This window comes from Candidatus Pantoea symbiotica (assembly GCF_056491525.1).
Genome location: NZ_JBSZHR010000002.1, coordinates 3,271,807 through 3,387,149 on the forward strand (window position 1 = coordinate 3,271,807; position 115,343 = coordinate 3,387,149).

At 54.5% G+C, this 115,343-nt stretch carries 102 protein-coding genes, 2 tRNA genes, 1 pseudogene and 1 riboswitch (2 of these 106 only partly in view); of the genes and pseudogenes, 41 read left to right on the forward strand and 64 right to left on the reverse strand.

What is annotated here, in order from left to right; genetic code table 11:
• Together ACXIZX_RS15660 and ACXIZX_RS15665 are read right to left on the reverse strand one after the other, a co-directional pair.
• On the reverse strand, nt 1–148 hold the start of the coding sequence (locus tag ACXIZX_RS15660; RefSeq protein ID WP_479404884.1) for a hypothetical protein. 767 nt of this gene lie to the left of the window's left edge; 148 of the gene's 915 nt are visible here — the first part of the coding sequence; its start codon is at nt 146–148; its stop codon lies off the left edge, out of view.
• Nucleotides 149–685: 537 nt separating this feature from the next.
• A tRNA-Phe gene (locus ACXIZX_RS15665) sits at nt 686–761 on the reverse strand.
• Nucleotides 762–956: 195 nt separating this feature from the next.
• Here ACXIZX_RS15665 and ACXIZX_RS15670 point away from each other — a divergent pair.
• The 5 genes from ACXIZX_RS15670 to ACXIZX_RS15690 all read left to right on the forward strand — a co-directional run bounded on the left by ACXIZX_RS15670 (nt 957) and on the right by ACXIZX_RS15690 (nt 5,609).
• Nucleotides 957–2,279 carry a methyl-accepting chemotaxis protein gene (locus ACXIZX_RS15670; protein WP_179452150.1) on the forward strand — a complete coding sequence of 441 codons (1,323 nt, stop codon included), beginning with the start codon at nt 957–959 and terminating at the stop codon, nt 2,277–2,279.
• A gap of 444 nt (nt 2,280–2,723) precedes the next feature.
• On the forward strand, nt 2,724–3,947 hold the full coding sequence (locus tag ACXIZX_RS15675) for a SpoIIE family protein phosphatase (protein ID WP_179452149.1): 1,224 nt from the start codon (nt 2,724–2,726) through the stop codon (nt 3,945–3,947).
• A gap of 9 nt (nt 3,948–3,956) precedes the next feature.
• The gene (locus ACXIZX_RS15680; RefSeq protein WP_179452148.1) at nt 3,957–4,508 is read left to right on the forward strand and encodes a SiaB family protein kinase; all 552 of its coding nucleotides are present in this window, start codon (nt 3,957–3,959) and stop codon (nt 4,506–4,508) included.
• A 7-nt stretch (nt 4,509–4,515) separates the two neighbouring features.
• Nucleotides 4,516–4,902: a DUF1987 domain-containing protein gene (locus ACXIZX_RS15685; protein WP_008103278.1), complete on the forward strand. Its 387-nt coding sequence runs from the start codon at nt 4,516–4,518 to the stop codon at nt 4,900–4,902.
• Nucleotides 4,899–5,609: a GGDEF domain-containing protein gene (locus tag ACXIZX_RS15690; protein WP_256697409.1), complete on the forward strand. Its 711-nt coding sequence runs from the start codon at nt 4,899–4,901 to the stop codon at nt 5,607–5,609. Before ACXIZX_RS15685 ends, ACXIZX_RS15690 begins: the two co-directional genes overlap by 4 nt.
• Here ACXIZX_RS15690 and mrdA read toward each other — a convergent pair whose 3' ends face one another.
• The 11 genes from mrdA to ACXIZX_RS15745 form a co-directional block, all read right to left on the reverse strand.
• Entirely contained in the window at nt 5,610–7,484 is a 1,875-nt protein-coding gene (gene mrdA, locus ACXIZX_RS15695; protein ID WP_154182002.1) for a penicillin-binding protein 2, read from the reverse strand. It abuts the gene before it with no gap.
• A 188-nt stretch (nt 7,485–7,672) separates the two neighbouring features.
• Nucleotides 7,673–8,386 (reverse strand): purine-nucleoside phosphorylase, encoded by a 714-nt coding sequence (deoD, locus tag ACXIZX_RS15700; RefSeq protein WP_008103284.1) that lies wholly within the window; start codon nt 8,384–8,386, stop codon nt 7,673–7,675.
• Between the two features lie 33 nt (nt 8,387–8,419).
• Nucleotides 8,420–9,643: a phosphopentomutase gene (deoB, locus tag ACXIZX_RS15705; RefSeq protein ID WP_154155177.1), complete on the reverse strand. Its 1,224-nt coding sequence runs from the start codon at nt 9,641–9,643 to the stop codon at nt 8,420–8,422.
• A gap of 94 nt (nt 9,644–9,737) precedes the next feature.
• Nucleotides 9,738–11,060, reverse strand: coding sequence for a thymidine phosphorylase (gene deoA / locus ACXIZX_RS15710; protein WP_179452147.1), 1,323 nt, complete (start codon nt 11,058–11,060; stop codon nt 9,738–9,740).
• 62 nt (nt 11,061–11,122) lie between these two features.
• Nucleotides 11,123–11,902 (reverse strand): deoxyribose-phosphate aldolase, encoded by a 780-nt coding sequence (gene deoC, locus ACXIZX_RS15715; protein WP_061720500.1) that lies wholly within the window; start codon nt 11,900–11,902, stop codon nt 11,123–11,125.
• Between the two features lie 291 nt (nt 11,903–12,193).
• Nucleotides 12,194–12,973 (reverse strand): TatD family hydrolase, encoded by a 780-nt coding sequence (locus tag ACXIZX_RS15720; RefSeq protein WP_179452146.1) that lies wholly within the window; start codon nt 12,971–12,973, stop codon nt 12,194–12,196.
• Nucleotides 12,970–14,022 (reverse strand): patatin-like phospholipase family protein, encoded by a 1,053-nt coding sequence (locus ACXIZX_RS15725; protein ID WP_179452145.1) that lies wholly within the window; start codon nt 14,020–14,022, stop codon nt 12,970–12,972. Before ACXIZX_RS15725 ends, ACXIZX_RS15720 begins: the two co-directional genes overlap by 4 nt.
• A 179-nt stretch (nt 14,023–14,201) precedes the next feature.
• Entirely contained in the window at nt 14,202–14,363 is a 162-nt protein-coding gene (locus ACXIZX_RS15730; protein WP_007893192.1) for a DUF1328 domain-containing protein, read from the reverse strand.
• A 93-nt stretch (nt 14,364–14,456) separates the two neighbouring features.
• Nucleotides 14,457–15,071 (reverse strand): molecular chaperone OsmY, encoded by a 615-nt coding sequence (osmY, locus tag ACXIZX_RS15735; protein ID WP_179452144.1) that lies wholly within the window; start codon nt 15,069–15,071, stop codon nt 14,457–14,459.
• Nucleotides 15,072–15,332: 261 nt separating this feature from the next.
• Nucleotides 15,333–16,922 (reverse strand): peptide chain release factor 3, encoded by a 1,590-nt coding sequence (gene prfC, locus ACXIZX_RS15740; RefSeq protein ID WP_061720497.1) that lies wholly within the window; start codon nt 16,920–16,922, stop codon nt 15,333–15,335.
• 260 nt (nt 16,923–17,182) lie between these two features.
• A complete protein-coding gene (locus tag ACXIZX_RS15745; RefSeq protein ID WP_179452143.1) occupies nt 17,183–18,286 on the reverse strand; it encodes a M20 peptidase aminoacylase family protein in 1,104 nt (367 codons plus the stop codon).
• 238 nt (nt 18,287–18,524) lie between these two features.
• Here ACXIZX_RS15745 and ftnA point away from each other — a divergent pair, with 238 nt between their 5' ends.
• The gene (gene ftnA / locus ACXIZX_RS15750; protein WP_008103301.1) at nt 18,525–19,031 is read left to right on the forward strand and encodes a non-heme ferritin; all 507 of its coding nucleotides are present in this window, start codon (nt 18,525–18,527) and stop codon (nt 19,029–19,031) included.
• 102 nt (nt 19,032–19,133) lie between these two features.
• Here the strand turns inward: ftnA and ACXIZX_RS15755 are convergent, their stop codons facing one another.
• The 5 genes from ACXIZX_RS15755 to olsF form a co-directional block, all read right to left on the reverse strand.
• On the reverse strand, nt 19,134–21,977 hold the full coding sequence (locus tag ACXIZX_RS15755; RefSeq protein ID WP_479404503.1) for an EAL domain-containing protein: 2,844 nt from the start codon (nt 21,975–21,977) through the stop codon (nt 19,134–19,136).
• A 202-nt stretch (nt 21,978–22,179) separates the two neighbouring features.
• A complete protein-coding gene (locus ACXIZX_RS15760) occupies nt 22,180–23,916 on the reverse strand; it encodes an ABC transporter permease (RefSeq protein ID WP_479404504.1) in 1,737 nt (578 codons plus the stop codon).
• Nucleotides 23,917–23,918: 2 nt separating this feature from the next.
• On the reverse strand, nt 23,919–24,908 hold the full coding sequence (locus ACXIZX_RS15765) for an ABC transporter substrate-binding protein (RefSeq protein WP_479404505.1): 990 nt from the start codon (nt 24,906–24,908) through the stop codon (nt 23,919–23,921).
• A 24-nt stretch (nt 24,909–24,932) separates the two neighbouring features.
• On the reverse strand, nt 24,933–26,000 hold the full coding sequence (locus tag ACXIZX_RS15770) for an ABC transporter ATP-binding protein (RefSeq protein WP_479404506.1): 1,068 nt from the start codon (nt 25,998–26,000) through the stop codon (nt 24,933–24,935).
• 274 nt (nt 26,001–26,274) lie between these two features.
• The gene (gene olsF, locus ACXIZX_RS15775; RefSeq protein ID WP_479404885.1) at nt 26,275–27,975 is read right to left on the reverse strand and encodes a bifunctional ornithine lipid synthase OlsF; all 1,701 of its coding nucleotides are present in this window, start codon (nt 27,973–27,975) and stop codon (nt 26,275–26,277) included.
• 221 nt (nt 27,976–28,196) lie between these two features.
• Between olsF and ACXIZX_RS15780 the strand changes: the two genes are divergently transcribed.
• A complete protein-coding gene (locus ACXIZX_RS15780; protein ID WP_286176251.1) occupies nt 28,197–28,865 on the forward strand; it encodes a response regulator in 669 nt (222 codons plus the stop codon).
• A 34-nt stretch (nt 28,866–28,899) separates the two neighbouring features.
• On the opposite strand, the gene ACXIZX_RS15785 is transcribed toward ACXIZX_RS15780, so the two are convergent.
• The 6 genes from ACXIZX_RS15785 to ACXIZX_RS15810 form a co-directional block, all read right to left on the reverse strand.
• On the reverse strand, nt 28,900–29,604 hold the full coding sequence (locus ACXIZX_RS15785) for a proteasome-type protease (protein ID WP_179452137.1): 705 nt from the start codon (nt 29,602–29,604) through the stop codon (nt 28,900–28,902).
• 17 nt (nt 29,605–29,621) lie between these two features.
• Entirely contained in the window at nt 29,622–30,422 is an 801-nt protein-coding gene (locus tag ACXIZX_RS15790; RefSeq protein ID WP_061720490.1) for a transglutaminase family protein, read from the reverse strand.
• A complete protein-coding gene (locus ACXIZX_RS15795; RefSeq protein WP_154155150.1) occupies nt 30,419–31,348 on the reverse strand; it encodes an alpha-E domain-containing protein in 930 nt (309 codons plus the stop codon). Before ACXIZX_RS15795 ends, ACXIZX_RS15790 begins: the two co-directional genes overlap by 4 nt.
• Nucleotides 31,342–32,781, reverse strand: a complete 1,440-nt coding sequence (locus ACXIZX_RS15800; RefSeq protein WP_479404507.1) for a circularly permuted type 2 ATP-grasp protein — start codon at nt 32,779–32,781, stop codon at nt 31,342–31,344. The genes ACXIZX_RS15795 and ACXIZX_RS15800 overlap by 7 nt, the downstream gene beginning before the upstream one ends.
• 110 nt (nt 32,782–32,891) lie before the next feature.
• The gene (locus ACXIZX_RS15805) at nt 32,892–33,506 is read right to left on the reverse strand and encodes a cupin domain-containing protein (protein WP_179452136.1); all 615 of its coding nucleotides are present in this window, start codon (nt 33,504–33,506) and stop codon (nt 32,892–32,894) included.
• A 269-nt stretch (nt 33,507–33,775) separates the two neighbouring features.
• On the reverse strand, nt 33,776–34,657 hold the full coding sequence (locus ACXIZX_RS15810) for a flagellar motor protein MotB (RefSeq protein WP_238541696.1): 882 nt from the start codon (nt 34,655–34,657) through the stop codon (nt 33,776–33,778).
• On the opposite strand from ACXIZX_RS15810, the pseudogene ACXIZX_RS15815 reads away from it, so the two are divergent.
• Together ACXIZX_RS15815 and ACXIZX_RS15820 are read left to right on the forward strand one after the other, a co-directional pair.
• A pseudogene (locus ACXIZX_RS15815) lies at nt 34,650–36,362 on the forward strand (flagellar biosynthesis protein FlhA); the annotation flags it as partial. The gene ACXIZX_RS15810 and the pseudogene ACXIZX_RS15815 sit on opposite strands and share 8 nt — an antisense overlap.
• 185 nt (nt 36,363–36,547) lie before the next feature.
• Nucleotides 36,548–37,030 (forward strand): YlaC family protein, encoded by a 483-nt coding sequence (locus ACXIZX_RS15820; RefSeq protein ID WP_008103330.1) that lies wholly within the window; start codon nt 36,548–36,550, stop codon nt 37,028–37,030.
• Here ACXIZX_RS15820 and ACXIZX_RS15825 read toward each other — a convergent pair.
• The 3 genes from ACXIZX_RS15825 to ACXIZX_RS15835 form a co-directional block, all read right to left on the reverse strand.
• Complete coding sequence (locus ACXIZX_RS15825; protein WP_179452135.1) at nt 37,027–38,439, reverse strand: aminotransferase-like domain-containing protein; 1,413 nt, start codon at nt 38,437–38,439, stop codon at nt 37,027–37,029. The two genes, ACXIZX_RS15820 and ACXIZX_RS15825, sit on opposite strands and share 4 nt — an antisense overlap.
• A gap of 83 nt (nt 38,440–38,522) precedes the next feature.
• The gene (locus ACXIZX_RS15830; RefSeq protein ID WP_479404508.1) at nt 38,523–40,613 is read right to left on the reverse strand and encodes a putative bifunctional diguanylate cyclase/phosphodiesterase; all 2,091 of its coding nucleotides are present in this window, start codon (nt 40,611–40,613) and stop codon (nt 38,523–38,525) included.
• A gap of 156 nt (nt 40,614–40,769) precedes the next feature.
• Nucleotides 40,770–42,872, reverse strand: a complete 2,103-nt coding sequence (locus ACXIZX_RS15835; RefSeq protein ID WP_479404509.1) for a putative bifunctional diguanylate cyclase/phosphodiesterase — start codon at nt 42,870–42,872, stop codon at nt 40,770–40,772.
• Nucleotides 42,873–43,420: 548 nt separating this feature from the next.
• Between ACXIZX_RS15835 and ACXIZX_RS15840 the strand changes: the two genes are divergently transcribed.
• The 5 genes from ACXIZX_RS15840 to ACXIZX_RS15860 are packed head-to-tail and all read left to right on the forward strand — an operon-like array spanning nt 43,421 to nt 48,643.
• Nucleotides 43,421–43,990: a spore coat protein U domain-containing protein gene (locus ACXIZX_RS15840; protein WP_008103338.1), complete on the forward strand. Its 570-nt coding sequence runs from the start codon at nt 43,421–43,423 to the stop codon at nt 43,988–43,990.
• A gap of 38 nt (nt 43,991–44,028) precedes the next feature.
• The gene (locus ACXIZX_RS15845; protein WP_154155515.1) at nt 44,029–44,523 is read left to right on the forward strand and encodes a Csu type fimbrial protein; all 495 of its coding nucleotides are present in this window, start codon (nt 44,029–44,031) and stop codon (nt 44,521–44,523) included.
• Nucleotides 44,524–44,547: 24 nt separating this feature from the next.
• Nucleotides 44,548–45,246 (forward strand): fimbrial biogenesis chaperone, encoded by a 699-nt coding sequence (locus ACXIZX_RS15850; protein WP_179452132.1) that lies wholly within the window; start codon nt 44,548–44,550, stop codon nt 45,244–45,246.
• Nucleotides 45,246–47,681, forward strand: a complete 2,436-nt coding sequence (locus ACXIZX_RS15855; protein WP_479404886.1) for a fimbria/pilus outer membrane usher protein — start codon at nt 45,246–45,248, stop codon at nt 47,679–47,681. Before ACXIZX_RS15850 ends, ACXIZX_RS15855 begins: the two co-directional genes overlap by 1 nt.
• On the forward strand, nt 47,678–48,643 hold the full coding sequence (locus ACXIZX_RS15860) for a Csu type fimbrial protein (protein WP_479404510.1): 966 nt from the start codon (nt 47,678–47,680) through the stop codon (nt 48,641–48,643). The genes ACXIZX_RS15855 and ACXIZX_RS15860 overlap by 4 nt, the downstream gene beginning before the upstream one ends.
• 33 nt (nt 48,644–48,676) lie before the next feature.
• On the opposite strand, the gene tcuC is transcribed toward ACXIZX_RS15860, so the two are convergent.
• From tcuC to exbB, 3 genes are all read right to left on the reverse strand, one after another.
• Nucleotides 48,677–49,993: an MFS transporter gene (tcuC, locus tag ACXIZX_RS15865; RefSeq protein WP_008103347.1), complete on the reverse strand. Its 1,317-nt coding sequence runs from the start codon at nt 49,991–49,993 to the stop codon at nt 48,677–48,679.
• 176 nt (nt 49,994–50,169) lie between these two features.
• Nucleotides 50,170–50,592, reverse strand: a complete 423-nt coding sequence (exbD, locus tag ACXIZX_RS15870; RefSeq protein WP_008103349.1) for a TonB system transport protein ExbD — start codon at nt 50,590–50,592, stop codon at nt 50,170–50,172.
• 5 nt (nt 50,593–50,597) lie between these two features.
• On the reverse strand, nt 50,598–51,326 hold the full coding sequence (gene exbB / locus ACXIZX_RS15875; protein ID WP_071531643.1) for a tol-pal system-associated acyl-CoA thioesterase: 729 nt from the start codon (nt 51,324–51,326) through the stop codon (nt 50,598–50,600).
• Between the two features lie 260 nt (nt 51,327–51,586).
• On the opposite strand from exbB, the gene metC reads away from it, so the two are divergent.
• Nucleotides 51,587–52,777, forward strand: coding sequence for a cystathionine beta-lyase (metC, locus tag ACXIZX_RS15880; protein ID WP_061720573.1), 1,191 nt, complete (start codon nt 51,587–51,589; stop codon nt 52,775–52,777).
• Between the two features lie 98 nt (nt 52,778–52,875).
• A complete protein-coding gene (locus ACXIZX_RS15885; RefSeq protein WP_061720572.1) occupies nt 52,876–53,538 on the forward strand; it encodes a DedA family protein in 663 nt (220 codons plus the stop codon).
• On the opposite strand, the gene ACXIZX_RS15890 is transcribed toward ACXIZX_RS15885, so the two are convergent.
• Nucleotides 53,539–54,450, reverse strand: coding sequence for an AraC family transcriptional regulator (locus ACXIZX_RS15890; RefSeq protein ID WP_061720571.1), 912 nt, complete (start codon nt 54,448–54,450; stop codon nt 53,539–53,541).
• Nucleotides 54,451–54,655: 205 nt separating this feature from the next.
• Here ACXIZX_RS15890 and dkgA point away from each other — a divergent pair, with 205 nt between their 5' ends.
• Nucleotides 54,656–55,483, forward strand: a complete 828-nt coding sequence (gene dkgA, locus ACXIZX_RS15895) for a 2,5-didehydrogluconate reductase DkgA (protein WP_061720570.1) — start codon at nt 54,656–54,658, stop codon at nt 55,481–55,483.
• 62 nt (nt 55,484–55,545) lie between these two features.
• On the opposite strand, the gene ftsP is transcribed toward dkgA, so the two are convergent.
• From ftsP to parC, 3 genes are all read right to left on the reverse strand, one after another.
• Nucleotides 55,546–56,973: a cell division protein FtsP gene (ftsP, locus tag ACXIZX_RS15900; protein ID WP_154155114.1), complete on the reverse strand. Its 1,428-nt coding sequence runs from the start codon at nt 56,971–56,973 to the stop codon at nt 55,546–55,548.
• 119 nt (nt 56,974–57,092) lie between these two features.
• Nucleotides 57,093–57,830 (reverse strand): 1-acylglycerol-3-phosphate O-acyltransferase, encoded by a 738-nt coding sequence (locus ACXIZX_RS15905; RefSeq protein WP_061720484.1) that lies wholly within the window; start codon nt 57,828–57,830, stop codon nt 57,093–57,095.
• Between the two features lie 41 nt (nt 57,831–57,871).
• Entirely contained in the window at nt 57,872–60,142 is a 2,271-nt protein-coding gene (gene parC / locus ACXIZX_RS15910) for a DNA topoisomerase IV subunit A (RefSeq protein ID WP_479404511.1), read from the reverse strand.
• Between the two features lie 407 nt (nt 60,143–60,549).
• On the opposite strand from parC, the gene ACXIZX_RS15915 reads away from it, so the two are divergent.
• The 6 genes from ACXIZX_RS15915 (at nt 60,550) to ACXIZX_RS15940 (ending at nt 65,895) form a co-directional block, all read left to right on the forward strand.
• Complete coding sequence (locus tag ACXIZX_RS15915) at nt 60,550–62,112, forward strand: BglG family transcription antiterminator (RefSeq protein ID WP_479404512.1); 1,563 nt, start codon at nt 60,550–60,552, stop codon at nt 62,110–62,112.
• 17 nt (nt 62,113–62,129) lie between these two features.
• A complete protein-coding gene (locus ACXIZX_RS15920) occupies nt 62,130–62,600 on the forward strand; it encodes a PTS sugar transporter subunit IIA (RefSeq protein ID WP_479404513.1) in 471 nt (156 codons plus the stop codon).
• Between the two features lie 24 nt (nt 62,601–62,624).
• Nucleotides 62,625–62,939 (forward strand): PTS fructose transporter subunit IIB, encoded by a 315-nt coding sequence (locus tag ACXIZX_RS15925; protein WP_008103372.1) that lies wholly within the window; start codon nt 62,625–62,627, stop codon nt 62,937–62,939.
• An 11-nt stretch (nt 62,940–62,950) separates the two neighbouring features.
• Complete coding sequence (locus tag ACXIZX_RS15930) at nt 62,951–64,042, forward strand: PTS fructose transporter subunit IIC (protein WP_061720480.1); 1,092 nt, start codon at nt 62,951–62,953, stop codon at nt 64,040–64,042.
• Between the two features lie 9 nt (nt 64,043–64,051).
• Nucleotides 64,052–64,903 (forward strand): class II fructose-bisphosphate aldolase, encoded by an 852-nt coding sequence (locus ACXIZX_RS15935; protein WP_179452129.1) that lies wholly within the window; start codon nt 64,052–64,054, stop codon nt 64,901–64,903.
• A 128-nt stretch (nt 64,904–65,031) separates the two neighbouring features.
• Nucleotides 65,032–65,895, forward strand: a complete 864-nt coding sequence (locus ACXIZX_RS15940) for a ketose-bisphosphate aldolase (protein WP_061720478.1) — start codon at nt 65,032–65,034, stop codon at nt 65,893–65,895.
• 61 nt (nt 65,896–65,956) lie between these two features.
• On the opposite strand, the gene ACXIZX_RS15945 is transcribed toward ACXIZX_RS15940, so the two are convergent.
• Entirely contained in the window at nt 65,957–66,718 is a 762-nt protein-coding gene (locus ACXIZX_RS15945; RefSeq protein ID WP_179452128.1) for a transporter substrate-binding domain-containing protein, read from the reverse strand.
• 161 nt (nt 66,719–66,879) lie between these two features.
• Between ACXIZX_RS15945 and ACXIZX_RS15950 the strand changes: the two genes are divergently transcribed.
• Together ACXIZX_RS15950 and ACXIZX_RS15955 are read left to right on the forward strand one after the other, a co-directional pair.
• Nucleotides 66,880–67,458 carry an NAD(P)H-dependent oxidoreductase gene (locus ACXIZX_RS15950; protein WP_008103382.1) on the forward strand — a complete coding sequence of 193 codons (579 nt, stop codon included), beginning with the start codon at nt 66,880–66,882 and terminating at the stop codon, nt 67,456–67,458.
• Nucleotides 67,459–67,489: 31 nt separating this feature from the next.
• Nucleotides 67,490–67,798: a putative quinol monooxygenase gene (locus ACXIZX_RS15955; RefSeq protein ID WP_008103384.1), complete on the forward strand. Its 309-nt coding sequence runs from the start codon at nt 67,490–67,492 to the stop codon at nt 67,796–67,798.
• A gap of 85 nt (nt 67,799–67,883) precedes the next feature.
• Here ACXIZX_RS15955 and ACXIZX_RS15960 read toward each other — a convergent pair whose 3' ends face one another.
• The 4 genes from ACXIZX_RS15960 to ACXIZX_RS15975 form a co-directional block, all read right to left on the reverse strand.
• On the reverse strand, nt 67,884–71,054 hold the full coding sequence (locus ACXIZX_RS15960) for an Ig-like domain-containing protein (RefSeq protein WP_479404514.1): 3,171 nt from the start codon (nt 71,052–71,054) through the stop codon (nt 67,884–67,886).
• A 211-nt stretch (nt 71,055–71,265) separates the two neighbouring features.
• Nucleotides 71,266–72,144, reverse strand: coding sequence for an OmpA family protein (locus ACXIZX_RS15965; RefSeq protein ID WP_008103387.1), 879 nt, complete (start codon nt 72,142–72,144; stop codon nt 71,266–71,268).
• A gap of 48 nt (nt 72,145–72,192) precedes the next feature.
• A complete protein-coding gene (locus ACXIZX_RS15970) occupies nt 72,193–74,382 on the reverse strand; it encodes an Ig-like domain-containing protein (RefSeq protein ID WP_479404515.1) in 2,190 nt (729 codons plus the stop codon).
• Between the two features lie 266 nt (nt 74,383–74,648).
• Nucleotides 74,649–75,548, reverse strand: coding sequence for a LysR substrate-binding domain-containing protein (locus ACXIZX_RS15975; RefSeq protein ID WP_179452124.1), 900 nt, complete (start codon nt 75,546–75,548; stop codon nt 74,649–74,651).
• 99 nt (nt 75,549–75,647) lie between these two features.
• Here ACXIZX_RS15975 and ACXIZX_RS15980 point away from each other — a divergent pair, with 99 nt between their 5' ends.
• Nucleotides 75,648–77,123 carry a tetratricopeptide repeat protein gene (locus tag ACXIZX_RS15980; RefSeq protein WP_479404516.1) on the forward strand — a complete coding sequence of 492 codons (1,476 nt, stop codon included), beginning with the start codon at nt 75,648–75,650 and terminating at the stop codon, nt 77,121–77,123.
• A 26-nt stretch (nt 77,124–77,149) separates the two neighbouring features.
• Here the strand turns inward: ACXIZX_RS15980 and parE are convergent, their stop codons facing one another.
• From parE to nudF, 5 genes are read right to left on the reverse strand one after another with little or no spacing between them, the layout of a single operon-like run.
• Complete coding sequence (parE, locus tag ACXIZX_RS15985) at nt 77,150–79,045, reverse strand: DNA topoisomerase IV subunit B (RefSeq protein WP_061720471.1); 1,896 nt, start codon at nt 79,043–79,045, stop codon at nt 77,150–77,152.
• A gap of 46 nt (nt 79,046–79,091) precedes the next feature.
• Entirely contained in the window at nt 79,092–79,673 is a 582-nt protein-coding gene (gene yqiA, locus ACXIZX_RS15990) for an esterase YqiA (protein WP_479404517.1), read from the reverse strand.
• Nucleotides 79,674–79,676: 3 nt separating this feature from the next.
• Complete coding sequence (gene cpdA, locus ACXIZX_RS15995) at nt 79,677–80,504, reverse strand: 3',5'-cyclic-AMP phosphodiesterase (protein ID WP_008103398.1); 828 nt, start codon at nt 80,502–80,504, stop codon at nt 79,677–79,679.
• A 44-nt stretch (nt 80,505–80,548) separates the two neighbouring features.
• Nucleotides 80,549–80,974 (reverse strand): DUF1249 family protein, encoded by a 426-nt coding sequence (locus tag ACXIZX_RS16000; protein ID WP_008103400.1) that lies wholly within the window; start codon nt 80,972–80,974, stop codon nt 80,549–80,551.
• Nucleotides 80,971–81,606 (reverse strand): ADP-ribose diphosphatase, encoded by a 636-nt coding sequence (nudF, locus tag ACXIZX_RS16005; protein ID WP_008103402.1) that lies wholly within the window; start codon nt 81,604–81,606, stop codon nt 80,971–80,973. Before nudF ends, ACXIZX_RS16000 begins: the two co-directional genes overlap by 4 nt.
• Before the next feature lie 25 nt (nt 81,607–81,631).
• Here nudF and ACXIZX_RS16010 point away from each other — a divergent pair, with 25 nt between their 5' ends.
• From ACXIZX_RS16010 to ACXIZX_RS16025, 4 genes are all read left to right on the forward strand, one after another.
• The gene (locus tag ACXIZX_RS16010) at nt 81,632–81,823 is read left to right on the forward strand and encodes a hypothetical protein (RefSeq protein WP_225614418.1); all 192 of its coding nucleotides are present in this window, start codon (nt 81,632–81,634) and stop codon (nt 81,821–81,823) included.
• A complete protein-coding gene (gene tolC / locus ACXIZX_RS16015) occupies nt 81,820–83,292 on the forward strand; it encodes an outer membrane channel protein TolC (protein WP_061720468.1) in 1,473 nt (490 codons plus the stop codon). The genes ACXIZX_RS16010 and tolC overlap by 4 nt, the downstream gene beginning before the upstream one ends.
• A 141-nt stretch (nt 83,293–83,433) precedes the next feature.
• Nucleotides 83,434–84,108: a DUF1190 family protein gene (locus ACXIZX_RS16020; RefSeq protein WP_008103408.1), complete on the forward strand. Its 675-nt coding sequence runs from the start codon at nt 83,434–83,436 to the stop codon at nt 84,106–84,108.
• 8 nt (nt 84,109–84,116) lie between these two features.
• A complete protein-coding gene (locus tag ACXIZX_RS16025) occupies nt 84,117–85,280 on the forward strand; it encodes a glutathionylspermidine synthase family protein (protein WP_479404518.1) in 1,164 nt (387 codons plus the stop codon).
• A gap of 38 nt (nt 85,281–85,318) precedes the next feature.
• On the opposite strand, the gene ygiD is transcribed toward ACXIZX_RS16025, so the two are convergent.
• Nucleotides 85,319–86,104 (reverse strand): 4,5-DOPA-extradiol-dioxygenase, encoded by a 786-nt coding sequence (ygiD, locus tag ACXIZX_RS16030; protein WP_479404519.1) that lies wholly within the window; start codon nt 86,102–86,104, stop codon nt 85,319–85,321.
• Nucleotides 86,105–86,379: 275 nt separating this feature from the next.
• Here ygiD and ACXIZX_RS16035 point away from each other — a divergent pair, with 275 nt between their 5' ends.
• Entirely contained in the window at nt 86,380–86,763 is a 384-nt protein-coding gene (locus ACXIZX_RS16035; protein ID WP_008103414.1) for a cell wall hydrolase, read from the forward strand.
• A 58-nt stretch (nt 86,764–86,821) separates the two neighbouring features.
• Here the strand turns inward: ACXIZX_RS16035 and ribB are convergent, their stop codons facing one another.
• The gene (gene ribB, locus ACXIZX_RS16040) at nt 86,822–87,478 is read right to left on the reverse strand and encodes a 3,4-dihydroxy-2-butanone-4-phosphate synthase (protein ID WP_008103416.1); all 657 of its coding nucleotides are present in this window, start codon (nt 87,476–87,478) and stop codon (nt 86,822–86,824) included.
• 105 nt (nt 87,479–87,583) lie between these two features.
• A riboswitch (FMN riboswitch) is annotated at nt 87,584–87,733 on the reverse strand.
• Between the two features lie 171 nt (nt 87,734–87,904).
• Between ribB and ubiK the strand changes: the two genes are divergently transcribed.
• Nucleotides 87,905–88,210, forward strand: coding sequence for a ubiquinone biosynthesis accessory factor UbiK (gene ubiK / locus ACXIZX_RS16045; protein ID WP_008103418.1), 306 nt, complete (start codon nt 87,905–87,907; stop codon nt 88,208–88,210).
• Between the two features lie 37 nt (nt 88,211–88,247).
• Here ubiK and hldE read toward each other — a convergent pair whose 3' ends face one another.
• Genes hldE through ACXIZX_RS16060 form a run of 3 tightly spaced genes read right to left on the reverse strand, consistent with a single transcriptional unit; the run spans nt 88,248 to nt 93,926 of the window.
• On the reverse strand, nt 88,248–89,672 hold the full coding sequence (gene hldE / locus ACXIZX_RS16050; RefSeq protein WP_008103420.1) for a bifunctional D-glycero-beta-D-manno-heptose-7-phosphate kinase/D-glycero-beta-D-manno-heptose 1-phosphate adenylyltransferase HldE: 1,425 nt from the start codon (nt 89,670–89,672) through the stop codon (nt 88,248–88,250).
• 59 nt (nt 89,673–89,731) lie between these two features.
• Complete coding sequence (gene glnE / locus ACXIZX_RS16055) at nt 89,732–92,590, reverse strand: bifunctional [glutamate--ammonia ligase]-adenylyl-L-tyrosine phosphorylase/[glutamate--ammonia-ligase] adenylyltransferase (RefSeq protein ID WP_479404520.1); 2,859 nt, start codon at nt 92,588–92,590, stop codon at nt 89,732–89,734.
• Between the two features lie 25 nt (nt 92,591–92,615).
• Complete coding sequence (locus ACXIZX_RS16060; RefSeq protein ID WP_479404521.1) at nt 92,616–93,926, reverse strand: CYTH domain-containing protein; 1,311 nt, start codon at nt 93,924–93,926, stop codon at nt 92,616–92,618.
• A 204-nt stretch (nt 93,927–94,130) separates the two neighbouring features.
• Here ACXIZX_RS16060 and ACXIZX_RS16065 point away from each other — a divergent pair, with 204 nt between their 5' ends.
• Together ACXIZX_RS16065 and ACXIZX_RS16070 are read left to right on the forward strand one after the other, a co-directional pair.
• Nucleotides 94,131–94,754, forward strand: a complete 624-nt coding sequence (locus ACXIZX_RS16065) for a TIGR04211 family SH3 domain-containing protein (protein ID WP_008103426.1) — start codon at nt 94,131–94,133, stop codon at nt 94,752–94,754.
• 142 nt (nt 94,755–94,896) lie between these two features.
• Complete coding sequence (locus ACXIZX_RS16070; RefSeq protein WP_479404522.1) at nt 94,897–96,129, forward strand: multifunctional CCA addition/repair protein; 1,233 nt, start codon at nt 94,897–94,899, stop codon at nt 96,127–96,129.
• Between the two features lie 18 nt (nt 96,130–96,147).
• Here the strand turns inward: ACXIZX_RS16070 and bacA are convergent, their stop codons facing one another.
• On the reverse strand, nt 96,148–96,966 hold the full coding sequence (gene bacA / locus ACXIZX_RS16075; protein ID WP_061720460.1) for an undecaprenyl-diphosphate phosphatase: 819 nt from the start codon (nt 96,964–96,966) through the stop codon (nt 96,148–96,150).
• Between the two features lie 191 nt (nt 96,967–97,157).
• On the reverse strand, nt 97,158–97,517 hold the full coding sequence (folB, locus tag ACXIZX_RS16080) for a bifunctional dihydroneopterin aldolase/7,8-dihydroneopterin epimerase (RefSeq protein WP_008103431.1): 360 nt from the start codon (nt 97,515–97,517) through the stop codon (nt 97,158–97,160).
• 107 nt (nt 97,518–97,624) lie between these two features.
• On the opposite strand from folB, the gene plsY reads away from it, so the two are divergent.
• The gene (plsY, locus tag ACXIZX_RS16085; protein WP_061720459.1) at nt 97,625–98,224 is read left to right on the forward strand and encodes a glycerol-3-phosphate 1-O-acyltransferase PlsY; all 600 of its coding nucleotides are present in this window, start codon (nt 97,625–97,627) and stop codon (nt 98,222–98,224) included.
• A 30-nt stretch (nt 98,225–98,254) separates the two neighbouring features.
• Here the strand turns inward: plsY and tsaD are convergent, their stop codons facing one another.
• On the reverse strand, nt 98,255–99,268 hold the full coding sequence (gene tsaD / locus ACXIZX_RS16090; RefSeq protein ID WP_179452117.1) for a tRNA (adenosine(37)-N6)-threonylcarbamoyltransferase complex transferase subunit TsaD: 1,014 nt from the start codon (nt 99,266–99,268) through the stop codon (nt 98,255–98,257).
• Between the two features lie 281 nt (nt 99,269–99,549).
• Here tsaD and rpsU point away from each other — a divergent pair, with 281 nt between their 5' ends.
• The 3 genes from rpsU to rpoD all read left to right on the forward strand — a co-directional run bounded on the left by rpsU (nt 99,550) and on the right by rpoD (nt 103,770).
• On the forward strand, nt 99,550–99,765 hold the full coding sequence (rpsU, locus tag ACXIZX_RS16095) for a 30S ribosomal protein S21 (protein WP_008103436.1): 216 nt from the start codon (nt 99,550–99,552) through the stop codon (nt 99,763–99,765).
• 118 nt (nt 99,766–99,883) lie between these two features.
• Nucleotides 99,884–101,641, forward strand: a complete 1,758-nt coding sequence (dnaG, locus tag ACXIZX_RS16100; RefSeq protein WP_479404523.1) for a DNA primase — start codon at nt 99,884–99,886, stop codon at nt 101,639–101,641.
• Nucleotides 101,642–101,928: 287 nt separating this feature from the next.
• Entirely contained in the window at nt 101,929–103,770 is a 1,842-nt protein-coding gene (rpoD, locus tag ACXIZX_RS16105) for an RNA polymerase sigma factor RpoD (RefSeq protein WP_008103440.1), read from the forward strand.
• A 62-nt stretch (nt 103,771–103,832) separates the two neighbouring features.
• Here rpoD and mug read toward each other — a convergent pair whose 3' ends face one another.
• Together mug and ACXIZX_RS16115 are read right to left on the reverse strand one after the other, a co-directional pair.
• A complete protein-coding gene (mug, locus tag ACXIZX_RS16110) occupies nt 103,833–104,348 on the reverse strand; it encodes a G/U mismatch-specific DNA glycosylase (RefSeq protein ID WP_479404524.1) in 516 nt (171 codons plus the stop codon).
• Nucleotides 104,345–104,932, reverse strand: a complete 588-nt coding sequence (locus tag ACXIZX_RS16115) for a TetR/AcrR family transcriptional regulator (protein WP_179452114.1) — start codon at nt 104,930–104,932, stop codon at nt 104,345–104,347. Before ACXIZX_RS16115 ends, mug begins: the two co-directional genes overlap by 4 nt.
• 134 nt (nt 104,933–105,066) lie before the next feature.
• Between ACXIZX_RS16115 and ACXIZX_RS16120 the strand changes: the two genes are divergently transcribed.
• The 3 genes from ACXIZX_RS16120 to ACXIZX_RS16130 all read left to right on the forward strand — a co-directional run bounded on the left by ACXIZX_RS16120 (nt 105,067) and on the right by ACXIZX_RS16130 (nt 107,119).
• The gene (locus ACXIZX_RS16120) at nt 105,067–105,849 is read left to right on the forward strand and encodes an SDR family NAD(P)-dependent oxidoreductase (RefSeq protein ID WP_179452113.1); all 783 of its coding nucleotides are present in this window, start codon (nt 105,067–105,069) and stop codon (nt 105,847–105,849) included.
• Between the two features lie 189 nt (nt 105,850–106,038).
• Nucleotides 106,039–106,114 (forward strand) — tRNA-Ile (locus ACXIZX_RS16125).
• Between the two features lie 270 nt (nt 106,115–106,384).
• A complete protein-coding gene (locus ACXIZX_RS16130; RefSeq protein ID WP_479404525.1) occupies nt 106,385–107,119 on the forward strand; it encodes a type II toxin-antitoxin system death-on-curing family toxin in 735 nt (244 codons plus the stop codon).
• 229 nt (nt 107,120–107,348) lie between these two features.
• On the opposite strand, the gene ACXIZX_RS16135 is transcribed toward ACXIZX_RS16130, so the two are convergent.
• The 10 genes from ACXIZX_RS16135 to ACXIZX_RS16180 form a co-directional block, all read right to left on the reverse strand.
• Nucleotides 107,349–107,582: a hypothetical protein gene (locus ACXIZX_RS16135; RefSeq protein ID WP_479404526.1), complete on the reverse strand. Its 234-nt coding sequence runs from the start codon at nt 107,580–107,582 to the stop codon at nt 107,349–107,351.
• Nucleotides 107,583–107,715: 133 nt separating this feature from the next.
• The gene (locus tag ACXIZX_RS16140; RefSeq protein WP_479404527.1) at nt 107,716–109,392 is read right to left on the reverse strand and encodes a hypothetical protein; all 1,677 of its coding nucleotides are present in this window, start codon (nt 109,390–109,392) and stop codon (nt 107,716–107,718) included.
• Between the two features lie 2 nt (nt 109,393–109,394).
• Complete coding sequence (locus ACXIZX_RS16145; RefSeq protein WP_479404528.1) at nt 109,395–109,931, reverse strand: baseplate complex protein; 537 nt, start codon at nt 109,929–109,931, stop codon at nt 109,395–109,397.
• Nucleotides 109,903–110,628, reverse strand: a complete 726-nt coding sequence (locus ACXIZX_RS16150; RefSeq protein ID WP_479404529.1) for a hypothetical protein — start codon at nt 110,626–110,628, stop codon at nt 109,903–109,905. Before ACXIZX_RS16150 ends, ACXIZX_RS16145 begins: the two co-directional genes overlap by 29 nt.
• Nucleotides 110,618–111,196: a tail fiber assembly protein gene (locus ACXIZX_RS16155; RefSeq protein WP_479404530.1), complete on the reverse strand. Its 579-nt coding sequence runs from the start codon at nt 111,194–111,196 to the stop codon at nt 110,618–110,620. Before ACXIZX_RS16155 ends, ACXIZX_RS16150 begins: the two co-directional genes overlap by 11 nt.
• On the reverse strand, nt 111,196–112,794 hold the full coding sequence (locus ACXIZX_RS16160) for a phage tail protein (protein ID WP_479404531.1): 1,599 nt from the start codon (nt 112,792–112,794) through the stop codon (nt 111,196–111,198). The genes ACXIZX_RS16155 and ACXIZX_RS16160 overlap by 1 nt, the downstream gene beginning before the upstream one ends.
• Nucleotides 112,795–112,796: 2 nt before the next feature.
• Entirely contained in the window at nt 112,797–113,390 is a 594-nt protein-coding gene (locus ACXIZX_RS16165; RefSeq protein WP_479404532.1) for a hypothetical protein, read from the reverse strand.
• Complete coding sequence (locus ACXIZX_RS16170; protein ID WP_479404533.1) at nt 113,383–114,567, reverse strand: baseplate J/gp47 family protein; 1,185 nt, start codon at nt 114,565–114,567, stop codon at nt 113,383–113,385. The genes ACXIZX_RS16165 and ACXIZX_RS16170 overlap by 8 nt, the downstream gene beginning before the upstream one ends.
• Nucleotides 114,564–114,893: a DUF2590 family protein gene (locus ACXIZX_RS16175; RefSeq protein ID WP_479404534.1), complete on the reverse strand. Its 330-nt coding sequence runs from the start codon at nt 114,891–114,893 to the stop codon at nt 114,564–114,566. Before ACXIZX_RS16175 ends, ACXIZX_RS16170 begins: the two co-directional genes overlap by 4 nt.
• Nucleotides 114,890–115,343, reverse strand: the 3' end of a protein-coding gene (locus ACXIZX_RS16180; protein WP_479404535.1) for a phage tail tape measure protein. It continues 1,520 nt past the right edge of the window; 454 of the gene's 1,974 nt are visible here — the last part of the coding sequence; its start codon lies beyond the right edge, outside the window; its stop codon occupies nt 114,890–114,892. The genes ACXIZX_RS16175 and ACXIZX_RS16180 overlap by 4 nt, the downstream gene beginning before the upstream one ends.

Here is a 115,343-nt window from a genome sequence, read left to right on the forward strand (position 1 = left end):
TTTTTTCTTTGGTGTCAGCACCGATATTGAGGTCACTTGCGGTGACATCCGGTACCACCGTGTAGCTCATAAGAGAAAGGACGGCATTAGCGCGACTTTTTAGAGGAGTATCATCTGCAGCAAAAATAGTATAACTCATTAGAAGCATTACGCTAATTTGAATAATTCTTATACGAGAAAAGAAAAGAGCCATGTTTTACTCCAGATGTCATACCCCACGACTGATCGTTTCTTATTGCTTTGCAGCACCGCATATTTAAATTCATTTTATTTTAGACCGGGCTATGCAATAGAAAGTTATTTTCATCATTACTTTTCTATAAAGTGACAATAATCATAATAAGTAGTCACTTATTGGTGGGCGTTTAAAGGGGTGTAATTTTTAGAATCGGTGATGATGACTTCAGTGATAATTATTTTTCGGTGCATGGTAAGTATTGAGAAGGAATGAAATTGGGAAATTCAGAGGTTTTTGCACAAGCGATGAGAAAGGAATACAAAGACTGTTTTATGCGGGAATGCTGAAAGATTCGCTAAGATTTGTAATGCGTTACAGGATCGAAAAAAGGGTACTAGCGTTAACTAGTACCCTTTCTGGAAGGCATCGATGCTTCATTGTTGCTATAAACACCACCTTCTTTAAGCACCCGTCAGAAGTGTTACTTCTAACCAGCGCTTCGATGTATGGTGCCCGGACGCGGAATCGAACCACGGACACGGGGATTTTCAATCCCCTGCTCTACCGACTGAGCTATCCGGGCAACGGGGCGCATTAAACCCTACTCGCGCGGCACCGTCAAACGCTTTTCGGCAAAAATCAGCTGACTGATGCCTTTTAAAGCAACCTCCAGACCAACAGGTAAAAATTTATTCGCCTATCGCTGTTATAGGTGAATTTTTAATCGCTTGTGCCGATAACCGAGCTGACATCCTATACCAATAATAAGGTTCGCCCCATGTTCAGCACAATTGCATCAGGAATCTTGTCACGTCTAGCGTGGCAAAAGCGCAGTAATAGCATGGCAACGCTCAGTTCGCTGCAAGACGCTATCGCTATGGTTGAATTCACTCCAGAAGGAAAAATCCTCACCGCTAATGAACTGTTTCTTGAGCGCATGGGTTATTCGCTCAAAGAGATCGTCGGCCAGCATCACAGCATGTTCTGCACCGCAGATTTGCTCAACTCGCCGCAATACCGCGACTTCTGGCGACGCCTGAATCGCGGTGAAGGCTTCAGCGATAAGTTCCTGCGCGTGGCAAAACACAGCCGCCCTATTTGGCTGGAAGCGAATTACGTGCCGGTGCAGGATCGCAGCGGTCGGGTGATTAAAATCGTCAAACTGGCGAGCGATATCACCGCGCGCATCATGGATGCACAAGAGCAGCGCGCCATGACCACCGCGATTGAGCGTTCGATGGCGGTGATTGCCTTCAATCTCAAGGGCGAAGTGTTGATGACCAACGACAACTTCCTGAAAACCATGGGATACAGCGCCTCAGAAGTGATCGGCGTGCATCACAGCCAGTTCTGCCCGCCAGAGATGCGCAACAGCGACGAGTATCGCCGTTTCTGGCACAAGCTGAATCAAGGTGAATTTATCTCCGGCCAGTTCCAGCGCGTGAATAAACGCGGCCAAACGGTATGGCTGCGCGCCACTTACAACCCGGTGTTTAACGAAACCGGCGAGCTGTACAAAGTGGTGAAGTTCGCCACCGATGTTACTGCGCAGGTGGAGAAGAATCAGCAAGAGCGCGAAGCCGCGCAGCAGGCGTATCAAACCGCGCTGCAAACCAGCGAAAGTACGCGCCTCGGTGCCACGGTGATTGAGAACAGCGTGCAGACCATGAATGATTTGGCGGGCGAACTGCATGGCATTTCCGGCGATATCAATGATCTGAGCGAATCTTCAGACCGCATCGGCGCGATTGTCGAGAGCATCCGTCGGATTGCCGATCAAACCAACCTGCTGGCGCTTAACGCAGCGGTGGAAGCGGCGCGCGCCGGTCAGCATGGGCGTAGTTTTGCCGTGGTCGCCAATGAAGTACGCACGTTGGCGGCCAACATCAACCGCGCCACCACCGAGATTGAGAACATGGTGCAGCAGAACCATACGCTGGCGGAGAAAGCGCTGAAAGGTATCGCATCCAACCTGAAACGTGCCGATCAAGGCGTGGTGCTGGCGAAGGAAGCCGGCGGCATGATGGCGGATATTCGCGGCAGTTCCAGCGAAGTGGTGCGCGCGATTGGGCACGTTACGGCGGCGCTGAAGGAAGAATGATTTGTAGCCAGGTCGCCATGAATGGCGACCCTACGGGATTTATAGCGATGTTGAGTTAAGAATACGCACGACTGCTGCAGCGACGGTATTGAGGCGACATCCCAAACCGCTGAACGATTGAGGGATTCCAGGGCGAGCCGCATGGATGCGGCGAGAGGTGGCGCTGAGCAGGAGCGAATCGCCACCGGTCCGTCAGGAATCGTGATTGAGTGAAGGTACCGCGAAGCGGCGGGTTGGGCTGGCGCAGGGCCCGGGAGTGCAGCCAGGCGCCCTCTGCTCGGTCGCCGCACGAAGTTACTGCAACTGCCTCAGCATAGGGCGAACGAAAGTCGCTCGGTGCTTAACTGAGCGGCACTACGCCATGAATGGCGACCCAACTGATCATAAAAGTGTCACAGCCGCGCAGTAATCTAAGATAATTCCTAATCAACGTCAGATTCTTCTATGCAGCTGCCTGATTTACGCGCAGGCCTTGCCTCCTTGTCGAGTCGTTCTCGTGCGCGTTCGCTGTGCATTGCCGTGCCGTTTGTCAGTCCCGCGATGGACAACACGGCGGTGATGGCGTTGTTTACCGAGCACAAAGATCTGATTGGTTTGCCAGTGATCGAAAACGGTACGCCGTTTGGCATGATCAACCGCCATATCTTCCTGTCGCAAATGTCGCGCCCGTTTTTCCGCGAACTCTACGATCGCAAAAGCTGCATCGCCTTTATGGATAAAGAGCCGCTGGTGATCGATGCCGACACCGAGCTCGATCAGGTGGCGCAGCAAGTGGTGGCGACCGGCGATAAGTCGGTCACCGACGGCTTTATCCTCACCGAGCAAGGCCGCTACATCGGCATCGGATTGGGTATCGATCTGATTCGTACCGTGTCAGATTTGCAGCATCAACAGCATCAGCAAATTTTGCAGAGCATCGATTATGCGCGCGTGATTCAGGACGCGATGCTCGATCGCTCAAAGCAGCAGATGGCGCAGCAGCTCAGCGATTGGTGCCTGCACTGGCAGCCGCGCGATGGCGTCGGCGGCGACTATTACGCCTTCCATCAGGATCAACACGGCTGGCTGGCGCTGATTGCCGACTGCACCGGCCACGGCATTCCCGGCGCGTTTATGACGGTGATCCTGCAATCGGCGCTGGAAAATGCGCTGCAGCAGGATCGGCGCGCGCCGTCCGACGTGCTGCAATCGCTCAATCGCCATATCAAACAGACCCTTGGCCAGCTCAATGCCTCGCAGCAAACCTCGCTGTCGAACGACGGCTGCGATGCCATCGCGCTGCGTCTGGATAGCGAAAATCATCAGCTTTCATGGTCGAGCGCGCGCATGCACGCGCTGCTGCATAGCGCCAGCGGCGAGGCGGAATCGCTGAAGGCCGACCGCGTTGGCATTGGCTACACCGATACGCCGCAGGATTACGTCTGGCCGCAGCAGCAACGCACGCTCAATCCCGGCGACATGCTGCTGGTGATGACCGATGGCGTCACCGATCAGCCCGGCGGTGAACGTCACATTATGTTTGGCAAAAAGCGCATTCAGACGCTGCTGAATCACTATCAAACGCTGCCGATGCCGGCGCTTTCCACGGCATTCGAGCAGGAATTTCTTCGTTGGCAAGGCAACCAGCCGCGACGCGATGACGTCACCTGGTTTGGCTTCCGCTATTAGAGTCACGTTATGACACCAGTTTCGAACCTTAGCCGCCTCCCGCCAGAGAGCGTGGCGCTGCACTACACCGGCCTCTTTTCGCCGCAGAACATCACGGCGATGGGCGAAGTGATCAAAGTGTTTCTTGAGAATCAGCAGGCGCCGGTCAAAGTGCGGCGTCGCTTGTTCTCCAGCTTTGTCGAGATCGTGCAAAACATCCTGCGCTATTCACAAGATAGTCGCAGCACCAGCCACGCCGAGCAGGATTTTCGCTTCGGCACGGTGACGCTGCACGTTGAAGGCGACAACTACGTGCTGGAGAGCAGCAATCAGGTGGATGAAGTCGCCTGTGAGCAGCTGCGCTACTGGCTCGACCTGCTGCGCACCATGAGCAACGAAGAGATTAAACAGGCGTATCGCGTGGGATTACGCGCCGAGAGCCCCGCCACCAGCAAAGGGGCCAACATTGGATTATTAACGCTGGCGCGCGACGTCAGCGAACCGCTGGAGTATGAACTGCGTCCGTTGGCCTCCAACGGTTACGCCACGTTTTGGCTGAAAGCCACCATTCACCAGGATTGATCGATTGATGCAAAACCTTGTTATTGCTGCCACAGAGAGCACGCCCGAAGTGAGTTTTGATTTTGCCGCCGGCCAGTTTGCCCTGCGCGGTGAATCCTGGCCGGAGAACGCGGCGGCATTTTACCGTCCGTTGCTGGACGCCTTAGAGAACTGGCAGCCGCAGCCGGGCGGCGACGTTGAAGTGAATATCGCGCTGCGCTACTTCAACAGCTCCAGCACTAAAATGCTGTTCAGCCTGTTTGATCTGTTCAACCAGCGTGCGCAGAGCGGGCAAACCGTGGCGCTCAACTGGTTCTTCGACGCCGAAGATGATGTCTCAGAAGAGTTTGGTCAGGAGCTGGCGCTGGACTTCACCGATCTGCAGGTGAATCTGCAGGCGGAAATGGCATCGTGATGGACCTCAACGAGCTGTTCCGCGAAGAGAGCGATGTGCTTAATCGCTCGCAGGATGTGGCGGCTCAAACCACGCTCAGCGCTGAGGATTATCGTGATGCGCTGCTGATGGTGAATCGCCATTATCAGCGCCTGATGCGTGAAACCTATCGCATGATCTCGCGCAGTGACCGCGCCGAGCGTGAGCTCAATCGCGTCAACGAACAGCTGCATCAGCTGGCGCAGGAGCTGGAGTACAAAGCCAGCCACGATCCGCTGACGGCGGTGTGGAATCGCGGGGCGATTATTCAGCGCATTACGCAAACATTGAGTAACGGCGCAGCGGCACTGATCATTCTGGATATCGACCACTTCAAACGCATCAACGACGAGTTCGGTCATCCGATGGGCGATAAGGTGATTTGCGCGCTGGTGTCGCGCATTCAGGCGCACTGCCCGGCAGAAGCCAGCATTGGTCGCATTGGCGGTGAAGAGTTTACCGTTTTGCTGCCGCACTATCGCTTATCCGATGCGGTGATTGTGGCGGGCGCGATTCACGCCTCGCTAAATGCTTCACCGCTAGCGGTGTTGCCCGGCCAGCTGGTGACCGCCAGCCTTGGCGTCAGTTACGGCAAGCCGGGTTCCGATTTTGAGACGCTGTATAACAACGCCGATGTGGCGCTGTACGACGCCAAAAATCATGGCCGCAATCGGGTGTTCTTCCGCTGATTACTTAGCCGCCGTTGCTACCGGCGGCGGTGTCGTTTCCGGCACAAAGATGTGGTCGAGGATATTACGCATCAGCGGCGCCGCCGTGACGCCTTCGTTGCCGCCGTTTTCCAGAATCAATGCCACCGCTACTTTGGGATCGTTAAACGGCGCAAACGCGGTGTAGAAGATGTGATCACGCAGGCGCATTGGCGTCATTTTGGCGTTATAGATCTGATTCTTTTTCAGGCTGAATACCTGCGAAGTACCCGATTTCGCCGCAATGCCGTACGGCGCGGTGTGGAAGTATTTGTAGCCGGTGCCGTTTGGCGCATTCGCCATGCCGAACATGGCGTGGCGCACCAGCGACCAGTACGGCGATTTGGCATCGCCAATCTGCGGCTGCGGTAATTTTGCCTGATACGGCTGCACCACCGTGCCGCGCTGCGATTTCTCCAGCAGATGCGGATTAATGACGCGGCCATTATTCAGCAGCGCCACCAGCGCTTTCACCATCTGAATCGGTGTCGCCACCCAATAACCTTGCCCAATCCCAACCGAAACGGTATCGCCCTGATACCACATCTTTTTGTGCACTTTTTGCTTCCATTCACGGCTTGGCAATAATCCGGCGTACTCTTCGTTGAGATCGATGCCGGTGGATTTGCCGTAACCAAACTGGCTCAACATGGTGTGGATGCGATCGATGCCCATCATGAACGCCACCTGATAGAAGAAGCTATCCGCTGACTCTTCAATGGCTTTCGTCACGTCCAGCATGCCGTGACCGGTTTTTTTCCAGTCGCGATATTTACGATCGGTGCCCGGCAGCGTCCAGGTGGGCGCGCCAAATATCGTGAAACTCGGCGTGATAACTTTGGTCAGCAGCGCCGACATCGCCATATAAGGTTTTACTGTGGACGCCGGCGGATACAAGCCTTGGGTGACGCGGTTGATCAGCGGCAGGTCTTTATCCTGCAGCAGGGTTTTATAGGCTTTGTAGCTGATGCCTTTGACGAACGGGTTGGGATCGTAGCTCGGCGCGGAAACCATCGCCAGCACGCTGCCGTCGTGCGGATCTTCAATCAGCGCCGCCGCACGTTGCCCGGCCAGTTGGCTCTCGACATACTGCTGCAAATGCAGATCGAGCGTCAGCGTGATGTTCTGACCGGCCACCGGCGGCACTTCTTTAAGTACGCGCACGATGCGGCCGTGGTTATCCACTTCCACTTCCTGATAGCCGGTTTTGCCGTGCAGCAGCGATTCGTAATAGCCTTCAATGCCTTGCTTACCGATGTTGTGGTCCGCCGCGTAGTTCTCGCCAACGCCTTCTGCATTCAGGCGTTTGTAGTCGTTATCGTTGATTTTAGAAACGTAGCCGAGCACGTGCGCCAGGTCGGCACCGTAAGGATATTCGCGGTCCTGATAGGTATCGACGGTAACGCCGGTAAAGCGGAATTGATTGACGGCGAAACGCGCCACTTCTTCGTCAGTCAGTTCCGCTTTCAGTTCAACCGGTTTGTAGCGGCTGTTCTGTTTGAGCTCGTGCTCGAAGGTTTCAATCTCTTCCGGTGTGAGATCGACAATCGGTGTCAGCTCCTTCAGCGTCTCCTGCATGTTGTCGATTTTGTACGGCGTGATGTGAATGTCGTACCAGCTAACGTTGCGCACCAGCGGAATACCGTTGCGATCAAAGATCAGCCCGCGCGTGGGCGCGATGGGGATCATTTTGATGTCGTTCTCGTTGGAACGCGTCTGGTAATAGCTATGCTGATCGACCTGCAGGCGATACAGGTTGATGCCTAAAATGGTAAAGCAGATGACAACCAGGGCAAAAGCGACAATCGCACGGCGGGCAAACAGCTTTTCTTCTGCTTCGAAATTACGGAAATTCATCAGGTGGGCTTAGTCTCTTTGTTATCACGCTAATGATAAGCAGAGATTGCTTTAGAGCCAGCACGAAGATGCACAAGCCTGGGTAAAAGTGTGTCAGATGTTTACGGGGGGAAGCCAGGTCGCCATTAATGGCGCCCCTACGACGAATGTAGGGTCGGCATTTATGCCGACCTGGTTTAACGCAGTGATTAATCGCCCAGCAGCACTGACTCCAGCGCGATCTTAATCATATCGTTGAAGGTGGTCTGACGCTCAGCCGCGGTGGTCTGCTCGTGGGTGCGGATGTGATCCGACACAGTACAGATGGTCAGCGCTTTGGCACCAAACTCTGCTGCCACGCCGTAAATACCCGCCGCTTCCATTTCCACGCCGAGAATGCCGTACTTCTCCATCACGTCGAACATCTGCGGATCTGGCGTATAGAACAGATCGGCCGAGAAGATGTTACCCACGCGCGCATCAACGCCCAGCGCTTTGGCGGCGTCAACCGCGTTACGCACCATGTCGAAGTCCGCAATCGCGGCGAAGTCGTGATCCTTGAAGCGCATGCGGTTCACTTTGGAATCGGTGCAGGCACCCATACCAATTACCACGTCGCGCAGTTTCACGTCTGCGCGCACCGCGCCGCAAGAACCGACACGGATGATCTTCTTCACGCCGAAATCGGTGATCAGCTCTTTGGTGTAGATCGAGCAGGATGGAATGCCCATGCCGTGACCCATCACCGAAATTTTGCGGCCTTTATAAGTCCCGGTGTAACCCAGCATGCCGCGCACGTTGTTCACTTCCACCACATCTTCAAGGAAGGTTTCAGCGATGTGCTTAGCGCGCAGCGGATCGCCCGGCATCAGTACGACGTCCGCGAAATCACCCATTTCTGCATTAATATGAGGCGTTGCCATGGTTATTTTCCTTATTAAATTTGGGGCGCTGTTTTACAGCATGCTCTTGCCGTAGTCCATGCTGGACAGGCCGAAATATTTTGCGATGGTCTGGCCGATATCTGCGAAGGTATCGCGGTATCCCAGCGATCCTGGCTTCACATTCGGGCCGTAGATCAGAATTGGGATGTGCTCACGCGTGTGTTCAGTACCTTTCCAGCTTGGATCGCAGCCGTGATCGGCGGTGAGGATCAGAATGTCCCCCTCTTTCACCAACTCCATCAGCTCTGGCAAGCGACGATCGAAGAACTCCAACCCGCCCGCATAACCGGCGATATCGCGACGATGTCCCCACGTTGAGTCAAAATCAACGAAGTTAGTGAACACAATCGAGGTATCTGGCGCTTTCTTCATCTGCTCGATGGTGGCGTTGAACAGCGCGTCTAAGCCGGTGGCTTTAACTTTCTGCGTGATGCCCTGCTCAGCATAAATGTCGGCGATTTTACCCACCGAAATCACTTCACCGCCCTTCTCATCGACCAGTTTTTTCAGCATGGTCGGCGCTGGCGGTTCCACTGCCAGATCGTGACGGTTGCCGGTGCGCTCGAAGTTGCCCGCTTTGTCGCCGACGAACGGACGCGCAATCACGCGGCCGATGTTGTAGCCGCCATTGGTCAGCTCTTCACGGGCGATTTCGCACAGCTCGTACAGGCGATCGAGGCCAAAGGTCTCTTCGTGGCAGGCAATCTGGAACACCGAATCCGCCGAGGTGTAGAAAATCGGCTTGCCGGATTTCATGTGCTCTTCGCCGAGCTGGTCGAGGATTACCGTGCCCGATGAGTGACAATTACCGAGATATCCCGGCAAATCGGCACGTTTCACCAGAACATCCAGCAGCTCCTGCGGGAAGCTATTCTCTTTGTCGCTGAAGTAGCCCCAATCAAACAGCACCGGCACGCCGGCGATTTCCCAGTGGCCCGACGGCGTATCTTTACCGGACGACAATTCGCTGGCGTAAGCGTACGCACCGATGATTTCCGCGTTGGGATCGAGGCCTGGCGGGAAACGACCGGTGGAGAGCTCAGCCGCTTTGCCGAGGCCCAGTTTGGTCAGGTTAGGTAAGTGCAGCGGGCCTTCACGACCTTCATTGGCGCGGCCTTCGAAACAGGCTTCGGCGATATGGCCGAGCGTGTCCGATCCTTCATCACCGAATTTATCGGCGTCTTTACTGGAGCCGATCCCGAAGGAGTCGAGAACCATAATAAAAGCACGTTTCATGCAAGTCTCCTGCGCAATGCGCGATGACAAGTCAAAAAAAAGCGATCAGATCAGTATACCCGAACGGCCGCTGCCTGGCACGAAGAAGCGCCAGTTATTCGCTGATGCGACGATAAACCACCGGCGTGATCGCTGGCGCAGTATCGCTCAGCGTGATAGCCGCTTTAACGGCGGCAGCGGCCTGTTGCCACTGCGCTTCCGACGCGGCGTGGATAATCGCCAGCGGACGCTGCGCGTCGATCTGCGTACCGAGCGTGGTCATGTCGCTCAGGCCCACGCTGTAATCAATGCTGTCGCTGGCACGCTGACGGCCTCCACCGAGCGCAACCACCGCCATGCCAAGCGCACGCGTATCCATTGCGCTGACAATGCCAGCACCATCGGCGTACACCGCTTTGCTCAGCGTTGGCGCTGGCAAATAGCTGTCCATGCGCTCGATGAAATCGACCGGACCATTTTGCGCCGCCACCATGCGGGCAAATACGTCAGCGGCTTTGCCGTTATCCAGCACCTGCTGCAGTTTTTTGCGTGCATCGGCGTCGTTTTCAGCCAGTTTGCCGGAGATCAACATTTCCGAGCACAGCGCCATTGTCACTTCCAGTAGACGCGGATTGCGCGCTTCGCCGGTCAGGAACTGCACCGCTTCACGCACTTCGAGCGCGTTACCCGCAGTAGAAGCCAGCACCTGATTCATGTCGGTGAGAAGAGCAGTAGTTTTGCAGCCTGCGCCGTTCGCCACGCCAACAATCGCCTGCGCCAGATTTTCTGAGGCTTCGAAGGTCGGCATAAAGGCGCCGGAACCCACTTTGACATCCATCACCAGCGCATCCAATCCTTCTGCCAGCTTTTTGGCGAGGATCGACGCGGTGATCAGCGGAATGGAATCCACGGTGGCGGTGATATCACGCGTGGCGTAGAAACGTTTGTCGGCCGGTGCCAGCGAGTTGGTCTGGCCAATAATCGCGATGCCGACGTCTTTAATAATCTGGCGGAAACGATCGTCGCTCGGGAAGATATCGAAGCCCGGAATCGCTTCCAGTTTATCCAGCGTGCCGCCGGTGTGGCCAAGGCCGCGCCCGGAGATCATCGGCACATAACCGCCGCATGCTGCCACCATCGGGCCGAGCATCAGCGAAGTGACATCGCCAACGCCGCCGGTGGAGTGCTTATCAACAATCGGGCCGTTGAGATTGAGCGATTTCCAGTTCAGCACCGTGCCGGAGTCGCGCATCGCCATGGTCAACGCCACGCGCTCGTCGAGCGTCATATCATGGAAATAGATGGTCATCGCCAGCGCGGCAATTTGACCTTCTGAAACGCTGTTGTCGCGCACGCCGTTGATAAAGAAGCGGATCTCCGCTTCACTCAGCGCCTGGCCGTCGCGTTTTTTACGAATAATTTCTTGTGGCAGGAACACGGTTGCCTCCCCGGAATAGAGAGGTCGCCATAAATGGCGACCCTACGAACATCGATATGAACTTAATAACCCGCTTTGCTGGTCGCGGTTTCGTGGCCCAGCGTATTCAGCAGGCTTGCCAGCAGGCTGGAAGCGCCAAAGCGGAAATGACGCGCATCCGCCCAGCCTTCACCCAGCAGGTCGTCCGCCAGCTTCAGATACAGTGCCGCGTCTTCCGCAGTGCGCACGCCGCCGGCCGGTTTGAAACCAACTTGCTGCTTCACGCCTTTATCGCGGATCACTTGCATCATGATCGCTGCCACTTCTGGCGTCGCGTTGACCGGCACTTTACCGGTTGAGGTTTTGATGAAGTCTGCGCCCGCATCAATAGCGATTTCCGATGCAGCACGAATCAGCGCTTCGTCTTTCAACTCGCCGCTTTCGATGATCACTTTCAGCAGCACGTTTGCCTGTGCGCAGGCTTCTTTACAGGCTTTCACCAGCTCGAAACCGATGTCACGGTTGCCAGCAATCAGCGCACGATACGGGAACACCACGTCCACTTCGTCAGCGCCGTAGGCGATGGCCGCGCGGGTTTCAGCCAGCGCGATCTCAAGGTCATCGTTGCCGTGCGGGAAGTTGGTGACGGTGGCGATGCGGATTTCCGGCGTGCCCTGCTCGCGCAGCGCTTTACGTGCTGCCGGGATGAAACGCGGATAGATGCAGATGGCAGCGGTATTACCGGCTGGGGATTTCGCCTGACGGCACAGCGCGATCACTTTCTCGTCGGTGTCATCTTCGTTCAGGGTGGTTAAATCCATCAGTTGCAATGCGCGCTGTGCTGCTGCTTTCAGGTCGGTCATGATGCTCTCCAAAATTCAGATCGGCGGGCACAACCCACCGGGGAATGTGACAATTCTAACAACTACCGTGACGATGAATTGCGCTTCATGTCACACGAAAAAGAAAACCTGTCATTTAAATACAGTTATTTAGTGATGTGAATCACAAATAACCACCAGTCAGGCCGAAATGCGCCGCGATGGCCGTTGTTATTATTATCACAAAAATGGGCGCAAAAGTGTACTCTCAGCTTTATCAATGTAGCTAATCAGGCGTAAGGCAGCGTAAATGCAGAATCTGTCGGGGGAGAATCAGGCAGGCAAGGCGAACAGCTGCTGGCTGTTATGCCACAGCGCGTCGGCAATCACTTCGGGGGATTCACTGCGTAACTGGCACAACACGTCAAACACATTGCGCGCCCGCTCCGGACGATTGGGCTGGCCCTGAAAACCTTGCAGCGGCATATCGGGCGCGTCGGTTTCCAGTAATAACGCACTAAGCGGCAGGCTGGCGATGGTGTTGCGGGTTTTACTGGCGCGTTCATAGGTGATGGTGCCGCCCACGCCAATCGCATAGCCGAGTTGAATAAAGCGCTCCGCCTGCTGCTGGCTGCCAGCAAAGCCATGTACCACGCCACGGCGCGGCAGATCGTGACGACGTAAGTGCAGCGCCAGCTGATCGTGGGTGCGACGCGAGTGCAGGATCACTGGCAGATCGTATTGCTTCGCCAGCTTGAGTTGCTTATCGAGCAGCCGCGTCTGTTTGGCGAATTGCGCATCGTCCATATAGAGATCGAGACCGATCTCGCCGATAGCCACCCGCTTGCTATCCGGCTTTTTCAACCAGCGCTCTAACTCATCAAGATGTGCATCTTCCTGATGCTCAGCAATGTTGATTGGATGCAGGCCCAGCGCGGCATACAGCGCCGGATGCTGCTGCGCCAGTTGCGTCACCCGCGCGAAACGGCTGGCATCCACGCTCGGTACAATGATGCGTTCCACGCCCGCCTGCGCAGCGCGCGCAATGCTGGCGTCTGCATCATCAACGAACGGCGGGAAATCGAAGTGGCAGTGCGTATCGATAAACTTCATGCCAGCGAGCCTTTATCATAATCCGCATCGTTTTCCGCCAGCGCGGGCGTAATCAGTGGGCGGTTGTCGGGTGAATTCGCCACAGCGGCGGGCGGCGTGACCGTGGTTGAACGTACCAACGGCTCGGCATCACTCAGCCATTGACCGAGCGTGGCGAGGAAATAGCGCCCGCTGCGGCGGCCTAAATGGTAATCCTGATTCAGCGATGACAAGCGGCTGCCGAGCGCCATGCTCGCCAGCGGTTTAGGCGGACAGATTTCGATGATGCGCAGGTTATCCGGCGGTTGCTCAATGAACTGCTGAATCTCGCGATAGCTCTCTTCATGCTGATGCAGGATGTTGATCATCGGCTGCAAGGCGCTGTCAGACAAAAAGCGCTCCATGCGTTTGAACCACTTCGGCGTGTATGACACCTGCGACGGCACGGTGCGGATCACTACGATGGTATCCGCGCCGCGGCGTGCGGCTTCGCGCACCGGGATTGCATCGCTGATGCCGCCATCCAGATAGCTCACGCCGTCCATCTGCACGCCGCTGCGGTAAAAACCGGGAATCGCGCTGGACGCTTTCAGGATGTCATGCCAGTTGGAGCTAATCGGATTGAAGTACTCAGCGCGGTAATCGTCGCTGCGGCAGGCGCACATATAGAATTCGCTGCCTTTGGCAAACAGCCCTTCGGCGGTATTGAGCGCCAGCGGAAATTCCTGTTTGGTGATGTCGATCAGCCAATCGAGATCGATAAGATGCCCGCCGCGCACGAATCGTAGCGGATCGAAGAATAATTTGCTGGTGGTGTAACGCGAGATCACGCGTCGCGCGTAGCCAGACTGGCCACAGACAAACGCCGACAAGTTTTGCGCCCCGGCCGAGGTGCCGAGTAACAGTTGAAAGGGATTGAAGCCTGCGCGTTGAAACTCATCCAGCACGCCTGCGGTAAAGATGCCGCGCTGACCGCCGCCTTCGCACACCAAGGCGATTTTACTGGATTTGAAAGGGGTTAAAGCTAGCGGTTCAAGTGAACCTAACGTCAACGGAATACGTGTTCCCAATGGATGTCCCTCAGTGTTGCTTGCTCTGAGGGAGTCGCCGAAGCAGCATCCCGGAGAACCAGTCATTGTCGTTCCCTGACCAATTGCTTCTGCAATCGTTGCGGCTTCATAGTATGCCGCAAATGACCGGTCTCCGCTTTAGGTGACTCGCGGGTTAGCGTCTATTGAGACGCAAGTAGTCAGGGTCGTTTGCGCCCGGTAAACAGGCTCACGAGGAACAGAATAATACCGACAATGAAGACAATTTTAGCTGCCCATGCTGCCGTACCCGCCAGACCGCCGAAACCTAATGCTGCAGCAATCAGAGCGATGACCAGAAAGATAATACCCCAACGAAACATAAGCCTCTCCTTTACCATTGTGAAAATCGAACTGCTTATTTACACCTTTGTTTTTATTACGAAACGGCACCAGCAGGTGCCGAGTCGCTCGCGTTAAGATTTCACCTTCAGGTCATTCTTCACGCTTTTCACGCCTTCAATGGCTTTGGCGATTTTCTCAGCACGATCGGACTGTGCCTGGTTCGCCACTTCCCCTGATAACTGCACCACGCCGTCGGTGGTTTCCACCTTAACGTTGCGTGATGGCACGATGTCATCTGCTAACAGCTTAGCTTTAATTTCGCTGGTGGTTGCGGTATCGCCCGCATAACCTTTCAGAGAAGCATTTTTGCTGTCTTTAACGTGTAGTTTGTCGCTGACGGATTTCACACCTTCGACTTTCTGCACCAGCGCGACGGCTTTTTCAGCCTGATCCTGAGAAGCTACAAAGCCGCTCAGTGTCACCACGCCATCATGCGTTTTGACGGAGATATCCGTGCTTTTAATCGCTTCATTATCCACCAGCGCCGCTTTGGCTTTAGCAGTGATGCCGCTGTCATCCATATAACCATCGACTTTTTTCATAGAGCTATCGATCTTCGCACCCGCGCTGTCGGAGGTTTGCTGTGCTTTCTGCGACAGTGATTCATCTGCAAACACCGCACCGCTCAGCAGAGCAGAACCGGCCAGGGCAGCAATCAGGGTTTTGGCAATCTTAGTCTTATTCATCGATATCATCCTTCTATCAGTTAACTCATCCGTTATCGCGGATGCGCCAGCAACGAACGGCGTTGCTGAGTTACTGGACGTAATGAAACCCGAAAGGTCTCTTTTCTCGTCCGACAGGATAATAGTAGTAGGGATTACAGCTTTTGCTGGCTCTTGTGGTTGATATATCGCCAAAAAGAGAAAAAAACAGCGGAATTAGGAGGAGTCTGTAACAAATAAAACAGGGCCAGTGAAAATCACAGGCCCTGCTGGCAACGCCGATTAGTGCTCGCGCGTTTTGCGGAATCGCACGTCAGGATAGCGTTCCTGGGTGATGTTGAGGTTTACCATGGTCGGCGCGATATACGTGAGGTTATCACCGCCATCGAGCGCCAGGTTCACTTCGTTTTTACGCTGGAAATCGTCGAATTTTTTCGCGTCATCACACTCAACCCAGCGAGCGGTTGAGACGTTAATGGCTTCGTAAATCGCCTCAACGTTGTATTCGCTTTTCAGGCGCGCAACGACTACTTCGAACTGCAGCACACCAACCGCGCCCACAATCAGATCGTTGTTATGCACCGGACGGAACACCTGCACCGCGCCCTCTTCCGACAGCTGAACCAGCCCTTTCAGCAGCTGTTTCTGCTTCAGCGGATCGCGCAGGCGAATACGACGGAACAGCTCTGGCGCGAAGTTCGGAATGCCGGTGAACTTCATGTTTTCACCTTGCGTAAAGGTGTCGCCAATCTGAATGGTGCCGTGGTTGTGCAGACCAATGATGTCGCCCGGATAGGCTTCTTCCACGTGCGAGCGGTCACCGGCCATAAAGGTCAGTGCATCGGAAATCACCACGTCTTTGCCGGTACGCACCTGACGCAGCTTCATGCCTTTTTCGTACTTACCAGATACCACACGCATAAAGGCCACGCGGTCGCGGTGTTTCGGGTCCATGTTTGCCTGGATCTTAAACACGAAGCCGCTGAATTTCTCTTCTTTCGCTTCCACCAGACGCGTGTCGGTGTTGCGTGGCATTGGGCGCGGCGCCCAGGAAACCAGGCCATCCAGCATGTGATCAACGCCGAAGTTACCCAGCGCGGTGCCGAAGAACACCGGCGTGAGTTCGCCGCTCAGGAACAGCTCCTGATCGAACTCGTGCGAGGCGCCCTGCACCAGCTCCAGCTCATCGCGCAACTGCTGTGCCAAATCTTCGCCCACCGCTGCGTCCAAATCGGGATTAGCCAAACCTTTAACGATGCGCACTTCCTGAATGGTGTGGCCTTTACCGGTTTGATACAGGTAAGTTTCGTCGTTGTAGAGGTGATAAACCCCTTTGAAATACTTGCCGCAGCCAATCGGCCAGGTAATAGGCGCGCAGGCGATCTTCAGCTCGCTCTCCACTTCATCCAGCAGCTCCATCGGATCGCGGATGTCACGGTCGAGTTTGTTCATAAAGGTAATGATTGGCGTATCGCGCAGGCGCGTGACTTCCATCAGCTTACGGGTACGATCTTCAACACCTTTCGCGGCGTCGATCACCATCAAACAGCAGTCAACCGCCGTCAGCGTACGGTAAGTATCTTCGGAGAAGTCTTCGTGTCCTGGGGTATCCAGCAGGTTCACGAGGCTGTCGCGATACGGGAACTGCATCACCGAGGTGGTGATGGAGATACCACGTTGTTTCTCCATCTCCATCCAGTCCGATTTCGCGTGCTGGTTGGAGCCGCGGCCTTTGACGGTACCGGCGGTTTGAATCGCCTGTCCGAACAGCAGCACTTTTTCGGTGATTGTGGTTTTACCGGCATCCGGATGCGAGATGATCGCAAAAGTACGGCGGCGCGCCACTTCTTCTAAAAAGGGAGCATTAGACATTGAGTGAATTCTTCTTCAAGGGCAACACGCGGGCGGCGCGCTGCGAATAAATCGTTTCGGGGTCATTCCGCAGGATAACGCGGCCAATGGCGACGCAGTGGCGTCAGTTCACAGCAAGAGGTGTGCGATCTACATTGGCGGCAGTTCCGATTATCCCGGCAGCATTGAGGCGGCATAGCATACAATATTTCACCGAAGGGGGAAATCGCCGCATAGTGTTGCCCTTGTAGGGCCGCCATTCATGGCGACCGACTCACATTTCAGCCCAACACCCGCACCACCGCCGCTTTAAAGATCTTCACGCCAATCTCCAGCGAGCTCAGCTCAAAGCGCATCTCAGGATGATGCAGGCCCGGCACCAGATTGGTTCCTAATCCCCAGAAACCGGCTTTCACCTGCGGATTTTTCACCGGATAATAGAAGAAATCTTCGCTGCCCGGCGTGGTTTTGGTATCCAGCAAACCTTCTTCACCCAGCACATCGACAATCGCCGCACGAATCACCGCCGTGGCCTCTTCATGAATTTCTGCTGCCGGCATCTCTTTCAGCACCACCACGTCAGCCGTGGCACCCAACGCCGCCACGCTGTGCTGAATCGCCAGCGTCACTTTCTCTTTCAGCACATCCATTGGCGCGTTTTCCTGCGAACGCAAATCCCATACCACGCGCGCCTCATCCGGCACCGAGTTGGTCACGCCCGCGTCGCACAGGAAGCGCGTGGCTTTCACGCTCCAGGTCAAACCCGGCGGCAGATGGATGGCGTTGACGGCCTGCACCGCTTGCACTGCCGCATCCAGCGCGTTAACGCCCAAATGCGGACGCGCTGCATGCGCCGGCGCGCCTTTGATGGTGGCTTCCAGCGTGCTGCAGGCGGAGTAGATCACCGCTGGCGTCGCCTGCCCAACATGGCACTCTTCCAGCGGACGCACATGGAAGCCGAGAATCATCTCCACATCCTCCAGCGCGCCGCCCTCAATCATCGCCAGCGCGCCGGCACCGAGTTCTTCCGCTGGCTGGAACAGCAGCTTCAGCCGCCCTTTCTTGATCGCGCCCTCTTTCAGCAGCTCTTGCGCCGCCGTTAGCACCACCGACGAATGGCCATCGTGGCCGCAGGTGTGACGCGCACACGCCACGCCGTCAATGATATGACCGAGCGCATCCATATCCGCACGCAGCGCCAGCACCGGACCGGGCACGCCGCTGTCGATTTCCGCCACGATTCCAGTGGTGTTATTGATGCCGCGCGTCACCTTAATTCCGGCGCTTTCCAGCTGATCGGCAATATAAGCAGAGGTTTTGAATTCCTGAAAACCCAGCTCGGGAATTTCATGCAGAAAATGGTAATGCTCTAAGACGTTCGACACCGCTAAGCTCCTGACAAGTAAAGGCAAGCCTCAGCATCGCCCGATGTGCAGCTATAATCAATCCAGCGTGAATGAAAATTAGTCAAAAGTGAGAACTCTTCGCATTCAACATGTGGAATAATTCCATTTACAATCAATAAGATAAATTCAACTTTTTTAAGGAAAGTCCTTCACAAAAAAGTATAGATTGATGCATAATTCGCCGTACTTCACCTGACAAATTAAAAAGGACTCAGCCATGTTAACTGCTGAAATGACCTCGCGTTTAAACGACCAACTGAACCTCGAATTCTTCTCTGCCAACCTGTATCTGCAGATGAGCGCCTGGTGCAGCGATAAAGGCTATGAAGGCGCCTCTTCATTCCTGAAAATGCATTCTCGTGAAGAGATGCAGCACATGCAGAAGCTGTTTGATTACGTCAGCGATGCCGGTGCTTTGCCGGTACTGGGCAGCATTGCGGCTCCGGCCATTAGCTGGACGTCACTGAACGACGTGCTGGAAGAAGCGCTGAAGCATGAGCAGCTGATCACCAAAAAAATCAACGAGCTGGTGCACACCGCATTGACCACGCAGGATTACTCAACCTTCAACTTCCTGCAGTGGTACGTTGCCGAGCAGCATGAAGAAGAGAAGCTGTTCAAAACTGTGCTGGATAAACTGGCGATGGTCGGCACCAAAGGCGAAGGCCTGTTCCTGGTGGATAAAGATCTCGGCCACATGTCTGTCGACGGCCACGGCGCATAATAATAAAGATTACACACAGCAAAACAGAGAACGCCCGACATGTCGGGCGTTTTTTGATGCATTTCGTAGGGTCGCCATTTATGGCGACCGAGACCAACGCATTTACTCCAACTCTTTCAAGCGCAATTCCGATGGCTGCGGACGGCCAAAGAAATAACCCTGGAACAGCGTACAACCCTCTTCACGCAGCTTGGCGTACTGCTCGCCGCTCTCCACGCCTTCGGCGGTGATCTGAATATCGAGGCTACGACTCATACCAGTAATGGCGCGGATAATCGCCAGCGCCTCGCGGCTGTCGCCCATATCGTTAATGAACGACTTGTCGATTTTGATCTTGTCGAACGGGAACGAACGCAAATAGCTAAGCGATGAGTAGCCGGTACCGAAATCATCCAGCGCAATTTGCACGCCAAGGGTTTTCAAACTTTGCAATGTGCGGATATTACCGAGCGTATCGTCCAGCAGCACCGATTCGGTGATCTCCACTTCCAGCCGATGCGGCGCCAGCCCCGATTCACGCAGCGCGCCTTCCACCACGGATACCAGCGAGCTGTTCTTAAACTGCAGCGGCGACAGGTTTACCGACACCGATTGTTCGGTGTTCCAGCTTTGCGCTTCGCGGCAGGCTTCGTACAGCGCGTAGGCGCCGAGCATATGAATCAAGCCGGTCTCTTCGGCGATCGGGATAAAATCGTTCGGCATAATCAGCCCTTTAATCGGGTGATGCCAGCGCATTAGCGCTTCATAGCCGATGATGCCCTTCTCGTCGGTGATCGGTTGATAATAGAGTTTGAGCTGACGACCGGAGATCGCATCACGCAGATCGTTCTCAATCACGCGACGACTGCGCGCCTGATCGTCCATTTCAATGGTGAAGTGTTCGAAGCGGTTGCGGCCATTACGTTTCGCTTCATACAGCGCCATATCGGCACAGCGCAGCATATGTTCCGGCGTGTTGGTGGCTTGCGAGGTGAGCGCGATACCGACGCTCAAGCCCACCGACAGGTTATGTCCTTCAACGTTAATCGGCGGACGGATTCCCTCGATCAGCCGCTGCGCCACCACCGCTGCTTCATCGGCAGAACGGACATTGGGCAGCACGATGGCAAACTCGTCGCCGCCAATACGCGCCAGCGTATCATGGTCGCGCAGCGCGCTGCGCAGGCGCTTCGCCACCACGCGCAGCAGGTCATCACCAATCTGGTGGCCGAGCGCATCGTTGACGTTTTTGAAGTTATCGAGATCGAGACACAGCGTGGCGCTGACCTGGTTATTCTGATTATCCACGCGCAGCGCTTCACTCAGTTTCTGGCGGAACAGCACGCGGTTCGGCAGGCTGGTGAGATTATCGTGATGCGCCATGTGACGGATGCGCGCATCGGCTTCGCGCTGGTCGGTCACGTCCTCGACAATCAGCATCACGTAGTTCTGACGCATATCTTTGCCGCTGATGGTGGTGGCACGCGTATGCAAAATACGCTCGCCGCCGGCGGTCAGCAGCAGCTGTTCGCGTGAGTGAATACCTTCGCTACGCAGCGCCACATCCGCCAGGCTGTTGAAGTAATCGCCCAGCTCCGCCGACATACATTCGTGCGGGCGTTTATGCATGATCAGCGCTTTATTGACGCCAAACAGCTGCTCGGCTTTGTCATTCACCATCAGGATTTCACGGCTGATGGCATCTTCCACAATCACGCACGATGGAATATTGCTGATGATGGTGTCGAGAAAGCCCGACAGCTCCGACATTTTCGCGCTCTGCGACTGCGCCAGATCGCGCGCGCGCAGCAGCTGCTGTTCGTTTTCACGGCGTTCGGTGATATCGCGGGTAATTTTGGCGAAACCGATCAGTTTGCCGCTCTCATCCCGGATTGCCTCAATGACGACATGCGCCCAAAAAGCCGAGCCATCTTTGCGGTAGCGCCAGCCCTCATCTTCGAAACGGCCGGTTTTCAACGCAATGCCGAGGTTGGCCTCGGGCGCGTTGGCATTACGTTCCGCTGAACTGTAAAACACGGAAAAGTGCTGGCCGACAATCTCGTCAGCCACATAACCTTTGGCGCGCTGCGCCCCGTTGTTCCAGTTCACCACGCGGCCCTGCACATCTAGCATATAAATGGCGTAATCGCGCACGCCTTCCACCAGCAGGCGGAAATTCTTCTCCTGCTCGTGCTGTTTACGCAGCAGCGCCTGCTGTTCGGTGCAGTCGCGGGTGATTTTGGCGTAACCGATCAGCTTGCCCGCATCATCGCGGATCGCGTCAATGATGACATGCGCCCAAAATGCGCTGCCATCTTTGCGGTAACGGTAGCCTTCGTCTTCGAAACGGCCGGTTTTAAAGGCGGTGGTGAGGTTTTTTTCCGGGATATGATTTAGTCGATCCTGCGCGCTGTAGAAGCGTGAGAAGTGCTGTCCAACGATCTCTTCGGCAACGTAGCCCTTCGCGCGCTGTGCGCCTACGTTCCAATTTTCAACGTTGCCGTCCAAATCGAGCATATAGATGGCGTAATCGCTAACGCCTTCCACCAGCATGCGGAAACGCTGTTCCTGTTCGCGCTGTTTGCGCTGTTGCTCCTGCTGCTCGGTGCAGTCGCGGGTGATTTTGGCAAAGCCCAGCAGCTCACCAAATTCATCGCGGATGGCGTCGATCACCACATGCGCCCAAAACGCGCTGCCATCTTTACGATAGCGCCAGCCTTCGGTTTCGAAGCGTCCGGTCGCCGTCGCCGTCGCCAGCCCGCGCTGCGGCGCGCCGTTTTTACGATCCTCTTCGCTGTAAAACAGCGCAAAATTCTTCCCCACGATTTCATCGGGCGTGTAGCCTTTGGCACGCTGCGCGCCGGCGTTCCAGTTCGCCACGGTGCCATCGGGTTTGAGCATGTAAATGGCGTAATCCACCACGCTCTGTACCAAAAGTCGGTACATGACGTCAGAGTTATTATTCATTGTTATTCGCCTATTGCTGGCCTGGTATCGTCGAGACTATTAAGAAAATTCTTAATTATCGTGCAGACTTAAGCGCAAATACGCAGCACTGACAAGCGCTATTCATCCACAGACAAATGTTGGTAGGTAAGTTATCGGCAGTGGCGAGAAAATGTTCAGCGGGATACTTCATAAATCATCATGCGTTGACGGCAGGCTGCCGTTACGCTTGCCACGGCAAAATGCCGTGCGGCAGGCGTCGGGTCAGGCGAGTCGCCAGCGCCATTAATAAGCACACCACCACAATCATCAGGCAACCGACCGCCGCCGCCAGCGAAGCGGATCCGCCTTCATCGAGGAACACGATGGTCGGTCCGATGGTTTGCGTTTGCGAGGTAACCAGCAATACCGAAACCTGGATTTCGTTTAGTGCGGTGAGAAACACCAGCACGCTGCCCGCCAGCGCGGACGGCGCCGCCAGCGGCAGCAAGATGTCGCGCATGCGGCGCAGAAAACCGGCGCCGCACAAGCGTGCGGCTTCATCGAGTGCCGGTTCCAGTTGGGCAAATCCGGCCAACGTGGGGCGCAGCACCAGCGCGAGGAAGTTCGCCAGATAGGCGGCGAGGATGATCCACACCGTGCCATACAGCGAAACGTTGACGATCGGCAGCGGACGCAGGAAGAACAACATTGCCGCCACGCCGGTGACAATGCCCGGCAGCGCATAGGTCAGTTCACTCGCCAGCCACAAACCGCGCACCAGTTTGGTACGCCGCCAGCTGAGGAAGTAGGCAAGAAACAGCGCGCAAACCGTCAAAATCAGCGCCGCCAACGTGGTCAATCCGAGGCTGGTGAGAAACGCGTGCCGCACCGCCGGATAACCCCACAAGGCGGCGCGGAAGTTCTCCAGCGTCAGCGTTTGCCAGCTGAGCGCCTGACCAAAACCGCTGGTGAGCGCGGTGATCAGCAGCGCGCTGAGCGGTAACAGCAAAGTTAGCGCCATCCACAGCCAGGCGACGCCTTCAATCGCCACACGCCCGCGCCCCAGCGATTGCTGCCACAAACGCGGCGCGCCGTTGACGCGCACATCATGGCGTCCTCCTAGCCAGGCGCTGGCCGCCATGCCCGCCAGCGTGATCACCGCAATCAATAACGCATATACCGCCGTGTTCGGCAGCGCGCCTGGGCCAATGCCATTCAGCTGCTGATACACCAGCGTGATCAGCGTGGGCACGCGTGCCGGAATCCCCAACATCGCCTGAATACCGAAGTTGCCCGCCGCCGCGACAAAGGTCAGCGCGGCTCCGGCAAAGATCGCCGGGCGCGCCAGCGGCAGCACAATGGTGAACAGGATGCGTGCGCGAGACGCCCCGCTGGCCTGCGCCGCTTCCACCAAATCGGCAGGCAAACGGCGCAGACCGGCGCGTACGGTGAGAAACACCAGCGGCGCATTGTGCGTACCAAGCAGCAGCACAATGCCGGTTAAGGAGTAAAGCGGCTGTTCGCCGGGCGCAAACCACGGCAATCCAAGCGTGGCGAACAGCAGCGCCAGCGGACTGCTCGGTGCCAGCGCCTGCAGCCAGGCCAGCGCAGTCACCTGCGGCGGAATCATCAGCGGCAGGATAAACGCAAACACCCACGCGGTTTTAGCGCGCAGATCGCTGAGCGCCACCAGCCATGCGGCGGCGGTGCCGAGCACCATGGAAATCAGGGTAGAACTGAGCGCGATGAGCAAAGTATTACCGCTGGCGATCAACACGCGATCGCTCGCCAGCAGGCGTGTTAAGCGCGCGATGTCCGGCACGCCATTGGGCGCGATGGCGGTCCACACCAGTCGCATCAATGGTGCCACCGACAGCAAACCAATCAGCAGCACCATCAGCGCCAGAATCAATCGTTCGCTGTTAACGCGCGGCGCTTTACGCGCCCCACTGCGCCATTCGTTGCTCAACACGCTCATATTTAGCCACCGAACAGCGCGGTGAACTGATCGCGCACGGCCGCATCTTCTTTGATCGCTTTCGCCACGTCCGGCGACAGCAGCTTGATTTTACTGATCGGGGTGAAGCCTTCCGGTGCTGAGACGCGATCGTCCACCGGGCGGTTGCCCTGTTCAACCACCAGCTTCTGGCCTTGCTCGGACAGCATAAAGTTGACGAAGGCTTTAGCGGCCGGCAGATTGTGCGCGGTTTTCATGATGGCAACCGGCTCGGTGACGTAGGAAACGCCTTCTTTCGGATAGACCAGATCCACCGGCGAACCCTTTTTCTTCGCCAGAATCACGTCGGCGTCGGTGATGATGCCGTACTTATCCAGCCCGCTGGCGACCGCTTTCAGCGCCGGGCCGTTGCCGCCCTGTGGCGCTACGCCGATGGCCGCCAGCTTCTTATAGAAGCTCCAGCCAATCGACGGCGTGTTGATATCGGTGTGCAGCTTGTAGAGCGCCGCGCCGGAGTAGAGCGGGCTTGGCACCGCGATCTGCCCTTTATTGGCTTCCACCGCCAGCGCGTTCCAGCTATCAATCGGCTGCGCGTGCTGGGTGTTGTAAGCAATCACCGTGGCGATGATTTTGGTGCCGAAGAAGGTTTTGTCTTTGTCGTAGAACGACGGATTGATGTGGCTGAGCGGCGCATCGCTGTAGCTGTAGAGATGATTTTCGTTTTTCAGCGCGCCAAGGTTGATGGCGTCGGCAATCAGCAGCACATCCGGCTTGGCTTCACCGCTCATCATTTCGGTGCGCAGCACGTTCATTAACTGCGTGGTGCCGTTGCGCGTCCACTCGACCTGCACATTGGGATAGGCGGCTTTAAAGGCATCCATGGTTTGCTGGGCAATTTCCGGTGCCTGCGAGGTGTAAACCACCAATTTTCCCGCCGGTGCCTCATCGGCAAGGCTGGCGGCAGAAACGAATAATCCACTGGCTAACATCAACACGTTGAACGACGTACGCATAGCATTTCCCTGAAGGTTTAAGAGTTAAGAAGGAAGAATCCAGCCGTCGCGCAGCGCCACACCGACAGTGGCGTCGACAGCGGGTAAAGGTTGATCGGCCAGCAGCAGCGTAATGCTGCATTCCGGCGCATCCAGCGGCGTGACATTGAGTTGATGGTGGCCGCCGCGATAAATCACCCGCTGCACGCGCGCGACAAACTGCGGTTCGACCGGCGCGGCTAAGTGGAAATCGGCTGCATGAAAACTGGCTTGCGCCTGCGGCTGCGGGCATTGATCCAGCGCGCAGCGTAGCGGCACGCGCAGGCCGCACAGCGTGGCAAAGGCGCGGCCATCGCCGAGCGGCTCGATATCGCTGATCGGCAGCACTTTGCCGTCGTCAATAAAGCGCGCGACCATCTCATTAGCCGGTTCACGCCACAGCGTTTGCGGCGTGGCGAACTGCATCACGCGGCCGGCATCCATCACCACGATGCGATCGGCCAGCGCCATCGCTTCATGCTGATCGTGGGTGATGTAGAGCAAGGTGGCGCGGCTGTGATGATGGAAGCGGCGAAACTCCTCTTCCATGGTGGCGCGCAGGTGGACATCGAGGTTGGCGAGCGGCTCATCGAGCAAAACCAGCGTTGGCTGCGCCACTAAACAACGCGCCAGCGCCACACGCTGACGCTGGCCGCCGGAGAGATCGGCAGGACGACGTGCGGCGAACGCTTCTAATCCCACTAGCTCCAGCGCCTGCTGCGTGCGGCGCTCGCGATCGGCACGCGCTACACCGTTGACTTTCAGGCTGTAGGAGACATTCTCCGCCACCGTCATATGCGGCCACAGCGCGTAGCTCTGGAACACCACGCCAAGCTGGCGATCTTCCGGCGGCAGATGCACGCCCGGCGCAGCGAAGCAGCGATCGCCAACGTGGATTTCTCCGGCATCGGCAATTTCAAATCCGGCCAGCAGGCGCAGCAAGGTGGTTTTGCCGCAGCCCGACGGCCCCAATACGGCGATGAATTCTCCCTGCGCAATCTGCAGCGAGATGTCTTGCAATACCGGCTGCGCCGCAAAGGATTTGCGCAGCCCGCGCAGTGTGATTGATGCCATGTTTCTGGCCTTTCGCTAACAGTCCGGCTAAGACCCTACGACACTGTGATGACGATTCCATGACATTGGGCCAGGTCGCCATAAATGGCGCCCCTACAAATGCATGCTTCAAACCAGGTCGCCATAAATGGCGACCCTACAAATGCTCGGGCCCCGTCGTAGGGTCGCCATTTATGGCGACCGATTCACACAATGCAACCAACCAGGTCGCCATAAATGGCGACCCTACAAATGCTGGGATCCCGTCGTAGGGTCGCCATTTATGGCGACCGATTCACAGGTGCATGCCGATATAGCGCTCATAACGCGCAGGCTTTACCCGTGTAAGATCCACCAGCACCAAACCATCGATACAGTTGTTGAAATCGGGATCGCTGCCGAAATCAATAAACTGCACGCCGCCCGGCTCGCACACCTCGGAATATTGCTTGTAGAGCGTCGGAATGGCGGTACCGAGATTCGCCAGCAGATGCTTCAACCGACGTAAATCTTCGCTGTAATTATCGCCGGTGAACTGCGCCAGCACTTCAGGCAGCGAAGCCGGATAAGGGCGGCGTGAGGTTGCCAGCGGCAGTTCGGTGGGGAAATACAGGCGATAGAACGCCACCAGCAGATCGCGCGCCGCCAGCGGCATGCCGCCCGAGATCGAGACCGGACCAAACAGATAGCGGGTTTCCGGATACCTGGCGATGTAGGCACCAATGCCCATCCACAAATAATCGAGGCCGCGTTTACCCCAATAGGCGGGCTGAATAAAACTGCGGCCCAGCTCCAGACCTTGATTGATGATCGGCAACATGCGCTCGTCGTAGTGGAACAGGCTATCGCTATAAATGCCTTCCAGGCCGCGGCGCTCCAGCTGCTCAGCGCCGGGAATAAAGCGATAGGCACCGACGATCTCCAGCGCATCGTCATCCCACAGAATCAGGTGATAGTAATCGTCATCATATTTGTCGAGGTCGCGACGACGCCCGCTGCCCTCGCCTACTGCGCGAAACGCCACTTCGCGTAAACGTCCAAGCTCACGCAGCAACGGCACCCAACTGGCGCCGTTACGTCGCCACAGGTAGATCTGCTTGCCATCCGGCAGCGTGCCGAGTCGCTCGCTCTCCATCAGCGCTTTTTTCAGCTCGGCGCGATCTTCCGGGCGTGCAATCGCCGCTTCGGTCTGGAACAGGCCGCGCCGCCCTTGTCCAATGCGATAAAGATGTTTGCGCAGCCGCTTCGCCAGCTCTTTGCCCGGCGTGTGGCCATCATGCCAGTTGGCAAACGGGATCTGCTCGCCGATGTGCAGCTTGATGCGCGCACCGCGCTGACGAAACATTTCGCGCACCAACATCAGTAACGCCAGCGGCGAGGCAATTTTGGCAGCGGCGTAGAACGCCAGGCTGTTTCGCCCCACCACATGCACCGGCACGATCGGCGCGCGAGCGCGGGCGGCGAGACGTAAGAAGCTGTGATGCCAGTGACGATCGCGCACGCCACGGCTGGAAAGCCGCGACACTTCGCCCGCCGGGAAGATGATCAGTACGCCCTGATTATCGAGATGCTGCTGCATGTGCGTCAGCTGTTCGCGGCTGGTGCGGTTGCCCATGTTATCCACCGGCAGCATCATGTTGTTGATCGGTTCCAGCATCATCAACATGCGGTTGGCAACAATTTTCACATCGCGCCGCACCTGCGAAACCGCCGCCAGCAGCGCCAGGCCGTCCAGCGCACCGAGCGGATGATTAGCAACAATCACCACCGGGCCGCGCGTTGGGATCTGCTCTAAATCGCGTTCGCTCAGTTCACAACGCACATCCAGGTGCTCCAGCACTTGCTCCACCATATCCACGCCTTTGAGATGGCGATAGCGGGCGGCAAACGCCTGGAATTCATGTTCGCGAACCGCCCATTTCAGGGCTCTTTTCTGCCAGTTCGCCGGTTGATGGCCAGGCCAGTAAGTATCGAGAAGCTGATCAACTGAAAACATCATTCACCTTTTATGCGCAGCGGTTTATCGCCTCGACGTTAAAACGGCTTGTTTTCAGATTTATGACTGCCGCCCAGTAAGAATGGATAAATCAGCAAGGCGCATTGTTCTAACGCATAAAAACCATCGATTGATCTTAAAAGGAGAAATTCAAGACATGGCTTAAATCTTAATGTTAAGCCCCGTGAATTAATCTGGTCACACCTCTGGTTGTGTTTTTTATGAGTGTTTTAACCCTTGGGTTTTTTCTTTTTTTCTGGGCTACACATATGATTCATTCGGTATTTATTGTTGATGACCATCCGCTAATCTGTGCGGGTATTCAGGCACTATTAGATTCTTATCACTATGCAATTGTCGGCATTGCGCAGAAAGGAGATTTACTGATTACCGAGTTACACCAAATGCGTCCGGACGTTTTACTGCTTGATCTCACCATGCCCGGTCGTGCCGGTATTCCGCTGATTGCGGATATCAAGCGCGCGATGCCAGAACAGAAAATCATCGTATTTACTGCGTCAGAAAGCCTTTTTTATCAACGATGTTGCTTGCAATTAGGCGTTGAAGGTTATGTCTACAAGCGCGGGAATTTAGACACGCTGATTACCGCAATAAAAGAAGTGGAACACGGCAAACGTTTTTATCCCGTAACCCATGCCGCTGCTGATGCCGGCGAATTGATTGAAAGCGAGAAATTGATGAGCCTGACGCGACGTGAATTGATTGTTTTAGTCAAACTCGCGTCGGGAATGAGTAATAAAGAGATCGCTTCACAATTGCAGCTCAGCAGTAAAACTGTGAGTACCTATAAAATAAAAATCCTGCGCAAATTAGGATTGAAAGGGATTAGCGGAATTAATATGACTGCGAAGATGAATGAGTTGGTGTGAATGGGCAGGTCGCCATTAATGGCGACCCTACTGATTAGAGCTTTAACGGCGGCAGCTGTGAAAAGACACTTAACAGGCCTTTACTCCACAACTGACGGATCTGTGAAAAATAGGGATGCTGTTCGGTGATGTGATATTGCTCGCTGTCGCTAAAACTGTCGGTGCGATAGACCATCACATCCAGCGGCAAGCCCACCGAAATATTACTCGCCAGCGTCGAATCCATCGAAATCAACGCGCACTGCATCGCCTGACTCAGCGGCGTTTCGTAACGCAGCACGCGGTCAATGATCGGTTTACCGTACTTGCTTTCACCAATCTGAAAATACGGTGTATCGACGCTGGCTTCGATGAAGTTGCCCTGCGGATAGATCTGGAACAGTCGCGGTTCTTCGCCGCGAATCTGCCCGCCCAGCAGCAGCGTGCCGCCAAACTCTTCGCCATCGCGCTTGATCACCTCGCGCAGCGTTTCGCCCACCATCAGCGCAATGTCATACAGCGATCGTCCATTCAGCAAATTCGGTTGATCGCTATCGCCGTTGTTGCGTCGCAGCAGGCTCAGCACGCTCTGCGTGGTGGCCAGATTGCCCGCGCTTTGCAGCACCAGCGTGCGTTCATCATCGACCTGAAACACATGCAGTTTACGGAAGGAGGAAATATGATCGACGCCCGCATTGGTGCGTGAATCGGATACAAAAATCATCCCTGACGATAAACGCATTGCCACACAATAAGTCATAGTCACGCCTGTTCTGATTACTGCTGCGCATGCACCTGAAGCACCGCAGCCACCGCCAGCATATCTTCACCGCCGCCGCCCAGCCGCATACCGCGCACCGGACACGCATCGAGATAATCCACGCCGACCGCCAGGCGTAAATGCTGGCGCGTGCTGCGAGTATTATTGGTGATATCAAAGCTGTGCCAACTGCCATCCAGCCAGGCTTCAACCCAGGCGTGAGTGGCGACGTGCTCAACGTTTTCAGTATAGAGATAGCCGCTCACATAGCGCGCCGGAATCCCTAAACTACGACAGCAGGCGAGAAACACGTGACTGTGATCCTGGCAAACGCCGCTGCCGGCGGCAAATACTTTCGTGGCGGCATCAGTGACCAGAGTGCTGCCGGGACGATACGGCATCTTCAGCAGCAGTTCGTCCATGAGTTTTTCCAGGCTAGTCAGCGGTTTTTCCGGTCGCCAGTAGCGCTTAGCGAACTCACGGATCTCACCGTCAGGCTGCGTCAGCGGCGACGAGCGCAGAAACACCAACGGCGACAATAACGATTCCGGATCGGGCGCCCATTCGCCATCATCAAGGATCTCCACCACACCACGCGCGGCGATATCCAACTGCTGATGCGGCGTGTCCAGCGTCAGCACATGCATCACATTGCCGTAGGCATCCTGGGTGCAGGTGGCTTCACACGGCAGCTCGAGATCCCACGAGATTATCTGCTGATGCACCGAATTTTGCGGCGTCAGGCGCAGATATTGGGTGCTGAGTGTCACCTGATGTTCATAGGCGTAACGGGTTTTATGCTCGATGTTCAGTCTCATTTCGCCTCCAGATAGGTGTGATTGATGCTCTCTGCCAGCGCATTCAGGCGCGTCAGGAATTCATTGAGCCAGTGATACAAGCCTTCCTGAGTCAGGCTTTCCCAGGTACTGAAGCGCATCTCGGCCAGCAGCACGGTGATCAAATAGCGCGGGCGATCTTCGCCGCTGCTGCCGATGTTCTCTAACTGCGTGGCGATTTCATCAATACAGGAGTGCAGCGAGCGCGGACTTTCGCTGCGCAGGATCAGCATCTCATTGACCAGATCGGGCAACAGCTGCTGCTTGAAGATGGCGTTGTAAGCTTCACGCGCCGATACCGCGCGCAATAAGGTGTCGAGGCAATAATATTCGCGTACCGAATCCGACTGCTGCTCCAGCAATTGCTGATTCACGCTCAGTAAACGCGCGGTGCCGTCGCTGCGCTCCATCAAGGTGCCGATACGGATAAAACTCATCGCATCGCCGCGCAGCAAGGTGCCGAACATCGCGCCACGAAACAGGTGCGAGCGCTCTTTCACCCAATCGAAAAAGGTGTCGGCGTTAGCGCTGGTAATGCCGCGCCGCCGGGTGTTGCGCATCTCAATCCACGTCGAGTTGATGCTCTCCCAAACTTCCGACGACAAACTGCCGCGTACCGCATGCGCGTTGTTCCACGCCTCCTGCCAGCAGCTAAAAATGCTGCACGGATTGCGGTCGTCGAGGGCGAAGAAGTTGAATAACTGCGGCATGGTGAAGCGGCCATTCAGGGTTTCAAACAGTTCACGCGTGCCGGTGAGATTGAGCGGCAGCAGCAGCTCATCGCCCTGGCTGCCGCGCACCGGCATTAATGACAAACGGTTGGTCACGTCCAACACGCGTGCGAGTTGTTCTGCGCGTTCGAGATAGCGCGCCATCCAATAGAGGCCACTGGCCGTGCGGCTTAGCATGATGCGTCATCCTCCAGAACCCACGTGTCCTTGGTGCCGCCGCCCTGCGACGAGTTCACCACCAGCGAACCTTCGTTCAACGCCACGCGGGTTAAGCCGCCGGGCACCAGACGAATATCCGCGCCGCACAGCGCAAACGGACGCAGATCGATATGGCGTGGCGCGAGGCCGTTGTCGATAAAAGTCGGGCAAGTCGAGAGCGACAGCGTGTCCTGCGCGATGTAATTTTCCGGTCGCGCTTTGAGGCGATCGCGGAAATCACTCAGCTCGTGCTGGCTCGCCACCGGCCCAATCAACATGCCGTAACCGCCTGCGCCGTGTACCTCTTTCACCACCATTTTCGCCAGATTGGCGAGTACATAGGTGAGATCCTGCGGTTTGCGGCATTGCCAGGTCGGCACGTTATTGAGGATCGGATCCTCGTCGAGGTAGAAGCGGATCATGTCCGGCACATACGGGTAGATCGATTTGTCATCGGCGACGCCGGTGCCGATCGCGTTCGCCAGCACCACGTTGCCAGATCGATATACCGATAATAAGCCCGGCACGCCGAGCATCGAATCCGGGCGGAACGCCAGTGGATCGAGGAAGGCATCATCCACGCGACGATAGATCACATCGACTTTGCACGGTCCGGCGGTGGTACGCATCATCACCGCGCCATCTTTCACAAACAGATCGGCGCTCTCCACCAGCTCAACGCCCATCTGCTGCGCAAGGAAGCTGTGTTCAAAATAGGCGCTGTTAAAGCGGCCCGGCGTCAGCACTACCACCACCGGATCGTTGACCGGCGAGCTTTCCCGCAGGGTTTGCAGCAGATGCGAGGGATAGCGCTCAACCGGCGCGATGTGCTGCCCGGCGAACAACTCCGGATAAAGGCGCATCATCATCTTGCGGTTCTCCAGCATGTAGGAGACGCCAGACGGCGTGCGCAGATTGTCCTCCAGCACGTAATATTCGCCATCGTTATTGCGCACCATATCCACGCCGACAATGTGCGCGTAGATGTTGCGGTGCAGATCGACGCCTTGCATACAGGGCTGATATTGATCGTTCACCAGCACCTGTTCGGCAGGCACGATGCCCGCTTTGAGGATCAGTTGCTGATGATAGATGTCGTGCAGGAAGGCGTTGAGGGCCTGCACGCGCTGGCGAATGCCGCGATCGAGCATTGCCCACTCGCTGGCAGGAATAATGCGCGGCACGCTGTCGAAAGGAATTAAACGTTCCGCGCCGCCATCATCACCGTAAACGTTGAAAGTAATACCGACGCGATGAAACAGCAGTTCCGCCTCTTCACGCTTACGCGCCACTGCCTCTTTGTCCGCCTGTTGTAACCATTCCCAGTATTGCTGGTAGTGAGCGCGGTGTTGGCCATCGCTCAGCAACATCTCATCATAGAAGTGCGATGCTATCTGGTAGCTTTCTTTCATGATTTACCCGGCGCTTGTCTAGAGATATATCTCTCCTGCACAAACTGTGCCAGAGGCTTGCCCCCGGCATGCCACACGCGCCGCGTCGATGGAAATGGCTGTTTTGCACTTTACTGGTGCATCAGCTGCTGCGCGATTGGCAGCCAGATCTCCGTCATCGCGCCTTCGCCACCGGTAAAGGGATCGCGGTGCGGCAGTGGAACATGCTGGATCTTCTCCTTCGACGCACGTAAACGCGACGGCTCATCACGCACGGTTTCCGGCGACATGCCTTCAGGATAGGCGCCAACGGTGAAAAAATCCTCTGAGGCAAACACCTGTTTGTGGCCGACGCCTGCGGGGATCAGCACCGCATCGCCTTCACGTAATGTCACCATGCGGCCGCTGTCGCCGCCAAACAGTACTTCCGCCCAACCGGCAGCCACGCCCAGCACTTCATGGGTGTTCGGATGATAATGCGTATACGGGAAGATCGGCGCACGCCACGCGGCGGGCCAACCGTTGCGGGTAAAGGTTTTTTCAAACCATGCCGCACTGTCTTCGGTTGGATTTTCAGCGTCATAAGGCACAATGCCGGGCCAGATAATTAGCGGTAGCGGATTATTAGGCACGCCGCCGGACGGCAGCGACAGCATCAAATGTTGCGGATTGCTGGAGGATCCAGCGGAAAAGGTGCCGGCGGCGAAAGACATCAGTAACAGCAGGCTGGAGTGGTTGGCAGTCATACTCTTTCTCCGGTTAATCACGATGCTTAATTGTGGCTTACCAAAGCGGCATTGCAATGTGCGCCCGGCGACAAAATTCACAAAAAAGAATGATTTAGCTAACTAAAGTCAAATTTATTGGCAACATAATTAACATCGCGTGCGGGGGATTGATGGTCGCCATAAATGGCGCCCCTACGGTGGATCGCTGCACAAATTTCAAACGAAAAAAAACCGGTGGATTTCGCCACCGGCCGAATCAAAAAAAGCGATTCAAAGGCACTGACAGGTTATCGCAGGCGCTCAGCGATGGGTTTCACAACGTTCTCCCCTTCGCGGCCATAAAATTGGAATAAGGTTTCTGCAGCGGCATCGGTTAACACCAGAATTTCGATGCGGCGATTGCGCGCACTCATTGCATCTTCTCTATCCAGCGGCATACGTGAGGCCATTGCATTAACCTGCAACACGCGCTCACTCTCCAGCCCACCACGCTCCAGCGCTCGGCGCGCCGCCAGTGCGCGATCACCGGACAGATTCCAGTTGTTGTAGGCGGCATTGCCGCTGTATTGCGCGGCATCGGTATGCCCGCTGATCATGATTTTGTTATCGATGCGGTTAAACACCGGGCCGAGTTCGGTCAGCAATTTCTGGAAATAAGGCGTCAACACCGCACTGCCGCGTGGAAACATCATGCGCGATTGATCGTCCTGCACCAGGATGCGCAGGCCTTGCGGCAGGGTTTCCAGTGACAGTACATCCTGGGCGTTATAGCTTTTGATGATGTGTTGAATCTGCTGGTACAGTTTCGCCAGCTCAGCATCGGAGCGTGACAGCACGCTATCGAGATGTTCCTGCGGTTTGCCGCCCGATTGCAGCATTTCACCGGCTTTGGCGGTTTCTTCCGCTTTGCTTAGTTCCAGCGTGTCGCCAATCAGCGCATCACTCTTGCCGCCGTGTTGCTCAAACGGGTTGAACGCCGCGCCATCAAAAATTGATGCACCATTCAATTGGGCGACGATCTCTTTACGCTCTTCGACACTCACCGACGCGGTAATCCACAGCACCATAAACAGCGCCATCATCGCCAGGGTGAAGTCGGCAAAAGCAACTTTCCACGCGCCACCGTGATGGCTGTGATTCGCCCTCTTAGCGGCACGTTTGATGATCAACTTCGTGGTGGTGACCAAAGGCGCAGAGCGTATCTCGGAAGTATCAGCGCGCTTTACGCTGGATGCGTTGCCCGGCAAGCAGATGGCGATCGATGCCGATCTCAATGCCGGCTTACTCAATCAGGAACAGGCCGGCCTGCGCCGTAAAGATGTGGCGAACGAGGCCGACTTCTACGGGGCAATGGATGGCGCATCTAAGTTCGTGCGTGGTGATGCCATCGCCGGGATCATGATCCTGCTGATCAACGTGATTGGCGGTATTTTGATTGGTGTGTTCAAGCACGGTTTGCCGGCAGGACAAGCGTTTGAACAGTATGTGTTGCTGACCATTGGTGATGGTTTAGTCGCGCAGATTCCATCGTTACTGCTTTCAACTGCGGCGGCGATTATCGTTACGCGCATCAGCGATGGTGCGGACATGGGCGATGACATTAAGTCTCAGCTGCTGGCAAAGCCGGGAACGCTTTATACCGCAGCAGCCGTCATGTTTGTGCTGGCGATCGTGCCTGGCATGCCACATACGGTGTTTCTGCTGTTCGCCGGTCTGCTGCTGTTCTCCGCCTGGCGTCAGGGCCGTGGAATAAAAGCACCGACCAAAGATCACAACGACATGGATGCCATCCAGCAGGCGCTGGCGCAACCGGAAGATCAGCTGGCAATTGGCTGGGATAATATTCCGATGGTGGAGCCCATTGGCCTGAATCTCGGCTATAAGCTGGTGACGTTGGTGGATAAAGGTAAAGGTGCGCCGCTGACTCAACGGATGCGCGGCGTGCGGCAAGTGGTGTCTGAAACCAGCGGCGTGCTGCTGCCGGAGATCGCCCTGCGTGAGGATTTCCATCTCAAGCCCGCGCAGTATGCAATCAAGATCAACGGTGTACGTACCGCTGTGGGTGAAGTGCATGCCGATCGCCTGATGGCGATCCCCACGCCTGAACAGTATGGCGAGATCGATGGCGTGCTGGATATCGATCCGGCTTACAACATGACGGTGACGTGGATCCTGCCCGAGCAGAAGGCGAAGGCACTTAATTTGGGTTATCAGGTAGTGGATTGCGCCAGCGTGGTAGCAACGCATGTCAATAAAGTGGTGCGCGAGAATCTGCCAGAGTTGTTCAATTATGACGACATCACGCAGCTGCATCAAAGATTGGCGAGCGTGGCACCAAAACTGTCCGACGATCTTAATGCGGCAGTGAATTACAGTTTGCAGCTGAAAGTCTATCGTTTACTGCTCAATGATCAGGTGTCGCTGAAAGACATCACCACCATCGCCACCACCTTGCTGGAAAGCGCGTCGATCACCAAAGATCCGATCCTGCTCTCTTCCGATGTGCGCTTCGCCTTGCGCCGTGCGATGGTGGCGGCGATTGCGCCAGACAATAAACCGCTGTCGGCGTATACGCTGGAGAACAGTCTTGAGAACCTGCTGCTGGCGGCGCTGAATCAGGCGCAGCAAGCCGGCAAAGTGGCGCTGGATAGCTTCCCGGTGGATCCGAATATCCTGACGCAGCTACAAAGCACGCTGCCGGTGATGATGGAGCAGCTGAAAGCGCAGAACCTGACGCAAGTGCTGCTGGTGACGCCGCAGCTGCGTCCGCTGATCGCGCGCTACGCACGTCTGTTTGCAAACGGGCTGAATGTGCTGTCGTATAACGAAGTTCCGGATGATGCGAATTTGCAGATTGTGGGGCAGGTAAGTTAGTAAATGCCTGACCGTTGCATTTTTCGGTCACCATAAATGGCGACCCTACTCATGTTTGATACGGTTTTTGTAGGGTGCGCATTCATGCGCACCTCAACTGTTATAAAAAATCACACCAAATCTGTCTCTAATTCGCTTCACTGTTATGTGCTTTACTGGCAGGCAGTGATAATTAGAGGTGAACAATGGACGCGATCAAACAAATTCTGCTCGACGAAATCGCCACGCTGAACCGCGAAGGACAGCGTGATAATTTGCCGCGCTTTAGCTTTTCCTTCCTCAAAACCCATCCGGGACTCTGGGCCATCATGTATCTGTGCTACGCGCTGTGCGTGGCGCTGATCTTCTCAACCGACATGCTCGGCTGGCCAGCCTTCTGGTTTGCCACGGCGTTTGTGGTGGTGATGAGCGTGCTGATGCTGATGGATATCAACCCGAAATACCGCTTCGAAGATATCGATACGCTGGATCTGCGCGTGTGCTACAACGGCGAGTGGTATTACGTGCAGCCGGTTTCGCAGCAGGCGCTGGACAAAATTCTCGATAATCCGCACACGCCGGATCGCGTGCGCAGCGGCATTGATCGTCTGATGAAGCAGAAAGGTGAAGTGGATTTCTACGACGTCTACTATCTCACCTGGGGCCACCAGCAGGCGGCCCACGTTTAGCCGTTTAGCCTGGCGATCAGTTTTCCCAACGTCTCAACCGCCGCTTCGGCGCGTGCATCCCACGGCCAGGCGGTGTTAAAGCGGAAACAGTGGCTGAAACCTTCGCTGCTGGAAAACAGCTGGCCTGGCGCGATGCTGATCCCCTGCTGCAACGCCAAATGATAGAGCTCTGTGGTGTTGATGTGCGCAGGCAGCGCAACCCAGAGAAAATAGCCGCCCGGCGTGTCGCTGATGCTGGCATCGGCAGGTAATACGCGGCGCAGCGCCTGTTGCGCCAGCTGCTTACGCTTTGCCAGCGTCTGACGCAGCTTCTTTAAATGGGTATCGTAGCTGCGCGTGCTGAGGAAATCGGCGAGCGCCAGCTGCATCGGCGCGCTGGTCGACAGCGTGCTCATCAGCTGAATACGCTGCACGCGCTGCGCGTGTCGTCCTGCTGCCACCCAACCGACGCGAAATCCCGCCACCAGATTCTTCGAAAAACTGCCGCAGTGCAGCACGTTGCCGTCGCGATCAAAGGCTTTGGCCGGCAGCGGCTTGTCAGTGCCTTCATACAGATCGCCATACACATCGTCTTCAATCATCGCTACGTTGTAGCGCGCCAGCAGTGCCACCAGCTGCTGCTTGCGCTCGGCGCTCAGGGTAAAGCCGAGCGGATTTTGTCGGTTGGTCATCAGCCAGCAGGCTTTCACCGGCCAGCGCTGTAGCGCCTGCTCCAGCTCCTGCAGATCCATGCCGTGCTCCACATCGCTGGCGATGGCAATCGCGTTCAGCTTAAGACGTTCAATCGCCTGCAGCGCGCCATAAAACGACGGGTTTTCGAGGATCACCCAATCGCCAGGTTCAGTGACCGCTTGCAGACTCAGATTGAGCGCTTCCATTGCACCGTTAGTGATGACGATGTCATCCGGCGACAGCGTAATGCCCTGCTGCGCATAGCGCTGAGCCAGAATTTTACGCAGCGCTTCATTACCTGGCGGCAGGTTGTTGAGTGCATCGGTGGGCTTCAGGTTGTGTGAGACTTTAACCAGCGAGCGCATCAGCTGGCGCTGCGGGAAGAGTTCAGGATCGGGAAAGGCGGAGCCAAACGGCATGATGGCGGGATTACGCGTGGCTTGCAGCACGTCAAACACGAAGCTGTTGGTATCCGCCTGATCGGTTTTGGCAATCTCCTGGGTTGGCAGCCGAGGACGACTTTCGGCGGCGCGCGGTGCCACGTAGTAACCAGATTGCGGCTTTGAGACGATCCAGCCCTGACTCTCCAGCACTTCATAGGCGTGCATTACCGTCATCAGGCTTAATCCGCTTTGCTCCGCCTGCTGGCGTAACGACGGCAGTTTTTCGCCCGGTGGCCAGATGCGGGCCTCGATTTGCGTGCGAAGCTGCTCCACCAACTGCTGATATTTCGCCACCCTAACTCCGATGTAGAGGATTTGGCGGCTAGTTTCCCTCACCCTAACCCTCTCCCGCAAGCGGGAGAGGGAATGAATCGGCGTTAAGGCATGCGCTCCAGCTCTAACACTTCTTCGTAGAAATTCGGTAGCTCAGCGATACGCTCCGGCGGGACTGGTTTACCCAGCAAATAACCCTGCAAGGTATCGCAGCCCAAGCCGGTGAGGAACGCCTGCTGATCCTGAGTTTCCACCCCTTCGGCCACCACTTTCAGGTGCAGCGACTGCGCCAGCGCAACAATAGCGGAAACGATGGTGGCATCTTCGGAGTGCGCCTGCAGTTCGTTAACAAAGGCGCGATCGATTTTCAGCTCGCTGGCCGGTAAACGCTTGAGATACAACAAGCTGGAGTAGCCGGTGCCGAAATCATCAATTGACGCCTTCACGCCCATGTTGGTGAGTTCGGTGAGGATACGCACGCTCTCTTCCGGATCGCGCATCGCCGTGGTTTCGGTCACTTCCAGCGTCAGCAGTTCAGCCGGAATCTGGTGCTGCGCCAGCGCCTCGGTGACGGTTTCGACCAGGTTATTCTGCTCAAACTGCAGCGCCGAGAGGTTAACCGCCACCGACCAGTGCGGATGGCCTTGCAGATGCCAGGAACGCAGCTGGCGACAGGCTTCGTTGATCACCCAGTTGCCGATGTTAATGATCATGCCGGTCTTTTCTGCCATCGGCAGGAAGGCGTCCGGTGCCAGCAAGCCGCGTGAAGGATGCTGCCAGCGCAACAGCGCTTCAAAGCCAAGGATCGGACCGCTCGGCGCGCAATATTTTGGCTGGTAGAACAGGCGTAACTCTTCGTTGTCCAGCGCTTGCCACAGATCGTTGTTCAGCTGCAACTGCGATTGCGCCAGCGTGTTCATCGATGGCTGGAAGAAGGTGTAGCCGTTGCGGCCGTTGTTTTTGGTGTGATACATAGCGGCATCGGCATTGAACATCAGCTCGCGCTCATCTTTGCCATCGCCAGGATAGACCGCAATACCAATACTCAGCGACACCACCAGCTCATAGCGCGAGATATCGAACGGACGATCCACCGCTTTCACCAGCGTATCGGCGACCGCTGCGGCATCGTTGGGTTCATCAATTTCCAGCAGCAGTACAAACTCGTCGCCGCCCATGCGCGCCAGCGTGTAGTGCCCTTTCATCTGTTCGGTCATGCGCTCGGTGACGCCGATCAGCAGATTGTCGCCAACGTGGTGACCAAAGGCGTCGTTGACTGCTTTGAAGCCGTCGAGATCCATAAACATCAGCGCAAACTGCGACTTCTCACGGTTGGCTTTATTGAGGGCTTGTTCGAGGCGATCTTCCAGCAAAATACGGTTGGGTAAGCGCGTCAGGTTATCGTGCAGCGCCAGCTGCGCCAGCTCGCGGTTGGCCTCGGCCAGCGAGTGGGCAAGAATTGAGGTGCGTGCCTGCAGACGCGCATCGAGCATAGATACCAGCAAGGTAATGCCGAGGATCGCCAGCGTTACCACTGTCACCACAATCGCCAGCCAGTTGCTGTTAACGCCCATTTGCGTCGCGTGGCTGTGCATCGGGAAGTTGGCCGCCGCCATGCCGGTGTAGTGCATACCCGCAATCGCGCAGCCCATCACCACCGAGGCGCCTAAACGCAACACGGTGACACGGCCGTGGCCTTCGCGCAGGTTAAACGCCAGCCAGAGCGCGGCGCCCGACGCCACCAGCGCAATCGCTACCGATGCCGCCACCCAACCCCAATTCCACGTAATGCCAGGCGCAAACATCAGCGCCGCCATGCCGGTGTAATGCATCGCCACCACGCCGGAACCCAGCACTAAGGCGCCACCGCACAGTCGCGGCCACGGCAAGGTCGGCGTTGAACACACTAACCACAGCGCAAATACCGACGCCAGCACCGCCACCACCATGGAGGTGACGGTAAGTGCGGGATCGTAGCTCATCACCATATCGACGCTCATCGACAGCATGCCGATGAAGTGCATCGCCCAGATGCCGACGCCCATAGCGAATCCACCGCCAAATAACCAAACCAGCGCCACCTTGCCAGTTGAGGAAGCCACGCGTCCTGCCATATCTAGTGCAGTAAACGAGGCCAGCATTGCCACCAGGATCGAGACGATGACGGTAAACGAGTCGTACGAAGTCACTAACATAGTGATTTCCCAAGTAAAAGCCGGTTTGAGTCAGCTGTGGTGTTGTTGTTAAAAGTGAGATCTATTGGTTTTATTGTAGGAATTATCGGCAGCGTAACTGCCGATCTGAGTTTTTGAACGATGAAACCTTCCGATGCGGAAGAAAATAAAAATTGTTTATTGCGCGCCAGCCAGCGGCACCACGTTATCGCTAAACGCCAGCGGCACGGTAAGCGCAGCGGTAAATTCACCGATGCGGTCGGCTGGCGTGGGCTTGCCGAGCAGATAACCTTGCAGCGTGTCGAAGCCTAAACCCGTGAGCAAACGCTGCTGCTCTTCGGTCTCGACGCCTTCCGCCACCATGCGCAGGTTGAGCGTTTGCGCCAGCGTTAACATCGCGGTCACCACCGTGGCGTCTTCACTGCCGGCGCGCAAACTGTTGATAAAGGCGCGGTCGATTTTTAGCTCGCTGGCTTCAAGATGTTTCAAATGCAGCAGGTTGGCGTAGCCGATGCCGAAGTTATCAATCGCCACTTTCACCCCAAGACGATGCAGCTCGGCAATGCGCTGCTGGCTGAACTGCGGATCGCGCATCGCGATGTTCTCGGTAATTTCCAGCATCAACGCCCCTTCCGGGATCTGATGGTGGTGCAACGCCTGACGCAGGCTCTCAATCAAATCGCGCTGCTGGAATTGCAGAGCTGAGAGATTGACCGACACCGTCCAGTCGCCGTTACCTTCATCGTGCCACTGCCTGAGCTGGCGGCAGGCTTCGTTGATTACCCAGTTACCCAACGCGACAATTTGCCCGGTTTTCTCGGCGCGCGCCAGGAACATATCCGGCATCAGCAGCCCGCGACGCGGGTGCTGCCAGCGCAGCAACGCCTCAAAGCCGATTAATACCGTGCCGCCCGCGCGGAATTTTGGCTGATAGAACAGGCGCATCTCCTGATATTCCAGCGCGTTCCACAGATCGTTGGCCAGCGCCAACTGATGCTGCGCCACCGCGCTCATCGCCGGTTCAAACAGGCACCAGCCGTTACGCCCGCTGTGTTTGGTGTGATACATGGCGGAATCGGCGTTGAACATCAATTCCTGCTGGCTGCGGCCGTGCAGCGGGAAGATAACAATGCCAACGCTCAAGGAGACGCGCAGCGAATAGCGATCGAGATCGAAAGGCGCATCAATTACCTGTACCAGCCGCTGTGCCAGTTTGGTGGCCTGATGAAGATGGAATTGCGGACACAGCAGCACGAATTCATCGCCGCCCAGACGCGCCAGCAGAATCTCTTCACTCAGTTCATCCCGCAAACGATCGGCTACGGCAATCAATAAGCGATCGCCGACGTGATGGCCCCAGGTATCGTTAATGGCTTTGAAACCATCGAGATCCATGAACATCAGCGCAAAATTCTCATCCTGCAACGTCGCCTGTTTGATCTCCGTGGTGAGTTGCTGCTCCAGCATCACGCGATTCGGCAGCGCGGTGAGGTTGTCATGCATCGCCAGCTGGCGCAGCTCGCTGTTAGCGCGCTTGAGTTTGGCGGCGAGGCGCGCGGCGCGTAGCTGCGCATCCAGCATCGAAATCAGCAACATCAGCCCGAGAATACTCAGCGTGATAATCGTGACCCACACCGCCAGTCCCTCTTCACTGGCACCGTGATTTTGCATGCTCACCGGCATAACAAACTCTGCTGCCGCCATGCCGGTGTAGTGCATCCCGGCAATCGCAATCCCCATCACCAACGCTGCGCAGGCGCGCAGTAACAACAGGCTTTCACCCTGACGCAGATGAAACGCCAACCATAACGCCGCGCCCGATGCGGCATAGGCAATCAGCACCGAGAGCGCCACCAGCGGCAGATTCCAGTTAATGGGGGTTTCAATCATCAGCGCGTTCATGCCGAGGTAATGCATGACAATGATGCCGCTGCCCATGATCAGGGTGCCGCGCACCAGGCGTCGGCGGGTGAGATGACTGCCCTGCACGCCCTGGGCAAAGGCGAAGATGGCGGTGATAATCGCCACCAGTAATGAGATGGCGGTGAGCTCGACGTCGTAGCGCATGGTCATCGGCATCATCATCGCCAGCATGCCAATAAAGTGCATCGCCCACACGCCGATGCCCATCGCGGTGCCACCGCCGATCAACCACAGTTTTGCCAGACAGCCGTGTGAAACGGCTACGCGCCCGGCGGTATCTAAGGCGGTAAACGCGGCAATGAAGGCCACGATCAGTGAAACGGTAACCAGAACGCTATCCCAGGTAACCAGCAGCATGTGCGCTCCTAAATTCCACCCGCTTCGGAGCAGGTGCGGTGTCGTCAAATTAGAACAAGGATGATAAAGCGCCGATCAAGGGCGATTAATGACCGCCTGCGGCGAAACTCAACAAAAAGTCGATCCAGACAAATCTGGAGTCGTCGTGCGGATTTTTTTTATTTTCATCGTCAGTCGTTAAGCGAAAAATTAATAATATCTGATTAATGCACGAACATAACATTGAACCGAAGCGCGCGGTAGAGGGAGGAATCATCGGCTGTTTAGTTTTTTTAACCGCTCGCTACCCCTTGTGATTACTGAGTTATCGGCGAAAAGTGTGAATTGATTAGGGAAAAATTGAACCATCGGCGTACAAGGGCCGATTTGCTGATCTATAGTAAAGAAAACTGATATAAATCATTAATCCACCATCTAGGATTTTTCTTAGATGGCAGGCGCTTACGCTGTCGAGCCGATTGCGGCTCTTGTTTGATTTCGGATGTATTTCCATAAATGTATGACCAGGTGAAAAAGCACTGACCTTGGATAATCAGTAAGGAATGATTATGAAACTCAAGCTTTTTCTTGTGGCTACTAGCCTAAGCGCCGCGCTAGCCCCTACTGCTGTTTTTGCCGCCACCACAACGGGAACCATCAATGCAACGTTGACGCTGACCACCGGTTGTTTAGTGAACGGTCAATCGGCAACAACAGGGGTGAACTTCGGTACCCTGAACTTTGGTAGCAGCGCAGCCACCTTTGATACGCTCAACGCCACGCTGGTCGGCGCCTCGGGTAACGGCATCTTTGTCCGCTGCACCACCGGACAAACCTTTAACGTGCAGGTCACCAGCAGTAATGCCGCTCCGGCGACCATTTACGGCACGGTGAGCGGCCAGCCGCGCTACCTGATCCTCGGCTCCAACAATACGCAGGGCATTGCCTATACGCTGTATAGCGACGCCGCCTTTACCACTGCTATCGCCAACAACACCAATATTGCCGCCAGTGGCACCACGGATCCGACGCTCGGTACCAACTACGCCATTTATGGTCGCGTGGTGGGCGGCGGCTTTAACCCGCTGATCCCTGCAGGGACTTACACTGACACCATTAACGTGGCGGTGAATTACTGAGGGAAAGGATAATCAGGGTGGCCGTGGTGCAGCGGTTGATGCACAGTGCAGGCGGCCTTGCCCTGCTGATAGGGAGCGTCTCCGCCTGGGGGTTGCCCACTGCAACGTTTCAGGTTTCAGCATCAGTAGTGGCAGGCTGTGTTGTCTCCGGTACCAATACCGGGGTCTTTGGCACGCTTGATTTTGGAACACAGTCTGGCGTGGCTTCCAACAGCGTCAGCGCTAGCTATGTGCAAAGTACCACTATCACTCTCGCCTGCACGCCAGGCACCGCCGTGAGCATGAGCATTAACGGTGGCAACAATTACACCTCCACGCGCAACCTCAAAAATACCAGTAGCACCAATACCGTGGCTTACAGCCTCTTTACGAATGCCGCACATACCGTGGCAATCCCCGTGAGTAGCGCTGTGGCGTTGAGCTACAGCAATGCCAATAACATCACTTTGCCGATTTACGGCTTATTAACGCTGCCCGGCCCCACGCGCGCCGGGACTTATACCGACACCTTAACCGTCACGCTGAGTTGGTGACGGCGTCAATAAGAAGGATGAATGATGATGAACCTGCGCGCCCTGATTCTGTTGTTATGCGTGGCACTAACGCCTGCGGTACACGCCGCCAATTCACTGATGGTGTGGCCGATCGATCCGGCAATCGATCCGCAAGATAAAGCCAGCGAGCTGTGGCTGGAAAACCGTGGCAATGCCACCACCATGATGCAGGTGCGTATCTTCAGCTGGCAGCAGGTCAACGGTCAGGAGCAGTATCAAACCCAGCAGCAAGTGGTGGCGAGCCCGCCGATGGTGCGGCTGGAGCCAGGGCAAAAGCAGCTGGTGCGTTTAATCAAGCAAACGCCGCCCGAAGCCGGACGTGAAATGTCCTATCGCGTGGTGCTGGATGAGATCCCCACGCCGCGCACGCCGGGCGAGAATCAGGCTGGACTCACGTTCCAGATGCGCTACTCAGTACCGCTGTTCATTTATGGCGACGGCGTCACGCGTGATACGGCGAAACCGCAGCTGAGCTGGCAGGAAGTGAACAGCGGCGGCAAGCGCTGGCTGGAGCTGACCAATCACGGTAATGGTCATGCACGGTTAAGCAATGTCACCATTGGCGGACGCAAAATGGGCAACGGCTTGTTTGGCTATGTGCTGGCCAACAGCAGCAATCGCTGGCCGTTAACCAGCAGCGTGAGCGGTGAACTGTCGGCCGAAATGAATAAAGGCCACTGGAGCAGCGCTGCCGCGCGTTGATGAAGTTAACGCCGCATCCCTGCGCGCTGGCCGTTGCCAGCGTGCTCTGTATCAGTCCGATGAGTAGCAGTGCGGAAACTTTCTCCGAACTGCCACCGCCGCCTGCGTTGGAGAATAACGCCAGCGGTCAGCAATACATGCTGGAGCTGGTGGTGAATCAAGGCGAACGCGGCGACATCGTGCCGGTTGAACGCAAGAACGGTGATTTCTGGCTGCGACGCGGCGATTTGCAACGCGCCGGTATTCCGGCCGAGAAACTGCAGGGGCAGCAGATCGATATCAATCAACTGAGCGGAGCGAAAGTGGAGTATGACGAACGACGCCAGCGCCTGTTATTGACGGTGCCGCCCGCCTGGCTGCCGGGTCAAACCATTGGCCAACTGCAGAATGCACCGCGATTTCCCGGCCGCGCCAGCAACGGCGCCCTGCTCAATTATGACTTCTACGCCACGCGCACCGATAACGCCGGTTCGCGCCTCTCAAGCTGGAACGAATTGCGCTTCTTTGGCCCGGTTGGGCAGTTTTCTACCAACGGTGTTTACGTGCAGCAACTCGAAGGTGGCGTTGCCGGTCAGCAGGAAGGCTACATCCGCTACGACACCTGGTTCAGTAATGAAAACGAGAATGCGGCGATCAGCTGGCGCGCCGGCGATTTGGTTACTGATGCGTTGAGCTGGAGCAACAGCGTGCGGCTGGGAGGCGTGCAGATTGGCCGCGACTTCAGCGTGCGTCCGGATCTGGTGACCTATCCGCTGCCGGCGTTTTCCGGCCAGGCGGCGGTGCCCTCTTCGGTCGATCTGTTCATTAATGGTTACCGCAGCACGCAGGCCGATGTGCAGCCGGGTCCGTGGTCGCTCACTAATGTACCTTTCGTTAACGGTGCAGGCGATGCGGTGATCACCACCACCGATGCAGTAGGCAGACAAGTCACCACCACGCTGCCGTTTTACGTCTCAAGCAGTTTGCTGAAAACCGGGTTATCCGATTACTCCTTTTCCGCCGGTGCCATTCGCGAAAACTACGGCATAAACAATTTTGATTATGGAGCGGCGGCGGTCAGCGGTTCGTATCGCTACGGTATCAACGATTGGCTGACGCTGGAGAGTCACGCAGAAGGCAGCGACAGCGTGGCGATGGGCGGTGCAGGTGGCCTGGTGAAGCTCGGCAGTTTTGGCGTGGTGAATGGTGCGCTGGCACAAAGCCAGATGGACGGCAATCCTGGTACGCAATACAGCTGGGGCTATCAGTACAACAACAGCTGGTTCAGCCTCGGAACTCAGCACATCATTCGCAGTGCCGATTTCGGCAACCTCGCGCTGGTTGGCAGTCGCGGTGACAGCGCGAACACCAGCTATTCGCTGGCACGACGCAGCGCGCAGTACACTGCCAGCGTGTCGCTGAATGATTACGGCAGCCTGGGATTGGCCTATTTTGATATCTCCGGCGGCAACGGTGACCGCACACGATTACTGAATCTGTCGTGGAGTAAAAATCTATGGGGTAACAGCAGTTTGTACATCTCCGCCAGCCGCGATCAGGAGCAGGGCAACTGGAGCGGCGCGATTTCGCTGGTCATCCCATTCGGCGAGCAGAGCAGCGCCTCGGTCAGCACCGAACGCGATCAGGAGGGCAATAACAGCCAGCGTCTGTATGTATCGCGCGCCATGCCAACCGATGGTGGCTTCTCCTACGATGCTGCATGGGCCAATCAGGGCAGCGACAGCGGCGATTATCGCCAGGCCAGTCTGCGTTATCGCAACAACAAAATTGATACTTCAGCCGGTTTCTACGGCGATAACGACAACACCACGCAATGGGCCGATTTCACCGGCTCTGTGGTGCTGATGGATAACCGCGTGTTCGCTGCCAACGATATCAACGATGCCTTTGTGGTGGTGAAAACCGATTATCCCGACGTGACGGTGCGTTATGAAAACCAGACCATGGGTCGCACTGACAAACAAGGCTATCTGCTGGTGCCCTCAATCAGCAGCTATTACGGCGCGAAGTACGATATCGATACGCTGGATCTGCCTGCCGATCGCACCGCGCCGAAGGTTGAACAGCGCTTTGCGGTGAAGCGAAAGAGCGGTTATCTGCTCAACTTCCCGGTCGAGCGCCTACGCGCCGCCAGCGTAGTACTGCATGACAGCAATCATCAGCCGCTGCCGATTTCCAGCCAGGTGCTACGTCCGAATCAGGCCACCGAATATGTCGGCTGGGACGGCATTGTGTGGATGGAAGATCTCGCTGCCAGTAACCCGATTCACGTGGTGACGCCAGATGGACGCAGTTGCGATACGCAACTGGACATCACCGACGGCCAACCAAAAGCGCTGGAAACCTACGGCCCGCTTACCTGCCCGCTGCCACCGCCGCCGCAAGGCTCAGCGGTGAGCAGCGCGGATAATTCACAGTCAGGGATTTCACCATGAGAAAGCTTCTGATCCTGCTGGCGCTATTTATATTGCCAGGTACCAGCTATGCGCTTTGTACCTTATCGGCGCCTACTGCGACCTTTGGCTCGGTCACCACATTTTCAGTGGCTTCGACGGTGAATAACACCTCCAGCACCACCAACGTGAATTGCGGCTCAGGTACGCTTTCGCTGTTGGGCTCCGATAACATCACCTATGCCTTTACCACCGCCTCTAACCTCAGCGGCACACGCGCCGTGTTGAAAACCGCTAGCGGCGGCACCGATAACATTCCGATACAGCTGTGTATCGACAGCACTTGTGCCACCGAATTACAGCAGGGCGGCAGCTATCGCTGGAGTTCCGCATCACTGCTGGCGTTGGGTAACACCCTCAACTTCAACATTCCGCTCTACTTCCGCACCCTTACCGGGCAGGTGATCGCCGCCGGCACCTATACCACCACCATCACGCTGACCGTCAGTTATACGGTTTGTGCCGGGTTGAATGTGGCAGGACTGTGCGTGGGAACGGTGCAGTCCAGCACCGGTACGGCGATGCCGATTACCGTGAATCTGCTGGTTACCAACGATTGCACCACCATCACTGCGCCGAACGTCAGTTTTGGCAGTGCGCCTTTAGTGGGCAGTTTCTCAACCGTACAGCAGACGATTAACGTGGTGTGTTCGAAGGGCAGCACTTATACCGTGGGCCTGAGCAACGGCAGTTACTACAGCGGCACCACGCGGCAGATGGCGAGCGGAACCAACCGGCTGGCGTATGACATCTACAAAGGCACCACCACCACCTCGCGCTGGGGACCGACCGGCACCGATCGCTGGAGCAGCAGCACCTCGACATCGTTGAATGCGGATACCGTGACGCGCAACTTTACCTATACGGCGCAGATTTTGACGACGCAGAATACGCCAGCGGCGGGGAATTACACCGATAGCGTGGTGGTGGATGTGTCGTTTTGAGAGAGGAGGTCGCCATGAATGGCGACCCTACGGTTATGCGCTGACAGGTGCTGCGTTATGTCGTGACTGATATTGCTTCACCATGCGGCCAATCAGCAGCGTACCGACCAGCCCGCACACCGCCGCAAATGACAGCCACACGCCTGGCATCGCTTTATCACCGGTGGCATGAATCAAATAGCTCGACACCGCTGGCGTAAAGCCGCCAAACAGCGCGGTTGCCAGGCTGTAGGCGAGTGAGAAGCCCGATGCACGCACTTCTGCTGGCATGATCTCAGCCAGATAAACCACCATCGCGCCGTTGTAGCTGGCATACAGGAACGACAGCCAAAGCTCGGCTTCAACCAGACGGGCAAAGGTCGGCGCTCCCACCAGCCAATGCAGCACCGGCCAAGTGGTTAGTATCATCAAGATGGTGCAGACAATCAGCAGCGGACGGCGGCCAACGCGGTCCGACAAAGAACCCATCACCGGCAGCCAGAACAGGTTGGAGATGCCGACAAACAGCGTCACCAGGAAGCTCTCCTTGTCGCTCATCATCAGCACGGTTTTGCCGAATGTCGGGGTAAACGCGGTGATCATGTAGAACATCACGGTGGTGGTGACCACCATCAACATCCCCGCCAGCACCAGCGCCCAATTCTGCCCGACCGAACGCATTATCTGGCTCATGGAAGGATGATGTTTGCGCTGGCTGAAGGCTTCCGTCTCTTCCAGCATGCGGCGAATGTAGAACAGGAACGGCACGATCATACATCCCACCACAAACGGAATACGCCAGCCCCATTCGGTGACGGCGTCTTTCGCCAACAGATGATTCAGACCCAAACCGAGCAGCGCGGCGAAGATTACCGCCACCTGCTGGCTGCCCGATTGCCAGCTGACATAAAAGCCTTTGCGCCCTTTCGGCGCCACTTCTGCCAGATAAACCGACACGCCGCCCAGCTCGACGCCCGCCGAAAAGCCCTGCAATAAGCGACCGAGCAGAATTAGAATCGGCGCGGCGGCACCCAAGGTGGCGTATCCGGGCACCAGCGCAATGGTTAAGGTACCAATCGCCATCAGACCAAGCGTTAACAGCAAGCCTTTACGACGGCCATGATGATCGATGTAAGCGCCGAGAATAATCGCGCCGAGCGGGCGCATCAGGAAGCCTGCGCCGAAGGTCATCAGCGTGAGCATGAGAGAGGCAAAGGGATCATCGCCGGGGAAAAAGGTTTTGGCTATCGCGGTAGCGTAATAGCCAAATACCATGAAATCGTACATCTCAAGGAAGTTACCGCTGGTAACGCTAAAGATGGTTTTGGCGCCGCCTTGCGACGACTTTTGTAAAGAGTGACTCGAGCTCATATTGTCCTTCCTGGTTTTTCTTCCGTTTTAACGTGCCGGGCCAGGAATAAACGTGATCTTCTTCACCATTGCAGTTTACAAAAATAAGACCAATCGTAACAATAAATTAACAAACTGAGCGTCAGATATAAAAAAAGGTCGCCATGAATGGCGACCCTACGATGAGCTGAGAAACGTTACTTTTTGACCGTTTCCATACCCATCAAGCCAATCTTCAGATAGCCAGCTTCACGCAGCTGATCCATCACTTCCATCAGGGTGGCGTAATCAACCGATTTGTCCGCCTGGAAGAAGATGGTGGTGTCTTTCTTGCCTTCGGTTTGTGCCGTCAGCGCATTCACCAGCGTCTCTTTGGTAACCGCATCGTTGCCGATGAAGATCTGCTTATCTTCCTTGATAGAAAGATAAACCGGTTTTTCCGGACGCGGCTGCGGTGCGCTGGTCGATGCTGGCAGGTTAACGCGCACATCGACGGTGGCTAATGGCGCGGCGACCATAAAGATGATCAGCAGAACTAACATGACGTCGATAAACGGCGTCACGTTGATTTCGTGCATTTCGCCATCGCCGACCGAGTCATCGTTTAAACGCATCGCCATAATACTTATCCTACGCGCAGTTTCTGTGCCGCCGCTGGACGGTTGGCTTCTTTCGCGGTATCGACGTTGCCGAGGTCAAGGTCGCGGCTCTGCAGCAGCATGACCTGCGCGGCGACATCGCCCAGCGACGCTTTGTAGCTGGCAATCATGCGCGCGAAGACGTTGTAGATAACCACGGCAGGAATTGCCGCAACCAGACCAATCGCGGTGGCCAGCAGCGCTTCAGCGATGCCCGGCGCGACGACTGCGAGGTTGGTGGTTTGCGTTTTGGCAATACCGATGAAGCTGTTCATGATGCCCCAAACGGTACCAAACAGACCGATAAACGGCGCAACGGAACCGATGGTAGCGAGGAAGCCATTACCGCGACCGGCATGACGGCTGAATGCGGCCACGCGGCGATCGAGACGGAAGCTGGTACGCTCTTTAATGCCATCCAGATCTTCGGTGCCAGCAGACAGCTCCAGCTCATTCTGCGCATCGTTAAGCAGCACAGCGCTGTGGCTGTTGGCTTTGAAGGTTTCAGCAGCACGGTAAGCATCGTTTAACGAGCGGGCTTCGCCCAGCGCTTGCTGCTCGCGTTTCAGGCGACGCTTCGCCCCGCTCAGCTCAGCAAACTTACCGAAGAAAATTGCCCAGGTGACAACGGAAGCCAGTAACAGGCCAATCATCACAATCTTTACAACGATATCGGCATGCTGATACATGCCCCAAACGGAGAGATCCGTTTGCATCAAATCACTGGCTACCACGCTGCATCTCCAACTTCTGTTGCACAGTTCACGATTGAAGCGCGGATCATAGCAAAAAAAACGCCCGAAGTGATAGTGGTTCTCATTACTATTTACAAAGCAAAGAGGCCAGCAATTTCCACAATTTAGCTGATGTTATGCGCAATACTGGCCTCACTCTGATAATCCACAATCAGGCTCAACCCACTACGCTGATTCGTGGTAACGTGGATGTTTTGTGGGAAATGTCAGGAAAAGCAGTGATGGCAACGAAGAAAATAGACACCACGCTTGTCAGCGCGGGACGCAGTAAACGTTACACTCAAGGCTCAGTTAACAGCGTAATTCAACGCGCTTCATCCCTGGTTTTTGACACGGTCGCCGACAAGAAACGTGCTACCGCCGGTCGCGCTTCAGGCGAGCTGTTTTATGGTCGTCGCGGCACCCTCACCCATTTCTCGCTGCAAGACGCCATGACCGAGCTGGAAGGCGGCGCAGGTTGCGCGCTCTATCCATGCGGTGCGGCGGCGGTCTCCAATGCCATTTTGTCCTTTGTCGAAGCCGGCGACCATATTCTGGTCAGCGGCGCGGTCTATGAACCGACGCAGGATTTCTGCTCGAAAATTCTCAGTAAGCTGAACGTCACCACCACCTATTTCGACCACTGCATCGGCAGCGAAATTGGCGAACTGGTGCAGCCGAATACGCGCGTGGTGTTCCTGGAATCACCGGCGTCAATCACCATGGAAGTGCAGGATATTCCGGCGATTGTTGCCGCCGTGCGCGCCAAAGCGCCGGATGCGATCATCATGATCGATAATACCTGGGCGGCGGGCGTGCTGTTTAACGCGCTGGAGCATGGCATCGATATTTCGATTCAGGCCGGCACCAAATACATCATTGGTCACAGCGATGCGATGATTGGCACTGCGGTAGCCAATGAACGTTGCTGGCCACAGCTGCGCGAGAACTCCTATCTGATGGGCCAGATGGTCGATGCCGATACCGCCTATATGGCGAGCCGCGGCATTCGTACGCTGGGCACGCGTTTGCGTCAGCACGAAGAGAGCGGATTGCAGGTGGCCGAATGGCTGGCAACGCAGCCGGAAGTGGCGCGCGTGAATCATCCGGCGCTGGCGCAGTGTAAAGGCCATGAATTCTGGCAGCGTGATTTCAGCGGCAGCAGCGGTTTGTTCTCTTTCATCCTGCATGAAAAACTGAGTCGTGAGCAGCTGGCAAATTACCTCGATCACTTCCACCATTTCAGCATGGCGTATTCGTGGGGCGGCTATGAATCACTGATTCTGGCAAATCAGCCTGAAGAGCTGGCGGCGATTCGTCCGGCGGGCGGCGTGGATTTTGACGGCACTTTGGTGCGTCTGCATATCGGCCTCGAACATGTCGATGACTTGCTGGATGACCTTAAAGCCGGTTTTGCACGTTTAAGAAGTTAAACAGAAGATAAACCATGCTGTGGCGGCGATGAGAGATCAACGTATACGATGCCACAGAAGGTTAAAATTAGACTCCTTGTGACTCGATGGAATAGCTGATGGGTGTTTTACATGAGATTGTCCAGGCGCTTTGGCATCAGGATTTTGCCGCGCTAGGCAATCCGGATGTCGTTTGGATTGTTTACGGCGTGATGTTTTTAACGCTGTTTCTGGAAAACGGTTTGCTGCCCGCCTCATTCCTGCCGGGCGATAGCCTGCTGTTACTGGCGGGCGCGATGGTCGCCAAAGGTGTGATGGATTTCGTGCCGACGATTGTGATTTTGACCACGGCGGCCAGTCTCGGCTGCTGGCTCAGCTATCTGCAAGGACGCTGGCTCGGCAACACCAAACTGGTGAAAAGCTGGTTACTGCATCTGCCCGCGCAATATCACCAACGCGCGTGGAATATGTTTAATCGCCACGGTTTGATGGCGCTACTGGTTGGCCGCTTCCTCGCTTTTGTGCGCACTTTACTGCCCACCATGGCCGGCATTTCCGGTTTGAACAATGGTCGCTTCCAGCTGTTTAACTGGCTGAGCGGTTTGTTGTGGGTTGGGATTGTAGTGACGCTGGGCTACGGCATCAGCCATGTGCCTTTTATCAAGCGCCATGAAGATCAGGTGATGGCGATCCTGATGATTCTGCCGATCGCGCTGCTGTTTATCGGCCTGGCCGGCAGCATTGTGGTGATCTGGAAAAAACGCCGGCAGAAAGTTTCCTGATTACGACGCGGCGTCAAACGGTAAGGTTTGACGCACGCGGCTCGCCTCTTCTCCCGGCGTCACGCCAAAATAGCGCTTAAACTCACGCGAAAACTGCGATGGACTTTCATAACCGACGCGCACCGCCGCCGCGCTGGCTTTCATGCCATCCTGCAGCATCATCAGGCGCGCCTGATGCAGGCGATAGCGCTTGAGGTATTGCAGCGGCGAGGTTTGCGTCACCGCTTTGAAGTTGTGATGAAACGCCGAAACGCTCATGTTCACTTCGGCGGCCAGCATGTCGACGCTCAGGCTTTCCGCGAAGTGGCTTTCGATGCGACGCAGCGCGCGCGCAATCTGACTAAACTGCGTCTGCCGATTGACCAGCGACAGCAGCGCGCCGCCAATCGGTCCGGTTAATACGTAATAGATGATCTCGCGCACCAGCTGCGGACCGAGCACGCGGGCGTCGCGCGGATTGTTCATCACATCCAGCAAGCGTTCCGCCGCACACAGCATCTCTTCGCTCATAAACGCCGAATGGATGCCGGAGGTTTGCGCCTGTGGCTGGAACTGCTCGTCATCGCCGATATCCATCAGCAAATCCTGCAGGCTGGCAACATCCACGCTTAAACACATGCCGGCCAGCGGCTCCGTCAGCGTGGCTTCGGTTTCACACTCCACCGGCAGCGGCACGGTGAGCATCAGATATTTGGTGGCGTCGTAGTGAAAAACCGTGCTGCCGAGATAACCGGTTTTACGCCCCTGAAACAGAATCACAATGCCGGGTTGATACATCATCGGCGTACGTGGCAAGGTTTCGCAGGCGTAGATCAGCTTGACGTTTTCTACCGCGCACAGCGGCTTATGCAGGTCACTCATCAGCGCAACTACGCGCTGCGCCAGCTGGCGGCAAAGGGCGTCGTTTGGCATGCATCTCTCTCGGGCAGCAAAAAAGTCAGTTTGCCGTAAGGCTGTGCAAAGCTCCACCATTCTGGAGAATCAGGCAAGATTTTTGCAGAAATCCATCAGGCAAAAGTGCCGCCCGCTTGCCACAATGATCCTGAGGTGAGGTTTGTTGACTAGACTTAAGCACATCTTTTCTACGGTAAGTCACTGCAACAGATAAGGAGCAACTATGGCAGAGCAACCCATTATTAAATTGCGCGACGGCAACATGATGCCGCAGCTTGGCCTCGGCGTCTGGCAAGCGAGCATTGAGGATGCGCGAAACGCCATCCTGGAAGCGTTGAAGGTCGGCTATCGCTCCATCGATACCGCCGCTATCTATAAAAATGAGGAAGCGGTTGGGCAAGCGCTGCAAGAGACCGACGTGCCGCGCGAAGACATTTTTATCACTACCAAGCTGTGGAACGACGATCAAACCAACTGGCAGCAGGCGATGGAAACCAGCCTGAAGAAGTTGCAGCTGGAGCAGGTAGATTTATATCTGATGCACTGGCCGTGCCCGGAAAAAGACAACTACGTTGAAGCCTGGAAAGGTTTGATTGAGCTGCAGCAACAGGGCTTAACCAAGAGCATCGGCGTATGTAACTTCCACGAGGCGCACCTGAAGCGTTTGATCGATGAAACCGGTGTGTCGCCGGTAGTGAACCAGATTGAGCTGCATCCGATGCTGCAACAGCGCACGTTGCATGCGTGGAATGCGCTGCACCAGATTCAAACCGAATCCTGGAGCCCGCTGGCGCAAGGCGGGAAAGGCGTATTCGATCAGGAGATTATCCGCGAGCTGGCGAAAAAGTATGGCAAGACGCCGGCACAAATCGTGATCCGCTGGCATCTGGATAGCGGTTTGGTGGTGATTCCGAAGTCGATTACCCCGGAACGTATTCGTGAGAATTTCCAGGTATTTGATTTTAGATTGGATAAAACGGAAGTGAGTGAGATCAGTAAGCTGGATAGCGGTAACCGTTTGGGGCCGGATCCGGAAGCGTTTAACGGGTAGTCATGTTAAAAGGTCGCCATAAATGGCGACCTTACGGTGCGCGGTTATGCGCACCGTTTTTATTAAGAGACCGAATTCACCAGCAACTGCCCCGCCGTCCCGCGATCCGCCATCTCTAAGGTCTGGCTGTAATAGACAAACGGGAAGTGATCCGATGAACTCTGCGGGAAGCTCACCAGCAACTCCACACTGCCATCCACCCACACGGTATCTTTCCAGCCGCGATCTTCACCCATCGGCTGCGCGCCATTGACGTTCTTAATCAGGAACATTACGCCCTGAATATGCAGCGATTGCGGGCGATCGGCATGGATAATCCAGCGCTCAAAGGTGCCCTGCTGCACGGTGGTATCAATGCGGTTCATGTCCCACAGCACGCCATTAATGCCCGGCTCGCTGTCGCCAATGCGGAATTCACGCGTGCGTGTCGCAACGCCATCGAGAATCTGATCCGCCAGCAAACGCATCGGCAGATTGTCAGTGACCAGTGGCAACAAACCGGTTGGGCGTAAGCTCAGCACCAACGTATTGGTCAGAATCGATGATGGCTCAAACAGCCCGCGCAGACGATCCATTAAGCCCGCCGCCGTACCAGCCGTAATCGAGACTTCATCGCCCTGCGACATATCCACCAGCACTTCGCGACGCTCGCCGGGTGCCAGCGTCAGCAGCTGCACCGCCACCGGCGCAGGCAGGAAGCCCTGATCGCTGGCGATCACCGTAAAGGGGCGATTATCGGAGAAGCTGAGATCGAAGCGGCGCGCGTTCGAGCCGTTCAGCAAACGCAAACGCACCCAGCCGCGTGACACTTCGACATAGGGATTTTGCACGCCGTTCACCAGCAGCACGTCGCCGATAAAACCGCCGCTGGATGGCGGGTTATAAACCGGCGTGGCGAAGTTATCGAGGCGCTTGTCCTGAATAATCAGCGGGAAATCATCGACGCCATAATGCTTCGGCAGCGGCAGCGATTTACTCACGTCATCTTCTACCAGCCACATACCGGCGAGCCCGTTGTAGACGTGCGGTGCCATGCGGTTTGGCGTGTTGGCGTGATACCACAATGTGCCCGCGCCCTGACGAATCGGCAGCACCGGCGCCCAGTCAGCTCCCGCCGACATCATGCGCGGCGCACCGCCCATTAACGCGCCCGGCACCTGCAAACCGCTGACGGTCATCGATACCGGTTCGTTGAGGCGGTTGCTGTAAATCAGCTTCACATCGTCGCCGCTGTAAACGCGCACCGTTGGGCCGAGATACATGCCGTTAAAGCCCCACACCGGCACTTTATTGCTGTTGCCGCTGAACGACCAATGACTGCGCTGTAAGGTGAGAAACAGCGGCTGACCGCGACGGGATTCAATCAGCGGTGGAATAGGAAGTGGCGTATCGCCCAATGGCGCGGCGGCGCGGGCGGCGAAAGGCATAGCACCGGAAGCCAGTGCGACACCGGCAGAAAGCTGAATAAACTGACGTCTGCTGCAAGACATAAAACTTCAGACCTTTTGAGCGTGGCGTGAGGACGCCGTGTCCATGTTGTTTTAATTAATTATTAGTTGCTGTGTGGCTTGAGAACGGGGCAGATGATCACCTGCCCCATTTTGGCTGGTCAGAGTTTACCGCTTTTTTCGCGCTCGGCGACTTCGGCGTTCAATTCTTCCAGTTTAGTCGACATTAATTCACGGCAGTGCGTGGCGAGCTTGCGCACCGAGGTGGTAGCGAACTGCGAGGTATCAACCGGCGGCAACATCTCAACAATCACCAGACCGTTGTTCCAGCGGTTCAGCTTGATCTTGTCGTGGGTGTTAGAAACCACGATCGGAATGATCGGCACACCTGCCGCAACCGCCGCATGAAACGCGCCGGTTTTGAACGGCAGCAGACCACGTCCGCGACTGCGCGTCCCTTCCGGGAACATCCAGAACGAGATGCGCTTTTTGTTGAACTGATCCACCAGCTCGCCGATGGTGCCGTGCGCTTTGGAGCGGTTATCGCGGTCAATCAGCAGGTTACCGGTCAGCCAGTAGAGCTGGCCAAAGAACGGAATCCACAGCAGGCTTTTCTTGCCCACGGTCACCGTGGTCGGCTGCACGATTTTCGCTGCCGTGATCATGTCGTAGTTGTTCTGGTGGTTGGCGATATAGATCGCGTTACCGTAATGCGCGGCTTCCGCCGGTTTACGCAGTTCCACCTTGAGACCAAATACCGTCGACAGACGACCGAGCATATGGCCGAACGTCGCAACATGACGCGGGTTACGCGGTGAAAACAGACACCAGATACTGCCGAAGATACAAACCAGAATCGAATAAACAATAACAATAATTGCTCGTAAAATTAGTAACATAGATTCCTCAAATTGGGCATTCCATCGCCTGAATTACAGCGTTACTCTTCACTCGCGTCGGCTTTCGGACGCGCTGGTGCATTCACTTCTACGCTATCGATGCGTTGCAGGCCACGCGCCACGCTGCCGCGACGACCGCGATCGGCACGCACTTTCTGCAGATCTTCATCACGCATGATCAGCTTACGTTTACCGACATACACGGTGATCGAGGCGCCTGGCGGCAGAATCAGCAACCATTGTAGTTTGTCGGTGCCCGCAGCGGCTTCCGCTGAAGGGATCGAGATGATCTTGTTGCCTTTGCCTTTCGACATCTGAGGCAGATCGCCAACCGGGAACATCAACATGCGTCCGGCCTGGGTAATCGCCAGCAGCATATCATCGCCCGAATGCACCGCTATTGGCGTCATCACTTTGGCATTTTCCGGCAGCGTCAGCAGCGCTTTACCGGCACGGTTGCGCGATACCAGATCGGCAAAGGTACAGATGAAGCCGTAACCGGCGTCAGAGGCCATCAACAGCTTCTGATCGTCGGGCTCCATCAGCACCTGTTCAATCACCGCGCCCGGCGGTGGCGTCAGTTTGCCAGTGAGCGGTTCGCCCTGCCCGCGCGCGGACGGCAATGACGTCGGATCCAGCGTGTAGCTGCGTCCGGTGGAGTCGATAAAGGCCACCGGCTGATTGCTCTTACCGCGTGCAGCGGCCAGATAGCTGTCGCCCGCTTTGTAGCTCAGGCCCGCCGGATCGATATCGTGACCTTTGGCGCTGCGCACCCAACCCATCTGCGACAGCACGATGGTTACCGGCTCGGCGCTCACCAGCTCAGTTTCGCTCAGCGCTTTGGCTTCTTCGCGTTCGCGTAGCGGCGAACGGCGATCGTCGCCGTAGGTTTGGCTATCAGCCAGCAGCTCTTTCTTCAGCAGATTGCTCATCTTGCGCTCGGACGCCAGAATCGCCTGCAGCTGATCGCGCTCTTTTTCCAGATCCGCTTGCTCACCGCGAATCTTCATCTCTTCCAGTTTGGCGAGATGACGCAATTTGAGTTCGAGAATTGCTTCGGCCTGGGTTTCGCTGATGTCAAAGCGCGACATCAGCACCGGCTTAGGCTCATCCTCGGTACGGATGATGTGGATCACTTCATCAATATTGAGGAACGCCACCAGCATACCTTCAAGGATATGCAGACGACGCAGCACGCGGTCTAAACGATAGTTGAGGCGGCGCGTCACGGTATCGCGACGATACACCAGCCACTCAGAGAGGATTTCCAGCAGGTTTTTCACCGCCGGACGGTTATCCAGTCCGATCATGTTCAGGTTAACGCGGTAGCTTTTTTCCAGATCGGTGGTGGCAAACAAGTGATTCATCACCTGCTCGAGATCCACACGGTTGGAACGCGGCACAATCACTAAACGCGTTGGGTTTTCGTGGTTGGACTCATCACGCAGATCTTCCACCATCGGCAGCTTTTTATTGCGCATCTGGTTAGCAATCTGCTCCAGTACGCGTGCGCCCGAAACCTGATGCGGCAGCGCGGTGATCACCACATCGCCATCTTCCTTTTTCCACACCGCGCGCTGGCGAATCGAACCACGTCCGCTTTCATAAATCTTACGGATTTCGTTGCGTGGCGTGATGATTTCCGCTTCGGTCGGGTAATCCGGACCTTGCACAATATCCAGCAGCTCATGCAGCGTGGTGTTCGGGTTGTCGATCAGCTTGACCGCCGCTTCCGCCACTTCGCGCAGGTTATGCGGCGGAATGTCCGTCGCCATGCCCACGGCGATGCCGGTGGTGCCGTTCAGCAGAATGTTGGGCAGGCGCGCCGGCAACATCTTCGGCTCCTGCATGGTGCCGTCGAAGTTCGGAATGTAGTCAGACGTGCCCTGACCGAGCTCGCCTAGCAGGATTTCAGCGTATTTCGACAGGCGCGATTCGGTGTAACGCATCGCGGCGAAGGATTTCGGATCGTCCGGCGCACCCCAGTTTCCCTGGCCATCCACCAGCGGATAGCGGTAAGAGAACGGCTGCGCCATCAACACCATCGCTTCATAACAGGCGCTGTCGCCGTGCGGATGGTATTTACCCAATACGTCACCGACGGTACGCGCCGATTTTTTGAATTTGGCATTGGAATTGAGGCCCAATTCCGACATGGCATACACAATACGGCGCTGCACTGGCTTGAGGCCATCGCCGATGTACGGCAGCGCGCGGTCCATGATCACGTACATGGAGTAGTTCAGGTACGCGTTTTCCGTAAACGTGTGCAGGGCAAGACGCTCTGCACCATCCTGCGTCAATTCGCTCATTCAGCTCGCATCCTCACTTCGTGGCCCGCAACGGCGGGACATCCGGCGGTCATTTGGCGAGGATATTACCTTATTCGTACGGTTTAGTCACAGAGAAGCCCGTTCAGCAAACAGAAACGGCTTACATTTAATAACGTGATATTGGTTGGAAAATTAAAACGGAATGGGAGCCATGTCACAGGGAATATCGCTAATAATATGTGAGCAACTTCGCAATTAATATCCCGATGCATTTAGCGTATTAATAGTGTCCGCAAGCCGGGACAACATTTAGTATTGTTGCTTACTGATTCCTCTCCTAAATTCATACTCAACAAGCACCACATTTTTGCGCTTCTGATTTCTGGCATGGAATAAATATAAACATCAATTAGCCATAAACGTTTTGCCAAAATAAGGGTGACCGAATGCAAATACTGACTTCGCGACAACACCGATTAGTAAAATTGCTGCTGCATCATGCCGCACCGCAGCCGAGTAAAGCGTTAGCGACACAGCTTGGCGTGTCGGAGAAAACCATTCAGCGCGATTTGCAGTGGCTGGAGAGCTGGCTGAGCGACTGGTCGCTGCAGCTGGAAAAAATGCCGGGACGCGGCGTGCGCCTGCGAGTGGACGATTTACAGCAGCGGCTGCAGCTGGAGCAGCAGCTGAATGGCGACGAAAGCAGCTCAGATGCGCTGAGCCACAACAGCCGGCGAGTGAAGATTGCTTCGCAGCTATTGAGTGATGCACCACGCGCGACCTCAATCAGCAAATTGTCAGAGCGCTACTTTATCAGCCATGCGTCGATCGTGAATGACCTGAAAGTAATTGAAGAGTGGCTGCTGCCGTTGGGTTTGGTACTGCAGCGCGGCCCCGGCGGCACGCATATTGAAGGCAATGAGCAGACGCTGCGCCAGGCGATGGTGTCGCTGATTAATGATGTGATGCAGCAGAACGTCGCCGGCACGCCGCTGCTTCCGCGGCTCGATCCCGGCAGCCAGCAGGCGCTGGTGCACTATTTTGGCGATGAGGATGTGGCTTTTGTGCAGGCGCTGCTGCAACAGATGGAGCAGCAGCTGAGTTATCCGCTGGGCGACGCATGGTACCTCAATCTCTGCACCCATATTCTGATCATGATGCATCGCATGGCGCAAGGTAACGCGCTGGCGCTGGAAACGCTAACCAGCGCGCAGGATCTCGACCAGCGTATTCTCAACATTGCCCAGCAGATGGTGGTCCAGATTGAACAGCGCATGTGCTGCGCATTGCCAGCCGATGAAGTGGGTTTTATTTATCAATATATTGTCTCGTCCGGCATTGTGGTGGAAGAGCGTGGTGATAATGCGCCGCTGCATAATCAATTTTCCACCGCTGAATCCGTGAAAATAACCTGTGAATTAATCGATCGTTTCGCGTCATTTATTCAGCAGGACTTATCACAGGACCGATTATTATTTGAAGGGTTATTAGTCCATATAAAGCCATTATTAAATCGACTCAAATATCACATTAATATTCGCAATCCGCTGCTGGAAGATATTCAGCAGGAGATGAAGGAAATATTTTCCTTAACTCAACAGGCGATGCAATTAACCGCGCGCAGCCAGGGACTTTCATCAGTGGCGGATGACGAAATAGGTTATCTGTGCGTGCATTTCCAGGCGGCGCTGGAGCGACAAATTGCCCACAAACGCATTCTGGTGGTGTGCTCGAGCGGCGTCGGGACCTCGCATTTGCTGAAGAGTCGCATCCTGCGCGCCTTCCCGGATTGGGCGATTGTCGGCGTAGTTTCCGCCAGCAATCACGCGGAGTTTTGCCAGCGAGAAACGGTGGATTTGGTGATCACCACCATTCACCTCAATGCCGGATCGGTTCCGGCGGTGTATGTCAGTGCCTTTTTTAACGATGACGATATTCGGCGGGTGACAGACGCCATGATTGGCAGCCAGCTGCCCGACGGCGCCTCCTGCGCTTTGGCTGAACATTAATTGAATGAGGATTGATCATGGATATTTCGCGCATTCTGACGCCACGCCGCGTTAACCTGGCGCTGACCGCCACCACCAAAGAACAAGCGATTAATGAGCTGACCGATTTGCTCTACCACGACGGCGCCATCAGCGACCGCGCCGCCTTTATCGAAGACGTCTGGTTGCGTGAAGCCGAAGGCTCCACCGGCTTCGAAAATCACATTGCCATTCCGCACGGTAAATCCGCCGCGGTGAAACAAACCACGCTCGCCATTGGTCGCACCCAACACGACATTCCGTGGGAAACACTCGATGGCAGCCAGGTGCGCTGCATCATCCTGTTCGCGGTGCGACTGGAAGATCAGAACACCACTCATATTCGCCTGTTGTCGCAGGTGGCCAGTGCGCTGGCCGATGATGAGGTGATAGCCCAACTGCTGGTCGAAAACGATGCCAGCAATATCATCCGGCTGCTTAGTCAGTACGCCGAAACCGACCTCTGTTAACACCCTAACTCTCTGAGGTGACACATGAATATCGTCTGTGTAGCGGCCTGCACGGCAGGCATCGCGCATACCTATATTGCGCGCGAAAAACTGATTAAAGGGGCCCACGCGTTGGGCCACACCATCCACGTTGAAACTCAGGGCACCATCGGCACCGAAACGGCGTTGACGCAGGAAGACATCGCCGCCGCTGACGTGGTGATCCTCGCCGTGGACGTGAAGATCAAAGGCGAGGAGCGCTTTCAGGGCAAACCCATTGTGCGAGTGAAAACCGAAGTGGTGATCAAATCACCGGTGAAATTCCTCGAAAAAGTGGCGGATTCACTGGCGCGCGCCTGAGGAGATCCATCATGAATGACAACAAACGTCAGTACGGCCAGGAGATCAAAGGGCATTTGCTCACCGGGATCTCGTGGATGATCCCGCTGATCGTCGCCGCCGGAATCTGCATCGCGCTCGGCCAGGTGATCGGCGGCCCGGATGTTGGCAAACAGACCGGCACTATCGCCTGGATGCTCAACCAGATCGGTGGCTGGGGCATGGGCTTGATCGTGCCGCTGATCAGCGCGGCGATCGCCTACTCAATTGCCGATCGTCCCGGCTTTGCGCCTGGCCTGATCGTCGGTTTTATCTGCGGGCAGATTGGTACCGGCTTTATCGGCGGCATCTTCGGTGGCTTCCTGGTCGGTTACACGGTGCTGCTGTTGCGCCGAACCATTAAGTTACCGAAATCGATGCAGGGTTTGATGCCGATTATGGTGCTACCGGTGCTGAGCACCATCATCGCCGGGCTGCTAATGATGACCTTTATCGGCCAGCCGATTGTCTGGCTGCAAAAGGCGCTTATCGCCCTGCTGGAGTCGATGCAGGGCGGCTCGAAGTTTGTGATGGGCGCGATTCTCGGCGCGATGGCCACCTTCGATTTCGGCGGTCCGGTGAATAAAACCATGTCGCTGTTCGCCGACGGCATGCTGGTTGACGGCATTTACGGGCCGGAAGCGGTGAAGTTTGTCGGCTCGATGATTCCGCCGTTCGGCATCACGCTCTCTTACCTGCTGAGCCGCAACAAATACACCAAAGCGGAAAAAGAGGCACTGAAAGCCGCCTTCCCGATGGGCATCTGCATGATTACCGAAGGGGTGATTCCGATTGCGGCGCGCGACCTGTTCCGCGTGGTCGGCAGCTGCGTGGTGGCCTCCGCTATCGCCGGTGGGCTGATTATGGTGTGGGGCGTTGGCGCACCGGTGCCGCACGGCGGCATGTTTGTGGTGCCACTGTTCACCAAACCCTGGCTGTTCTGTTTAGCGCTCGGCATCGGCACCACGGTGTGCGGCGTGATGCTATCGGTACTGAAAAAGCCGGTTACGCAGGCGGATGAAGAGTTCGATGACGTGGAAGCCCCCGGCATCCGCGATGAAGAGATCAAATTCACTCTGGAATAAGGAGCCACCATGTTTGCCATGATGAACGACCTGATTCAGGCCGCCGCCCAGCAGCGTTATGCGGTGCTGGCAATCAACTGCTTCAACCTGGAAACCGCGCGCGCCGCCATTCAGGCCGCCGAACAGCAGCGCGCCCCGCTGATCCTCAATGTGTATCAGGGACACAGCGCGCACTTCCCGCCCGCTGTCGCGGTGCCGTTAGTGCGAGCGCTAGCCAATGCCGCCAGCGTGCCGGTGGCGCTGGCACTCGATCACGGCAAAGCCTTTCCGCTGATTGGTCAGGCGTTTCGCGCCGGTTTTACCGGCTTGATGATCGACGCCTCGTCTGAGCCGCTCGCCGAGAATATTCGCCAGACCGCCGCCGTAGTGAAGATGGCGCATACCGCCGGCGTTTGCGTCGAAGGCGAGCTGGGGCATATCGCCGATGCACCGACCTACGAGCTGGCTGATGCCTCGGTGAAGATGACGCAGGTGGCCGATGTGCTGCCGTTTATCGAGCAGACCAATATCGATCTGCTGGCTATATCGGTTGGCACTGCGCACGGACTTTATCCGGCTGGCGTGAAGCCGAAGATTGATTTTCAACGACTTCAGGAGCTGCATGCGGTGTCCACGCGACCGTTGGCGCTGCATGGCGGATCGGGCACACCGGCCGAGGATATTCGCCGCGTCAGCGAGTTTGGTGTCGCCAAGATCAACGTCGGTGCGGCGGTGTTTGATGCCGGAAAAATGGCGGTTGAGCAGGCCCTGAAGCAGCATCCGCATGCTGAACTCGCCGACTTGCTTGGGCTGATGGAATCTGCCTGCCGCGAGGTGGTAGTCGAGTATCTGAGCTGGTCGGGATCGGCGGGCAAGGTTTAAGTGCGGCGTTAATTGGTGGTCGCCATGAATGGCGACCCTACAAAGCATTGTCAATTTCACATTCATATCCACTATCGGGTCGGCGCGTGCGTCGGCTCCAGTAAAACTCACGTTGAGGAAATATTAACATGTTGATTTCAATGAAAGAGATGTTGGCACCGACTCGTGAACACCGTTACGCCATTGGCGCGTTTAACGTGGCTGACAGCTGCTTTATCCGCGCGGTAGTTGAAGAAGCCGAGGCCACCAATACGCCGGCGATCATCTCCATCCACCCGAGCGAACTGGAGTTTGTCACCGATGAGTTCTTTGGCTACGTGCGCGAACGCACTCTGAAAAGCAAAGTGCCGTTCACCATTCACCTCGATCACGGCGCGTCTATCGCTCAGGTGCTGCGAGCCATTCAGTGCGGCTTTACTTCGGTGATGATCGATGGCTCTCTGCTGCCTTATGAAGAGAACGTGGCACTGACCAAAGAAGTGGTGAAGCTGGCGCACGCGGTGGGCGTTTCAGTGGAAGGGGAACTCGGCACCATCGGCGATACCGGCACTTCAGTGGAAGGTGGTGTGAGTAAAGTGATCTACACCGAACCGGCGCAGGCGGAGGATTTTGTGCAGCGTACCGGCGTGGATACGCTGGCGGTGGCGATTGGCACCGCGCACGGCATCTACCCGAAAAATATGAAGCCTGAGCTGCAGATGCATATCCTCAGAGACATTTCACAGCGCACCACTATTCCGTTGGTGCTGCACGGCGGTTCAGCTAATCCGGATGCCGAGATTGCGGAAGCGGTAACGTTAGGCGTAGGGAAAATCAATATATCCAGCGACATGAAGTTCGCCTATTTCGATAAGCTGCGTGAGATTCTGGCACGTGAAACCTGGTGGGATCCGAATGTGATTTATCCGGATGCGATTGCTGCGGCGAAGTCAGTGATTCGCTACAAGATGAATCTGTTTGGTGGGCTGGGTAAGGCGAGTTTGTATCGTTGAGTTCTGCTGTAAGGTGCGCACTATTGCGCACCGGGTACATAGGTCGCCATGAATGGCGACCCTACTTCACGCCTAACCATTTCTTAGCCATCTGGGCGTATTCGCCGGTGGCGGTGCTGAGATGTAGCCACTGATCGACATACAGTTTCCAGCTCATATCATCGCGCGGGATCATGTAGGCCTTCTCGCCGTACTGCATCGGTTTGTCCGGATTGATGGCGCACAGCGTTGGATAATGCTGCTGCTGGAACAGCGCTTCGGACGCATCGGTGATCATCACATCCGCTTTGTTATCGACTAACTGCTGGAAAATCCCGACGTTGTCAGCCAGTTGCAGCGTCGCCTGCGGTAAATGGCTGTGCACGAAGGCTTCGTTGGTGCCGCCCGCCGGTTCGATCACTCGCACGCTCGCCTTGTTGATCTGCTCAACCGTTTGGTATTTCGCTTTGTCATCGCAGCGTACCAGCGGGATTTTGCCATCGACGCCGAGCGGCTGCGCGAACCAGGCGATCTGCTGGCGCTTGAGCGTGACAGATACGCCGCCCAGTGCGATATCACACTGCTTCGCCACAAAATCATCACTCAGGGTTTTCCAGGTGGTTGGTACCCACTCGACTTTCGCGCCGAGGCTCGCCGCCAGCGATTGCGCCATGCTGATATCCAATCCTTCGTATTGGCCATCGCTGCGCAAATAGCTATAAGGCTTGTAATCGCCGGTGGTACAAACTTTTAAGGTCTTGCTTGCGCGGATGTCATCAAGGTGGGATTGCGCCTGAGCAGCGCCAGTCACCAGAAGTAATGCACTCAGTATCGCGGTTTTCATGGTTTCTTCTTTTTAGGGTTGATGTTGGTTTGCACGCGGATTGTTTCATAATCGTCCGCATTATTGCTTTATTAGCAAAAGTGTTGTGATCAATCACGCATTTTTCTCGCTCCTGCGCGCGCGTAGAGTGTGCGGCATCAACCAGAAACGGAGCGGATTAGATGAATTTTTTAATTATCGATGGCGGCAAAACCTTCGCCCATTCGAAAGGCGAACTGAACCATACCTTGACTGACGTGGCTGCCAGCCAGCTGCGCGACCTTGGCCATCAAGTACAGGTGACCATCGCCGATAGCGATTACAACGTGGCAGAAGAAGTGCAGAAGTATCTCGACAGCGATGTGGTGATTTATCAGATGCCGGGCTGGTGGATGGGCGAGCCGTGGACGGTGAAAAAATACATCGATGATGTCTTCACTGAAGGTCACGGTTCACTGTATGCCAGCGATGGTCGCACGCGTAGCGATGCCGGTAAAAAGTACGGTTCTGGCGGCCTGATTCAGGGTAAGAAATACATGTTGTCATTGACCTGGAACGCGCCACTGGAAGCCTTTAACGATCCTGAGCAGTTCTTCGAAGGCGTGGGCGTGGATGGCTTATATCTGCACTTCCATAAAGCCAACCAGTTCCTCGGCATGGAAGGTTTGCCGACCTTTATCTGTAACGATGTGATTAAAATGCCGGACGTGCCGCGCGATATCGAACGTTATCGGACTCATCTCAGCCAGATCTTTGCTTAACTGTAAGCACCCAGGGAAAAGAGGAAGCGCTATGTTAACCGTCGTTGCAGAAATTTGTGTCAAACCAGGCCGCCGTCAGGTGGTGCTGGATGCGATTAATCAGCTGATTCCAACCGTGCTGGAAGAGGATGGCTGCCATCAATATGACGCCTTAGTGGATCATCAGGCACAAGTGCCGTGGAAACAGAATTCACCCGATTCGATTTTCATGCTGGAATTGTGGGAATCACTGCGCCATCTGGAGCAGCATCAGCAGATGCCGCATATGGATGCGCATCGCGCGCTGATTAAAGATGAAGTGGTTGATGTAAAGATTCTGGTGCTGGAAGCGGCTAAATAAGTCGATTTTCTTTGTCGTTCAGTATCATGCATAAAAAAAGCCCCGATCTTACGACCGGGGCTTTTGTTTAGCAGCTAATCAGGGATTAGTGCTGTTGTTCCTGCATCAAATGCTGTGGAACCATTACTTCAGCATCGCCACCGTTGTTCTGGTAAACGTTGTATTCAACGCCTGCCACGGTTACGGTGCCATTTGCCTGGCTCCAGTTGCTCACTTCTTCACCTTTCGGCAAGATGTCTTCCAGCTTCAGATCTTCACCGGCTTTTTCCGACACAATCATCTGGGTTTTACCGTTGTCGATGAACAGTGAATCATTGCCCTGAGACATGATGTCATTCAGTGACATGTTCATCAGACCTTCGTTCAAGCCCGCGATGCTGAACAGACCACCAATATCTGGTGGACCTGGAGGCGTGGTATCAACTTCGATATTGAATTCTGTATCAAGCGTTTTTTCGTTCCCAGCCAGGTCACGAATACCTACGCTGAACACGTATTCATGGTCTGGCAGTTCTGCGGTTTCAATTTTCCAGGCACCATTTACGATAGTTACTTTTCCAAGTTCCATCGTGATGGTATCAATAACTGTATCGTTTGCATCTTTTACCTGGTAGGTTCCATACAGCACAGCGATGTCACCATTACTACCCGTACCTTTCATGATCAAGGTGTTATCGTTGATGCTTGCACCTTCACCCACCAGCTCTTCACGATTGGTATTATCTTTATAAACACCATCGAAAGTGCCGGTGGTTGGTGCTGTGGTATCAACAGTAAAGCTGATGCCACCACTGACTGGACCTTTCACACCTGAGGCGCTTTCAGGCTGAGCAGTAATTTTGTGCGAACCTTCAGGAAGCACAGGCGTCTCAAATTTCCATTCACCGTTTGCAACTTTCACACGGCCAATTTCAACATCGTTATCATAAATGATGACTGTAGAACCATCGACACCCTTACCTTGCAGAGTCGGTTTGGTATCGTCAGTCATATCACCATCTTTGATCAGACCTTTAACTGGGCCGACGTCATCGTGCAGCTCAAACGCTTCCAATGCGTCCGGCATCTCGGTATCGATGATCACTTTAATCGGATCGGATCCCTCGGAGGAGTTACCCGCCGGATCGGTGATTACAACGATGACTTCATACTCACCATCAGGAATTGGGTCTGTCGGGTTAACAATCCAGTTACCGCCCGCACCAACAACGGCTGAACCGATTACCGTTTCATCACCATTTTCATCTCTAACAATGATTTCTACTGTATCGCCTTCGTCAGCGCCACCGCCCTTAAATTCAGGACGTGGATCATCAATCTCATCCCCTGGAAGTACTGGACCCGTTTTATCACCTACATTATCGATTATTTCCGGTATGGTCGGCTTGGTTGGCGGCATGGTGTCAACAATGATCACGATAGGATCAGAACCAGGAGAGCGCTTGCCACCTGACTCAACTTCAACCACTAACGAATGCTCGCCATCTCCATCTGCACTGGCAGGAAGTTCAAATTCCCATTTACCTTTGTCATCAACAACAGCGCTACCCACTACTACACCATTATCAATGATGTAAATGATATCGCCTTCATTGCCTGCGCCACGCAACAACGGGGTGGTGTCATTGGTGGAATCACCGTCCATCAGAGGAATTTCAGTGTCGCCATTGTTAGCAACGATTTCGTCAATTTTACCTGGCGGCAAGATGTTTGGATCAACGATCAGTTTGAATTCTTCTGATTTACCTGAGGTGTTACCGCCTTTAGATTGTGCATCAACGCGCAGGCTGTGTTCACCGTCGGCTAAATCCAACTCGATTGACCACTCGCCACGCGGGCCAGCAACAACGCTTGCGATGATTTCGTTGCCATCCCAGATACGTACCAGTGAACCTGCATCAGCGGTACCGGAAAGCTTAGGCGTTTTATCATCGGTGGTATCACCCGATTTCAGTGGGCCCTGAGAACGACCTTCATCGTCATAGACCTCTCCCAGAGACGGATTTCCTGGTACTGAGTTGTCAAGGTTGATGATGAAGTTATCTGATTTCGCGCTTGGTTTACCGTGACGATCCATATATTGAGCACTAAATACATATGAACCATCAGCGGTCAACGTTGGCTCAAAGGTCCAGCGGCCGTCATCGCCAGCCTTAACTGTTCCGATAGGATCGGCGCCATTACCGTAGATATAAACCATTGAACCTGGCTGAGCGACACCGCTCAACGTCGGTGTAGTGTCATTGGTATATTGGTTTGAAGACAGGTAATCCAGCGTTCCTTCATTATCAACGACGCGCATAATTTCCGGAGCGTCTGGTGCAGTACCATCGACGACAAGGATCTGCTGAACTGCTGTGCCCCAGTTGCCTGCACGATCAACATAACGGGTCTGATAAAAATAGGTGCCATCCGCAATTTCGATGGAAGGAAGTGTCCACGTACCATCTGTTTTAGTCATGGTAGTGTAGATGACATTATTCAGAATCACCTGAACTAAAATGTTTGGTTCAGCGTTTTTGCCATTTGGATTAAGGATATTTTTCGAGACATATGTTGGTTCTACCGCTTTATCATTTTGAGCGAAAGTACCAAAGTCAGTCGGTGCAACAACTGCATGCGATGCTTCTGCAATATCCGAATCAGCAAATACCACATTACCGCTGGCGATGCTCAATTTGAACGCTGGTGATTTCACACTTTCGTTGCCATTAGCATCTTTAGCAGTGACCGTCAGGCTATGTTCACCATTGTTGAGGTCTGGGGTGATCGTCCACGCACCCATGCTGTTCGTTTTCACAGAAGCGATTGGCGTTGTACCAGCATTATCATACAGATAGACGATGGAATTAGGCTCAGCAACACCTGAAAGTACCGGCTTGCGTTCATCGCTGCTGTCGCCTGGCGTCAGGTTGCCTTTGTCGCTACCGGTGTTATCAACTGCGCGCCAGATTTCAGGCTGTGCTGGGGCTGATTTATCAACGCTAACAATATAGGTGCCAACTTTACCACGGTTAGTTGCCTTATCAATAATGATAACTTGTAAGGTATGCATGCCTTCAGCCCAACCACCAGGAGGAGTGAAAGACCACAATCCTTCAGCACTTATTGGGGTTGTATAAGTCACACCGTCAATAATAATTTCGGCTACTCCACCTTTCGCATCTGGAGCTTTTCTATCTGTCCATTTGAAATCAGTGTCTTTAGTATAAATATAGTTTACATTTGAAATTTCATTAATGCTGTTATTCGCCATGAGCATATTCCTTTTAAACATGGATTCTTGGTGTCCGGAAATCCCTCCGGAGCGAAATCATTTTCGGTTAGTTAGTGAAACGCGTTACACAGGACACGTCTTAAAACCCTATATATCTTTGATTAGCTAATAAAGATAAAAAGAGGGTAAAAGTGGCCATCTGATATTTATAGAAAAGCCACCTGTAAATATTTAGAAATAATTAACGCTATTATTTATTCTCAACACTAATAATAACGCGACGCTCATTGGCATAGCAGGCTACTTGCTCTTTCTGCGATCCCTGACATTGCATAGTTACCTGACTTTCTCCCATACTTTGAGAAGAAATATTGGCACTTGAGATCCCATTATTAACTAAAAGTTTCTTAATCGTATCCGCACGAAGCTGACCTAATTTCATGTTGCTATTCTCGTCGCCTATTGGATCGGTGAATCCGGTAACCACAATATGCGGCTGATTATTCGACTGGCGCTTAATCATGGCGGCAAACTGCTGAATAGCATTACGGCCTTCATTGGAAATATCGCTGCTATTGGCGCTGGCAAACTTAAAGAGCAGATCTGATGAAAACTCATAATTATCATAAGATTGGGTGGTTCCTGCCTGGCAAGCCACTACAGAGGAGACGCGTGATAACAGATGGGTTTGCTGGCGAGTACCCACCAGCTGCTGCTGGGCTTCTGTCTCGCTGGTCACCAATGGACGGCCGGAACCATCCAGGCTAGCACGGATGTAATAGGTTTTCCCTGCAGCCAAGTTGTCACGCCATGGCTGTTGTTGCTTGCCCTGATAGGATGGCGCGTCATTTGTGAAACTCGCCAGCGAATGCACGCCTGGATTTACACAGAATGTGCTGTAGCCGCCAGCAAGCAGAGCGGTTTGAAATTCGCCATCAACATAGATATGTGCCGGTGAATTACCGATAGCGTCCGCCGGACGATAATAAACAATACGTACCTGGTCCGCAGCAGCTGCAGGCATTGAACGCCAGGCTTGCCCAAAATTATTTTGTGCTTGAGCATTAAATACAGTGATGGCTGACAATGAGGCGAATGCAGCCAGCATCATGATAGTTTTATTTTTCATAATCACTCCAGAAAACAGGTGTCTGGAGACACCTGCTACTTTTAAATATTAGTTTTGTGATGAATAATCGATAAAGTCTTTCATCTCATATGCGGAATTAATACTTGAATCATTCGACGTTAATACACCTGTAGCGGTAATACTATTGGCATCATTAATGAAATCAATATCATTCAGCAAACTATTTTTAATATCGTGAATGACGGCATTATCTTCCAACGGCTCGTTTAATAATGATTGGCTTTGTTCTGATAATAGCTCCGACAAATCCAGCCCATTAATAGAGAGATTACCAAGATCCGGCGGACCAGGAGGCGTGGTATCCACTTCAACCTGATAAACATCCGTTTTAGCTGTTACTACACCATCAGCATCTTTGAAGGCTGCTTCAATTTTATAAACATCTTCAGCAAGCTCTGGGGTGGTGAAACTCCATTTACCTTCAGTGTTAACCGTTACAGAGTGATATGTATGCCCATTCGTGCCCGTAATCCACAGATAAACAATATTACCTGCCTGACCCGAACCTTCAATAATCATCGTTGGATCGTTTGAGTCACTGCCACCGTTTCCAACCGGGTATTTAATACCGGCGTCATTGTTATCTTTGAAGACGCCATCGATAGTTCCTGTTACAGGCACTTCCGGATTTGGCTCAACTTCTTTGCCTGGATCGAAATTAGGATCGTCGATTGTAATTATGACTTTGTCAGAAGGTGCAGATTCATTTCCAGCAGGATCGGTAACAATAATCTGGAATTCATGCTCGCCATTATCAATCGGTTGTTTCGGTGTAAAGGTCCATTCACCTTTATCATCAACAACCGTGCTACCAATGACCTTACCGTTATCGATAATTTTGATAATTTCGCCCTTCTCACCTTTGCCTTCAAAGGTAGGCGTGCTGTCTTCTGTTTCCTCGCCAGAACCGATTGGTGCGCCATCATCATCTGAAATTTGACCGATGCCCTGGTTTTCTGGCGCGATGGTATCGACCTCAACAATCCATGGCGTAGAAGGCAGGGATTTATTACCCACCTGATCAACCACCACTACGCTGAAATCGTGCTTACCATCTTCCAATACTGGACTAATAAATTTCCAGTTCCCCTCATTATCCGTTTGCGCCGTACCGATCAGTTGGCCATTTTTCCAGATTTCAACGGTAGAACCCTGTTCAGCTTTACCCGACAAAACCGGCGTGCTGTCTTTTGTCAAACCACCGTTTACAATCTCTTTTGCTGGATTAACCGAATCATCGATCATGCCATCAATTGAACCTTTAGCTGGTGCGGTCAAGTCAACGGTGAAGTTCCATGCTTCGCTTGACTCACCGACCACACCGCTCTCATTACGCTCACGTGTGGTGATGCTGTGATCGCCGGCTGACAGAGCAGTGCCTGGCGTAAACGACCAGCTACCGTTTTCTCCAACGGTAGTTTCACCAATCTTCTTCTCGCCATCCCAAATCTCGATAACGTTACCTTTGGTGCCGGTACCATTCAGAGTTGGAGTTGTATCATCAGTGCGGCCACCTTTGGCGATCAAACCCGTTACACTTCCCACGTCATCGTAAAGACCGCTTACGACCGGAATATTTACGTCGCCGCCACCGTTATCACCGCCACCTTTGCCGCCGTCCCCACCTTTACCGCCGTCGCCACCGTCGCCGCCACTGCCACCATTTCCGTTGTTGTTACTGCCGCTGTTGCTGTCCTGATACTGCTGTTTAGCGGCCAGGAAACCCAGGCCCGCGGCTGCTGCGATAGCTGCCAAACCGCCCAAAGCGATCAACGCTGGTGACCACTCAAAACCCGAAGCCAGCGCGAAGCCACCGTCACTCTCAACGGTGCTTTCGCCCAAGGCTAAAGCACTGGTTTCACCATCAGCTAAAGCGGCAGCATCGTGATCGGAGTTACCATCAGTGGCGACGTATTCGTGCATCGCGCCATCTTCTGCTTTACCGACTAAGGAACCCGATTTGGCAAAAAAGTCTTCGATAATCAGATCAGGATCGTTGGCATCTGAACCTTCCAGCATCACCAGCAGATTTTTGCCTACACGCTTAACAGTAATATTTTCAGGTGCAACACCATCGTTACCTTGGGTCAGCAAGTATTTTCCGTTGGTAATAGCCTGAATTTTCGCAGCTTTACCCTCTTTGCCTACACGCAATGCTTCCGCTTTCGTTATTGTTTTTTTATCAATAACCGCAACACTCACGGGCGAAACGTTCATGATTAATCCCTTCCGTCATTTAGATTTTGATTGCGCGGTTGCGTACAAGCGCAGCAATCTCCCTGGCTCAACCCACCTCCGTGGGCTCAAAGTGAGCGACATAATCAGGAAAGAGAGATTTCCGAGACATAAGAAACGTCCCGTTAGGAAAGAAAAAATTTCCCAACATTGTCAAAAAGCCAGTTAGTTAATTAACTACCTGAATTAACAAACCTTTATGGAAAACAAAACGACCAGAGAAGGGAAATAATTAAACCATAACAGGACTATAACAGATGATTTTCCTGAATTTTTTCGCGCAAAAAATCCAGAAAACAGGTGATGCGGGAGGTAAGAGATTGGTTGCGATAGTAAACCGCGTGGATAGGTAGGCGCTGCTCGCGCGTTTCCGTTTCCAGAACCTGCACCAGACGTCCATTGATGCGATCTTCACGGCTGACAAAATCAGATAAACGCACAATGCCTTGCCCTGCCAATGCCAGTTGACGAAGCGTTTCACCACTCGAAGCAGATAACGTAGGTTTGATGCGCAGGAACTCTCCTTCTCGCTGCCAAACCGGCCAAATGTTATGCGCATCAAGGTGACTAAACCCCAGCAGTTGATGATTCACCAGCGCATCCACGCTTTCTGGAACGCCATATTTCTCCAGATATGCCGGACTGGCCAATAGACGTATCACGCTGCTGCCAAGGACGCGCGCGCGCAGCGTGGAGTCCCGCAACTCACCGATGCGGATGGCAATGTCTGTTTGCTGCTCCAGCAGGTCGATGACGATGTCGTCAGTGTTCAGTTCAAGTTGAATATGCGGATAGCGCTGACTGAACTCTGCAACAAGCGGCACAATAACGTGCAAAGTAAAGGGTGTGTTGGCATTAACGCGTAGCCGCCCTGAGGGAATGTCTCTGCGCTGAGCAATATGTTCTTCCGCTTGCTCGACTGAAGCGAGAATCTGCCGCGCGTGATCGAGGAAAATAAGCCCTTCTTCGGTCAACGCCAGACGACGAGTTGTGCGGTGCATTAACGTGGTTTGCAGCTTGCTTTCTAAGCGACTCAACGCACGACTAATACCGGAGCTGGTTTGTTCCAACTGTTCTGCCGCAGCAGTGATTGAACCGGTATCCACAACCGTCACCCAGGCACGCAATTCTTCCAGTGTAATTTTCAAAATTCTCATCCTCAGAGAACGGTTCAAGACCTGTCCTGGCGTTGTTGCCGCAATATCTGTTGTAAATTACGCCACCTCAATCAGCGGCAGGATATCATAATGCGTCATAAACCTCGGATGGGTAACGACTTACGTCAGCAGCAAGCTGTAACTCAGTTGATCCAACGAGGAAAGCAAGATGAAGCCTGGCGCAAGATTCGTGCTCATCTCACACTGGCTCCCTATGATGGCTGGTTCCTGCATGAAGCCGCGCGGTTGGCACGGCGCACTGGTGATGTCGATACGGCGCAGCGCTACTATCAGCGTGCTTTAACGCTTTCACCACAAGATGCCGGGCTGCTCAATGGCCTTGGTTTAACCCATTATGATGCGGGCCGCTTTGCTGAGGCAGAGCAGCATTATCGAGCCGCTCTGCAAGCGCGTGACCGCTATGCAGCTTGCCACAACAACTACGCTATTTTGCTGCACAAACAGCATCGTTATTCTGCAGCATTGCATCAGTACCGCCAGGCGATGCGTATTCAGCCAGATTATACCGAAGCGCGTTATGGTATGAGCACCTTGCTGGCTCACATGGGGCAACTGCAAGAAGCAGAAAGCCAGATGCAACGCGTGATGCATGAGCGTAATGGCGACCGTCGCTGCCAGAATGCGCTCGGCATGGTCCAGTTACAGCAAGGTAACTTTGCTGCTGGCTGGCGCAATTATCAGGCACGTTACGCAACAGATAATCCTGAGCGCTTTTTTACCTTACCTGAGCTACCTATTCGTTACTGGCAAGGTGAAGACTTAGTTGGTATGACGCTGCTGGTGCGAACGGAACAAGGACTGGGTGATGAGATTCAGTTTTGCCGTTTTCTCTCACGGGTAAAATCGGAAAAGCATGCCGCTAAGGTAATCATGATCGGCAACGCCGCCTTGAAACCTTTAATGGCAAGCTTGAAAAATGTAGATAGTTATTTAATCAGGGAAGATAAACATCAGGCGCTGCCGCAGGCCGATTATTGGTGTTCACTGCTGGATTTGCCGCAACATTTTCTCAACTCGCCGCAGCCATTCAATGCCGATGTTCCTTATTTATCTGGCGCACCTGAGCATCAGGCGAAATGGCCGATTGCTGGCACAGGTAAAAAAATTGGCATTGTGTGGAAAGGTTCCAGCGCACACAAAAATGACAGGCAGCGTTCGCTGTCACATCTGTCTGAACTGGCAACTCTATTTTCTGTACCAGAAACGCATTGGGTTAGTTTGCAAAAAGGAGCTGGAGAGGAAGAAGTAAATCATTTTCCTCACCTTCAGCCATTGGGCGCCCAATTCACTGATTATCAGGATACCGCCGCCGTTATTTCACAACTGGATTTGGTGATTGGCGTGGATACGTCAGTAATCCACTTAGCGGGTGCGCTGGGGAAACCTTGCTGGGTAATGTTGCCTGCCTGGGCGCGAGATTGGCGCTGGTTAGAAAATCGCGATGATTCGCCGTGGTATCCACAGATGCAACTGTTTGCGCGCGGGCAGGATGAAGAGTGGAGCTCGGTAATTATGCGGATTAAACAGGCGCTGCAGCAGCTATAAAAAGGGACGCCGTGGCGTCCCAATTTTTACACTTCGAGGTCGGCTAAATCGCCTTTCTCTTGCAGCCAGTTTCGGCGATCTTCCGAGCGTTTCTTCGCTAACAGCATATCCATCACGCGCAGCGTTTGGTCGACATCCTCATCGCTGATCGTCAATTGCACCAGACGACGTGTGTTCGGATCGAGCGTGGTTTCGCGCAGCTGCAGCGGGTTCATTTCACCCAAGCCCTTAAAGCGCTGCACATTCGGCTTACCTTTCTTACGCTTCAGCTGGTCCAGCACGCCCTCTTTCTCATCTTCATCTAAGGCGTAATAGACTTCTTTGCCGAGATCGATGCGATACAGCGGCGGCATCGCCACATACACATGGCCGTGCTGCACCAGCGAACGGAAATGCTTCACGAACAGCGCGCACAGCAACGTCGCGATGTGCAAACCATCTGAGTCTGCATCCGCAAGGATACAGATCTTGCCGTAACGCAGCTGGCTCAGATCTTCACTATCAGGATCAATACCGATCGCCACTGAAATATCATGCACTTCTTGCGAAGCCAGCACTTCGTCTGAAGATACTTCCCATGTGTTGAGGATCTTACCTTTCAACGGCATGATCGCCTGATAATCGCGATCGCGCGCCTGCTTGGCGGATCCGCCCGCAGAATCCCCTTCGACGAGGAACAGTTCGGTTCGATTCAAATCCTGCGCGGTGCAGTCAGCCAGTTTGCCCGGCAGCGCCGGTCCGCTGGTGAGTTTTTTACGCACCACTTTCTTTGCGGCACGCATACGGCGCTGTGCGCTGGAGATCGCCAGCTCGGCCAGCATTTCAGCCGCCTGCACGTTCTGGTTCAGCCACAGGCTGAAGGCATCTTTCACCACCGCCGAAACAAACGCCGCACACTGACGTGACGACAGGCGCTCTTTAGTCTGACCAGCAAACTGGGGATCCTGCATTTTCACCGACAGTACGTACGCACAGCGATCCCAGATATCTTCCGCCGAGAGCTTCACGCCGCGCGGCAAAATATTGCGGTATTCGCAGAACTCACGCATGGCATCCAGCAATCCCTGACGTAAGCCGTTAACGTGCGTGCCGCCTTGCATGGTTGGGATCAGGTTGACGTAGCTTTCCGTCAGCAGCTCACCGCCTTCCGGCAGCCACAGCAGCGCCCAATCCACCGCTTCCACATCGCCGGCAAAACTGCCAACAAAAGGTTTTTCCGGCAGCGTTGGTAAGCCGTCAATCGCTTCACACAGGTAATCGGTCAGGCCATCCTGATACATCCAGGTTTGTTCGGTGTCATTTACCTTGTCTTTAAAGACAATTTCAACGCCCGGGCAGAGCACGGCTTTGGCTTTTAACAAATGTGATAAGCGGGAAACGGAGAAACGCGGGCTATCAAAGAAGCTTTCATCTGGCCAGAAATGCACGCTGGTGCCGGTGTTGCGTTTACCGACGGTACCGGTAACCGTAAGATCCTGCACCTTGTCGCCATTTTCGAAGGCAATCTGGTAGATTTCGCCGTTACGACGCACGGTAACTTCGACGCGCTTTGATAAGGCGTTAACCACCGAGATCCCGACGCCGTGCAAGCCGCCTGAGAACTGATAGTTTTTATTGGAGAATTTGCCGCCCGCGTGCAGGCGACAAAGAATCAGCTCAACCGCAGGTACGCCTTCTTCCGGATGAATATCCACCGGCATGCCACGACCATCATCAATAACTTCCAATGACTGATCGGCATGAAGAATCACTTCCACACGTTTGGCGTGACCGGCCAGCGCCTCATCGACGCTGTTATCGATCACTTCCTGGCCCAGATGGTTTGGGCGCGTGGTATCGGTGTACATCCCCGGACGACGACGCACCGGTTCAAGGCCGGTCAGGACCTCAATGGCATCGGCATTATAGCTTGATTGGCTCATCGTAAATGTCTGATTGGCAATAGGAAAATGGCCCCATCTCGCAAAGCTACTGGGCGTTTACTCCCAGAAAATCAACTATCTGTGCGAAATGGCGTTCGAATCCGATATAGGCATGATTGCCGCCCTCTTCAACCGTCTGGCGGCATGCGCTGTAATACTCCAGCGCCTGGCGATAATCGAGTATTTCATCGCCGGTTTGTTGCAGCAGCCAGAGTAAATCGGGCGCTTCAAGAGGGTCAATCTGCATTACTTTCAGATCGTAAATGTGGCGAGACTCTAACACATATTGCTGGCCGGTGTAGGGATTACGGTTTTCGCCGAGATAATCCACCAGCAGCTCAAATGGCCTTACGGCGGGATTGACCACCACCGCTGGCAACATAAAACACTGCGACAGCCAGGTAGCAAAATAGCCGCCCAGCGACGATCCCACCAATCCCAGCGGTTCACCGGAATACTGCATCACCAGCTCTTCCAGCATGGTGGCGGCTTCGGCCGGAAACGTCGGCAGTTGCGGCACCATCACATTGATGTGTGGATGCTGCTCGTTGAGCCATTGCTGCAGCTGGGTGGCTTTCGCCGATTGCGGGGAACTGTTGAAGCCGTGCAGATAGATCAGCGCCGCCATTGCTTAGTAGCCCTCGGAATCAAGATCGGGGCGGAACATGTCGCTTTGCAGGCGGTTCACTTCGGTTTGCAGCACGCCGTCTGGCTGCAAAGTGAACCAGCGCCAGCCTGGCGACAGCGTATCAATAGTGAAGTTAGTGCAATGCGGTTTGAACTGGACGCAGGTCGATGGTGAAGCCATTACGCGGCGACCATGCCAGTCGAGATCGAGTTCCTGATGAATATGGCCGCACACCAGATTGCGCGCACGCGGGAAGTGTTGCAGTACTGCTTCCAGCTGATGTGGATTACGCAAGCTGTGCTGATCTAACCAGGTACAACCGGAAGCCAGCGGATGGTGATGCAGCAGCACTAAGGTGTGACGTTCCGGATACTTGCTGAGCGCGGTGTGCAGCCACTCAAGCTGGTATTCGCTCAACATGCCGTGCGGTACACCAAATACCTGGCTATCGAGCAGCACCAGCTGCCAGTGATCGCCTAACAGAACATGCTTGTCTGACTTAATACCCGCATCGGCCAGTGTATCCACCATCGCCGGCTGAAAATCGTGATTTCCCGGCAGCCAGACGCAAGGTTTCGGCAGACGGTTAATGCCCGCTACAAAATGTTGGTAAGCTTCGACGGTGTGATCCTGAGCGAGATCGCCGGTGGCGATAATCAGATCATAATGCTGCTGTTGTGCCTCAATGGCATCCAGCACCGCATCAAAACTCGACCAGGTATTCACCCCAAGCAGCGATTGATGTTTTCCAGCAAAAAGATGGGTATCCGTGATTTGTAAAATCCTGATATCAGACCCATCTCGCGCAGGAAGAGTTAGCAGGCTATCCAAAGCGTTTCCTTAATCTCCACGCCATCGTTGCGTTTTTTACGCTATCAGCAAACCGGTACTGCCACAGCGCCATGCGCTAAGCAGTAACGCAACCAATCCGCAAGGAACTGGTTAATCTGATGTTTTTCATCGCGCTGATGCAATTTTTTATTAGGATAATCATAGCGCGCTTTAAATCGGTAGATCTGTTTAGTGGAACACACTTCAGCGACCATCGCATCATGGTAGAGCCGCACAGACATAGAAGGCAGGCTCCAGTAACTCACCGCAGGCGCCACCTGACGCACTTCCACCAGCGTGGTGTAACGGGTCGATTCTTCGATGGTGAGCTGATAGCTGGCGCCATTCACCTGATAAATCACCGATGCGCCTGCCTCATCATTGCGTGGCAGCAGGCGACGCAGCTGGGCAAAATTGGTTTCGCACAGGCGCATCATTTCGGGAAAGTCAGGGGTATAGCGCTGTTTCATTTTAGCTTCCACTCTTCTCGTAGTTTTTCATGGTGCAACGCCAGCCATTGCAAGGCGATGACAGATGCCGCGTTATCAATAATCCCCTCTTCCACCCAGCGATAAGCCTGTTCGCGGCTCACCACATGGACAAGAATATCCTCATTCTCTTCCTCCAGCCCGTGATTTCCCTCTGCCAGGCTGGCATCCACTTCGCCTACCAGCACCGACAAACGTTCAGACGTTCCGCCGGGGCTGGCTAAGTAATTCACTATCGGTTTGACGCGGCCAACCTTGAGGCCAGCCTCTTCTACCGCCTCACGTCGTGCGACATCTTCTGGTGTTTCGCCAGGTTCGATGATGCCAGCCACCATTTCCAGCAGCCAGGGCGTTGGGCTGGAATCAAAAGCGGGAATGCGGATCTGTTCGATCAGCACCACTTCATCGCGTAAGGGATCATAGGGTAGCAGCACGGCGGCGTGTCCGCGCTCAAAAACTTCGCGCACCACTTCACCACTCATTTCGCCATTAAAACGACGGTGACGGAAACGGTAGCTGACGATGGAAAAAAAACCATCGTAACGCGTTTCGCGTGCAATAATTTCTACATCGTTTTTTGTGAAAGTCACAGGGGATTTTTTTGCACTCGCCATCGTCTGATTCCTTATGCAGATTGGGATGGAGCAAAGAAAAGCCAAGTCTACCGCTCCGTCCGAGTGGTTCTTTTTGAATTATTTACGTAAATTAGGGGAAGAAGGCACGTTCAGCCAACTTATCTCTGACGCCGCCTCTGTAGAATCGGCGATTATTTTTTTGGCTTACCTGCAGCACTACCAGTGCATTTTGCTGCAACAAAAGGAATGCAAATGAAAAAACTGCTCCCACTTTTTATTGGACTGAGCCTGGGCGGATTCAGCCTTGCCAGCCAGGCAGAAAACCTGTTGCAGGTCTATCAGCAGGCGCGCCTTAGCAACCCCGATCTGCGCTCCTCTGCCGCTAACCGCGACGCAGCATTTGAGAAAATCAATGAAGCGCGTAGTCCTTTATTGCCGCAGTTAGGCTTGGGCGCAGATTACACTTATAACAATGGCTACCGTGACAGCAGCGGACTTCATTCCAACACGACCAGCGCCTCTCTGCAATTAACTCAAACTATTTTCGACATGTCGAAATGGCGCGCGCTGTCGCTGCAGGAAAAACAAGCCGGTATTCAGGACGTCACTTATCAGGTTGCTCAGCAAGATCTGATTCTGAATAGTGCAACTGCCTATTTCAACGTGTTGAAGGCGATCGATACGCTTTCTTACACCGAAGCACAGAAACAGTCGATCTACCGCGAATTGGATCAAACTACTCAGCGCTTCAACGTGGGTTTGGTCGCGATCACTGACGTGCAGAACGCCCGCGCACAGTATGACACCGTGCTGGCCAACGAAGTGACCGCACGTAACAACCTCGATAATGCGGTGGAATCGCTGCGTCAGATTACCGGCATGGATTATCTGTCGCTGGCTTCTCTGAATATCGATCGTTTCAAAACCGCGCGTCCAGATGCTGTTGCCAGCCTGCTAAAAGAAGCAGAGAGCCGCAACCTGACCTTGCTGTCTGCGCGTCTGAGCCAGGATCTGGCACGTGAGCAGATTCGTTCAGCTGAAACCGGCCACATGCCAACGCTGGACTTGACTGCGTCAACCGGTATGTCGAACAGCAAATATGGCGGCAGCCGCGCCAATCAGAGCGCCGGCAGCACCGACTCTATCACCGGTTCTAACCAGGTTGGTCTGAGCTTCACCATGCCACTGTATAGCGGCGGTTCGGTTACCTCCCAGGTAAAACAGGCGCAGTACAACTATGTCGCGGCCAGCGAGCAGCTGGAAGGCGCACATCGTAGCGCGGTTCAGACGGTGCGTTCTTCATTCAATAACGTGAATGCCTCTATCAGCAGCATCGATGCTTACAAGCAGGCGGTTGTCTCAGCACAAAGCTCATTGGATGCGATGGAAGCGGGTTATCAAGTTGGTACGCGTACCATCGTTGATGTGCTGGATGCAACCACCACGCTGTTCAATGCTAAACAGCAGCTTTCTGATGCGCGTTATAGCTATCTGATTAACCAGCTGAATATCAAATATGCGCTGGGTACGCTGAACGAGCAGGATCTGCAGCAGCTGAACAGCACGCTGGGCAAAGAGATCACCACGACACCAGAAGTGGTGGCGCCGGAAAATAACCAGCAGGCCGCGCGTGTGGATAACGGTCCGAAAGCGTCATCGCCTTCAGCCGCCGCACAAGCCCGTCCAGCTGCCGCACGCAGCAGCGGAAATCCATTCGGTAATTAATTCCCCAAGGGGCCGCATGCGGCCCCTTTCGCATTCAATCGTATAGCTACGTAAAGATGCTTTCCCCATCTGGCTTCGCGCTTCATTTTCCACCGCTCATCCCCTATCCTTTACCGCACCTTTGGGCACAGGATGAAAATAATGAAACGGACGAAAAATATTCGCCATGCCGCTTTTCGTAAAAGCTGGCAGGCACGCCACTTAACGCCAGTCGCCTTTGCCGTTAGCGCAGTGTTTATGCTGGCAGGCTGCGAGCAGAGTGATGAGACGGTGTCGCTCTATCAAAACGCAGATGATTGCGCCAAAGCCAATCCAGGCCAGAGCGCGCAATGTACCACTGCGTATAACAACGCACAGAAAGAAGCTGAACGTACCGCGCCAAAATACGCCACGCGCGAAGATTGTGTGGCTGAGTTTGGTGAGAATCAGTGCCAGCAAACGCCTGCACAAGCGGGCGTTGGAACGACCGCTAATAATGCCGAAGCACAGCAAAGCGGCAGCTTCTGGATGCCATTGATGGCCGGTTACATGATGGGACGTATGATGAGCGGTGGCGCAGGCTTTGCCCAGCAGCCGCTGTTCTCACCAAAAAATCCGAACAGCCCGGCAAACGGCAAATTTGTCGACGCGTCGGGTAAAAACTACGGCAATGCGACATCAGGTCGTACCATCAACGTGCCGAAAACAGCCATGGCGCCGAAACCTGCCACCACTTCCACCATCACGCGTGGCGGCTTTGGTGACAGCGTGGCAAAACAAAACACCATGCAGCGCAGCAGTGCCTCTGGCACCGGCAGCCGCTCGCTGGGAGGCTAAGCCGCAGCATGCAACGTATTGCAATCCCTGAACGTCCAGACTGGCGTGAAAAAGCAGCGGAGTATGGTTTCCAGTTTCACACCATGTATGGCGAACCTTACTGGTGTGAAGATGCGTACTACCAATTCACGTTAGCGCAGGTTGAACAGCTGGAAGATACCACCGCCGAGCTACACCAGATGTGTTTGCAAGCGGTGGAGAAAGTGGTGAACAGTGACGAGCTGCTCACCCGATTCTGCATTCCTAAGCACACCTGGGATTTTGTGCGCGATTCCTGGAAGTTGCGCCAGCCATCGCTCTATTCGCGCCTTGATCTGGCATGGGATGGCAAAGGTGACGCCAAGCTGCTGGAAAACAACGCCGACACGCCAACCTCGCTGTATGAAGCTGCCTTCTTTCAGTGGATTTGGCTGGAAGACCAGGTCACAGCGGGTAACCTGCCGCAGGGCAGTGACCAGTTCAACAGCCTGCAAGAGAAGCTGATAGAGCGCTTCGCTACGCTGCATCAGCAGTTCGGGTTCAACTGGCTGCACTTCTCCTGCTGTCGTGATACCGAAGAAGATCGCGCCACTGTGCAATATCTGCAGGACTGCGCCACCGAAGCCGGATTGCCGAGCGAGTTTCTCTATATAGATGAGATTGGACTGGGTGAAAGAGGCCAGTTTACTGATGTAAACGATCAGGTCATCAGCAATCTGTTCAAGCTCTATCCGTGGGAATTCATGCTGCGCGAAGTGTTCTCCACCAAGCTGGCAGACGCGGGCGTGCGCTGGCTGGAACCGGCATGGAAAAGCATCATCTCTAATAAAGCGCTGTTACCGCTGCTTTGGGAAATGTTCCCCAATCATCCCAATTTGCTGCCCGCCTATTTTGCCGATGATAAAAACGCGCCGCAGATGGATAAATACGTAGTGAAACCGCTGTTTTCACGTGAAGGTGCCAATATTCGCATCATTGAGAACGGCCAGGAGATCGCGCGTGCGGATGGTCCGTATGGCGAAGAAGGCATGATTATTCAGCAGTTCTATCAGCTACCGAAATTTGGTGATAGCTACACCTTGATCGGTAGCTGGCTGATTGACGATCAACCTGCCGGTATTGGCATACGCGAAGATCGTGCATTGATCACTCAGGATCTGTCGCGCTTCTATCCGCATACCTTTATTGAGTAAACGCTGTGCCGCCCGCAATCTTCGGGCGGCCACGCGCATTAACCAATCTGCACCGACATCATGCTGATCGCGCCCATCTCCATACCTTCCACAGGAATGCTGATCGCTTCAGCAGCAGCACGCGCACCAAGAATATAGAGCAGCGGTAAATAGTGTTCAGGCGTTGGGTTTGCAAGCTGTGCATCCGGATGCTGCATAAAGTTCACCAAGGGGTGATCCGCGGCCTCGCCCTGGAAACCCAGATTCTCACGTACAAACTGATTGAAGCTTTCCGCCCACGGATACGCGGTTTCCGCACCCTGCCAGCGCAGCATACGCAGATTGTGCACCACGTTACCGCTAGCCACGATCATCACACCTTCATCTCGCAATGACGCCAGCTTTTGCCCCAATGCATAGTGCCATTCGGCAGGTTTAGTACCGTCTATACTCAATTGCACAACCGGAATGTCGGCCTCGGGATACATTTTTGCCAGCACGCCCCACGAACCATGATCAAAACCCCACTCCTGATCGGCATGAACGGCGACTGGCGCGAGCAGATCAATCACTTGCTTTGCCAGCTCTGGCGATCCCGGCGCGGGATAACGCACATCAAACAGCGCCTGCGGGAAGCCACCGAAATCATGGATGGTGCGCGGATTATTCATCGCCGTCACTGCCGTGCCGCGTGTGTACCAGTGCGCCGAAACCGCGAGAATCGCGCGTGGACGTGGCAATGTCGCACCTAAATGCTGCCAGGTTTGGGTATAACGATTATCTTCCAGTACGTTCATCGGGCTGCCGTGACCAAGGAATAGCGCAGGCATGCGTGTAGTGCTCATGTTTCATCCTCTGACGAAGTGTCGCTTTATTAACCGCTACGATACGCGCTTTTGCAGAGGGATTAACGCTGATAAGCATGATGATCTCAATCAGGAAATTTGAATGACATTTTACAAGAAAATTAGAGATAAGATGAGTCTCAATATTTTGTGCACTCCTTTTACATATCAGTGATATAGCCCGCACATAAGACCGAGCGAGACTGGTCTTGTTACATACAACGAATCGGCTTCTTACACTCCACTCGGTTTTGGAAATATGAGCAGTGGAATGTATGTTAATTCAGGGAGCAATATTGTGCCTGGCGATGAATATCTACCATGAAGCGCGTGGCGAACCGATTAAAGGACAAATAGCGGTTGGCACGGTGACCATGAACCGGGCCAATTGGGATGTCAAAGAGATCTGTCCTGTGGTGTACGCACCTAAACAGTTCTCCTGGACGTCTCTCAAAAAGAATCCTTATCGTTATCCACCCAAGGAAGATAAAAGCTGGCAGCGCGCCAGAGAGTTGGCAAAAAAGATTGTTGAAGGGGAATTACAGGACGTAACCAAAGGCGCAACGTTCTTCCATGCGCACCACGTTAAACCGGCCTGGCGCCATGCTTTTGAACGTACCGTGGTGATTGGTAATCATGTGTTTTATGCCAATCGCTAAAACAAAAAAAGAGGCCGAATAGATCACTATCCGGCCTCTTTCTTCTACATCAATTCAGTTAGCTGGCGTGACGCGTCTCACGCTGACGGCGATACGCCACCAGGTCTTCAATGGTGACGACCGGCATATCGTGTTGCTTAGCAAACACGATCGCTTCAGGCGCATGCGCCATGCTGCCATCATCATTGGTCAATTCGCACAGTACACCCGCAGGTTTAAATCCTGCCAGCGTCACCAGATCGATAGTCGCTTCGGTATGTCCACCGCGAGACAGAACTCCGCCTTCACGCGCGCGCAGCGGGAAGACATGGCCCGGACGGTTAAGGTCTGACGGCTTAGCGCCATCAGCGACTGCAGCGCGAATGGTGGTGATACGATCGGCAGCAGAAACGCCGGTGGTGACACCGCTTGCGGCTTCAATCGTCACCGTAAAACCGGTGCCGTATGCGCTGGTGTTGGTTTCCACCATCATTGGCAGTTCAAGCTGCTGACGGCGTTCTTCGGTGATGCAGAGGCACACAATACCGCTGCCGTGTCGGATGGTTAATGCCATCTGCTCAACGGTCATGGTTTCTGCCGGGAAGATCATGTCACCTTCGTTTTCACGATTTTCATCGTCGAGCACCATTACACCGCGGCCGTTGCGCAGCGCATCAATGGCGCGCTCTACACGCTGTTCAGGCGTGCCAAATTCAGAAAGAAGCGTCTGATTCATGGTAAAAAAACCTTATAAAATATGAGTTACCAGAACCAGGGCGTGCTTAGGAGTGCGTACAAAACACATGGCAAAAACGTGACGCGGGCAAAGCCCGGCTGATGTCGTTACCCTCTCCCATCCGGACTCTAACCGTCGGCTCCGGAATTACACCGGATCTGCTGACCTTTCACATTGCTGTCAAAGCGCTCGCGGGCTTTCAGCTATAGCTGATTTACCGCCGGTGGGGAATTTCGCCCCGCCCTGAGAATAAGCGAACAAACTATAACGCCAATCATCTGGACGGGCAATCGACAAAAGTGCAAATGCTTTTGCATTTCCTGCGTTGCGGATTTCAGGTTTAACCTTTTCGTTTCAGGCATTACACTTAATAGCTATTGAGTCCGAACACGCGCAGCTATCGGCCACCGTAACCAGGAAATAATCATGATCGACACGAAAAAAATTGAACAACTGGCTCGCCAGGTACATGAAGCTATGCCGAAAGGGATTCGCGATTTTGGCGATGATGTCGAAAAGAAAATCCGTCAGGTATTGCAGGCGCAGTTGACGCGCATGGACCTGGTTAACCGTGAAGAGTTTGATGTGCAGACGCAGGTTCTGCTGCGTACGCGCGAGAAATTAGCTGCGCTGGAACAGCGTTTGGCGAAGTTAGAAAGTGAAAGTCCAGCAGCACCCGCGCCGGCAATCATCACGCCAGATCCTGCTGGAAAAATCGATACTCCGCAGTAAGCTCATCGGCGGGAGCATAACTCCCGCCGATTTACACTTAATGACTGCGAATCGTTTTGATGATGTTGCTGGTTGAGATGCCATCTTCGAAGTTAAGCACGCGCACGTCACCGCCGTTTGCCCACACTTCTTTGCTTCCCGCGATATCTTCCGGCTTGTAGTCGCCGCCTTTTACCAACAGATCCGGCAGTACGCCAGCAATCAGACGCTGTGGCGTGTCTTCTTCAAACAGTACAACCCAATCCACCGCTTCCAGCGCACCCAAAACAATCATGCGATTTTCTTGCGGATTGACCGGACGCGTTTCGCCTTTCAGACGCTTAGTCGAGGCATCACTGTTAACGGCCACAATCAGGCGATCGCCCAGCTTGCGCGCATTCGCCAGATAAGAAACATGGCCAGCGTGCAGGATGTCAAACACACCGTTGGTCATCACCACTTTTTCACCGCGCTGACGCGCCAGCGCAACAGCGGCTTTCAGTTCCGCTTCGGTCATCACACCAAATCCCGTTTCTGGACGGGCGTGAATGGCATTTTCCAGCTCAACCGTGCTGACTGTAGAAGTACCCAGCTTACCAACGACGACGCCGGCAGCAGCATTGGCAAGGAAACAGGCTTCTTCCAGGCTGTCGCCGGCTGCCAGCACCGCAGCCAGCACGCCAATCACCGTATCGCCCGCGCCGGTCACGTCATACACTTCCTGCGCCTGCGTAGGCAGATGCAGCGGTTCTTTGCCCGGCTGCAGCAGCGTCATACCGTTCTCTGAACGGGTGACCAGCAGCGCGGAGAGCTCATAATCAGCGATTAGCTGCATGCCACGGCTGACAATCTCTTCCACGGTTTTGCACTTACCCACCACCGCTTCAAATTCGGACAAATTTGGCGTTAGCAGTGTCGCACCGCGATAACGTTCAAAATCAGTGCCTTTGGGATCAATCAGCACCGGCACATTAGCTTCACGCGCCAGTTGAATCATAGTCTGTACGCTATTCAGCGCGCCTTTGGCGTAGTCAGACAGCACCAGCGCACCCGCTTGCGTCAGCGATTGACGCATACGATCGTGAATCGGCTGCGGATCAATCTGCTCAAAACCCTCTTCGAAATCGAGGCGAATCAGTTGCTGATTGCGCGACAGCACGCGCAGCTTAGTGATGGTTGGATGGCTTTGCACCGCCACAAAATCACAGTCGACATTCACCTTCTGCAGGGTTTCACTCAGCACGCGCGCGGCATCATCGGCGCCCGTCAAGCCAATCAGCCGTGATGCTGCACCGAGCGCAGCAATGTTCATGGCGACGTTTGCCGCGCCGCCTGGACGCTCTTCAATAGTATCCACTTTCACCACCGGCACCGGCGCTTCCGGGGAAATACGGCTGGTTGGGCCATACCAATAGCGATCTAACATTACATCGCCGACGACCAGCACAGTGGCCTTGCCAAAAGTGGGCAGTGTTACTTTCATTCAGAGACTCCAACACGGTCAAAATAATGCGCGGGATATTACCACATAAGCCATCAGGCTCACTGTTCCGCGCTGTCAGATTCGGTGCCGCTTAACCAACGCTGCCAACTGTTGTTGACCACCGCGCGCTCAGCGACAAAGGCTTCAGCTGCCACATGGCCCGGCAATTCCTGCAGCGCCAGATGGTGCAGCGCATCACGTAACGTGACGTAAGCATGCGTTAAAGCCTGCGCCTCTTCATCCGGCATAATGCCGTGACGCGCCATTAACTCGAAAATGCGGACGTTATCCGACCAGCGCGTCAACGCTGGCTGATGGGCCGCGTAGCCTAAGACAAGATATTGCGCGATGAATTCAATATCGGTGATACCGCCCTCATCGGTCTTAATTTCCCAGCGACCTTTGTGTTTATTGCTGAGATGCGCACGCATTTTTTCACGCATTTCACGCACTTCTTTTTGCAAGGTCTCGAATTCACGCGGCAGGCAAAGAATGCCACGTCGAATCTCATCAAAGCGTTCACATAGTGCAGGTTCGCCAAACACAATGCGCGCACGCACCAGCGCCTGATGTTCCCAGGTCCACGCCTCGCTGCGCTGGTATTCGTTAAATGCAGCAAAGGTACTGACCAGCATGCCCGCCGCGCCAGAAGGACGCAGACGCGCATCCACTTCATACAAAATGCCGGACGACGTGCGCGTACTAAACAGATGCATCACACGCTGCGCCAGGCGCAGATAGAACTGACGACCATCAATGACCCGCTCACCATCGGTTTCCGCATCATCCGGACAATCATGCAGGAACACCAAATCAAGATCAGAGCTATAACCCAGCTCCCAACCACCGAGCTTGCCGTAACCGACAACCGCAAAACCGCGCTCGTTGTCGCTGGTGAGATGCGATGGGCGACCATAGCGCTGCACCATCATCTGCCAGGCTTGCTGCACCACGGATTCGATAATCGCTTCTGCCAGCCAGGTTAAGTGATCGCTCACTTTCATCACGGGCAGCGTTTCAGCAATATCGGCAGCGGCGATGCGCAGATGCTGCGCCTGTTTAAACTGGCGTAGTGCTTCCAGCTGCTGCTCTTCGTCATCGGTAGGAATACGCAGCAAATACTGGCGCAGTTCGTCACGATAAGCGTCGGTCGCGGTAGGTTGATAAAGCGTTGCGGGATCGAGTAGCTCATCCAGCAGCAGCGGATAGCGCGCCAGCTGGCTGGCAACCATCGGTGATGCGGCACACAGACGAATCAGATGACGCAGCGCGCCATGATATTCGGTGAGTAATTCCAGATAAGTGCTGCGCGTCAGCACGCCCAGTAACAGCGGTGTCAGGCGGTTCAGCAGCACATCCGCATCTTCGCGCGGGCAGACTTCACTGAGCAGACGCGGCATCAACTGATCAAGCGCCAGACGACCGCGCGGACCAATGGTGCGGCGGCTTACATCCTGACGGAAGTTGTTCAACGCGTTGTAAAGCGCATGACGCTGCGCATCGTCCAGCTGCGGCACAACCGGGACGAGATCGCTCTCTTCCAGTGCGTCCTGCCACAAACCAGCAAATTCAGCCAACTGCGGCTGGTCGTCGACATCCGGCGCATCGTCGCCAATCAGCTCATCAAAGATGGCGCGCACACCGGCCATTTGCAGCTCCAGCTGCGCCATCAGTGCGCTCCAGTCTGCAGCGCCCATCGCCCAGGCTAAGCGCTGGCGGTCGAGTTCATTCTCTGGCAGCGTTTGCGTTTGCTCGTCATTAATACTTTGCAGCAGGTTTTCCAGCCGACGCAGGAACAGATAGGCTTCACGCAGATGCTCGATCTGTTTTTGACTTAACAGAGCCAGCTCGCCAATGGCTTCAAGCGTAGGGAGCAAGGAACGCAGTTGTAGTGAGCGCTCACGTCCACCGCGAATTAGCTGGAAGACCTGCACAATGAATTCTGTTTCACGAATGCCGCCAGCGCCGAGCTTAATGTTGTCTTTCAAGCCGCGTCGGCGCACTTCGCGCGCGATCATGCCCTTCATGTTTCGCAGCGATTGAATCACGCTGAAGTCGATATAGCGTCGATAGACGAACGGGCGCAGCATTTGCTGCAATTCCTGGCTCCAGTGTCCGTGATCGTCGCCCATCAGGCGGGCTTTGACCATCGCATAGCGTTCCCAGTCGCGGCCCTGCTCCTGATAATAATCTTCCAGTGCCGCAAAGCTCAGCACCAGCGGACCGCTATCACCGAACGGGCGCAGACGCATATCCACGCGATAGACAAACCCATCCACCGTAGGCTGATCGAGCACTTTGATCAGCCGCTGCCCCATACGCGTGAAGAATTGCGCATTGTCGAGCTCGCGCCGTCCACCTTGCGTAACGCCGTTTTCCGGCCAGGCAAAAATCAAATCGATATCAGAAGAGAAATTGAGTTCACAGCCGCCGAGTTTACCCATACCAAGAATCAACATCGGCTGAGCTTCACCGGCTTCATTGCATGGCGTACCGAAATCACGGCTGCAATCCTGCCAAACCCAGTCGCGCGCGGCAGCGATGAGAATTTCCGCCAGCGTACTGAGTTGCTGCAAACTTTGTTCGGTAGTGGCGTGTTGCATCGCCTGCATCCAGGCGATGCGCACCAGCATGTGACGACGGAACAAACGCAGTTCGCGCATCAGGGAGACTTCGTTATCAACGGCTCGCAGCGCGTCCTTCAGCCAGCTGGCATAGTGCTGCCACTCATCTGGCGCAGGCGCTTGCTGTTGCAGATGCTGCCACCATTCGGGATGCTGCTGCAGGTTATCGAGGATAAAGTCACTAAAAGTCAGCGCGCCCGCCTGTTCTGGCGTAAACGCTGAGGGTGGCAAATTAAGTCGCTCTGCCACATTAGCCAACTGCGCCTGCATTAGCGCCGGTAACGGTAACAACATCTTCTCTCCCTGATTGGATTTTTCGTTAGCGTTTGATTCCGCTATTGAGCCAGAACGGCGTCGGTTTAATCGCCAGATTCACCAATTGCATTAAGCCGTGATTCTGTTTGACGCGAATGGCGTGCTGTAACTCCAGCCAGCCTTCCAGCCAAACATTCACCTCTTCCGCCGGATAAGCGCCCGCCAGCAGATTTACCGCCAGCAGCTGGCGATTCAGGCGCGTCGCTTTATCCTGAAACTCATTGAACAGTTGCACGTCCACGAAGGTTTCACGAAGATCGGCTGAGATGCGGCTCAGCATAATATCGCTGAAGCGCTTAAACGATCCCTGCAGCTTGCTTTTGCTCTTGTCGTCGAGCCAGTTTTGCCACTGCGACTCCACCAGCCAGTGAGTAAGCGCTAACTGGGCTTCAACGGAGGTCAACGAGAAACACGTGGTTTCTGCATTATTCTCTTCATCGGCCAGCAACTCTTCCTGACGGGTTAACTTCTGGCGCAGATCGCTGCTGGCCTTGCGAGGCACCAACGCGCCAAACAGTGAGAACGCCTGACGTAGCGTTTCCAGCGCATCAATCACCGCCGCTTTGGCCTCTTTATTACCACGCAGCCACACTTCTTCATGGTATTGCCAATGATTCAGTGCCGCCGTCATCGCGTTAATCATGCCCTGCTCAACCGACGCTTTCGCGGCGATTTTCTGCAACGGCAACGTACGGATTGGACGCGGTAAATTACCCTGCGCCAGCTGGTAGCCACGCGCAGCTTTGCTCAGGCTGCCAAGCCGCAAGCCGCCCATCGCAACCAGCGCTTCAGCAAATTTCAGCATGTCATCGCGCTGTCCACTTTTGAGCTCAAGCTCAACTTCATAAAGCGGTTCGCTGAAATCACCGGCAGCGACTTCGCCGCGGTCAAATGCCACTTCAATTTCACTGTCGCCAAATTGCACCAGCCAGGCTTCGCGCTGGAAATGGGTGCTGAACAACGGCTGCAGGCGCGATTGCAGTGCGGCGATATCGGTGTCCTGCGGCCAGATCTCGGTTGGCAGGCGCGCGATATCCAGCTGCGGCTCGGTGAGATCAACATTATATTCAGGACGCTGATGCAAACCGCCGACGGTTTTTCCGGCTGCTTTCAGTGTCATTTCATAGCGTTGGTCAACGCCACGAATGCGCAGGCCCATGTCCCAACGACGCAGTTGATTATCATCGGTTTCATAATAGATGTTGGTCAGCTCGCGCGCGGCGAAGTGCTGATGTGGCCACGCGGCAAGCTTTTCAGCCAGTTTTTCGGCGGCTTGCGGTGTAGCAATGAACTTTAATTCGATTTCGATGGTCATAATTTTTTATTCAATACGCTGCTGGCACTTACGAGTTTAATCTGGCGAAGAGTAATGCACCGGAAGCCCGCTGTCTCCGCTTTCTTGTGCTTTTACGACCCTTTTCGCACCGGATTGAGACCAGGATAGTTCTCATTCAGATTTTTGAGAAGCGTCTCCAGACTGTGCCGGTAATTTTACGCCATTAAGAAAAAACGACATCGAATGAAAAAAATCACACTTGCTGCCCTTTCTTTGCTGGCTTTCAGCGCCATCACGCCTGCTCATGCTGCTGACGAAAAGCGTTACATCTCCGATGAATTGTCCACTTGGGTGCGCAGCGGTCCGGGCGATCAATATCGCCTGATCGGTAAGCTGAACGCCGGAGAGGAAGTCACCTTGCTGCAGACCAATAACGATTCTCAATATGGTCAGATTCGTGATGCAGAAGGCAAAACCAACTGGATTCCACTGTCGCAGCTGAGCGCCAATCCGAGCCTGCGAACCCGCGTGCCGCAGCTGGAGCAGCAGGTTAAAGACCTGACGGCCAAGCTAGCGAATATCGATAACAGCTGGAATCAGCGCACGTCCGAGATGCAAAACAAAGTCGCCAACAGCGACGGCACCATTGATGGCCTGAAAGCCGAGAATCAGAAGCTGAAAAATGAGCTGATTGTCGCGCAGAAGAAAGTGAGTGCCGCCAACGTACAGCTGGATGACAAGCAGCGCACCATCATCATGCAGTGGTTTATGTATGGTGGCGGCGTGCTGGGCGTTGGTTTGCTGTTGGGTCTGTTGCTGCCGCATATGGTGCCGCGTCGCAAGAAAAACGATCGCTGGATGAACTAACGCGCCACGCAGATTTGTTCTTTTATTTAAGGGGATCGTAAGATGCCCTTTTTGGCGTGCCCGATATTTAGCCAAAGTATGCAACAATAAAGTAACAAGCGTGTTCAGCACGCAATTTCTGATTTGCCTCTGGAGTGGTTGAGTGAAGACGTTTCTGGTCGGTGGCGCAGTGCGCGATGCCTTACTGCGTTTGCCGGTAAAAGATAGAGATTGGGTGGTTGTTGGCGCGACGCCAGATTCGATGCTGGCGGAAGGTTATCAGCAGGTTGGCCGGGATTTTCCGGTTTTTTTGCATCCGCGCAGCCGTGAAGAGTATGCGCTGGCGCGTACGGAACGCAAAAGCGGCAACGGTTACACCGGTTTTGTGACGCAGTTCGCGCCGGATGTCACGCTCGAGCAAGATCTGCAGCGCCGCGATCTCACCATCAATGCCATCGCCCAAAGCGACAGTGGTGAGCTGATTGATCCTTATGGCGGTCAGCGCGATTTGGCACAACGCCAGCTGCGCCATGTATCCGCCGCCTTTAACGAAGATCCGCTGCGTGTATTACGCGTGGCGCGTTTCGCCGCCCGCTTTGCCCATCTTAATTTCCGTATTGCCGATGAAACCCAGGCGCTGATGCGCGAAATGGCGGTCAGCGGCGAACTGGCACATCTCACCGCAGAACGCGTGTGGAAAGAGACGGAAAAAGCGTTGCTGACGCGCAATCCACAGGTCTATTTCCAGGTGCTACGTGATTGCGGCGCGCTGCAGGTGCTGTTCCCGGAAATCGATAACCTGTATGGCATTCCGGCACCGATCAAATGGCATCCTGAAATTGATACCGGCATCCATGCGCTGATGACGCTGGCGATGTCCGCCGCGCTCTCGGATCAACTTGATGTGCGTTTCGCTACGTTGTTCCACGATGTCGGTAAGGCACTGACGCCACCGGAAAAATGGCCGAGCCATCATGGTCATGGCCTCGCGGGCGTGCCGATTGTTGAAGCGCTGTGCCAGCGCCTGCGCGTGCCGAATCAGGTACGTGATTTGGCGTTAGTGGTGACCGAATTCCATGACGTGGTGCACACCATTGAACGCCAGCCGGCTGACGCATTAATCGCGCTGTTTGATCGCATCGATGCCTGGCGTAAGCCCGATCGCGTGGAGAAAATGGCGCTGACCAGCGAAGCGGATGCGCGCGGGCGTGCTGGCCTGGAAAGCATGGCTTATCCGCAAGGCGACTATTTGCGTCTGGCGTTTACGCTGGCGCAAGCGGTACCCACCAAAGATGTGGTTGCAGCAGGTTTTAAAGGGGCAGAAGTGCGGGAAGAGTTGACGCGTCGGCGTGTTGCGGTGCTGCAGGCGGAATTGATTAACGCGCGGCCAGTGTAACCGGCCGCGCGTGGCAATTTACATAAAGATGGCGTAAACCACGGCCGCCACAATGAAGCGGTAGATAGCGAAAGAGACAAACGAAATACGCTTGATCAGCTCAAGGAACACTTTGATTGCCAGCAGCGCCACAACGAAGGCGGTGACAAAACCGACGGCAAACATCGGGAAATCCTGCATTGTCAGGAAGCTGAGGCTCTTGTAGAGATCCAGTCCGGTTGCACCAATCATCATCGGCACCGCCAGAATGAACGAGAACTCCGACGCCGCATAACGGCTCACGCCCATCAGCATACCGCCAGAAATCGTCGCACCTGAGCGCGAGAAGCCCGGCCACAGCGCCAGACACTGGAAGCAGCCAATCATAAACGCTTGCAGGTAAGTGATATCGTCAACGCCCACTGCTTTAGGTTGCTTAGGCTTGAAGTATTCCGCCACCAGCAGCAGCACACCACCAACCACCAGCGCATACATCACGTTGATCGGGTTAAACAGCGTTTTGATTTGGTCATGCAGCAGCAAACCAATCACCACCGCCGGCACCATACCCAACAAAATATGAATCAGCGTCAGACGACCTGTACCGACACCTTCATGTTTGACCTCACCGAAGTGAATGCCGATCAAACCAAACAGGCGGCGCCAGAACATCACGACCACAGCGAGGATGGAACCGAGTTGAATTACAACTTCGAAGGTTTCAGCGGTCTGGCCTTCAAAACCCAACAGATGACCAACAATTATCATGTGGCCCGTGGAAGAGACCGGCAGGAATTCCGTGAGGCCTTCTACAACCCCCAGGATTGCAGCTACCCAAAGCTGGTGAATGTCTGCCATCAAAATATTTCCTCTATCCGTTTTAAACAGTAAAAAGGCGGTCGCAAAGGGCTACCGCCTGAAATTATGCCTGCGTCACGCTGAAGGAAACCTTAAGAAATTCGGTAACTTCCTGCTCGTTAGCGCAACGGCCTCAAGTGAGACACACCATAATTTGGTTTGGTTTCATTGTGATGGCAATCACGGAAGTTTTATTTCGGAATAGTCCCGCGCTCAATACGCACGCCAACGCTGGCCGCCTGGGCTACAGCGCCCGGTTTGCCTACCTTTATACGTACTCCGGGGGTTTTGAAACGATTCATCAACAGATCGGCGATTTCTTCTGCCACCCTTTCAACCAGGGCAAAACGCTGACCTTGCAGATGATTGAGGATCACTTCGGTGACATCGGCGTAGCTCAGGCAATCATTCACATCGTCGCTGGCCGCGGCCTGACGGTTGTCCCACGCCATTTCGACATCGAGCACCAGCTTCTGCTGCATGCCCTGTTCCCAGTCGTAAACGCCAATAGTCGTGAACACGGTAAGCTGCTCGATAAATACGATATCCATGATGTCAGTCTCTGTTTTTGGCTAAGCCGGATACCACTTCCGGCGGATTATGCGTATTATCCACGCTTATCGAGAACAAAACGACCCAAAAGGAACGGTACGACGCTATGAGTGCTATCGCGCTTGGTATGATTATTTTCGCGTATCTTTGCGGCTCGATTTCCAGTGCGATACTGGTCTGTAAACTGGCTGGTTTACCCGATCCGCGTTCGCAAGGCTCAGGCAATCCTGGCGCGACCAACGTTTTACGCATTGGTGGCAAAGCCGCCGCTGCCGCAGTGCTGATCTTCGATGTGGCAAAAGGCATGCTGCCGGTGTGGATCGCTTATCTGCTGCACGTTGCCCCGCTCTATCTTGGCCTCACGGCGATTGCCGCCTGTCTGGGCCACATCTATCCGGTGTTCTTTCGTTTTCGCGGCGGTAAAGGCGTGGCGACCGCCTTTGGTGCGATTGCGCCGATTGGCTGGGATTTGACGGGATTAATGACCGGCACCTGGCTGCTGACGGTACTGCTGAGCGGCTATTCATCGCTTGGTGCGATTGTCAGCGCACTGATCGCACCGTTTTACGTGTGGTGGTTCAAACCGCAATTCACTTTCCCCGTTTCGATGCTTTCGTGCCTGATTCTGTTGCGGCACCACGACAACATCCAGCGCCTATGGCGCGGCCAGGAAAATAAGATCTGGAAGCGGAAGAAGAAGAAATAAAAAAACCGGCGCGAGGCCGGTTTTTTTATTTTAGATGGCGGGTAATTCAGACAGCGGCCAGCGCGGTCGCACACTGACGCCGAGTCCACCACTGGTGCCGCCTTTGAGGCGCACCATGCCAGCGTAAGCAATCATCGCGCCGTTATCAGTGCAAAACTCAGGGCGTGCATAAAACACTTCGCCGCCACGCTTTTGCATCATCTCAGCCATGCGCTCACGCAGCGTGCGGTTCGCGCTGACGCCACCCGCAATCACCAAACGTTTGAAGCTGGTCTGCTCGAGCGCACGCTTGCACTTAATCATTAAGGTATCAACCACCGCATCTTCAAACGCGCGAGCGATATCCGCGCGCGCTTGCTCGTCGCCCTGATGCTCGCGAATGGTGTTCGCTGCAAAGGTTTTCAGGCCGGAGAAGCTAAAATCCAGCCCCGGACGATCGGTCATTGGCCGTGGGAAGCGGAAACGGTTTGGTGTGCCCTGCTGCGCCATACGCGACAGCATCGGTCCGCCCGGATAATCCAGCCCCAGCAGCTTGGCAGTTTTATCAAACGCTTCGCCTGCCGCATCGTCAATCGATTCGCCCAGTAAGGTGTATTCACCAATTCCGGTCACGCTGATCAATTGTGTATGTCCGCCGGAAACCAGCAGCGCAACAAACGGGAATTCCGGCGGATTCTCTTCCAACATTGGCGCCAGAAGATGCCCTTCCATGTGATGCACCGGCACCGCCGGCACATTCCAGGCGAACGCCAGCGCACGACCAATGGTGGCGCCAACCAGCAGCGCGCCCACCAATCCGGGTCCGGCAGTGTAGGCAACGCCATCAATCTGTTGTGGTTCAAGGCCTGCTTCTTTCAGTGCCGCCTGAATCAGCGGCACAGTTTTACGGACGTGGTCACGCGATGCCAGTTCCGGCACCACTCCGCCGTAATCGGCATGCAGTTTCACCTGGCTATATAGTTGATTTGCCAGCAGACCGGACGCATCGTCATAAATCGCGATGCCGGTTTCATCGCAGGACGTTTCAATACCCAGAACTCGCATAGCTTTTATCACCCTCTTCGTGCGGCGCGCATTGTAACACAGGCAATTCTCACGCCAGAGACTTTGCCCCTGAAAAAGTGTTTTTCTGTCGCACAAAGAGTGCGCTATACTCCACGGCCTGAAAAAACCGGCAGCCGCGATGGCATATGCCCCTGTTGGTTCTAAATTATACATGGTGCTTTACAAGTCGGCCGCGGCTGGAGTAAAATGCTGCACCATTTTGAAATGTGCTGGCGCCGCAGTCAGCAGCAAAAACCGAATTTTATCGAGGTAAGAGTTACATGCCGGTAATTAAAGTACGTGAAAACGAGCCGTTCGACGTAGCACTGCGTCGCTTCAAGCGTTCATGCGAGAAAGCAGGTGTTTTGGCAGAAGTTCGTAGCCGTGAGTTCTACGAGAAGCCTACCACTGAGCGTAAGCGCGCTAAAGCATCTGCAGTTAAGCGTCATGCCAAGAAACTGGCTCGCGAAAACGCACGCCGCACTCGTCTGTACTAATTTCTTGCGGAAGCTTGCTTCCGCCGCGTGATAAACGCAGACAGAGTCAAGTAAAAGGCCGTGCTTTCCGAAAGGAAGCGCGGCTTGTTGTCGTTTATGAGCTGAAAAATCGGGGCTTATGGCTGGACGAATTCCACGCATATTTATCAACGACTTACTTGCCCGCACGGACATCGTGGATATTATCGATGCCCGCGTTAAGCTGAAAAAGCAGGGTAAGAACTATCACGCGTGCTGTCCTTTCCATAACGAGAAAACCCCCTCTTTCACCGTAAGCGGTGAGAAGCAGTTTTATTACTGCTTCGGCTGTGGCGCCAAAGGTAACGCCATCGACTTCCTGATGAATCACGATCGTCTGGAATTTGTTGAGAGCGTTGAGGAGCTGGCCACGCTTCATGGCTTAGAAGTGCCGTATGAAGCGGGCAATGGTCCTAGCCAGATGGAGCGCCATCAACGTCAAAGTCTTTATCAGTTGCTGGATGGCCTGAACGGCTTCTATCAACAGAGCCTGCGTAATCCACAAGCGCAATCTGCACAGAATTATCTCGCCACGCGTGGTCTTAGTCAGGAAGTGATCGATCACTTCGCTATCGGCTATGCGCCTGCCGGTTGGGATAATGCTCTGAAGCGCTTTGGGCAGCAGAAAGACGATCGCGAATCACTGATGGAAGCGGGCATGTTGGTCAGCAATGACTCAGGCCGCACCTACGATCGCTTCCGCGATCGCGTGATGTTCCCTATTCGCGATAAGCGTGGCCGCGTGATTGGTTTTGGTGGCCGCGTGCTGGGCAACGATACGCCGAAGTATCTGAACTCGCCTGAAACGCCGATTTTCCATAAAGGCCGCCAGTTATACGGACTTTATGAAGCGCAGAAAAATCATCCGCAACCCACGCGTTTGCTGGTTGTCGAAGGTTATATGGACGTGGTGGCGCTGGCGCAGTTTGGCATCGATTATGCCGTTGCATCGCTGGGTACCTCGACCACTGCTGAACACGTTCAGCTGCTTTACCGCTCAACGGATACCGTGATTTGCTGTTACGACGGCGACCGCGCCGGACGTGAAGCGGCATGGCGTACGCTCGAAACCGCATTGCCTTACATGAATGATGGTCGTCAGCTACGCTTTATGTTTTTGCCCGATGGCGAAGATCCGGACACGCTGGTACGCAAAGAGGGCAAAGAAGCCTTTGAAGCGCGGATGGAGCAGGCTACACCGCTCTCCACGTTTCTGTTTGACAGCCTGATGCCGCAAGTGGATTTGAGTACGCGCGATGGCAAAGCCAAACTGTCCACGCTTGCTCAACCTATGATTGATCAAGTGCCAGAAGGTAGTTTGCGCGACTCATTGAATGTGATGCTCGGCAATAGCTTAGGAATGCTCTACGACCCTCAGTACGAAAAGGCATTAAGAAATTTAGGGCTGAAAAAAAATTCCGAAGAGGGTAAATCAACGGCACCAGCGTTAAAACGCACCACCATGCGCGTATTGATCGCGTTATTAGTGCAGAATCCGCAATTTGCCTCCATCGTGCCTACACTGGATGGACTGGAGCAGTCAAAAATGGCGGGTTTACCGCTATTTGTGGAGTTAGTCAGTCGTTGTACAGAGAATCCTGGCCTGACCACCGGACAGCTACTAGAGTTATATCGCGGAACAAATTTTAGCCAGCCCCTTGAAACACTGGCCACCTGGAACCACATGATAGTGGATGAAGAGGCGGAAGAAGTGTTCCAGGATTCACTGGCAAGCATTTACGATTCCGCGCTCGAACAGCGCCTTGAAGCGCTTATCGCACGTGAGCGAACGGAAGGCCTTAGCGCCATCGAACGCCGCGAGTTCTGGGCTCTAAGCCAGGCATTAGCGAAAAAATAAGATTTTAACTGGGTCAGAACCGCAAGTAGGTTAAAAACGGCATTCTGGCGCAGTGATTTCCGGATTTATAGACGCGATAAGCGAAGCCGGAAACATCAACATATTAGGGCTGTTGGCCTTGAAGCCAAGCCCGGAAAGAACACAAGCGGCTTAAGTGCCGATTATAGAAGGGCAAAGGCCCTGGCCGCGATGTAGGCAGCGGCAAAAACACAACGCCTTCACTGTTATTGTTGGCTTTCGCCGCCGACCGACACCAATCTAATTAACAGAAGTGTGGATACCGTCTTATGGAGCAAAACCCGCAGTCACAGCTTAAGCTACTTGTCACCCGTGGTAAGGAGCAAGGCTATTTGACCTATGCTGAGGTCAATGACCATCTGCCGGAAGATATCGTCGACTCCGATCAGATCGAAGACATCATCCAGATGATTAACGACATGGGTATTCAGGTTGTTGAAGAAGCGCCTGATGCTGATGATCTGATACTGAATGAAAACAGCTCCGATACTGACGAAGATGCCGCAGAAGCCGCCGCTCAGGTTTTATCCAGTGTTGAATCTGAAATTGGCCGTACCACCGACCCGGTGCGCATGTACATGCGCGAAATGGGTACCGTTGAACTGCTGACGCGCGAAGGCGAAATTGACATCGCTAAGCGCATCGAAGACGGTATCAACCAGGTCCAATGCTCTGTAGCCGAATATCCGGAAGCGATCACCTATCTGCTCGATCAGTACGATCGCGTAGAAGCGGGCGATGCTCGCCTGTCTGACTTGATCATCGGTTTCATCGATCCGAACGCAGAAGAAGATATCGCGCCGACCGCCACCAACGTCGGTTCTGAGTTATCGCAGGAAGACCGTGATGACGACGAAGAAGAAGATGAAGACGATGACGACAGCTCTGATGACGATAACTCAATCGATCCAGAACTGGCTCGCGAGAAGTTTGGCGACCTGCGCACGCAGTACGAAACCACGCGCACCGTCATCAAAGCCAAAGGCCGCAGCCATGCTGACGCCGTAGCCGAAATCCAGAACCTCTCTGAAGTGTTCAAGCAATTCCGCCTGGTACCGAAGCAGTTCGACTACCTGGTAAACAATATGCGTGAAATGATGGAGCGCGTGCGTACGCAAGAGCGCCTGATCATGAAGCTGTGTATTGAACTGTGCAAAATGCCGAAGAAAAACTTCATCACGCTGTTTACCGGCAACGAAACCAACCCAAGCTGGTTCAAAGCCGCGCTGGCCATGAACAAGCCGTGGTCTGAGAAGCTGCTGGAAGTTGAAGATGATGTGAATCGTTCGCTGTACAAACTGCAGCAGATCGAAGAAGAAACCGGCTTGACCATCGAGCAGGTGAAGGACATCAACCGTCGCATGTCTATCGGCGAAGCGAAAGCGCGTCGTGCGAAGAAAGAGATGGTTGAAGCAAACTTACGTCTGGTTATCTCTATCGCCAAGAAATACACCAACCGTGGTCTGCAGTTCCTCGATCTGATTCAGGAAGGCAACATCGGCCTGATGAAAGCCGTTGATAAGTTTGAATACCGTCGTGGTTATAAGTTCTCAACTTACGCCACATGGTGGATTCGTCAGGCTATCACCCGCTCTATCGCTGACCAGGCGCGCACCATCCGTATTCCGGTGCATATGATTGAGACCATCAACAAACTCAACCGTATTTCGCGTCAGATGCTGCAGGAAATGGGTCGCGAACCGACGCCGGAAGAGCTGGCTGAACGTATGCTGATGCCTGAAGATAAGATCCGCAAGGTGCTGAAAATCGCTAAAGAGCCAATCTCTATGGAGACGCCGATTGGTGATGATGAAGATTCGCATCTGGGCGATTTTATCGAAGACACCACGCTGGAGCTGCCGCTGGATTCCGCTACTTCGGAAAGCCTGCGCTCAGCGACTCACGACGTGCTGGCTGGCCTGACCGCGCGTGAAGCGAAAGTGTTGCGTATGCGTTTCGGTATCGATATGAACACCGACCACACGCTGGAAGAGGTTGGCAAACAGTTTGATGTAACGCGTGAGCGTATTCGTCAGATCGAAGCCAAGGCGCTGCGTAAACTGCGTCACCCAAGCCGCTCAGAAGTACTGCGTAGCTTCCTCGACGATTAATTGTTGTCGAGACGAAAAAACCCCGGCTTGCCGGGGTTTTTTATTGCCTGAGAGTCACTCTATCAAGCATGGCTTTGCAGCCAATCATGCAGTTGACAATAGGATGCGGCCATCTCTTCCAGCGTCGCACGATTTAACCCGCTCGGATTAGGCAGCACCCACAAACGCGTTTCACCCAGCGTTTGCGGCTGCTCGCCCCACTCAACTTTGCGCTGACGAAATGCTTTCTGGAAGGCATCTTTGCCCAACACCGCCAACGCACGCGGTTGATAGTGCAAAATCTTTTGCTGCAAGCGTGAACCACCGTCGCGTAATTCATCGCCGTCCAACTCGTTAGCCTGCACCGTCGGACGCTCCACCAGCATGGTGATGCCACAGCCAGTTTCCAGCAGCCGCTGCTCCTGCTCGGGCTTAAGTAACTCGCGCGTAAAGCCGGCCTGATATATCACTTTCCAGAAGCGATTGCCGGGATGCGCGAAGTGAAATCCAGTGTGCGCCGACGACTTGCCCGGATTGATGCCACAAAACAGCACCTGTAAATCAGGCGCAATGATGTCGCGGATATCGTGCTCGCTCATGCCATCTCCAGTCCGGCGCGTTGTTTTACCGATCGACGACTGCTCGCCAGCATAGTGCGCGCTTCCTCGTCGTCCGGACAAGCGCGAGCCATTGCCACCGCACCAACCATCTCAGCTAAGATAGTGGTCGCCGCGTCATCCGCATGCGGATGATTAAGCTCATTTAGCGTCAACGCCAAACGCTGCCGCATTGCTTCACGCCGCTGTGAAAACAACGTACGCGCCTCGACGGGTAAATGCGCCATCTCACTCACCAGCGCAGGCAGCGGACAGCCTTCACCCGGCGTGTTGCAATGCTGCTCGGATAAATAACTATCAATCAGCTGATTCAGTCGTTCAGCGGGATCGTTAATTGAAGTGATATCCGCAAAGCGTCGCGCCGAATCGGCAAACATCTCAGCAATCACCGCTTGCACCAGATCTTCGCGGGAGGCGAAGTGGGCATAAAAGCCGCCGTGCGTTAAACCGACGCGCTTCATCAGCGCCGCTACGCCGATGCTTTCAGTGCCGTTCTCGCGCATCACCATCGAGGCTTCATCCAAAATGCGCTGTCGTGTACGCGCTTTATGGCTCAGCTTTTCCATCTTCATTGACTCCGACATCGTTGATGGCAATCAGTGTAATTATTACAACCATCATATTCTAGCTTGACGATAAATATTATGATCGTCATATTAAATCTCGTAAATATGATAACCATCATTTAGAGGAACATACCATGTCACAACAACTGGCTTTAATCACGGGCGCATCAAGCGGAATTGGCGCGACTTATGCGAAACAACTGGCAGCACGTGGCACAAACCTGATTCTGGTGGCACGCGATGAAGCCAGGCTCAATCTATTGGCGCAATCGCTGCGTGAAGCGCATGGCGTTGAAGTCAACGTGTTGGCTGCCGACCTCACCAACCACGATGATTTGCTAAGAGTTGATCGCGAAATCCAGCAAAACAAAGCTATTACGCTGCTGGTAAACAATGCCGGCATGACTGTCGAAGGCGAATTCATTGACGGTGATATCGCGAAAATACAAACCATGCTGACGTTAAATATCATTGCGCTAACACAGCTGGCCCACAGTGCTGCACTGGCATTTCGTACACGTCGCAATGGCACGATTGTGAATATTGCTTCGGTGCTAGCGTTAGTGAGTGAATCAGCCAATGGCGCCTACAACGCCAGCAAAGCGTATGTGCTTTCCCTGACTCGTAATCTTCATCGAGAATTAGCCGAAAGCGGTGTGCGTATGCAGGCTGTGTTGCCAGGCTTAACGCGCACTGAGATCTTTGAGCGCGCAGGAAAATCCATTAACGATCTTCCCGCAGAGATGCTGATGGAAGTGGATGATTTAGTCTCGGCAGCGCTGCGTGGACTTGATGCGGGCGAGCTGGTGACGATCCCATCCGTGGAAGATGTGCAGCTTTGGCAGACTTATGAAGAGGCACGCATCGCCATATTGCCCTTCATCTCGCTCAACAAGCCTGCAACGCGCTATTTGTAGTATCGACAAACTTTCGAATGAGCCTGGTCTCAAAAAACGCTGATGATTGGGCGCTTAATAAGCGATAGAGCGTGGGATAGTAGATTTTTCTTTTTGAGATCAAAGAGTCAGCTATTGCTGTAATTTTCACCATCCAAATGGTGAACTCTGGATCACCCTAACAAGATACTCTATAATCCCCGCTCCGCTGGCCCCTTAGCTCAGTGGTTAGAGCAGGCGACTCATAATCGCTTGGTCGCTGGTTCAAACCCAGCAGGGGCCACCAAATTTTTCATATATTTTTCAGATAGTTACCAAAAATTTTCTCTTCATCTTAGAATTTTAAGTTGCTATCGATGTCCCTTTTTTGTCCCCCCAAAGCAATTTTTTCGTTGTGTTGTTCCCTGAGTTAAAGCAGCGCAGGGTTAACAAGATTAGTTGATTTCAGCAGTAAGAATAATTTTTGAACAGTATCTTTACGTAGCACAAGCTTAAGTTTCTTCTTTTTTGATTCTAATACGCACACTTGCGATGTATGAAGTATAAGGAGATTTGAATGGTAGAGTTTTCTGAGGTACAACAAATTCATGAGTATTTAACTGAGCATTACCAGTATTCTGAAGATCCAATCTCCCCCCCTGGCATAAAAAGCCCTGATCTTCTAGAATCGGCAATAGCGCGCCCTTTCATGACTATTGGAGGAAAAGATGCTTACCCTGATGTTATGGATAAAGCCGCAGTATTATTCCACGCAATAATTTCCAATCATACTTTTCATAACGGTAATAAAAGAGCAGCCTTATTATTGACAATGTGTTATTTAGATAAGGCGGGTTATTGGCTTGATAAATGTTCTGATATTGAACTTTTTGAATTTACCAAAAAAACAGCCGCACATGAAATTTCTAAAGATCGAAAAGACGAAATAAAAACTATTAAGACATTCCTCAAGTCTAACTCACGTAAGCGTAAGTATGATGACCAGCAATTAAGCTACCATGCCTTGTCGCAACATCTTTCAAATGCTGGTTTTTCAATTTTAGATGACGGTGAGTTTTATTCGATTATCAAAAACGGTAAACGCTATACAAAAATACTTAAGAAAGGTTTATACGGTAGAGAAAATTATGATGCGCCATATATCAGAGCATTAAGAAAAAAATTATCATTAACTCCCACTAATGGATGGGACAGTATGCGCTTCTACCAAGTTTCTTCAGGTTTAACTTCTAATATTGGAGAACTTGTAAAGCTACGCGGTGCTGTTTTAGATTGGCTTGCAAAAATTTAACACCATAGTATGTAGCTATCTGCATCAATAATATTTTTATATATTATCCAGGGCAAGGCTCCAAGAATATCTTTACAAGTTTTTCAGTCGTTCTTTTCGACATGAATCTTCTGTAGCTCTTGCCCTACTTAGCATTTCACGTTGATTCCTTGCAAATGTCGTTTATCCCCAAGAGATCCAGCAGGCCACAAAAAACACATAATTTCCATATAATTCAATGTAATAAATTTTACGTGAGATCCATATGTGATCCTTTAAACTGAAAAACACTGAAATTCTTTTCAATGTTTTCAGATGGCCGACTCCGGCAGAAAGCCAGCAGCAGCGCGCTCTGCCGCATTGGTTTGTAGAAAAATAAAACTGAAAAATTTTTAGGATGCAAAACCCGCAGGCGGGTGCGGTGTAGCGCCGTTTTTGTCAGTGAGGCGTTTATTTTGTCGGGCTGTGGCTGCGCCAGAGCCACGCTGTGCGGGTGATCCATGTGAGGGTAATACGTCGGATGGTTGCGCCGGTGCGGCGCTCTGAAGGCGTTCTGTGCGGTCTGGCCGCAGGCATAAAAAAACCCGCTGAGTTAGCGGGTTATTGGGTGATGGTGATTAACCAATGACGGGTGAGTATTTCGCCGCCAGCGCCGTGGCCTGCGAGGCACTTTGTCCGATGGCGGCGCTGTTGGTTGGCTGCCCGGTAGACGGGTGCGTATGGCTGGCCAGTTGTGTCGCCAGCTGCTGCACCAGTGCAACGGTATCCAGCATCAGCTGCGCCACGTTGATTTGCTCTGAACCAATCCACACCACCGGCGCGATAATCTCCTGACGCGTTCCTGCAACGCTTTTCCTCAGCTGGCCAATCTTCTCAACCAGTTCCTTTCCTACGATGATTGCGGCATTTCCTGTGATGTCAGATTCAGCGTTACCGCCTACTGTAATGAGCTGATCGCCCTTAACGCCCGTGGTGTAACTCCCCGTTGTGACCTGCTGAATTGCACCGGCCAGCAGCGTGGCAGTGCCAATCACGGTAGTTTTGTCGGCGGCCTTCACCGTCGTTTCACGGCTGACCAGCTCACGCGTTTCACTGTCGGCCTTCACCTCGCGCGCCATAGAGGTTTCCCGAATAACCTGATCGGTTTTTCGCTCCCAATCTCCCGCCTGTGTAACGCGCTGTGATACCTCTTCGCGCTGCTGCTGCAACTGCTCACCCGGCTTAACGTCCGGCAGGCTGGTGCCGTCCGGCACGGTCTGACGCACAAACGGCTTATCGGGACGGCCACCGTTAAATCCGACCTCAACCAGCGTGCCCTCAGGCGGAAACTGGAACATACCGGAGTCATTACCCGCCATCGGCACGGGCAGCGGTACGGCAGGATAAACCGGCGTGGTGCCGTCCGGCTTACCGTCTGCATCAAGTAGCTGGAGATCAACGGCGTAGCGCGGCCTGAACGGGTCGGCAAAGTTACCGCTTTTGACTGCTTCGCTGGGCGCAACCACACGGGCAAACTTAGGCAGATGCAGCCCGCTGGCCAGCTCCGGGTACTGACTTTCAATCTGTCGCTGAATGGGCGTCTTCTGCAACGCCTGCCCGGTTACGCGGTTGCGCGGCGTCCAGGTGATTGTCATGGTGTCGTTATTCAGCTGGACTTTGGTCACCCGCTGGCCGTTCAGCTCAACGCCGGGCCGCACGGTCTGGATAAGCGGCACAATCATCGAATTGCCGCCCGCCGCGCCCTGGCTGAACTCCGCCGGAACGTCTATCGGCTTGCCAGCAAACAGCGATTTTTCCGCCCCGCCCACGTATACGCCGCCGTCCGGCAGCTGATACCAGACGTAATCGTTAATACCGAAGGCTTTGCCCAGATTGCCCAGCAGCTGGAAGCCGGTGCCGCTGTGCGTAAAGTGTGGGATCGGCTTATCGCTGTAAGCAGCATCAGGCACGCTGAAAGTGAGTCCGCTGTTTTCTTCCAGCCAGGCGGCAATCTGGCGCAGCGTGGGATGCTGAAACGAGCACGGCCAGTTGCGATCAAATACGCCGCACACCTCACGCACAAACAGGCGCTGAAAGCCGCTTTCCGCTGGCTGCGAGCGTTCAACGTAGCCGGTAAACCAGCGAAGAATTAGCGACGGATAGCCCACATCGATGCGCACCATTTTACCGGTGTAATCGGTCTGAGTCTGCGCAGTTATAAAGCCCCGGCCACAGCTGTTAAGCTCCAGCACCAGACTGGCATCGGCCAGATGCACCTCATCGGTTGAGAGATAGAGACGGGTTAAAGGTTTCATCGTTATTCCAGTGCATCATTGACCGGCTTAAGCACCCTGCGCTCAAACCACGTCAGCTTTTCTTCGCTTTCCGCTGCAGCCTGTCCGCCGCCGGTGCTGCCGGTTTGTTTGGTGGCCGTAGTTTTACCGCTGGCGCGCGCCTCCCGCTTTTCCTGCACGCTGGCGTGCTCGGTCAGGGTAAACGTCACCAGCCACGCCATTTTCCCGTCCAACTGTGGCGCGTCGACGTTGCCGGTAAACGTTGCTTCGCGAAAACTTACGGCGCGCGCAACCTCATGCGCAATGCGGTATTTCTGCCGCTCTCCACTGGCATTTGTGGCTGAAGCAAGCTCAAAAATCCGCTTAAGCAGCGCGGGGTTGCTGAAAGCAATTTCACCCGAAATGCGCAGCTCTTTTCCTTTGACGCCCTGCTCTGCCTTCGTCGTTGCGCTGGTCTGCCCCGACTGGTCTTTGTCCTGGATCTGCATGGATACCGTTACCCGCATATTTTTAAGCGGGATACCTCCACCGTTAATGGCCAGCGTTGGGTTCGTACTCATGGATCATGTTCCTTATTCCCTCAAGATTTTCCCCGACCAGCATGATTGCCGCCGTATACACGGCTGAAGGCAACGGGATATTTTTTACCATTTCTGTGAGCGTCAGCAGCAGCTGGCCACTCCCGGTAAAAACCCATGCGCGCGCACTTTTGCCCTGCAACTCACTTAATCCGCTGGCCACCTGCGCAAGCACTGCATCGCGCTGCTGACTAAAAGCAGCCAGTTGTGCCTTCAGCGCATCCATTCCCACGCCAGCCGCCGCCTCGCTCTGCGCCTGCTTTACTGCCGCCGCCGCCAGTACTTCCCGGCTCGTTGGCACCGACAGCGGCACGGATGGCGGCAACGCCTGCGCTCCTCGCGCGGGTATCTGCATTTTTTCAGTGGCCAGCGCTGCGGCAGACTGCGCCAGCCGCCTTGCCTGAACAAACGCCGGTGCCGGAAACACTTCGGCCAGCTGGTTCAGACCGGACATAAAGGCGTCCTGCGTCTGACTGGCCTGCATGACGATCACCACGTCAGCCGTTCCCCCCATTCCCGCCAGCTTTTTAGCGAGGTATTCCGTTGCGTTCACCGGGCTTAAATAAGCGCCGTTTTCAGTCTGCTGACCTAATCCATAAATCCACGGATGCGCCGGGATAACGCTGCACCTTGTGGCCATCATCGAATCGGTAAACGCCAGCCTGCACTCACGCCACATTTTCAGGCACTTCCGGCCAGACAACGCTTAACGGCTCGTCACAGTTCACATTAAGCAGATCGACGCGGTAATTTCTCAAGGCAAGCAGCTGCGCTTTCTGTGCCTCGCTTGCGCGGCCAAGCTCTACCGCATCGCTGAGCGGGTCAATCAGCAGCGAAACGCTCTGAAGACGGGATAACTTTTCCTGCTCAGCAGCCGCGCTAAGCTGCTGCCGGGTCAGCTCAACGCGGGTAATTTTCCCTTTCGCAAATTTCCAGCGCCCGTCAACATCAAGCCCTTGTGGCAGTGAAGTTGCCTTCAGCTCACGCACGCTTAGCCCTTCGGGCATGATGGTTGTAACGTCCATAGAAAACTGGCGGATCAGCCCGTCGTCGTCAAAGGCAATTTTCAGCGTCTCCGGGCTGAATTTCTTCTGGCACTCGTACCAGTCGTTACCGCTTTCATCCCGGAGAAAAATTATCGGCATTCCCGTCATGCTGAAAATCTGCTCAGCAAGCGCAGCCTTATCTGACGTCTCTGCAACTGCCATATCTGGCGTATAACGAACAAACTTACTCAGCGCCTGCATTACGCCACCCCCACGTTGTACCAGTTGCCATTCACTAAAATCTGCGGATAGCGATACCGTACCGCCGTCCAGTTTGTTTTCTGAGTTACTGCCACAACTACCGTGCCATCCGGAGCCGCCGCATAGGCGTTATCGTTGTTGCCGTTACCGGCTTCACCCAATCCGGCCAGCCTGAAACTCTGCACGCGGTTCAGCTGCGCATCATTGGCTTTGTTCCATGCGTCGTTTGCCCGGTTTACGACGTTGTCGATATTCTGACTGATGGCATCCCACAGCCATTGCCCGTTAGCATTCCATCGGGTTCCCCAGATATTGCCGTCCGACGCCATCCATGCGCCCTTGTCGCCAACGCGGAGATCGCCATTAATCCGGGTTGGCCCCAGTGACACCTCTCCACTGCTGGCGTTAACGGTAATTGGCCGCGTTTCATCCCATGAACCATCCGGATCGTTCGCTCTTGTTTTCAGCAGATATAAGTTGCTTCCGTCAAAACGAAAAATGAATGACCGTTGAGCCTGTTTCAGCCTCAGCGCATCCACATAGGTTGAAATCAACGGGCCGGTCATCATGTCGCCATTTTTTGCGACACGGTTATTAGCATTTTCATTTGCCTGCTGCGCTGCATCCAGCGACTTCTTATCGGCTGCATCAGCTTCCTGCCTGCTGTACACGCTCAGCGATTCGCGTGATTTCGCTTTATCGCTTAAGTCGGCCAGATTTTTGTCTTTGCGCACAAAATCATTGTTCGCCTGCTGATCGCTCACGCTGCCCTTCGGGCGCAAATCCGTGATCACGCCAGCGGCATCAATGCTGGCCAGCGCAAACACATAGTGCTTCACTCCGTCCTGCTCATAACCGGCAAGGTCTGCGGCCAGCGTGATTTTGCTCTGCACGCCCCACTCGCTGGCAAGCGTTCCCGTCCAGCACACGTCCAGCCAGACTTTTACCGGCTTAACGCCCACCGTGATGTTCTGATTTGCGTCCAGCTGCGCACGCAGCCCGCCCACGTAACCCGCGCCACGGGTGACGAAGTACTGACTGCCCGATTTGGCGACCAGCCAGCTGTCACCAAAAAACGCGCCGGTGCCGTAAATATCTGTGTTTTCCAGCCGCTGGCGTTCATCCATTGCCGCCAGACGTGCAGTGAAGTCTATCTGCCACGTTTCCGCCGGTGTGCTGATGCCGGTTTCCTGCTGCGCGCCGTTGTATTCCATCAGGAAAGAGCGGGTCAGCACGTTGCCCTGCTGGCCTTCTTTTGTTTTCAGCTTCTGCTGCTCCGGCGCGTGAACCACCATCGCCAGCGTGCCGCTGGCTTTGTTCACAAGGCCAATCCAGTTAAACGTGAAATCACCCACGTCAGCGCCCAGTACGGCGGAGTGCACCACCGCATTGTCATTTACCACGCCCTTACGATTTACGGGCTGACGGTGCACAATCTGCGCCGCCGGGGGAATGCCTTCACTGCGGTCAATCGGCGCGTTCGGGTCTAATCCCGGCACGCTTGCGAAAATAAATTCATCCAGTAAAACCGGTTCGCCACTTTCAGCCTGGCGTGCTTTCCACTGCTCAAAAGCCGTGGTGATAACGGTCTGAGACATAACTACCCCTTAATACTCGCGCTGAAGGTTGCGCTGCCGGTTTCCGTACCGGCAAGCTTTGCCGGATATACAACGTATTCGCCCTGGTCCCACCCGGCCCGAATGTAAAAATGCTCTGAGGTGATCACTTCGTACTGATAGCGGCGGCAGGTTCTGCCGTACTGCCGGATTATCTGAATCAAAAGCTGCGCGTTATCGGCTATCTGGCTGTCAGTCACGCGAACCAGAATCACGTCCCAGTCAATGTCCGGCTGGCGCTCCAGCAACTCAACATACCCGATGCCCAGCCGCTCAAAGATGCTGATAAACCCCGCCACCGAACCGGCATCCCGTGCGTTGATGAAGGCGTAAGCCACGCGCTTGCGGTACAGCGCCAGCGGCTCACCGTTGAAGCGGGTAATATCGCGGTCATAAGCCAGCAGGTTCAGCAGCGGCTCAGCGCAGGTCAGCGGATCGAACTGGCTCACCGGCCACGTCACCCAGCCGTAAACCAGCACCCAGAATTTCCGCGCCGCCTTCAGCAGCTTTTCCGGCTCGCCCTTTTTCATCCACGTTGGCAGGCTCAGCCCGGCCAGCTTTTTCATGAAATCAGTCATGTTCAATGCTCACATTCAGACTCTTCAGGCGCGGCACGCTCAAATCGCTCACAATGTCCGCCAGTGAAAAGGTGATGGAATCCACCTCCGGGAAGGTTTTATGAATTTCCCGCCCGAGGTTTGAGAACGAAAAGCGCCCGTATGGCCACGTTTTCCTGACGGTGTAATCCGCGTTTTCCCTGAAGGCACAGCGGATCAGGTTTCCGGCGTTTCTCTTCAGCAGCGCCTGATTCTCCTGCGTCATGTTGTCCGGGTCTTTCAGGTACAGCACCACGTTCAGATCGTGCTGCGTTTCCGGCATGCCGAAGCACTGCATATCGTCACCGTGGCCGTGGTGGCCCTGCGTGTTGATGTAGTCATTCACCGCCGCAATAAACGGCCCGGATGCCACACCCGAATCCAGCAGCAGATACGCGTTTGCCGTTCCCGGCCCGCGCGGCGCATCGTGCAGGAAGAAAATGCGGTCAATGCTCAGCCCCACCACTCCGGCAATCATTGAGCGGTAGACCGCGTCGGTGTGATAGTTGCCGACCAGGTTGAACTGATTGCGGCAGCGTTCGCGCAGCTCGTCGTCACTTTCTTCGTCTGCCCCCGGCACCGTCAGCCAGTCTTCTTCGCTTTCAACGTGCGTGATACCGGACACGGCCACCGGCAGGATGCGGAAATATCCCGGCGCAAGGTTGTACGCGGCCCCGGCCTGCGTTGCCCTCACCGGCACCAGTGCGCTGGCCACCCCTGACGCAATCGTAAAATCACCCGTCGTGACCAGCTCGTAAACCACGCCGTTGATGCGTTCGGTCAGAACCCGCGTACCTGCTTTCACCACCACCTCAGCACCAGCGCTTTCTTTCCAGAACCGGATCACGCCCTCCGCACGGCTCGCCGGTTTGGCGGTCACGTTCACCGCCCATGCCAGCAGGCGCAGCAGCTTGCCGCTTGCTGTGGCCACAAACATATTGGCCAGCACGGTGTTCACCAGCACATCGACCAGCCACAGCACCGGCGCGGTAATAATGGCCGTGACCAGCCGCCAGAATGGCGACATGCGGGATGTGTTGGTGATAAGCCCCTCTTCAGCTGCAATCGCCGTAAACTTCGCGCGCAGCTCCGCGTCCGTCACCGGCATCCCGCTGGCCTTCACCACCTCCTTAAAATCAACCTGCGGCTTTTCCGTCATATATCCACTCCGTAAGAAATAGCGCCGAACTCATACGTGCTGGCCGTCACCCAGAGGCGGGAAAGCGTTTCCTCGGTCAGCTCAATCGTGCCGGGGATAATTCGCTCATCGTTCTCAATCAGCAGCTCAAGACGCGTCAGAATGTCGGCACGCATCGTCGGGCTTCTTTCTGCGATCATTTCGGTCAGCAGGCCGGATTCAAGAATGGCGTGCGCAATATCCTGCTGAATACTTTTGCGGTTATTACATGTCACGGGTTCATTACCCGTATTTAAAACAAAGTCGCCATTCTCAATAAGCAGGTCGATATAAAATAATTCACTCATCCGGCAAGCTCCTGCCACTCGGTTAATTGCTGCGGCGTCATTCCGTTCGCCATATTAATTTCCACCTTATCAATCCGGCGGCTGTTATCCGTGACGGCACGGCTGTTGCTGTTAATGGTTTTACTCACGCCGCCGGAATCAATGCCTTTAAGCTGGCCGCCGGTAGATAAGTTATTTTCCATGACCGGCGGCGTCGGCACTGGCGCGCCCAGCTCCGAAATATCAATGCCGGGAATTTTATTCAGCTTTGAAATAATCCAGTTCAGCGAGCTCAGCGCCGTGGATTTAATGCTGTCCCACAGGTTCGCAAACAGGTTCATAATCCCGGACGCCATGCCGCCAAGCGTTGCCGTGACGGAAAACCCGGACAGCAGCGCGACGAAACTATTCCAGCCGTCTTTGATGGCGGCCCACGCCCTGCCGAACACCCCAGCCACGTATTCAATCGCC

What these genes read in the sequence shown, in the direction of transcription:
- ACXIZX_RS15935 (WP_179452129.1), top strand. Translation starts at nt 64,052, where the DNA reads ATGTTTGCCATGATGAACGACCTGATTCAGGCCGCCGCCCAGCAGCGT.
- ACXIZX_RS15950 (WP_008103382.1), top strand. Translation starts at nt 66,880, where the DNA reads ATGAATTTTTTAATTATCGATGGCGGCAAAACCTTCGCCCATTCGAAA.
- ACXIZX_RS15955 (WP_008103384.1), top strand. Translation starts at nt 67,490, where the DNA reads ATGTTAACCGTCGTTGCAGAAATTTGTGTCAAACCAGGCCGCCGTCAG.
- osmY (WP_179452144.1), bottom strand. Translation starts at nt 15,071, where the DNA reads ATGAATAAGACTAAGATTGCCAAAACCCTGATTGCTGCCCTGGCCGGT.
- ACXIZX_RS15855 (WP_479404886.1), top strand. Translation starts at nt 45,246, where the DNA reads ATGAAGTTAACGCCGCATCCCTGCGCGCTGGCCGTTGCCAGCGTGCTC.
- ACXIZX_RS15820 (WP_008103330.1), top strand. Translation starts at nt 36,548, where the DNA reads ATGGACGCGATCAAACAAATTCTGCTCGACGAAATCGCCACGCTGAAC.
- ACXIZX_RS16060 (WP_479404521.1), bottom strand. Translation starts at nt 93,926, where the DNA reads ATGACCATCGAAATCGAATTAAAGTTCATTGCTACACCGCAAGCCGCC.
- tsaD (WP_179452117.1), bottom strand. Translation starts at nt 99,268, where the DNA reads ATGCGAGTTCTGGGTATTGAAACGTCCTGCGATGAAACCGGCATCGCG.
- tolC (WP_061720468.1), top strand. Translation starts at nt 81,820, where the DNA reads ATGAAAAAACTGCTCCCACTTTTTATTGGACTGAGCCTGGGCGGATTC.
- ACXIZX_RS16025 (WP_479404518.1), top strand. Translation starts at nt 84,117, where the DNA reads ATGCAACGTATTGCAATCCCTGAACGTCCAGACTGGCGTGAAAAAGCA.
- ACXIZX_RS15755 (WP_479404503.1), bottom strand. Translation starts at nt 21,977, where the DNA reads ATGAATAATAACTCTGACGTCATGTACCGACTTTTGGTACAGAGCGTG.
- dnaG (WP_479404523.1), top strand. Translation starts at nt 99,884, where the DNA reads ATGGCTGGACGAATTCCACGCATATTTATCAACGACTTACTTGCCCGC.
- ygiD (WP_479404519.1), bottom strand. Translation starts at nt 86,104, where the DNA reads ATGAGCACTACACGCATGCCTGCGCTATTCCTTGGTCACGGCAGCCCG.
- yqiA (WP_479404517.1), bottom strand. Translation starts at nt 79,673, where the DNA reads ATGGCGGCGCTGATCTATCTGCACGGCTTCAACAGTTCCCCGCAATCG.
- ACXIZX_RS16140 (WP_479404527.1), bottom strand. Translation starts at nt 109,392, where the DNA reads ATGAAACCTTTAACCCGTCTCTATCTCTCAACCGATGAGGTGCATCTG.
- ACXIZX_RS16155 (WP_479404530.1), bottom strand. Translation starts at nt 111,196, where the DNA reads ATGCAGGCGCTGAGTAAGTTTGTTCGTTATACGCCAGATATGGCAGTT.
- glnE (WP_479404520.1), bottom strand. Translation starts at nt 92,590, where the DNA reads ATGTTGTTACCGTTACCGGCGCTAATGCAGGCGCAGTTGGCTAATGTG.
- ACXIZX_RS16020 (WP_008103408.1), top strand. Translation starts at nt 83,434, where the DNA reads ATGAAACGGACGAAAAATATTCGCCATGCCGCTTTTCGTAAAAGCTGG.
- prfC (WP_061720497.1), bottom strand. Translation starts at nt 16,922, where the DNA reads ATGTCTAATGCTCCCTTTTTAGAAGAAGTGGCGCGCCGCCGTACTTTT.
- ACXIZX_RS16000 (WP_008103400.1), bottom strand. Translation starts at nt 80,974, where the DNA reads ATGAAACAGCGCTATACCCCTGACTTTCCCGAAATGATGCGCCTGTGC.
- ACXIZX_RS15730 (WP_007893192.1), bottom strand. Translation starts at nt 14,363, where the DNA reads ATGTTTCGTTGGGGTATTATCTTTCTGGTCATCGCTCTGATTGCTGCA.
- ACXIZX_RS16165 (WP_479404532.1), bottom strand. Translation starts at nt 113,390, where the DNA reads ATGACTGATTTCATGAAAAAGCTGGCCGGGCTGAGCCTGCCAACGTGG.
- ACXIZX_RS15840 (WP_008103338.1), top strand. Translation starts at nt 43,421, where the DNA reads ATGAAACTCAAGCTTTTTCTTGTGGCTACTAGCCTAAGCGCCGCGCTA.
- ftnA (WP_008103301.1), top strand. Translation starts at nt 18,525, where the DNA reads ATGTTAACTGCTGAAATGACCTCGCGTTTAAACGACCAACTGAACCTC.
- ACXIZX_RS15685 (WP_008103278.1), top strand. Translation starts at nt 4,516, where the DNA reads ATGCAAAACCTTGTTATTGCTGCCACAGAGAGCACGCCCGAAGTGAGT.
- ACXIZX_RS15980 (WP_479404516.1), top strand. Translation starts at nt 75,648, where the DNA reads ATGCGTCATAAACCTCGGATGGGTAACGACTTACGTCAGCAGCAAGCT.
- parC (WP_479404511.1), bottom strand. Translation starts at nt 60,142, where the DNA reads ATGAGCGAATTGACGCAGGATGGTGCAGAGCGTCTTGCCCTGCACACG.
- ACXIZX_RS15680 (WP_179452148.1), top strand. Translation starts at nt 3,957, where the DNA reads ATGACACCAGTTTCGAACCTTAGCCGCCTCCCGCCAGAGAGCGTGGCG.
- ACXIZX_RS15915 (WP_479404512.1), top strand. Translation starts at nt 60,550, where the DNA reads ATGCAAATACTGACTTCGCGACAACACCGATTAGTAAAATTGCTGCTG.
- ACXIZX_RS15945 (WP_179452128.1), bottom strand. Translation starts at nt 66,718, where the DNA reads ATGAAAACCGCGATACTGAGTGCATTACTTCTGGTGACTGGCGCTGCT.
- plsY (WP_061720459.1), top strand. Translation starts at nt 97,625, where the DNA reads ATGAGTGCTATCGCGCTTGGTATGATTATTTTCGCGTATCTTTGCGGC.
- ACXIZX_RS15770 (WP_479404506.1), bottom strand. Translation starts at nt 26,000, where the DNA reads ATGGCATCAATCACACTGCGCGGGCTGCGCAAATCCTTTGCGGCGCAG.
- ACXIZX_RS16130 (WP_479404525.1), top strand. Translation starts at nt 106,385, where the DNA reads ATGGTAGAGTTTTCTGAGGTACAACAAATTCATGAGTATTTAACTGAG.
- metC (WP_061720573.1), top strand. Translation starts at nt 51,587, where the DNA reads ATGGCAACGAAGAAAATAGACACCACGCTTGTCAGCGCGGGACGCAGT.
- ACXIZX_RS15835 (WP_479404509.1), bottom strand. Translation starts at nt 42,872, where the DNA reads ATGCTGCTGGTTACCTGGGATAGCGTTCTGGTTACCGTTTCACTGATC.
- ACXIZX_RS15785 (WP_179452137.1), bottom strand. Translation starts at nt 29,604, where the DNA reads ATGACTTATTGTGTGGCAATGCGTTTATCGTCAGGGATGATTTTTGTA.
- ACXIZX_RS16035 (WP_008103414.1), top strand. Translation starts at nt 86,380, where the DNA reads ATGTTAATTCAGGGAGCAATATTGTGCCTGGCGATGAATATCTACCAT.
- folB (WP_008103431.1), bottom strand. Translation starts at nt 97,517, where the DNA reads ATGGATATCGTATTTATCGAGCAGCTTACCGTGTTCACGACTATTGGC.
- ACXIZX_RS16065 (WP_008103426.1), top strand. Translation starts at nt 94,131, where the DNA reads ATGAAAAAAATCACACTTGCTGCCCTTTCTTTGCTGGCTTTCAGCGCC.
- exbB (WP_071531643.1), bottom strand. Translation starts at nt 51,326, where the DNA reads ATGCAAACGGATCTCTCCGTTTGGGGCATGTATCAGCATGCCGATATC.
- ACXIZX_RS15930 (WP_061720480.1), top strand. Translation starts at nt 62,951, where the DNA reads ATGAATGACAACAAACGTCAGTACGGCCAGGAGATCAAAGGGCATTTG.
- ACXIZX_RS16175 (WP_479404534.1), bottom strand. Translation starts at nt 114,893, where the DNA reads ATGAGTGAATTATTTTATATCGACCTGCTTATTGAGAATGGCGACTTT.
- parE (WP_061720471.1), bottom strand. Translation starts at nt 79,045, where the DNA reads ATGAGCCAATCAAGCTATAATGCCGATGCCATTGAGGTCCTGACCGGC.
- hldE (WP_008103420.1), bottom strand. Translation starts at nt 89,672, where the DNA reads ATGAAAGTAACACTGCCCACTTTTGGCAAGGCCACTGTGCTGGTCGTC.
- nudF (WP_008103402.1), bottom strand. Translation starts at nt 81,606, where the DNA reads ATGGCGAGTGCAAAAAAATCCCCTGTGACTTTCACAAAAAACGATGTA.
- ACXIZX_RS15970 (WP_479404515.1), bottom strand. Translation starts at nt 74,382, where the DNA reads ATGAACGTTTCGCCCGTGAGTGTTGCGGTTATTGATAAAAAAACAATA.
- ACXIZX_RS16145 (WP_479404528.1), bottom strand. Translation starts at nt 109,931, where the DNA reads ATGAGTACGAACCCAACGCTGGCCATTAACGGTGGAGGTATCCCGCTT.
- ACXIZX_RS16170 (WP_479404533.1), bottom strand. Translation starts at nt 114,567, where the DNA reads ATGACGGAAAAGCCGCAGGTTGATTTTAAGGAGGTGGTGAAGGCCAGC.
- ACXIZX_RS15965 (WP_008103387.1), bottom strand. Translation starts at nt 72,144, where the DNA reads ATGAAAAATAAAACTATCATGATGCTGGCTGCATTCGCCTCATTGTCA.
- ribB (WP_008103416.1), bottom strand. Translation starts at nt 87,478, where the DNA reads ATGAATCAGACGCTTCTTTCTGAATTTGGCACGCCTGAACAGCGTGTA.
- ACXIZX_RS15960 (WP_479404514.1), bottom strand. Translation starts at nt 71,054, where the DNA reads ATGGCGAATAACAGCATTAATGAAATTTCAAATGTAAACTATATTTAT.
- ACXIZX_RS15805 (WP_179452136.1), bottom strand. Translation starts at nt 33,506, where the DNA reads ATGACTGCCAACCACTCCAGCCTGCTGTTACTGATGTCTTTCGCCGCC.
- ACXIZX_RS15760 (WP_479404504.1), bottom strand. Translation starts at nt 23,916, where the DNA reads ATGAGCGTGTTGAGCAACGAATGGCGCAGTGGGGCGCGTAAAGCGCCG.
- ACXIZX_RS15850 (WP_179452132.1), top strand. Translation starts at nt 44,548, where the DNA reads ATGATGAACCTGCGCGCCCTGATTCTGTTGTTATGCGTGGCACTAACG.
- deoB (WP_154155177.1), bottom strand. Translation starts at nt 9,643, where the DNA reads ATGAAACGTGCTTTTATTATGGTTCTCGACTCCTTCGGGATCGGCTCC.
- dkgA (WP_061720570.1), top strand. Translation starts at nt 54,656, where the DNA reads ATGGCAGAGCAACCCATTATTAAATTGCGCGACGGCAACATGATGCCG.
- ACXIZX_RS16010 (WP_225614418.1), top strand. Translation starts at nt 81,632, where the DNA reads ATGGAGCAAAGAAAAGCCAAGTCTACCGCTCCGTCCGAGTGGTTCTTT.
- ACXIZX_RS15925 (WP_008103372.1), top strand. Translation starts at nt 62,625, where the DNA reads ATGAATATCGTCTGTGTAGCGGCCTGCACGGCAGGCATCGCGCATACC.
- ACXIZX_RS15675 (WP_179452149.1), top strand. Translation starts at nt 2,724, where the DNA reads ATGCAGCTGCCTGATTTACGCGCAGGCCTTGCCTCCTTGTCGAGTCGT.
- ACXIZX_RS15845 (WP_154155515.1), top strand. Translation starts at nt 44,029, where the DNA reads ATGCACAGTGCAGGCGGCCTTGCCCTGCTGATAGGGAGCGTCTCCGCC.
- ACXIZX_RS15860 (WP_479404510.1), top strand. Translation starts at nt 47,678, where the DNA reads ATGAGAAAGCTTCTGATCCTGCTGGCGCTATTTATATTGCCAGGTACC.
- ACXIZX_RS15670 (WP_179452150.1), top strand. Translation starts at nt 957, where the DNA reads ATGTTCAGCACAATTGCATCAGGAATCTTGTCACGTCTAGCGTGGCAA.
- ftsP (WP_154155114.1), bottom strand. Translation starts at nt 56,973, where the DNA reads ATGTCTTGCAGCAGACGTCAGTTTATTCAGCTTTCTGCCGGTGTCGCA.
- ACXIZX_RS16150 (WP_479404529.1), bottom strand. Translation starts at nt 110,628, where the DNA reads ATGTGGCGTGAGTGCAGGCTGGCGTTTACCGATTCGATGATGGCCACA.
- rpoD (WP_008103440.1), top strand. Translation starts at nt 101,929, where the DNA reads ATGGAGCAAAACCCGCAGTCACAGCTTAAGCTACTTGTCACCCGTGGT.
- deoC (WP_061720500.1), bottom strand. Translation starts at nt 11,902, where the DNA reads ATGACCGACCTGAAAGCAGCAGCACAGCGCGCATTGCAACTGATGGAT.
- ACXIZX_RS16115 (WP_179452114.1), bottom strand. Translation starts at nt 104,932, where the DNA reads ATGGAAAAGCTGAGCCATAAAGCGCGTACACGACAGCGCATTTTGGAT.
- ACXIZX_RS16120 (WP_179452113.1), top strand. Translation starts at nt 105,067, where the DNA reads ATGTCACAACAACTGGCTTTAATCACGGGCGCATCAAGCGGAATTGGC.
- ACXIZX_RS15720 (WP_179452146.1), bottom strand. Translation starts at nt 12,973, where the DNA reads ATGAAGTTTATCGATACGCACTGCCACTTCGATTTCCCGCCGTTCGTT.
- ACXIZX_RS15920 (WP_479404513.1), top strand. Translation starts at nt 62,130, where the DNA reads ATGGATATTTCGCGCATTCTGACGCCACGCCGCGTTAACCTGGCGCTG.
- ACXIZX_RS15790 (WP_061720490.1), bottom strand. Translation starts at nt 30,422, where the DNA reads ATGAGACTGAACATCGAGCATAAAACCCGTTACGCCTATGAACATCAG.
- ACXIZX_RS16160 (WP_479404531.1), bottom strand. Translation starts at nt 112,794, where the DNA reads ATGTCTCAGACCGTTATCACCACGGCTTTTGAGCAGTGGAAAGCACGC.
- tcuC (WP_008103347.1), bottom strand. Translation starts at nt 49,993, where the DNA reads ATGAGCTCGAGTCACTCTTTACAAAAGTCGTCGCAAGGCGGCGCCAAA.
- ACXIZX_RS15795 (WP_154155150.1), bottom strand. Translation starts at nt 31,348, where the DNA reads ATGCTAAGCCGCACGGCCAGTGGCCTCTATTGGATGGCGCGCTATCTC.
- mrdA (WP_154182002.1), bottom strand. Translation starts at nt 7,484, where the DNA reads ATGAATTTCCGTAATTTCGAAGCAGAAGAAAAGCTGTTTGCCCGCCGT.
- ACXIZX_RS15885 (WP_061720572.1), top strand. Translation starts at nt 52,876, where the DNA reads ATGGGTGTTTTACATGAGATTGTCCAGGCGCTTTGGCATCAGGATTTT.
- rpsU (WP_008103436.1), top strand. Translation starts at nt 99,550, where the DNA reads ATGCCGGTAATTAAAGTACGTGAAAACGAGCCGTTCGACGTAGCACTG.
- mug (WP_479404524.1), bottom strand. Translation starts at nt 104,348, where the DNA reads ATGAGCGAGCACGATATCCGCGACATCATTGCGCCTGATTTACAGGTG.
- ACXIZX_RS15800 (WP_479404507.1), bottom strand. Translation starts at nt 32,781, where the DNA reads ATGAAAGAAAGCTACCAGATAGCATCGCACTTCTATGATGAGATGTTG.
- olsF (WP_479404885.1), bottom strand. Translation starts at nt 27,975, where the DNA reads ATGTTTTCAGTTGATCAGCTTCTCGATACTTACTGGCCTGGCCATCAA.
- ACXIZX_RS15765 (WP_479404505.1), bottom strand. Translation starts at nt 24,908, where the DNA reads ATGCGTACGTCGTTCAACGTGTTGATGTTAGCCAGTGGATTATTCGTT.
- exbD (WP_008103349.1), bottom strand. Translation starts at nt 50,592, where the DNA reads ATGGCGATGCGTTTAAACGATGACTCGGTCGGCGATGGCGAAATGCAC.
- deoD (WP_008103284.1), bottom strand. Translation starts at nt 8,386, where the DNA reads ATGGCAACGCCTCATATTAATGCAGAAATGGGTGATTTCGCGGACGTC.
- ACXIZX_RS15940 (WP_061720478.1), top strand. Translation starts at nt 65,032, where the DNA reads ATGTTGATTTCAATGAAAGAGATGTTGGCACCGACTCGTGAACACCGT.
- ACXIZX_RS15830 (WP_479404508.1), bottom strand. Translation starts at nt 40,613, where the DNA reads ATGTTAGTGACTTCGTACGACTCGTTTACCGTCATCGTCTCGATCCTG.
- bacA (WP_061720460.1), bottom strand. Translation starts at nt 96,966, where the DNA reads ATGGCAGACATTCACCAGCTTTGGGTAGCTGCAATCCTGGGGGTTGTA.
- ubiK (WP_008103418.1), top strand. Translation starts at nt 87,905, where the DNA reads ATGATCGACACGAAAAAAATTGAACAACTGGCTCGCCAGGTACATGAA.
- ACXIZX_RS15890 (WP_061720571.1), bottom strand. Translation starts at nt 54,450, where the DNA reads ATGCCAAACGACGCCCTTTGCCGCCAGCTGGCGCAGCGCGTAGTTGCG.
- ACXIZX_RS15780 (WP_286176251.1), top strand. Translation starts at nt 28,197, where the DNA reads ATGAGTGTTTTAACCCTTGGGTTTTTTCTTTTTTTCTGGGCTACACAT.
- ACXIZX_RS15905 (WP_061720484.1), bottom strand. Translation starts at nt 57,830, where the DNA reads ATGTTACTAATTTTACGAGCAATTATTGTTATTGTTTATTCGATTCTG.